This window comes from Pseudomonas sp. JL27(2026) (assembly GCF_056933555.1).
The window spans coordinates 2680950-2796292 of the sequence record NZ_CM167794.1 but is presented as its reverse complement, the minus strand read 5'-3'; the positions used below and the strand labels follow the sequence as shown (position 1 = coordinate 2796292).

General features: G+C 59.3%; 89 protein-coding genes and 3 pseudogenes (1 of these 92 only partly in view). 51 read left to right on the top strand and 41 right to left on the bottom strand.

All coding sequences use genetic code 11. From position 1 onward, the window contains the following. Nucleotides 1-166: the 5' end (the start) of a response regulator gene (locus tag AC1Z1G_RS12675; RefSeq protein ID WP_483627405.1), read on the bottom strand. Its footprint begins 536 nt before the window's first position; the window shows 166 of its 702 coding nt (coding positions 1-166); it begins with the start codon at nt 164-166; its stop codon lies beyond the left edge, outside the window. A 294-nt stretch (nt 167-460) separates the two neighbouring features. On the opposite strand from AC1Z1G_RS12675, the gene AC1Z1G_RS12670 reads away from it, so the two are divergent. The 4 genes from AC1Z1G_RS12670 (at nt 461) to AC1Z1G_RS12655 (ending at nt 6264) form a co-directional block, all read left to right on the top strand. Further along, complete coding sequence (locus tag AC1Z1G_RS12670) at nt 461-1618, top strand: efflux RND transporter periplasmic adaptor subunit (protein WP_483627403.1); 1158 nt, start codon at nt 461-463, stop codon at nt 1616-1618. A 16-nt stretch (nt 1619-1634) separates the two neighbouring features. After that, nucleotides 1635-4751, top strand: coding sequence for a multidrug efflux RND transporter permease subunit (locus tag AC1Z1G_RS12665; protein WP_483627401.1), 3117 nt, complete (start codon nt 1635-1637; stop codon nt 4749-4751). Nucleotides 4752-4926: 175 nt separating this feature from the next. Then, nucleotides 4927-5568: a DUF1345 domain-containing protein gene (locus tag AC1Z1G_RS12660; RefSeq protein ID WP_483627399.1), complete on the top strand. Its 642-nt coding sequence runs from the start codon at nt 4927-4929 to the stop codon at nt 5566-5568. A gap of 411 nt (nt 5569-5979) precedes the next feature. Further along, nucleotides 5980-6264 carry a response regulator transcription factor gene (locus tag AC1Z1G_RS12655; RefSeq protein ID WP_483627397.1) on the top strand — a complete coding sequence of 95 codons (285 nt, stop codon included), beginning with the start codon at nt 5980-5982 and terminating at the stop codon, nt 6262-6264. 79 nt (nt 6265-6343) lie between these two features. Here the strand turns inward: AC1Z1G_RS12655 and AC1Z1G_RS12650 are convergent, their stop codons facing one another. From AC1Z1G_RS12650 to AC1Z1G_RS12620, 7 genes are all read right to left on the bottom strand, one after another. After that, on the bottom strand, nt 6344-7210 hold the full coding sequence (locus AC1Z1G_RS12650; protein ID WP_483627395.1) for an RHS repeat-associated core domain-containing protein: 867 nt from the start codon (nt 7208-7210) through the stop codon (nt 6344-6346). Continuing rightward, nucleotides 7210-11079 (bottom strand): sugar-binding protein, encoded by a 3870-nt coding sequence (locus AC1Z1G_RS12645; protein WP_483627394.1) that lies wholly within the window; start codon nt 11077-11079, stop codon nt 7210-7212. Before AC1Z1G_RS12645 ends, AC1Z1G_RS12650 begins: the two co-directional genes overlap by 1 nt. A 95-nt stretch (nt 11080-11174) precedes the next feature. Then, nucleotides 11175-11672: a hypothetical protein gene (locus AC1Z1G_RS12640; RefSeq protein WP_483627392.1), complete on the bottom strand. Its 498-nt coding sequence runs from the start codon at nt 11670-11672 to the stop codon at nt 11175-11177. Between the two features lie 72 nt (nt 11673-11744). Next, the gene (locus AC1Z1G_RS12635) at nt 11745-14639 is read right to left on the bottom strand and encodes a hypothetical protein (RefSeq protein ID WP_483627391.1); all 2895 of its coding nucleotides are present in this window, start codon (nt 14637-14639) and stop codon (nt 11745-11747) included. A 56-nt stretch (nt 14640-14695) separates the two neighbouring features. Next, the gene (locus AC1Z1G_RS12630) at nt 14696-16996 is read right to left on the bottom strand and encodes a hypothetical protein (RefSeq protein ID WP_483627390.1); all 2301 of its coding nucleotides are present in this window, start codon (nt 16994-16996) and stop codon (nt 14696-14698) included. Nucleotides 16997-17059: 63 nt separating this feature from the next. Continuing rightward, nucleotides 17060-19396 carry a hypothetical protein gene (locus AC1Z1G_RS12625; protein ID WP_483627388.1) on the bottom strand — a complete coding sequence of 779 codons (2337 nt, stop codon included), beginning with the start codon at nt 19394-19396 and terminating at the stop codon, nt 17060-17062. A gap of 38 nt (nt 19397-19434) precedes the next feature. Beyond that, complete coding sequence (locus tag AC1Z1G_RS12620; RefSeq protein ID WP_483627386.1) at nt 19435-21210, bottom strand: hypothetical protein; 1776 nt, start codon at nt 21208-21210, stop codon at nt 19435-19437. A 323-nt stretch (nt 21211-21533) separates the two neighbouring features. Here AC1Z1G_RS12620 and AC1Z1G_RS12615 point away from each other — a divergent pair, with 323 nt between their 5' ends. The 5 genes from AC1Z1G_RS12615 (at nt 21534) to AC1Z1G_RS12595 (ending at nt 32095) form a co-directional block, all read left to right on the top strand. After that, nucleotides 21534-26573, top strand: coding sequence for an RHS repeat domain-containing protein (locus tag AC1Z1G_RS12615; protein WP_483627384.1), 5040 nt, complete (start codon nt 21534-21536; stop codon nt 26571-26573). A gap of 414 nt (nt 26574-26987) precedes the next feature. Beyond that, entirely contained in the window at nt 26988-27539 is a 552-nt protein-coding gene (locus tag AC1Z1G_RS12610; protein ID WP_483627382.1) for a fimbrial protein, read from the top strand. A 107-nt stretch (nt 27540-27646) separates the two neighbouring features. Next, complete coding sequence (locus tag AC1Z1G_RS12605) at nt 27647-28402, top strand: fimbrial biogenesis chaperone (RefSeq protein WP_483627380.1); 756 nt, start codon at nt 27647-27649, stop codon at nt 28400-28402. Between the two features lie 37 nt (nt 28403-28439). Continuing rightward, nucleotides 28440-30959: a fimbria/pilus outer membrane usher protein gene (locus AC1Z1G_RS12600; RefSeq protein WP_483627378.1), complete on the top strand. Its 2520-nt coding sequence runs from the start codon at nt 28440-28442 to the stop codon at nt 30957-30959. A 104-nt stretch (nt 30960-31063) separates the two neighbouring features. Continuing rightward, nucleotides 31064-32095: a fimbrial protein gene (locus AC1Z1G_RS12595; protein ID WP_483627823.1), complete on the top strand. Its 1032-nt coding sequence runs from the start codon at nt 31064-31066 to the stop codon at nt 32093-32095. A 56-nt stretch (nt 32096-32151) separates the two neighbouring features. On the opposite strand, the gene AC1Z1G_RS12590 is transcribed toward AC1Z1G_RS12595, so the two are convergent. From AC1Z1G_RS12590 to AC1Z1G_RS12580, 3 genes are all read right to left on the bottom strand, one after another. Then, nucleotides 32152-33618, bottom strand: a complete 1467-nt coding sequence (locus AC1Z1G_RS12590) for a hypothetical protein (RefSeq protein WP_483627377.1) — start codon at nt 33616-33618, stop codon at nt 32152-32154. Between the two features lie 129 nt (nt 33619-33747). Then, complete coding sequence (locus tag AC1Z1G_RS12585; RefSeq protein WP_483627375.1) at nt 33748-35964, bottom strand: autotransporter outer membrane beta-barrel domain-containing protein; 2217 nt, start codon at nt 35962-35964, stop codon at nt 33748-33750. A 254-nt stretch (nt 35965-36218) separates the two neighbouring features. Then, the gene (locus AC1Z1G_RS12580) at nt 36219-38285 is read right to left on the bottom strand and encodes a hypothetical protein (protein ID WP_483627373.1); all 2067 of its coding nucleotides are present in this window, start codon (nt 38283-38285) and stop codon (nt 36219-36221) included. Between the two features lie 155 nt (nt 38286-38440). Here AC1Z1G_RS12580 and AC1Z1G_RS12575 point away from each other — a divergent pair. After that, nucleotides 38441-38843, top strand: a pseudogene (locus tag AC1Z1G_RS12575) (2-hydroxyacid dehydrogenase); the annotation flags it as partial. Nucleotides 38844-38915: 72 nt separating this feature from the next. Here AC1Z1G_RS12575 and pepN read toward each other — a convergent pair. Genes pepN through AC1Z1G_RS12545 form a run of 6 tightly spaced genes read right to left on the bottom strand, consistent with a single transcriptional unit; the run spans nt 38916 to nt 45437 of the window. Next, the gene (gene pepN / locus AC1Z1G_RS12570) at nt 38916-41573 is read right to left on the bottom strand and encodes an aminopeptidase N (RefSeq protein ID WP_483627372.1); all 2658 of its coding nucleotides are present in this window, start codon (nt 41571-41573) and stop codon (nt 38916-38918) included. A gap of 26 nt (nt 41574-41599) precedes the next feature. After that, the gene (locus AC1Z1G_RS12565; protein ID WP_483627371.1) at nt 41600-42430 is read right to left on the bottom strand and encodes a DUF2797 domain-containing protein; all 831 of its coding nucleotides are present in this window, start codon (nt 42428-42430) and stop codon (nt 41600-41602) included. Beyond that, a complete protein-coding gene (locus tag AC1Z1G_RS12560) occupies nt 42427-42687 on the bottom strand; it encodes a YeaC family protein (protein ID WP_483627369.1) in 261 nt (86 codons plus the stop codon). Before AC1Z1G_RS12560 ends, AC1Z1G_RS12565 begins: the two co-directional genes overlap by 4 nt. Before the next feature lie 19 nt (nt 42688-42706). Then, the gene (locus tag AC1Z1G_RS12555; RefSeq protein WP_483627368.1) at nt 42707-43579 is read right to left on the bottom strand and encodes a rhomboid family intramembrane serine protease; all 873 of its coding nucleotides are present in this window, start codon (nt 43577-43579) and stop codon (nt 42707-42709) included. Beyond that, entirely contained in the window at nt 43576-44550 is a 975-nt protein-coding gene (locus AC1Z1G_RS12550) for a metallophosphoesterase (protein ID WP_483627821.1), read from the bottom strand. The genes AC1Z1G_RS12555 and AC1Z1G_RS12550 overlap by 4 nt, the downstream gene beginning before the upstream one ends. Further along, nucleotides 44547-45437, bottom strand: a complete 891-nt coding sequence (locus AC1Z1G_RS12545; RefSeq protein WP_483627366.1) for an NAD(+) kinase — start codon at nt 45435-45437, stop codon at nt 44547-44549. Before AC1Z1G_RS12545 ends, AC1Z1G_RS12550 begins: the two co-directional genes overlap by 4 nt. Before the next feature lie 104 nt (nt 45438-45541). Between AC1Z1G_RS12545 and AC1Z1G_RS12540 the strand changes: the two genes are divergently transcribed. The 8 genes from AC1Z1G_RS12540 (at nt 45542) to AC1Z1G_RS12505 (ending at nt 55621) form a co-directional block, all read left to right on the top strand. Beyond that, nucleotides 45542-46489, top strand: a complete 948-nt coding sequence (locus AC1Z1G_RS12540; protein WP_483627364.1) for a DUF1853 family protein — start codon at nt 45542-45544, stop codon at nt 46487-46489. A gap of 515 nt (nt 46490-47004) precedes the next feature. Then, nucleotides 47005-49206: a beta-glucosidase gene (locus tag AC1Z1G_RS12535; protein ID WP_483627362.1), complete on the top strand. Its 2202-nt coding sequence runs from the start codon at nt 47005-47007 to the stop codon at nt 49204-49206. A gap of 173 nt (nt 49207-49379) precedes the next feature. Next, a complete protein-coding gene (locus AC1Z1G_RS12530; RefSeq protein ID WP_483627360.1) occupies nt 49380-51101 on the top strand; it encodes a carbamoyltransferase C-terminal domain-containing protein in 1722 nt (573 codons plus the stop codon). Between the two features lie 9 nt (nt 51102-51110). Beyond that, entirely contained in the window at nt 51111-51755 is a 645-nt protein-coding gene (locus AC1Z1G_RS12525; protein ID WP_483627358.1) for an HAD family hydrolase, read from the top strand. A gap of 29 nt (nt 51756-51784) precedes the next feature. Beyond that, nucleotides 51785-52627, top strand: coding sequence for a glycosyltransferase (locus tag AC1Z1G_RS12520; RefSeq protein ID WP_483627356.1), 843 nt, complete (start codon nt 51785-51787; stop codon nt 52625-52627). A 56-nt stretch (nt 52628-52683) separates the two neighbouring features. Continuing rightward, nucleotides 52684-53337 (top strand): YdcF family protein, encoded by a 654-nt coding sequence (locus tag AC1Z1G_RS12515; protein ID WP_483627354.1) that lies wholly within the window; start codon nt 52684-52686, stop codon nt 53335-53337. 4 nt (nt 53338-53341) lie between these two features. After that, nucleotides 53342-54709, top strand: coding sequence for an MATE family efflux transporter (locus AC1Z1G_RS12510; RefSeq protein WP_483627352.1), 1368 nt, complete (start codon nt 53342-53344; stop codon nt 54707-54709). Between the two features lie 45 nt (nt 54710-54754). Continuing rightward, entirely contained in the window at nt 54755-55621 is an 867-nt protein-coding gene (locus AC1Z1G_RS12505; protein ID WP_483627350.1) for a class I SAM-dependent methyltransferase, read from the top strand. 5 nt (nt 55622-55626) lie between these two features. Here AC1Z1G_RS12505 and AC1Z1G_RS12500 read toward each other — a convergent pair whose 3' ends face one another. From AC1Z1G_RS12500 to AC1Z1G_RS12490, 3 genes are all read right to left on the bottom strand, one after another. Beyond that, nucleotides 55627-56910 carry an arsenic transporter gene (locus tag AC1Z1G_RS12500; protein ID WP_483627348.1) on the bottom strand — a complete coding sequence of 428 codons (1284 nt, stop codon included), beginning with the start codon at nt 56908-56910 and terminating at the stop codon, nt 55627-55629. A gap of 40 nt (nt 56911-56950) precedes the next feature. Then, nucleotides 56951-57298 (bottom strand): metalloregulator ArsR/SmtB family transcription factor, encoded by a 348-nt coding sequence (locus AC1Z1G_RS12495; RefSeq protein ID WP_483627346.1) that lies wholly within the window; start codon nt 57296-57298, stop codon nt 56951-56953. A gap of 122 nt (nt 57299-57420) precedes the next feature. After that, nucleotides 57421-57978 (bottom strand): NADPH-dependent FMN reductase, encoded by a 558-nt coding sequence (locus AC1Z1G_RS12490; protein ID WP_483627345.1) that lies wholly within the window; start codon nt 57976-57978, stop codon nt 57421-57423. Nucleotides 57979-58161: 183 nt separating this feature from the next. Here AC1Z1G_RS12490 and AC1Z1G_RS12485 point away from each other — a divergent pair, with 183 nt between their 5' ends. Beyond that, nucleotides 58162-58398, top strand: a complete 237-nt coding sequence (locus tag AC1Z1G_RS12485; RefSeq protein ID WP_483627343.1) for a hypothetical protein — start codon at nt 58162-58164, stop codon at nt 58396-58398. Between the two features lie 88 nt (nt 58399-58486). Continuing rightward, entirely contained in the window at nt 58487-59380 is an 894-nt protein-coding gene (locus AC1Z1G_RS12480) for a LysR substrate-binding domain-containing protein (protein WP_483627341.1), read from the top strand. Here AC1Z1G_RS12480 and AC1Z1G_RS12475 read toward each other — a convergent pair. The 3 genes from AC1Z1G_RS12475 to dnaQ form a co-directional block, all read right to left on the bottom strand. Then, nucleotides 59358-59960: a GNAT family N-acetyltransferase gene (locus tag AC1Z1G_RS12475; protein WP_483627340.1), complete on the bottom strand. Its 603-nt coding sequence runs from the start codon at nt 59958-59960 to the stop codon at nt 59358-59360. The genes AC1Z1G_RS12480 and AC1Z1G_RS12475 overlap by 23 nt on opposite strands. 14 nt (nt 59961-59974) lie before the next feature. Next, nucleotides 59975-62230, bottom strand: coding sequence for an Orn/Lys/Arg family decarboxylase (locus tag AC1Z1G_RS12470; RefSeq protein ID WP_483627338.1), 2256 nt, complete (start codon nt 62228-62230; stop codon nt 59975-59977). 119 nt (nt 62231-62349) lie between these two features. After that, on the bottom strand, nt 62350-63111 hold the full coding sequence (dnaQ, locus tag AC1Z1G_RS12465) for a DNA polymerase III subunit epsilon (protein WP_483627336.1): 762 nt from the start codon (nt 63109-63111) through the stop codon (nt 62350-62352). 192 nt (nt 63112-63303) lie between these two features. Here dnaQ and AC1Z1G_RS12460 point away from each other — a divergent pair, with 192 nt between their 5' ends. Further along, nucleotides 63304-63618, top strand: a complete 315-nt coding sequence (locus tag AC1Z1G_RS12460) for a DUF2388 domain-containing protein (protein ID WP_483627334.1) — start codon at nt 63304-63306, stop codon at nt 63616-63618. Nucleotides 63619-63730: 112 nt separating this feature from the next. On the opposite strand, the gene rnhA is transcribed toward AC1Z1G_RS12460, so the two are convergent. Together rnhA and AC1Z1G_RS12450 are read right to left on the bottom strand one after the other, a co-directional pair. Continuing rightward, nucleotides 63731-64183 (bottom strand): ribonuclease HI, encoded by a 453-nt coding sequence (gene rnhA, locus AC1Z1G_RS12455; RefSeq protein ID WP_347905878.1) that lies wholly within the window; start codon nt 64181-64183, stop codon nt 63731-63733. Between the two features lie 91 nt (nt 64184-64274). Continuing rightward, a complete protein-coding gene (locus tag AC1Z1G_RS12450) occupies nt 64275-65033 on the bottom strand; it encodes a class I SAM-dependent methyltransferase (protein WP_483627332.1) in 759 nt (252 codons plus the stop codon). 65 nt (nt 65034-65098) lie between these two features. Here AC1Z1G_RS12450 and gloB point away from each other — a divergent pair, with 65 nt between their 5' ends. The 8 genes from gloB to fabI all read left to right on the top strand — a co-directional run bounded on the left by gloB (nt 65099) and on the right by fabI (nt 75687). Next, the gene (gloB, locus tag AC1Z1G_RS12445; RefSeq protein ID WP_483627331.1) at nt 65099-65866 is read left to right on the top strand and encodes a hydroxyacylglutathione hydrolase; all 768 of its coding nucleotides are present in this window, start codon (nt 65099-65101) and stop codon (nt 65864-65866) included. 99 nt (nt 65867-65965) lie between these two features. Then, nucleotides 65966-67384, top strand: coding sequence for a LysM peptidoglycan-binding domain-containing protein (locus AC1Z1G_RS12440; RefSeq protein ID WP_483627329.1), 1419 nt, complete (start codon nt 65966-65968; stop codon nt 67382-67384). A gap of 113 nt (nt 67385-67497) precedes the next feature. Next, nucleotides 67498-69327: an extracellular solute-binding protein gene (locus AC1Z1G_RS12435; protein WP_483627327.1), complete on the top strand. Its 1830-nt coding sequence runs from the start codon at nt 67498-67500 to the stop codon at nt 69325-69327. Next, a complete protein-coding gene (locus tag AC1Z1G_RS12430) occupies nt 69324-71165 on the top strand; it encodes an extracellular solute-binding protein (protein ID WP_483627326.1) in 1842 nt (613 codons plus the stop codon). Before AC1Z1G_RS12435 ends, AC1Z1G_RS12430 begins: the two co-directional genes overlap by 4 nt. Nucleotide 71166: 1 nt before the next feature. Beyond that, the gene (locus AC1Z1G_RS12425; RefSeq protein ID WP_483627325.1) at nt 71167-72240 is read left to right on the top strand and encodes a microcin C ABC transporter permease YejB; all 1074 of its coding nucleotides are present in this window, start codon (nt 71167-71169) and stop codon (nt 72238-72240) included. Nucleotide 72241: 1 nt separating this feature from the next. Beyond that, nucleotides 72242-73261 carry an ABC transporter permease gene (locus tag AC1Z1G_RS12420; protein WP_483627323.1) on the top strand — a complete coding sequence of 340 codons (1020 nt, stop codon included), beginning with the start codon at nt 72242-72244 and terminating at the stop codon, nt 73259-73261. 1 nt (nt 73262) lies between these two features. Further along, on the top strand, nt 73263-74873 hold the full coding sequence (locus AC1Z1G_RS12415; protein ID WP_483627321.1) for an ABC transporter ATP-binding protein: 1611 nt from the start codon (nt 73263-73265) through the stop codon (nt 74871-74873). A gap of 19 nt (nt 74874-74892) precedes the next feature. Beyond that, nucleotides 74893-75687 (top strand): enoyl-ACP reductase FabI, encoded by a 795-nt coding sequence (gene fabI, locus AC1Z1G_RS12410; RefSeq protein WP_483627319.1) that lies wholly within the window; start codon nt 74893-74895, stop codon nt 75685-75687. A 51-nt stretch (nt 75688-75738) separates the two neighbouring features. Here fabI and AC1Z1G_RS12405 read toward each other — a convergent pair whose 3' ends face one another. The 7 genes from AC1Z1G_RS12405 to AC1Z1G_RS12375 form a co-directional block, all read right to left on the bottom strand. Further along, on the bottom strand, nt 75739-76704 hold the full coding sequence (locus AC1Z1G_RS12405) for a GGDEF domain-containing protein (protein WP_483627317.1): 966 nt from the start codon (nt 76702-76704) through the stop codon (nt 75739-75741). A gap of 86 nt (nt 76705-76790) precedes the next feature. Beyond that, a complete protein-coding gene (locus tag AC1Z1G_RS12400; protein WP_483627315.1) occupies nt 76791-77369 on the bottom strand; it encodes a hypothetical protein in 579 nt (192 codons plus the stop codon). A 1-nt stretch (nt 77370) separates the two neighbouring features. Further along, nucleotides 77371-79536: a xanthine dehydrogenase family protein molybdopterin-binding subunit gene (locus tag AC1Z1G_RS12395; RefSeq protein WP_483627313.1), complete on the bottom strand. Its 2166-nt coding sequence runs from the start codon at nt 79534-79536 to the stop codon at nt 77371-77373. Between the two features lie 2 nt (nt 79537-79538). Beyond that, the gene (locus AC1Z1G_RS12390; protein ID WP_483627311.1) at nt 79539-80000 is read right to left on the bottom strand and encodes a (2Fe-2S)-binding protein; all 462 of its coding nucleotides are present in this window, start codon (nt 79998-80000) and stop codon (nt 79539-79541) included. A gap of 184 nt (nt 80001-80184) precedes the next feature. Beyond that, a complete protein-coding gene (locus AC1Z1G_RS12385) occupies nt 80185-81339 on the bottom strand; it encodes an NnrS family protein (RefSeq protein ID WP_483627309.1) in 1155 nt (384 codons plus the stop codon). Nucleotide 81340: 1 nt separating this feature from the next. Next, a complete protein-coding gene (locus AC1Z1G_RS12380) occupies nt 81341-81598 on the bottom strand; it encodes a transmembrane sensor/regulator PpyR (protein ID WP_483627307.1) in 258 nt (85 codons plus the stop codon). 168 nt (nt 81599-81766) lie between these two features. After that, nucleotides 81767-83128, bottom strand: a complete 1362-nt coding sequence (locus tag AC1Z1G_RS12375) for an XAC2610-related protein (protein ID WP_483627305.1) — start codon at nt 83126-83128, stop codon at nt 81767-81769. 1111 nt (nt 83129-84239) lie between these two features. Between AC1Z1G_RS12375 and mgtA the strand changes: the two genes are divergently transcribed. From mgtA to AC1Z1G_RS12325, 10 genes are all read left to right on the top strand, one after another. Next, nucleotides 84240-86954: a magnesium-translocating P-type ATPase gene (gene mgtA / locus AC1Z1G_RS12370; protein WP_483627303.1), complete on the top strand. Its 2715-nt coding sequence runs from the start codon at nt 84240-84242 to the stop codon at nt 86952-86954. 67 nt (nt 86955-87021) lie between these two features. Further along, nucleotides 87022-87237, top strand: a complete 216-nt coding sequence (locus AC1Z1G_RS12365; RefSeq protein WP_483627301.1) for a hypothetical protein — start codon at nt 87022-87024, stop codon at nt 87235-87237. Between the two features lie 24 nt (nt 87238-87261). Beyond that, nucleotides 87262-88947, top strand: coding sequence for a Na/Pi cotransporter family protein (locus tag AC1Z1G_RS12360; RefSeq protein ID WP_483627299.1), 1686 nt, complete (start codon nt 87262-87264; stop codon nt 88945-88947). Further along, nucleotides 88935-89282: a DUF2493 domain-containing protein gene (locus tag AC1Z1G_RS12355; protein WP_483627298.1), complete on the top strand. Its 348-nt coding sequence runs from the start codon at nt 88935-88937 to the stop codon at nt 89280-89282. Before AC1Z1G_RS12360 ends, AC1Z1G_RS12355 begins: the two co-directional genes overlap by 13 nt. Nucleotides 89283-89442: 160 nt before the next feature. Next, on the top strand, nt 89443-90246 hold the full coding sequence (locus AC1Z1G_RS12350) for a hypothetical protein (protein WP_483627296.1): 804 nt from the start codon (nt 89443-89445) through the stop codon (nt 90244-90246). A 201-nt stretch (nt 90247-90447) separates the two neighbouring features. After that, nucleotides 90448-90972, top strand: coding sequence for a sigma-70 family RNA polymerase sigma factor (locus AC1Z1G_RS12345; protein ID WP_483627295.1), 525 nt, complete (start codon nt 90448-90450; stop codon nt 90970-90972). Nucleotides 90973-90975: 3 nt separating this feature from the next. Then, nucleotides 90976-91953 (top strand): FecR domain-containing protein, encoded by a 978-nt coding sequence (locus tag AC1Z1G_RS12340; protein WP_483627294.1) that lies wholly within the window; start codon nt 90976-90978, stop codon nt 91951-91953. A 112-nt stretch (nt 91954-92065) separates the two neighbouring features. Beyond that, nucleotides 92066-94555, top strand: a complete 2490-nt coding sequence (locus AC1Z1G_RS12335; RefSeq protein WP_483627293.1) for a TonB-dependent siderophore receptor — start codon at nt 92066-92068, stop codon at nt 94553-94555. Between the two features lie 131 nt (nt 94556-94686). Next, on the top strand, nt 94687-95190 hold the full coding sequence (locus AC1Z1G_RS12330) for a VOC family protein (protein WP_483627291.1): 504 nt from the start codon (nt 94687-94689) through the stop codon (nt 95188-95190). Nucleotides 95191-95227: 37 nt separating this feature from the next. After that, entirely contained in the window at nt 95228-96061 is an 834-nt protein-coding gene (locus AC1Z1G_RS12325) for an AraC family transcriptional regulator (protein WP_483627289.1), read from the top strand. Here the strand turns inward: AC1Z1G_RS12325 and AC1Z1G_RS12320 are convergent. Next, the gene (locus AC1Z1G_RS12320) at nt 96058-96660 is read right to left on the bottom strand and encodes a LysE family translocator (RefSeq protein ID WP_483627287.1); all 603 of its coding nucleotides are present in this window, start codon (nt 96658-96660) and stop codon (nt 96058-96060) included. The two genes, AC1Z1G_RS12325 and AC1Z1G_RS12320, sit on opposite strands and share 4 nt — an antisense overlap. Before the next feature lie 297 nt (nt 96661-96957). Between AC1Z1G_RS12320 and AC1Z1G_RS12315 the strand changes: the two genes are divergently transcribed. The 5 genes and pseudogenes from AC1Z1G_RS12315 to AC1Z1G_RS12295 all read left to right on the top strand — a co-directional run. Continuing rightward, nucleotides 96958-98850 carry a hypothetical protein gene (locus tag AC1Z1G_RS12315; RefSeq protein ID WP_483627285.1) on the top strand — a complete coding sequence of 631 codons (1893 nt, stop codon included), beginning with the start codon at nt 96958-96960 and terminating at the stop codon, nt 98848-98850. 142 nt (nt 98851-98992) lie between these two features. Next, a complete protein-coding gene (locus AC1Z1G_RS12310) occupies nt 98993-100033 on the top strand; it encodes a DMT family transporter (RefSeq protein ID WP_483627284.1) in 1041 nt (346 codons plus the stop codon). Between the two features lie 81 nt (nt 100034-100114). Then, complete coding sequence (locus AC1Z1G_RS12305; RefSeq protein WP_483627282.1) at nt 100115-100915, top strand: isocitrate lyase/PEP mutase family protein; 801 nt, start codon at nt 100115-100117, stop codon at nt 100913-100915. Nucleotides 100916-101100: 185 nt separating this feature from the next. Then, complete coding sequence (locus tag AC1Z1G_RS12300) at nt 101101-101712, top strand: DNA-3-methyladenine glycosylase family protein (protein ID WP_483627280.1); 612 nt, start codon at nt 101101-101103, stop codon at nt 101710-101712. After that, a pseudogene (locus AC1Z1G_RS12295) lies at nt 101691-101912 on the top strand (Ada metal-binding domain-containing protein); the annotation flags it as partial. The gene AC1Z1G_RS12300 and the pseudogene AC1Z1G_RS12295, both read left to right, overlap by 22 nt. 97 nt (nt 101913-102009) lie before the next feature. On the opposite strand, the gene AC1Z1G_RS12290 reads toward AC1Z1G_RS12295, so the two are convergent. From AC1Z1G_RS12290 to AC1Z1G_RS12280, 3 genes are all read right to left on the bottom strand, one after another. Beyond that, on the bottom strand, nt 102010-102717 hold the full coding sequence (locus AC1Z1G_RS12290; RefSeq protein WP_483627279.1) for a DUF533 domain-containing protein: 708 nt from the start codon (nt 102715-102717) through the stop codon (nt 102010-102012). 88 nt (nt 102718-102805) lie between these two features. Further along, nucleotides 102806-103381 (bottom strand): GDP-mannose pyrophosphatase NudK, encoded by a 576-nt coding sequence (gene nudK, locus AC1Z1G_RS12285; protein WP_483627277.1) that lies wholly within the window; start codon nt 103379-103381, stop codon nt 102806-102808. Between the two features lie 109 nt (nt 103382-103490). After that, on the bottom strand, nt 103491-104822 hold the full coding sequence (locus AC1Z1G_RS12280) for an aminotransferase-like domain-containing protein (protein WP_483627275.1): 1332 nt from the start codon (nt 104820-104822) through the stop codon (nt 103491-103493). A 91-nt stretch (nt 104823-104913) separates the two neighbouring features. Between AC1Z1G_RS12280 and AC1Z1G_RS12275 the strand changes: the two genes are divergently transcribed. The 5 genes and pseudogenes from AC1Z1G_RS12275 to AC1Z1G_RS12255 all read left to right on the top strand — a co-directional run bounded on the left by AC1Z1G_RS12275 (nt 104914) and on the right by AC1Z1G_RS12255 (nt 109338). Further along, nucleotides 104914-105810 (top strand): DMT family transporter, encoded by an 897-nt coding sequence (locus AC1Z1G_RS12275; RefSeq protein WP_483627273.1) that lies wholly within the window; start codon nt 104914-104916, stop codon nt 105808-105810. Between the two features lie 169 nt (nt 105811-105979). Then, nucleotides 105980-106675, top strand: coding sequence for a hypothetical protein (locus tag AC1Z1G_RS12270; RefSeq protein ID WP_483627271.1), 696 nt, complete (start codon nt 105980-105982; stop codon nt 106673-106675). 692 nt (nt 106676-107367) lie between these two features. Next, nucleotides 107368-107610, top strand: a pseudogene (locus AC1Z1G_RS12265) (surface-adhesin E family protein); the annotation flags it as partial. 624 nt (nt 107611-108234) lie between these two features. Further along, nucleotides 108235-108669, top strand: a complete 435-nt coding sequence (locus AC1Z1G_RS12260) for a DUF1801 domain-containing protein (protein WP_483627269.1) — start codon at nt 108235-108237, stop codon at nt 108667-108669. A 246-nt stretch (nt 108670-108915) separates the two neighbouring features. Beyond that, nucleotides 108916-109338, top strand: a complete 423-nt coding sequence (locus AC1Z1G_RS12255) for a hypothetical protein (RefSeq protein WP_483627267.1) — start codon at nt 108916-108918, stop codon at nt 109336-109338. On the opposite strand, the gene AC1Z1G_RS12250 is transcribed toward AC1Z1G_RS12255, so the two are convergent. Continuing rightward, complete coding sequence (locus AC1Z1G_RS12250) at nt 109320-109469, bottom strand: hypothetical protein (protein ID WP_483627266.1); 150 nt, start codon at nt 109467-109469, stop codon at nt 109320-109322. The genes AC1Z1G_RS12255 and AC1Z1G_RS12250 overlap by 19 nt on opposite strands. A gap of 335 nt (nt 109470-109804) precedes the next feature. On the opposite strand from AC1Z1G_RS12250, the gene AC1Z1G_RS12245 reads away from it, so the two are divergent. After that, on the top strand, nt 109805-110608 hold the full coding sequence (locus tag AC1Z1G_RS12245; protein ID WP_483627264.1) for a MipA/OmpV family protein: 804 nt from the start codon (nt 109805-109807) through the stop codon (nt 110606-110608). Nucleotides 110609-110654: 46 nt separating this feature from the next. On the opposite strand, the gene AC1Z1G_RS12240 is transcribed toward AC1Z1G_RS12245, so the two are convergent. From AC1Z1G_RS12240 to AC1Z1G_RS12230, 3 genes are all read right to left on the bottom strand, one after another. Further along, complete coding sequence (locus tag AC1Z1G_RS12240) at nt 110655-111941, bottom strand: ATP-binding protein (protein WP_483627262.1); 1287 nt, start codon at nt 111939-111941, stop codon at nt 110655-110657. Next, a complete protein-coding gene (locus tag AC1Z1G_RS12235; protein ID WP_483627260.1) occupies nt 111942-112649 on the bottom strand; it encodes a winged helix-turn-helix domain-containing protein in 708 nt (235 codons plus the stop codon). It abuts the gene before it with no gap. A 155-nt stretch (nt 112650-112804) separates the two neighbouring features. Then, nucleotides 112805-113425, bottom strand: a complete 621-nt coding sequence (locus AC1Z1G_RS12230) for a MiaE family protein (protein WP_483627258.1) — start codon at nt 113423-113425, stop codon at nt 112805-112807. Between the two features lie 210 nt (nt 113426-113635). Between AC1Z1G_RS12230 and AC1Z1G_RS12225 the strand changes: the two genes are divergently transcribed. Next, nucleotides 113636-114499: a universal stress protein gene (locus AC1Z1G_RS12225; protein ID WP_483627256.1), complete on the top strand. Its 864-nt coding sequence runs from the start codon at nt 113636-113638 to the stop codon at nt 114497-114499. Between the two features lie 156 nt (nt 114500-114655). Here the strand turns inward: AC1Z1G_RS12225 and AC1Z1G_RS12220 are convergent, their stop codons facing one another. Next, nucleotides 114656-115126 (bottom strand): DUF1289 domain-containing protein, encoded by a 471-nt coding sequence (locus tag AC1Z1G_RS12220; RefSeq protein ID WP_483627254.1) that lies wholly within the window; start codon nt 115124-115126, stop codon nt 114656-114658. Between the last annotated feature and the right edge of the window lie 217 nt (nt 115127-115343).

Below are 115343 nucleotides of genomic sequence, written 5' to 3'. Positions count from 1 at the left end.
GCAGCATCAGGTCGAGGATCACCAGGTCCGGCGGGGTGACCCGCGCACGTTCACGCACGTGGTCGCCACGGCTGATCACGCTGACCTGGTAACCGTTGCGTTCCAGGTAGCTGGCGATCAGTTCGGAGAGTGCGCTGTCGTCTTCGACCAGCAGGATGTTGGGCATGGGTGTTTCCAGGGAATGCTGTGGTGACTGTTACGAACTCTTCGCGAGCAAGCCCGCTCCCACAATGGATTGCATGTGAACACAGGTTTCGTGAACACCACCGATCAAATGTGGGAGCGGGCTTGCTCGCGAAGGCGGCCTGTCAGTCGCAAAAGAAATCAAGGCGCAAAGGATATACGGCCTCACGCACTCACGAGCAAAACCTTCACACAATTTCACACAGCACCTACAAAGCTTCACCGCTACCCTCGTCGCCTGCCCGTAGCATGCCGGGGTCATTATTGGGGTATCCACATGTCAAAAAACCTGTTTGCGAAGCTTGGCCTGATTGCACTGGCATTCACGCTGAGCGCGTGTGACAAGTCCTCAACCGCCGAAGAACAAGCGCCACTGGCCACTGTGCGCATCGAAACCATCGAAGCCCGGCCACTGTCGATCACCAGCGAACTAAGCGGACGCATCGCCGCGCCACGGATTGCCGAAGTCCGTGCGCGGGTCGCTGGCGTGGTGTTGCAGCGCACCTTTCGCGAAGGCAGCGACGTCAAACAGGGCGACGTCCTGTTTCGCATCGATCCGGCACCGTTCAAGGCCGACCTGGACAGCGCACAAGCGGCACTGCGTAAAGCCGAGGCCAATGCCTTCCAGGCGCGCCTGCAAGAGCAGCGCTATGCCCAGTTGATCGAAGGCAACGCCATCAGCGCCCAGGATTACGACAACGCCCGCGCCACAGCCCGGCAGACGGCCGCAGATGTGGCGGCCAATCAGGCCGCCGTGCAACGGGCCAAGCTGAACCTGGGTTACGCCACCGTCACTGCGCCGATTTCCGGCCGGGTCGGCCGTGCGCTGGTCACCGAAGGCGCGCTGGTCGGCCAGAACGAAAGTACACCGCTGGCACTGATCCAGCAGTTGAACCCGATCCACGCCGACCTGACCCAGTCGACCCGCGAGCTCAACGACCTGCGCCGCGCCTTCCGCTCCGGGCAGTTGCAGCAGGTCGGCCAGGACCAGGCCAAGGCCACCTTGATTCAGGATGACGGCAGCCTGTACCCATTGCCCGGCAAATTGCTGTTCGCTGACATCAGCGTCGACCCGAGCACCGGCCAGATCATTGTGCGCAGCGAGTTCCCCAACCCGGACCTCGACCTGCTGCCCGGCAGCTTCATTCGCGTGCGTCTGGAACAAGCAGTGAATCAGCAAGGCATCAGCGTGCCGCAACGGGCCATCCAGCGCGACAGTGCCGGCATCGCCCAGGTGCTGTTGCTGGATGCCGACGCCCGCGTCAGCCTGCAACCGGTGCAACTGGCGTCGGTGCAAAAGGATCGCTGGATCGTCACCGGCGGCCTCAAACCCGGCGATCGCATTGTCGTCGAAGGACTGCAACACGCCCGCCCCGGCGAAAAAGTGCAGATCGACGACACCCCTCTTCCCCTCGCCCAGGTTTCAGGCCAGTAGCCAGGAAGCAGACTTTATGCCGCACTTCTTTATCGACCGCCCCGTATTCGCCTGGGTGGTCGCACTGTTCATCTTGTTGGCAGGTGCTCTGGCCATTCCGCAATTGCCCGTGGCGCAGTACCCCAACGTCGCGCCGCCCAAAGTCGAAATTTATGCGACGTATCCCGGCGCGTCAGCGCAAACCATCGACGAAAGCGTGGTCAGCCTGATCGAGGAAGAACTCAACGGCGCCGACCACCTGCTTTACTTTGAATCCCAGAGCAGCCTCGGCAACGCCACGATCACCGCGACGTTCCAACCCGGCACCGACCCGGAAATGGCCCAGGTTGACGTGCAGAACCGCCTCAAGGTTGTCGAGTCACGCCTGCCGCAAGCGGTGACCCAGCAAGGGTTACAGGTCGAAAAAGTGTCGGCCGGGTTTCTGCTGCTGATTACCCTGACCTCCAGTGATGGCAAGCTCGACGACGTGGCGCTCAGCGATTACCTGGCGCGCAACGTGATGAACGAAATCAAGCGCCTTGACGGTGTCGGCAAGGCCCAGTTGTATGGCGCCGAGCGCGCCATGCGGATCTGGATCGACCCACAGAAGCTGATCGGCTTCAACCTGACCCCAGCCGATGTGAATGCCGCGATTGTTGCGCAGAACGCCCAGGTCTCGGCTGGCAGCATCGGCGACCTGCCGGCGCGCACCACGCAGGAAATCACCGCGACGGTGTTGGTCAAAGGCCAACTGTCGACGCCGCAAGAGTTCGCCGACATCGTGCTGCGCGCCAACCCGGACGGCTCCACCGTGCGCGTCGGTGATGTGGCGCGGGTCGAAATCGGCAGCCAGGAATACCAGTTCTCCACCCGCCTCAACGGCAAGCCGTCGACCGCCGTCAGCGTGCAGTTGTCGCCCGGCGCCAACGCCCTGAGCACCGCAACCCTGGTGCGCGAGAAGATGGACGAACTGGCACGCTACTTCCCGGCCGGCGTGGAATACAAGATCCCGTACGACACCTCGCCGTTCGTCAAGGTCTCGATCACCAAAGTGGTCTACACCCTGGGCGAGGCGATGTTGCTGGTGTTCGCGGTGATGTTCCTGTTCCTGCAAAACATCCGCTACACGCTGATCCCCACCCTGGTGGTGCCGGTGGCGCTGATGGGCACCTTCGCGACCATGTTGGCGCTGGGCTTCTCGATCAACGTGCTGACGATGTTCGGCATGGTCCTGGCCATCGGCATTCTGGTGGATGACGCCATCGTGGTGGTGGAGAACGTCGAGCGGATCATGACCGAGGAAGGCCTGTCGCCCAAAGAGGCCACCCGCAAGGCCATGGGCCAGATCACTGGGGCGATTATCGGTATCACCCTGGTGCTGGTGGCGGTGTTTATCCCGATGGCATTCATGCAGGGTTCCGTGGGGGTGATTTACCAACAGTTCTCGCTGTCGATGGCCACCTCGATCCTGTTCTCGGCGTTCCTCGCCCTGACCTTGACCCCGGCCCTGTGCGCCACGTTGCTCAAACCCATCGCCAAGGGTGAGCATCATGCCAAGGGTGGCTTCTTCGGCTGGTTCAACCGGCGTTTCGAACAATTGACCGCACGCTATCAAGGCTGGGTGGTCTATGCGCTGAAACGCAGCGGTCGTTACCTGCTGATCTACGGCTTGCTGCTGATTGCGCTGGGCCTGTGCTTCAGTCGCCTGCCCTCCTCGTTCCTGCCGGTCGAAGACCAGGGCTACACCATCACCGACATCCAGTTACCACCGGGTGCCAGCAAGAATCGCACGGTGCAGGTGGTGGAACAGATCGAAGCACACAACGCCGGCGAGCCGGGCGTGGGCGACAGCACGGTGATTCTGGGTTTCAGTTTCTCCGGCAGTGGCCAGAACGCCGCGCTGGCGTTCACCACGCTCAAGGACTGGTCTGAGCGCGGCCATGAAGATTCGGCTGCCTCGATCGCCGACCGGGCCAACATTGGCCTCAGCCAGATCAAGGACGCGGTGGCCTATTCCGTGTTGCCGCCGCCCGTGGATGGCCTCGGCACGTCCAGCGGCTTCGAGTTCCGCCTGCAAGACCGTGGCGGTCTTGGCCATGCCGCGCTGATGGAGGCCCGCACCGAGTTGCTGGCAGCGGCAGAGAAAAGCCCGATCCTGATGAACGTGCGCGAAAGCGCCCTGGCCGAAGCGCCGCAAGTGCAACTGGAGATCGACCGCAAACAGGCCAACGCCTTGGGCGTTTCGTTTGCCGATATCGGCAATGTGTTGTCCACCGCCGTGGGTTCGGCCTACATCAACGACTTCCCCAACCAGGGCCGGATGCAGCGGGTGATGGTGCAGGCTGAAGGTGATCAACGCAGCCAGGTTGCCGACTTGCTGAAGTTCCATGTGCGCAACAACGCCGGAAAAATGGTGCCGCTGTCCGCGTTCGTCCAGGCCCGATGGACCCAGGGCCCGGCGCAGTTGACGCGGTACAACGGCTACCCGGCCATCAGCATTTCCGGTGAGCCGACTGCCGGCCACAGCACCGGTGAAGCCATGGCCGAAATCGAGCGACTGGTCGCGCAACTGCCGCAGGGCCTGGGTCAGGAATGGACCGGGTTGTCGTTGCAGGAACGCCTGTCCGGCAGCCAGGCGCCGATTCTGCTGGGGCTGTCGTTGCTGATCGTGTTTCTGTGCCTGGCGGCGCTGTACGAGAGCTGGTCGATACCGACTTCAGTGCTGCTGGTGGTGCCGCTGGGTGTGCTGGGTGCGGTATTGGCCGTGACCTTGCGCGGGATGCCCAACGACGTGTTCTTCAAGGTCGGGCTGATCACCATCATCGGCTTGTCGGCGAAAAACGCGATTCTGATCATCGAGTTCGCCAAGAGCCTGTACGACGAGGGCCATGACCTGATTGACGCCACGGTGCAAGCCGCTCGCTTGCGTCTGCGGCCGATTGTCATGACCTCACTGGCGTTCATCCTCGGCGTCGTGCCACTGGCCATTGCCACTGGCGCAAGCTCAGCGAGCCAGCAAGCCATCGGCACGGGTGTGATCGGCGGCATGATCACGGCGACGTTGGCCGTGGTGTTTGTGCCGGTGTTTTTTGTAGTGGTGATGAAACTGGTCCGCAAGCGACATAAGGACATCCAAGTAACAACACCAACCTGATGTAGGAGCGGGCTTGCTCGCGAAGAGGTCATCACATTCAGCATTGATGTTGACTGACAGTCCGCCTTCGCGAGCAAGCCCGCTCTCACATTCGATCCCATTGGCGTCCACCTTGTGGTCACAACGGACCGCGCTGGGCTAAGGTGATGGCAAAGCCCCGACGTATCGAGCCTGCATGCCCCACCTTCTGCGCACCCACCCTCGCCTCACCGCTGCCACCCTGCTCGGGGTGGCCGTCGGCATCCTGGCACCGGCCGACACGCTCATCAGCAAAACGCTCATCGGCTGGAACGCCGGCGTCTGGAGTTATCTGGTGCTGATGATCTGGCTCACCGTCCGGTCAAAAGCCAGCGACGTCAGACGCATTGCCGAGATAGAAGACGAAAACGCCGGGCTGGTGCTGTTCATCGTCTGCTTCGCGGCCATCGCCAGCCTCGCCGCCATCACCTTCGAACTGGCTGGCAGCAAAGAACTGGACACCAGTCGCAGGCTGCTGCACTACGGCTTTACCGGGTTGACGGTCATTGGCTCCTGGCTGTTGATCGGCGTCATCTTCAGCGTGCATTACGCCCGGCTGTTCTACACCTGGAACGGTAAGGAACCTGCGCTGCGGTTTGCCGAAGGTCTTGAAACGCCCACCTATTGGGACTTCCTGTATTTCTCGTTCACCCTCGGCGTCGCGGTGCAAACGTCGGATGTGGGCGTCGCCACTCGGGGTATGCGCAAGGTCGTGCTGGCGCAGTCGCTGATCGGTTTTTTGTTCAACACCGCGATTCTTGGATTCTCGGTCAATATCGCTGCTGGGTTGTTTGGGTGAAAAACAGCGTTGCCTCGTTATTCGGGGCATTCCATTCAAGAGTGGTGTCTGTCCAGTCTGAGTGAATCGGAAATCACTTGGGCGCCGGGTGGCGTCCTGTCGTCAGCCGCCGTGGAAAACGTCGCCAACACGGGATAAAAATACGTTGATCTCGCAGTCCCGGCCTTTACTTCGATTGTGTAGTCGAGTTTTTTCGATGAAAAAAGGCATTATTTTTCAATAGGTTATGCGATCTCAAGTCACCTACCTGTAATTTCTGACAGGTCCCAAGATTTTCAATTCGGGATATAAGGAGACCGAACCTGCCGTTGCTTGCACAGGCTACGCAGGAAAGCCGCGCGAACCCTGCCTGTATGGTGCAGGACGATGGCGCCGCACCCGCGATCATTGATGATAGATGGGAGACCCGATATGCACCGTACCCATTCAGCGACACTCCAGCCGTTACCCGCTCGGGTTCACTTCCTGCTCGAGGAGCCCGAGCGACCTTCTGCGGTCACGCTGACGGCCAGGGAAAAAGAAGTACTGCAGTGGAGTGCGGCCGGAAAATCTTCCTGGGAGATCGGCCGGATCTTTAACTGCACCGAGGCCGGTGTGAACTATCACTTTGCCAATATCCGCCGCAAATTCGGCGTGAGTTCGCGTGGGTCGGCCGTGGTCAAGGCGCTGGAGCTGGGGTTGATTCATTTGCCTTGAACAAGGCCTGCGATTGGGATGGCCAGAATACGTCTGGTAACACGAGAGTTTGGCTCTTCGTGTTACCAGAATGTTGTTGTTAGTTATTCCTAGAATCTTGCTTTTTCTGTCCCCTCACGGCATCTCTTCGTTCTAACGCGGCCTCATTTGCCTTCCTTTGCTTAAGTATTTGTTTGCGGTACGCCGCATCCGCCTCCGCTCTGGATTGGGGGGGGCGTGAAGCTTTGGATGCTTGTTTCGTTGCAGAGGGCACCTGCGCGGGGTTTTTGCTGTTTACGTGAATCGGCTCGTCGTATATAGGGTTTTCAATGGGCTGTTTTCTGGGCGATGAGTTACTCAAACCGACGCGAGGTCTAACTACCTCGCTGTTCACAGATCTCGGAAGTGATCCAGGCAAGCTGTCACCTGATCCGCTCACGCTACCTCGTTTTAAATACATCGGATCCCAACGGTTTTCCCAATAATCCCCCCAGCGGGATTTTGGATCCCCTGTTATCTTCATACCAGAAGCGGGGATATCTGGCTGCATACCTGAACTCGATGGTACTGCTGAGCGACTGACTACATTATTGGTTTTCGGCACACCGCGGGAAAACACCTTTGAAATCCTTGAAAAAAGCTTTGGTATCCAGCCGAGACCGAAGGGAATGTTCCCTGTCGGATCCGTCAGATCAATTGGGTTTCCCAAGGTATAGGTATAAGTGTTCAGTCCCCCCTCCCCAAACGGACTCAAACTGTCCGGACTATGAAACCTCATCAGTGTCGGGTTATAAGCCCGATAACCATTGCCCAACATATACCAACCGGTCTGCGTCTCACGCCGTTCGCCGTTGTAGCCTAGCGAGCTGTTCGCTGCCGAGTCACCGTATGCCGTGTAGGTCATGTCCTGACGGCCGTCCTTGCGCACTTCGCTGAACACAGTGTTCTTCTGATCACTGGCCAGCATCAGGACTTTGGGCCAGCACCTGCCTGGTGCTCTGCGAGCACAACCCCTTCGCCACGTACAAAAGTGCTGCTGGTTGCACCTTTAATCTGGGTTGCCAATTCGCCGCCCTGATAAAAACGGTGTTCTTGAGCACTGCCAACATCGTGACCGGCAAGGGTGTCCAGCGGGTCGTAGCGATAGCTGCCGGGGGTTTCACCCGGCAACCCGCTCACAGATGTCAACCGGCCAAGGGCATCGTATTCAAGGGTGCGGTTTTCTTCGTCGCAGATAAGATGACCATCCGGGTTGTAAGCCAGATTAATCTGCGGCGGGTAGTCCGCATGATTGTTGGTCACCTGGCTCAGTTGCGTCTTGTCCGGATAGTCGTAAGAGTATCTCGCCCGATTAGAGCCGGCTTCAAAGTTGGTCATTACCAGCGTCAGGTTATCCCACGCGTTAAAAGTGAACACCTGGCTGGTGATGGCCTTGCCGTAGGGGTCAACTGGCGGCTGGGTGCCTGCACACGCGTAGTTGGTCAATCGTCCACGCAAATCATATTCATAGGTTTCGTCACGCAATACTGTGGCGCCCTCCTTCAGCGTCCGCTGTTTCAGCCCATCGACATCGTTGTACACCTGACTCAGTGTTTGCCTGACCCCGTTGAGATCGAAACTGCGCAGGATTTCCCGACCGAACTCATCATATTGCAAGGTAATACTTACGCTTTGGCCGCTGTCACGGGTGTTGATCGTTGCCATCTGGCCCAACGAGTCGTAGGTAAAGGTCGAAACGGTTTCGCCCAGTTGCGTCAACTCCAGACGCCCCTGCCGGTCATATTCGTAACGTTGCTCCTGGCGCAGAACATCAGTGTAGCCAAGCAAACGACCCAGTCGGCTGTACCGATAGTTCATCGTGTACTCGCCATCTTTCACGACTCGCAGCTCTTTTTTCAGCTCACCGGTGCTGAAGTACTCACGGGTGAGTTGCAAACCCTGCTCCTGGCAAAAGAGCAGTCGCGCGTTTTTTACATCGTATTTGTACTCGGCCTCATCGTATTCGCCCTGAACCCCAAGGCGGGGAACACGCCTGAGTGAAGGCTCGCTACCCAGGTGTGGCTGATAGCTGTACTCGATGACCTGCCCGCCAGGGGTGGTGACCGTTTCGGGTTCGGTTTGCCCAGGTTTAAAGGTGAAAACCTGCTTGCGGCCACCGGTGACCGACTCGGTCATGCGATCCAGCCCGTCGAACGTCTGCGTCCCCAGGACTGTGTTGTTGACGCTGATCGACGTCGGCAGATCCTCGGAACTGTGCACGGCATAGACGCGCCGAACCACGGCGGTATCTGGCAGGGTGTTTTCGATCATCCGGCCAAAAGCGTCGTAGCCGTAGAGCGTCTCACGCTGCACCTTATCGAAACCGACGATCTCTTTTGCGGTCCGCCCAAGGCCGTCATAAAAATACTGATGCAGGCTGACGCGCTGCTTGGCCAGATCGAACCGTTCCGTGCGCACCGGCTTTTCAAACAGGTTGAACCAGGTCTCGGTGACACCGCTGACCATCGGCGTAGCCCCGGTCCCTACTTGCCAGTTGCGCTGGATCGGCCCTTTGGAGTCCGCTGTCCCGATAGGGTCGGTTTCTTCGAACGCTTTCACCCCATCCGGGCCGGTGACACAGCGTTGTTGGCCCCAATCGTCATACTCAAAGCGGCTGGTCAGGGCCAGAGGCTCCTCGCCCACATCCCGCCAGTCGTATTCGGTCTCTTGGACCAAGTGGCCCCACTGGCTATAGGTTGCTGCATAGACCTGGCGTGGCTCACTGGCGCGGGCCGGGTTATCGGCGTCATCCCGTTCCTCGTAGATCGCCCGGTTGAGCCCGTCGAACTTCGTGCATGTCCTCACACTTTTAACATCGAACATCCGTTGCTCGGCCTGGTCGCCAATATTGGCGCAGAGTTGGTATTCGTAACGACGGGTGGCTGCAAAATCCGTATCGGGCGCCACGGTTTCGCTGACGACCCTGCGCAGTACGTCGTAGACATAACGGATCTCGACATCGTTATCATCGCGATTGAGCAAGGGCTCGCCATTGAGCAGCGAATGCTGAAGGGTGATTTCCTTCTTTACGTTTTTCCCGTCTTCTCCATCGTTGAAACCGGTCAGGGTTTCTTTTGTTTGCAGTACGCTTTCCTTGAACAGGGGACTGTCGAGCTTACTGTAGCCATAGTCAGTGATCGTGGCCTTTTGATTGATGGTCACCGTTTGCCGCTCGACGCGACCATGCAGGAACGCGTCGCCCGGCTGGTTGAAGTACGTGTAAACCGTGCGTTGCAGTTCGGTCTCACCGCTGGTCTCCAGTTGCACCAGCGTTTCGCTTTCAGGGGCGCGCCAGTCTGCCAGCAGGCTGCCGGTGATCGATGGCAAAGCCTTGTAGGTATAGCGGGTGCACAGCGTTGGCGCCTTGCCATTGGCCGACGCGGCCGGGGTGACGGTACGGTCCTTGATGTAGCGCTCAAAGTCATTGACGTCGGCGGCGGGGTACCAGGTGCTGGTTTCGACCACGCCGTTGGCCTGGGTCTGCGTCAGCAGGTTACCGGAGGTGTCGTAGGTGCTGCTGACGGTTTCAGCGCGGTAGCGGGCCGGGTTGTCAAGCAGCGACCAGCTGGTTTTGACCTCCTTGGGCAACTGGCAGTATTTGGGTTGTGCCGCGAACGGGGCGTTCTCGGTCAAGTAATACGTGGTCTCGACAGTCTGGACGCTATTGTTCTGGGTCGTCGTTTCACGGGTCAACAGGTGGAACTGGTTGAACGTGCGTTCGATGGTTCGTACAGGTGAAGGTTCCGGCTTGGGTACTGCTTCGGTGGGTTCATCGGTGATGTAGAGCGTTTCAACACACTGATACTCGTAGCTGCCAATGTGCTTATAGAGGTTGTCCAGGCCCTCGTTGTCCCAGGCCAGACGAAGCCCGAAGCCCACAAAGTTTTTTTCCTCGGGGTAGGTGTACCCGACCTGGATCATCGGCTGTCCGGCACCAGGATAAATGTAGTGGTCGGTCACCCGGGGCAGCGGCGTTTGACCGCTGTCTGTCGGGAACTGATGACCAAGGTCTGTATAGAAGATTTCCTCACGTCCACCGGTGGGGGTTTCCACTGAGCTGATGCACAACTGATCGTTTTTTTCCGTATAGCCGAAGCGCCAGGACGCCTGGTCTTCGGTGGGCAGGGTGATTTTTTCAACGTATTTGCTGGAACTCCCCAGAGTCATGACAAAGCGCGCCAGCGGGCCACCGTCCGGGCCGGCAAAAGGTTGCATCAGCACCTCGACCGTCGAGCTTTCGCGCTCGACTGACAACAGGGTCTGGCCCGAGTCATCCTTGATCCAGGCCAGGATCTGATGTGTGCCACTGAACGGAACATAATCAAGCGTGACCTTGTGCCCTTCGGGTGAATAGATCTCGACAGGCAAGGCAACCCGATTCTGGCTGCTGCCGTACACCTTGAGGATCTCGACCAGGCCCGACTTGTGCTCTACCCGATAATGGTCGTTATCCATCTCGTAGAAATGGAAGCTGTCGAGTTTCTTTTCCTGCATCACCAACTGCATGCCGGCGCTGCCAGTGACCTTGAAGGTTTCGCCGGTGCTCAGGGACAGGATCTTGTTGCCCGGGTTGTATTGCGACAGTTGCAGGTTCCAGCCCAGGCCAAAACCGCTGTCCTGAGTGTTGAGCGGGTTGTAGGTCAAGGCCAGTGGCATGCCGGGGCCGCGCAGGTCGTTGGTTTTGACATCGGGCAAGGTGATCGCCACCGTGTATTGCCCAGTGCGTGGGTCAACGCCGCTTTCCAGGAAACTCATGAAGTTGAAGGCATTGGAATGTACAGAGGTTGAGACCGTCATTTGTTAATCCTCATGCGTAAAATAAAAGTCTCCGTGCAAAGACGTCACCATCAACACACGAAGACGACAAGGCTTATTTCGACACTCTATTTAAGTTACCAAGACGGCCAATCACAGGTATCACCTGAACGGCAAACCATGACGCAGGATAGTTTCCCCTTGATATTCCCATGATCGTAATACGACTTATCCAACAACACCCCCTTCGAAACAATCGCTCCTACCGCAGCCTGACTAACAGCCATAATAGAAATGATGGCCGTGGTGGTCGGCTGCTTATAGGTACGCATTGTATAGGACCAGTCTGGGTGCTTACGGCAATCTCCTTCCGAGTACAGCTTGAATTTGGTAGCCGACGGAACATTATCCAGCTGAAAATAACTATATTGGTCATTTTTACAGCTGCCTGTTGACGACATCTCATACTTACCAGTCTTAAATGGAATGCTGCAGCTATTCCCACCACCATCAGGAAGCTCAAAGAGTCTAATCACTCCATCGTCATACATTACTTCATCAGCCAATACCCACTCCGCGCGCATAAAGCTGGTAGCGAGCATTAATACAACCGCAAACAATTTTACAAGTTTCATGGTGTCTCTCCTGCATAATCAACTCATTTGAAGGCCCGGCTAACGCCCGAACGTCAGATGGGTCACTCGCCCTTAGGCGCCGGGTGGGGTAAATAATGTATGGACCAACTTATTTCGATCGCCCGGCACACTGCTTGGAAAGTATGCAATTCGCCGAAGGTGTACATTCCCACGCTTATCAACCAACTTCACGGCCAAATCCCGTGACAACTTGACTCGCCTTGGATTAATCATTCCGTTCACATAATCAACACGATCAGACCGATGCAAACTGATCACCAACAGTCCTTCTTCAAACCCTGACTGCTCAACATCAACATCAAGTGATTCGCTTTTCACGATATACTTGGCATCCTCATCAAACGTGATCTTCCTGGTTTCATCAGACTTCTGCGGATCCTGAAAAATGTAACCTGTCCAACTGAACATCGTCTCGGCAGATTGCTCACTCTCCCAACGAATAGTTGTCGTATTGGTTATAGCGCCTTCGACAGGCAAGAACTCCACCGTTTCAAAAGCGGCCCCTTCGAACCCCGGTCTGCCACTGTAGGTGAGCTTCCAGTAATCGACCGTGCACAAATGAAAATCAAAATCGTCCTCTTCCGGATCCCCTGGCCCGCCTGATCCTCCATCAACCCTGACCCGGTTGAAGGTGTAGTCGCCATCTACGAATCTGGGAGGCGGCAGCGGCGTAATCTCGACCTTGGCATTGATGTCGGTAAAGTCGGTCGACTTCCACCAACGCTTATTGTCGGCCTGGAACGTCACGTGAAACGCCGCCGTAGCCCCAGGCCTTTCTCGGGTGTGGAGATAAATATCCAGCGTGGTTTTGGCATCCTTCGCGTCATGTGGCGAGCTGTCCTGCGTGGCGGACCTGGGTATGGACAGCTCGAACCGGTTAGAGATCAAACGAGTACGCCAAACCTGTTCATCCTCAAGCGGAATACCCTCAAGGGCGTCATCCACAAATTCGACTTCAGCTTTCGCGCCTTCGTCCACCAACCTGATGCTGGCCTTCTCAGTGACGCTCAGCGGGTATATTTTTTTGTCTACCGGCGCCGTCTCGACCACGATCTGTGCCCGCAGCTGCTGATAGCCGTTGCTAAACATGGTGCCAAGTCGCCCCTGATCAAGCCCGCCAGGCACCTTGATGGTGAATTGCGAAAGGCTCTGCCAGGTTGGCTCCGGCTCCAGTTCGGAACGGTCAATAATGCTGTAACCACTGGAGAAGACCACGCCGTTGCGTACAATTTCACATTGCACGACACTGATGGCGGTGGTGCCCTGAGCCGGTGCGGTATAACGCCCGGTGGCATCGACCGTGCCCCCACCTCCGATAACCTTCCAGCGTCTGGGGGCACCTGGCAGCAGTGTCACATCATCCTTGAGCTGGACACCCTCGGACTGCCTGACCGCCGGCACATAGGCCGGTTCGACCTGCAGCAACTGCTGTGCATTCAACAGCAACAAAGATGACTGCCGTGTCTCGGTACCCGTGGCTTCAACTTGCTGCACCGCCAGACCCTTCGCTTTGGCGCGGGCATCGGCCATGAACAGGCCTTGATTGCCACTCTGGGTCAGCACGCCATATTCGGGCCCAAGCAACTTCCAGCTCACGGCAACATCGTCAACTGCCGATGCCCTCAGTACCACGGGTTGTGATTGTGCTGCGCTCGAAAGCGTTTCCACTCGCGGTGCAATCGTCATGCTGTCAAACACCACCAGCAACAGGGCCGAAGCGGTGTAGGGGACGCCCGCATTGATAAAATCGGCGGTCACCACCACATGCAAGGTGTCATGGCCGATCAGTGCAGGTGAGGCGGCGGTGTAGAGCCCGCCGGTTATCGTGCCGTGTCCCTCGGCGGTATGACTGTTCAAACTGACGGCGCGCCAGTTGCTGGCCTGAATCGCCTCCCCCTTCCAGTTGCGCAAGGTAAAGCGTTGTGCGTCTCCAGCCTTGATCGTCTTGAACGCCGGCTCCAGGGTGATGAGGGTCTGCTTGGAACTGATATTGCCGAACACTGCCAGATCCCGAGGCTGATGCCGCTCACGCTCTTCGAAAACATTCTCACCGGGAAAGAGCAGGTTATTGAGCACGTCCAGACGATTGTTTTCGACATAAGGGATCATCTCTTCAGCGAGCACCAGTGCCGCCGAAAACCGGTCGAAGCCATCGAAAAACTGATCATCCGGAATTAGAAACGGAAAATTGCTGGTCGGCGGATAGAGGCCGGGGCCCGTATTGCCCTGAAGCTGAATAAGCACTACCACCCCGCCATCACCGTAGTTCAACGCGCCACGTACTTTCGCACCAGGCGCAGCCTGAGTCACAATACGAAACAACTTCGGAGTCAAGCGGTTGTAACCTTTTAAATCCAGTATCCCTAACTGAAAAACACTTCGATGAGGCGGTAACTCTGCGAAGCTTTTTCTGAAGAATTCGGCCAACTGCGTATTCGCCGCCTCGTCATTGCCCCCCAGGTTACAGCGAAAATTTACCCCTTCGGACAAGTTCAATTTCACCTTGCCCTGACGGTCAATTTCACCGACTACCAGAGACAGGTCGATGTCCATTTCCAGGGTAAAACCTTGTGGCTCCGTTATATTGAAGGTCGACAACATTAGTTCCACCGCACCCGGAGGCTGGTGCGAAGCGGTATAACGGCCGGCCACGATATTCATCGTCAACACGGCAGTGGAGTTGAGGAGTGACGCATTGTTGAATGACAATAGTGGTTGACCTAACGCGACACTCGTCAGTTCGACATAATCATTCTTCACATCATTGACCGCCAGGCGTCCGTTGAACGGCGGCATAAAACTCAGGCCATTGAACCGTTCGATATACTGTTGTTCCAACAGCCGATTGAGGCGGCCTCGGTTGAACACAGAAACAGCGCCCCAGCCTTGGGTCACCGATTTGTTTTTCATAACTTCTAACAAACTAGCTAACGAATTACCAGACATGATGTCGCCCTCTGCCTTGATATAAAAAAACAAAGCACTGATACAGCGTTAATGCATTACTCAGCCAACGCGCTAAGCACAGCCGGGAAGTTAGTGAGGGGTACCGGCAGAATCAGATGGCCTTCAAAGTTACCAAGGGGGCCTCCGTCCACCGCCACTGTAATCAGCACAAACCGATCTTTGGCCATTGGGTCATCCCTATAGAGGCCCGATGCATCGATCGATCCTGGCCCACCAAGCGGCAGTGACCATTCACCAGTAAACGGTAGACCGTTTACGAAGGCCTGCAGCTGGATCTCCCCTTCCGGTCGGTTGGGGTTCTCGACCGGTTTTATCGTCGCGCCGGGCGCCTGCTGAATCACCAGCACCCAGGCAGACCCGGTGTCACCGGTCTGACTGTCTCTCACCTCGATTTCATCGAGTACATAGGTTTTTCGAGCCACTTGTGGAGCGGCGATGTAGGTGTGATCACCTTCAGGCCGGTCGCTCTCAACCAGGGTGCCGCTCTCGCCGGGAACGGAATTTTTGATTGACCAGCCAAGGGTGTTCGTCCCCATGTGCCCCGCCGACAGCTCGACCCGCTCGCCGTGGAAGCAGGTCTGAATCAGCGGGTTGATGGTAATCGGAGTCGACTGAACGGTAATCAGCGATACGCTTCGTTCGCCTGTGGCCATGTCACTGGCAATCACCAGCACGCGGTTGAACGTGCCCTGTATCGCATGCCGAGGTGGAGCCCGGTACAAGCCCTTCTCGTCAACACTGCCGGGATTGCTGCCACTTTCGGAAAGATTTTCCACCGCCCACACCAGGCCAGTACGGGGTGGCTCGGTGGTCAGTTGCAGAGTCTTGCCGGCAGCCACCAGCGATTGCGGCTGGACAATGGAAAATGACGAACCTGCCACATGCACCTGACCAAACATCACCTGATCGAAGGGTAAGGCAATGTCTGTCGGTTGCAGGATGCTTTTACCAACAATATAGAATTTTTCCAGAAATTCGTTGGCCGGCGTTGCCGTCAGGGCATTGGAAAAGCGCTCGATGATCGCCCGCTTGACTGTCTGTGCGACAAAGTCGTTGATCTGTAGCCGCAGTTCCGGAGTGATGGTGCCAGGCAATCCGGATACATGGCTCACCTCTTGGGTATTTCCATAGGGCACGAACAACTCACCTTCCATACCCAATGCCGAAGTCTCATCCGCCGAAAAATGAAACTTGTGTTCCAGACGAATATTGAACGTGGCGGAATGGGTTTGCCAATTTGTGCCGTTCACCGGACGGTACCTGAATGACAAGGGGAAAGTGCCTTGCCAGCGCTGAGTCGCCTGGTCTGCATCGAACTCGACGGTCAGTGGCAATGCCCCACCTGTCGCCGGGAGGCTGAAGGCGTCGGATTCGAACTGGTAATCAAGGCTCTGATAGCTGGCTGCGGATGCTTGCATGGCGCCGCTTTTAGCCACCATTTTCGTCAGCATCCCTGCCCCGTCGGTGAGACGTTCGAACTCGGCATTATCAAGCAACTGCAACACCGCATACCCGAATGCAGCACGGTGAATCAGCGCTCTGGAAAACAGTGCCGTACCCGACCAGGTTTTCTGCCCGTCGTCATCCGGAATCAGGTACTTGAAACCGGAATTGTCTGCGGGATAATCGCCCGCGCGGCCATCAACCATACTCGCGAACAAGAGCACGGCCCCCTCTTCGTTGAGGGCCTGTGGAGACACTTGCTGCGCGTCGCGCTTCTGGGTCCGTACATCAATGCTACGGCCGACCATGAAAGGATTTTCCGCGCTGGGAAATGTACACAGTGTGTAAACCCGTTTGTCGTTGTTCAGCGCCTTGAACCGTTCCAGAAAAAGTTTGCCTGCTTCACGTTGCTGCGCCGGGGTGTGAAACAAAGTCAGCAAGACATCTTCGCTGTCTGCCAGATCCAGCTGAACACTTTGCGAATCAGCGCCCAGCGGCAACTCCAGACGCAGTTGCGAGCCATCCAGCGGATCGAGGCCAGAGAGCCTGATGATCTTCTTCTGACCCTCGACCGTTTCGACCATCATCAGGGTTCCCGCTATCACCGGCAGGCTCAAGGCTGCTTTCTTGCTCTGCAGCGAGGCCGTGTCGAATGACAGCGCCGGTGCAGACAACTTCACACCAGACAGATATTGAGTGATGTTGGTATCAGGAACATCGATCGACACGTTGATGTCACCCAGATCATTGCCCTGACTCAAGCGAGTGATATGGTCCTGATGCAATTCACGATTAATGGTGCGACCGTCCAGTGCAACGATCATGTCCCACCCCAACATGCGTGAGTCTTCTTTCATCCATGCCAACAAACTTGCTAATGAGTTACCCGCCATGACATTGACTCCATTTCACATATCGATTGATAACGATGGGGTTGAATACCTGATGCAGGGTGTTCACTGGCTCAACACTTCGAGCAGCCTCGGAAACTCGACCAGAGGCAACGGCAAAATCAAATAGCCTTCGAACTTGCCAAATGGACCTCCGTCTACCAGGGCGAAAATCAGGACAAATCGCTCTGTGGCGTTCGGCGCCGCACGGTACAGACCCGTTGCATCGATCGAACCCGGCCCGCCTGACGCAATGCTCCACTCGGCATCCATCGAAGAACCATTGACGATGGCCTGCAGCTGAACCTGACCTTTCGCCAGGTCAAGGCTGCCAATGCTCACGGTGAGCGACGGTTGTTTCTGCAACGCCAGCACCTGCACCGAACGGGAGGTACCCGAAGCGCTTTTGACCTCGATCTCATCCAGCACGAAGGTTTTATTGGCGACCACCGGCCCGTGGTGGTAGGTATGATCGCCCTCGGGTTTGACGCTGGGTCGCACTTCGCCGCTTTCACCCGGTACAGGGTTCTTGATCGACCACTGCAACGTGCCCGTGCCCAACTGCCCCGCCGACAACTCGACAGTGGCGCCAACATCGCAGACCTGAATCAGTGGGTTGACGGTCAGTTCATTGGCAACAACGGTGACCAATGCCGAACTGAAATAACCCGTGTCGAGCGCGGTGGCCGTGACCCGGACCCGGGTGAAACGACCGGTGATGGCCGATGGCGCCTGATACAAGCCGCTGCTGTCGATGGTTCCCGGGGAGCCGGCGCCTTCAACGAGGTTTTCCACCGCCCACTCAACGCCGGGTACAACCGGATCCGTGGTGAACTGCCGGGGGGTGTTCTGTTGTAACAGCAGCTCCATCGGGCTGACCATGAAAGTGGTCTGGGTGGGGTTTATGCGACCAAAGTAGCCGATGTCGTGAGGCGCAAAAATCTCGTCACCCTGAATGGCGTGGCCAAAGTTTAATTTAATGACTTCGTCGATATACTTATTCATCGGTATCTGAGGCGTGAGTCGACTCTGGAAAGCTAGCTTAAGGCTTGTATCAACCGAAAGATCAAATATTCGCGAGGTTAAATATATGACGATAAGGACCATTAATAGCTCAGGTATAGAAGCGCCATCCCCCTTGGACTCAATAGCGACAAGTTCTTTTTTAAAGTCATAAACGGTCTGAACAAGCAACACTTCACCACCCGCACCTACTACCAACTCATACTCTACATGAAGATCAAACGCACACCGCATTTCGTACGGCTCAGGGTGATACTCATCTATCTTAATAGAGGCTAAAGCCAATGTCTCCGTACTCCAGTCCAGTACAAGCTTATCATTGACAAAACTAATCTTAAGCTCACAGGTTTTTCCTGCTGGAAAAACCAACTTCTCGATGGCCATACTAACAAAATACTGTTTGCCTCCAGCATAAAAAGGAAGCCCGACCGCTAATGGCATAACCGTCACGCTGCCTGACCTCGCGGTCGCCGCTGTCACTTCTCCATCGGCATCGAATGAATAATCAAAACCATCGCTCTTTAGAGCCCTGGTGATGACATCAATTAATACTTCCCCAGCCGCTCGCCGGCGATTAAACAATACCGTTGCCGAATAATCCGACCCAGCATCATCAGGAATCAAATACTTGTAGCCACTGCCTGGATAATTCCCGCCATTGTGTTGAATCGTCCGCACCAGCGCCAGAATGGCGCCTTCGCCATACTCGGCAGATTGGGGATCACGCGCGGCCAGGCTGCGTGCCTGAGTCCGAAGTTCAAATGACTTCGGATTCATCAGTTCATGGGTTCCGCGCTGAATCGCGCCCAGCGGGTAAACGCGTTGCTCATCAGGCAGTTGGTTAAACAAGTCCTTGAAAAAATCCCCGCCCATGCGTTGTTCAGTTGATGTCTGGCCGAAGGTCAATCGAAAGTTATCGCTTTTGCTCAAATCCAGTTTGATCCGGCCATCGGTTTCTACATCACCCGGTACTTGGTTAAGCAGCAGATCAAGGTACAATTTCGGCCCTTGCAGAGGGTCTATCTCATCCACTTTGTTCGCTTTCCAGCCAGCGCTCTCTTTTTTCAGTGTGATCTGGCTCCCGCCCATCACCGCCATGGTCAACATGGCTTTGGAGTCATTGAGGCTGGCGTTTTCGAACGACAGGCGTGGGACATCCATCACAAAATCATGGATATATTCCATCCACTGATTCTCGACGATCGGCACTTCGCCCTTGATTGCAGGAAGATAACTGTGCGCACCGAAGCGCCGGATATACTCCTGAGCGATCAACAGGTTCGCCTTGCGTCGCTCAAACGCCACGACCAGCCCCCACCCCAACATGCGTGAATCTTCTTTCATCCACGCCAACAGACTTTCCAATGAATTACTGGACATAATTCCAACCTCAAGTAATTAGATAGACTCAATGCGCTTCAGGCAATAAGCTGGGGGGCTATCGGTGGAAACATCTTGTAAGTGTGACCACCGTCAAAACTGGTCGTAATCGACACATTGAACTGCTGGTCAAGTTCTAATCTTTCCAGAAAAGCCCTGGGCAGGGTTGCCTGTAACTCTCCCAGTTCGTTCTCTGTATCAGTGACCACTTCCGCATCACCTGTACGCACATCAAAAGTTTCCTCTCCACCGACTGAAAGAAGGCCTTTGACTTGAATCATCACTCTTTGACCGGTCGACATGTAAGGCCATGAACTTAATTTAAAAACCACACCGTTCGTTGCGCCGGCCAAAGAGACTCTATTGCCAGGTGATTCTGGCGAACTGATTTGCAGAGTCGGCCAACCTGATGTTATGTCTTGGATCTCCAGATCAAAAATCATCGACCGTTTCCCCGGCGGAGTGACCTTGTAAGACACTGCCAGACGTTTGCCCATGTTCGCCGGTATGGCGGCTGGGGGTATGTAAAAGCGTCTCGCATCATTCGCGGTGGGATCAGCAACATGACTGCCGTTACTACCGTAGCCCTCCCAGTGCATCTGGACCTTATCGTCCACACCGATATTGGCTTCGTCCGGCACCTTGATATAGACGCCTCCCGTGATCCCACCGGCCAGCAAATAACCTTTACCTTCACCCTCCGGTGTCACCTTTTCAACAATGGGCAGCGGTAGATAAAGGGGTTTGCGCAACGTCAATGCCAACGGCCTGGATGTACCTGCTTTACCCACCCGGGCGTACTGGTACATCAAACTGATATCCTTGCCGTTATTGGCCGCCAACCATGGATAATCCAGTCGAAATTCAAGAATTTCACTGTCAAGTGTCGAGGGGTCGACCCGTAACGACTTGATTAGCGTGCTATCGCCCGAGGCATACACCACCACGTCATCGCCCACCTGGATATCGGAGTACAGCGGAATCGTCAGCGGGAGGCCGTCAAGATAAGCATCGGGGTCGAGCTCATCACCGTCGGTAAAAGCCTTGATTTCAGGCGCGGGAAGCAAGGTGTCCGGTGGCTTGATGACATGCACGGTTTGCGTGGCCGACTCGCTGTCCACGGTCGGTGTGGCATACACGACGCGATAGCTCATGTGCGCAAAGCCATCTTCAATGACCACAAATTCGTTTCTCGATATCAGCCACGTCAGAGGTCTACCGATATCGCCCTCTTCCAGGTTCTTCGTGTAGGTGAGCGGCTCCCATGGGTCGCCTTCCCCGAAGTACATGTCCAGGATGAGAGTCACCTTGTCCCCCACCGACATGGCCTGATAGGGCAGCGTCACTACGGTGACTCCCCCTACCCCAATCCCGCTCAGATCCACGGCAAGAGCGTGGGACTCCTTAAGCTGAGCAGCAGGCAGCAACAGCGGGGCCGTCGACCGTTTGCCCACATAGAAAAACCGCCGCAGTGACTCCTCGCCTCGGCCATCCGGCACATTGGGATCATTCATCCTGTACGAATAAAACACCCAGCCCTTATCCAGGGTTTTGAGTTTGTCGTTGGAAATGGGCACAAGCACGCCCTGCGGTTGCAGGTCACCAGGCCCTATCTGGATCAGGTTGTTAAAATCATCGACGGCCTCACCCTGCTCAGTGCACCCCCACCAGGCAGGCCAGAATTCGTCGCCTAGCGCTATCCCTGGATAGTTCACCCAGGTTTCAAGGTCTTTGTTTCCCAAATCATCAAGATCAACAACGTTATCAGCCCCCAAGGCGGGAACTGTCGGAGCGGGTAGCGTAGCAGCCATCATTTCTACTCCTCTTACTTGCAAGCGTTGATGTCAGCTAACTGGCCGTGGCATCAATCACATTGACAATCATGGATGGCTACGTTTTACGCCTTGATTTTCGATCTGCCCACTATCAGAACTGATAGGTCCCCCAGCGCTATTGACCTGTTATTGTTTTATCAAGCACATGTATTCACCCACTGAATACAGATAAACATCAGGATCACAGAGCAATTATTTATTGGCGTTTTACTGTGGGTCATCGGTAGCCACTGACGTCGTTGATATCAGTCTGAGTGCCGTTGGCCTTTTTCTTTTCTTGCCCGACAAAGAGGTTCATATCCATGACTGCTACCTCCTCTGTGCACTCCAACGCACTTAACTTCATGAGTTCCCTGCAAAACGGCGTTGATCCACGCACCGGTCTTTACACAATATCGATTAACTTGCCGGAGATTATGACCAATGATTTACGCGGCCCGGGCTTCGGCCTGGGTTTGAGCTACAGTCCGCTCAATGCTCTGGACACTGGCTATGGGCTGGGCTGGAACCTGCAACTGTCGCAATACAACCCCAGCAGTAAGGTCCTGTCGTTGAGCACTGGCGAAACCTTCAAGGTCACTGGCAGCGCCGGCATGCAGTTGGTGATGCAGGAAAAGAAACTCGACAGCTTCCATTTCTACGAGATGGATAACGACTATTACCGGGTGGTGCACAAGTCGGGCATGGTCGAGATCCTCAAGGTGTTCGGCAGCAGCCAGAATCGGGTGGCCCTGCCCGTCGAGATTCATTCGCCTGTTGGGCATAAGATCACGCTCAATCATGTCCCCTTCAGCGGCTCGCACCAGATCCTGGACTGGATCAAGGATGACTCGGGCCAGACCCTATTGTCGCTCAAGCGCGAAAGCTCGTCGGTCGAGCTGCTGCTGCAACCTTTTGCCGGCCCGGATGGCGGGCCGCTGGCACGCTTTGTCATGATCCTGGGGAGTTCCAGCAAAACTGTCGATGAGATCGTCCTGCCTACCGGTAACGACGCGTCCTGGCGCTTCGGCTATACGCTTAAACAGGATCAGTTGTGCATCAGCTCGGTGGAAACCCCCACCGGTGGCCGTGAGGAAATCTTCTATAAAGACCTTGGTCATCAGTTCCCGGCAGGCAGCGGTCAAACGCCGCTGCCCCGGGTGACCGACCACTACATTTATCCTGGCGCCGAACAACCGATGATTCAGGTCGGTTACACCTACCCGGGGGAAAAAAACTTTGTGGGCTTCGGACTTCGTCTAGTTTGGGACAACGGGGGCCTGGACAACCTCTATAAGCACATTGGCAACTATGAGTATCAGTGTGTTGAAACGCTCTACATCACAGATGAACCCACCGAAGCAGTACCCAAACCGGAACCTTCACCTGTACGAACCATCGAACGCACGTTCAACCAGTTCCACCTGATGACCCGTGAAACGACGACGCAGAACAACAACGTCCAGACTGTCGAGACCACGTTTTACTTGACCGAGAACGCCCCGTTCGAGCAACAACCCAAATACTGCCAGTTGCCCAAGGAGGTCAAAACCAGCTGGTCGCTGCGTAACAACCCGACCCGCTACCGCGCAGAAACCGTCAGCAGCACCTACGACACCTCCGGCAACCTGCTGACGCAGACCCAGGCCAATGGCGTGGTCGAAACCAGCACCTGGTACCCCGCCGCCGACGTCAATGACTTTGTGCGCTACGTCAAGGACCGCACCGTCACCCCGGCCGCGTCAGCCAATGGCAAAGCGCCAACGCTGTGCACCCGTTATACCTACAAGGCCTTGCCAGCGCTGACCGGCAGCCTGTTGGCAGAGTGGCGCGCCCCCGAAAGCGCGACCCTGGTGCAACTGGAGACCAGCGGTGAGACCGAACTGCAACGCACGGTTTATACGTACTTCAACCTGCCGGACGATGCGTTCCTGCATGGTCGCGTCGAGCGTCAGGCAGCGACCCTGGCGGGTATGTCCAGCTTCATCGATTACAAATACGAGAAGTTCGATAGCCCTCAACTCAAAGTGCCCGTGCAGGAAACCACGGAAACGGTGAGCACAGGCTTCGATGACGTCAGCAAGGCCATCACCCGGCAACATTCGTTGCTCACGTCACAGGAACTGTTAAGCCTGCTAGACGGTGTGGAAACACGCTACATCTATGACGCCTTGAATCGGCTCAAAGAAGAAATCGTGGCGCTCGGAACCCCCTACGAAGCCCGCCGCCACTATCAATACACCCTTAGTGCCGGCACCGGACATACCCCCGAGCAAATCAGCATCAACGCCAGGCAAGTCAAGACGCGCACCGTTCTCGACGGACTCGGCCGGCCGATTTTCGAAGAGCGTGACCACGTCGACAGTGGCAACCCGAACCGAACCCGGCAAACCAATGCGGCCGTCTACAACGCGTGGGGGGACCTGGTGGAGCAGACCGTATACGACTGGTATGACGGGAAGGCACTGGCGCTGACCTCCCGCTTCAAGTATGACGACTGGGCGCAGCAATGCACGGTTATCAACCCGGATGGTACCGAAGAACACCAGACCATCGACCCGATCGGGACGCCGGAGTTCGATGGCACGGTTGTGCGCAGTTGGCGTCAAAGCGCCGGGCCTGCTCCCCTCACCAGCGGCCTTAGCGAGACCTGGCTTAACCGGTTTGGCAAGCCTGTAAAGACCCGGATGCTGGACGCAAAAGACCAGGAAATATCAAACCAAACCTACAAGTACGACGGTTTGGGTCGTTGCACCGAACAGACCGCCCCGTACAACCGGACCACCCAATTCTCCTATGACGCCTGGTCACGCCTGATCAGCAGCACCCTGCCCGACGCCAGCATCGTCAAACGCGAGTACGCCGCGCACAGCGCCTCGGAACTGCCGGTGGCGTTGAACGTGAGCCGCGATGGAGAAAACTTCACCCTCGTGGGCACGCAGGTGTTCGATGGCCTCGAACGCCTGACCGCACTCACCACTGGCCAGCGCACAGAACATTACGCCTACGAAGGCGGGCAAATGCAGGTCCGCACCAGGACCACGCCCGCAAACCAGTCCATCACCTACGACTACAACCTGGCCCTGACTGAACAACCGGTTGGCAGCCAGGCGCCGGACGAAACCGCTACATTTACCTATGACACGACCAGTGCGCGCCTGACCGAGACGCAGAATGAGCAAGGAACAAGGGGGTACGACTACAACGCCGCCAACCAGTTGCTCAGCGAACGCTGGGTCGACAAGCAAGAAAAAGCCTGGCACACCCTTTACTCGAGTTCCATGCTAGGTCGACTGCTGACCCGGACCGATTTGAAACACGAAGGTAGCGATGGGCTGGACACCGTTCATCATTACGACGACCTCGGACGGCTGGAACGTACCGTTCAAGGTCAGCTTGAGGCCTTGTTCGAGTACGACAACCTGGGTCAACTCACCAAGACCACCACTAGAGACCTGGCTGCCGACAGTGCGCTGATCAGCGAACTGAAGTATGACGATCAAGGGCGGGAAGTCCTGCGGACCCTGACGCTGGATCAGCAGACGCCACGCACTCAGGAGCAGACGTGGCGCCCCGACGGTCTGTTGGAAAGTCGGCATCTGAAGCTGGGCGCGGTCAGCCTGCTGAAAGAAAGTTTCGATTACGATTTCCGTGGCCGTCTCGCCAGCCACGAGTGCTCGGGCAGTTCCCTGCCCAGGGATAGCGAAAACCGGGAGATCGTAGAGCAGATTTTTACCTTCGATGCGCTGGATAGAATCACTCTGACAGTGACGAAATTCGCGGACCAGACAAAAGAACGAGCCAATTTTCTCTATGTGAGTCATGACCCTTTTTTGCTGGAAAAAGTGACTTACAGCCCGCCCAGAGTAACGGGCGATCCAGCATTCACCTACGACGCCAACGGCAATCAGTTCAATGATGAGCGTGGTCAACGCCTGATTTATGACAGTCAAAATCGCCTGCTGCGTGTCGAGACAGCCGATGGCCAAGTCGTTAATCAATACCGCTATGACTCTCACGATCATCTGGTCAACTCAAAACAGGGCGTCCAGAGTGAAGCCTTGCGGTTTTATCAGGGCCAGCAACTGAGCGCTGTCGTTCAAGATGACAGCAAGACCCTGCTCCTCTACCTCCAGGACCAACCGCTGGGGCAGCAACAAGCCGGGGACAATGCCAAGACCTTGCTCTTGATGACCGACGCGAATCACAGCGTTGTCGGTGAAAGCCAGCAGCGCGATCTGCGCACGGCCGTCTACAGCGCCTACGGCGAACGCCACAGCGATGACATACTGCAGAGTTTGCTGGCGTTCAACGGCGAAGTACTTGATCAAGCCAGTGGCTGGTACCTGCTGGGCCGGGGTTACCGGGCTTACAACCCGAGCTTGATGCGCTTCCACAGTCCGGACTCGCTCAGCCCGTTCGGTAGCGGCGGCGTGAACCCCTACGCCTATTGCCTGGGCAACCCGATCGCTTTGCGCGACCCCACCGGGCATGAGGCGATTGGCTGGAGTGGCAGGCTGCGGCGCCCGGATGAAGACAGCGTACCGCAGGGGGGAGGTTCAGGGTGGGAGTCCTGGATTGGTGTAGCGGTGGGCGCCATCTTTGTCGTAATCGGTGCTGTTACATTTGTCGGCTCGCTCGGCACTGCGACACCGTTATCCCTTTTTCTGATCGGACTGGGGACCGGTCTCTCCGCTGGCTCGACTATCGCCAGCGCGGTAGCCGCCGCGGACGATAACGAGGAGGCCGCCAGGTGGGGTATGTATTTGGGGTACGCTGCGATGGCGGCATCAGTGCCCTTTATCGCCCAGGGTGTTTATAAGGGGGTGACAAACTTGATCGCAGCAAGAGCTGCAAACTCGGCGTGGAAGGAGATGTTAGCTAATATCCCAAGGTATTTAGCGAAGAGTCGCGAACCGCAACTAACTAGCGCTGTTGGTAAAGGTAATTTCGACTCTGGGGTTGGTCGGTTCGCACTACCGCGAGATTACAAAATCCCAAGGATCAAGGGCGATTTTCATCCAACAACCGGGACTGGGAATCCGGTACCTTCCAGTATCGTCCCCCCTCCTGCTGCGTCTATTCAAGCTGCTGCACCCATTCAAGCTGCGGCGAGTGGTGCTGGTCGGCCAGCCATATCTGGTACTGAACTAGTGGGCGGGGCAAGTGAACTGAAGAGTGCTAAACCGCGTGCACCTAACGCTCCACTCCCATTCTTGGATCAGATCCAATTAGTGGCCGATAAAATCAGTGCTGGGATGTCAAAGAACGATGCTGTCAGAGCTGCAAACGCCGAGTCTAGTTCGTCCGCCGTAATCAGAAGCAACTTCAAAAGAAGTGAACATCACAACATACGCAACTAAGTTTCGTCCAAAAGCCTTGGCAACTAGAGAAAACACCCTCTAGTTGCCAAATCAAACTTATTACCTGCACGTAAAAAATCATCATCCCAAGAAACTTCTGACATCTATTCCCCCTCACATTGACCCATCCCCTTTCAGTCATTTAAAAATCAATATACGAAGCATCAGCAGTCACTCTCAAGAAACTGCAATGCAGATCAGCATTACGACCATCTTACATCCAGTCAAGATCGCGAAAACTCCTACACCTCACGTCTATAAATCAACAGCATCAACTACTTTTTTTTACCTGAAAACCCCTCTAGACTCCCGCCCCGTCATGACACCGAATCACAACTTACCAACCCGCTCAGCGCAATCAATTACATAAACACACTATGTAACACGAGCACTAAATCAAACTAAGGATTCATCATGAAAAAACATTTACTCGCACTTTCTCTTGGACTTACTGCAGCACTTTCCGGCACTTCAGTGTATGCCAACACCGGCACCATCAACTTCGAAGGCCAGATCACCAGCAGCACCTGCCCGATTGAAGTCATCAACCCGGAGGATGGCTCGAATGGCGGCCTGGTGAAAATGGGCAGTATCGAAGCGAGCCGCTTCACCGCCGCTAACCAGGAATACAGGGGCAAGAGCTTTGCCTTGCGTGTGACAGCCAGTACCGCCTGCGGCTTTGACCCAGCCAACAACACCGCCACCGTCACGTTCAACGGCACCGCTGATACTTCCGGTGACTACTTCGCGGTCACTCCCACCGCCGATGGCGCCAGAAACGTTTCGATTTCGCTGCGCGATAAAAGCGGCGTATCGGTCAAGCCAGGCACAGCGTCCGCCGACTATGACCTGGCAGCTAGCGGCACCACCGACATGCTTTTCAACGCCTACTACCGCTCCACCGCCATCCCAGTGACAGCCGGCGTGGCTTCGGCCGACGTCCAGTTCATCGTCGCCATCAACTGATAGCCACCCTGCCCGCCTTGAACACGACGCTGATCGCGTCGTGTTCAAGTGGCATTTCGATACGTCCGGGGGCATCTTGCTCACCCGGGCGTATGAGGTAGACCCCCATGTTCGGCTTGCCCCAGCAGCCCACTCTTTCCCGGCGTGCCTTGGGCGTCTGCATGACTCTGTTCATGCTGACCCTGCATGCCCCCGTCACCCAGGCGGCGTTGACGATCGGCGCCACGCGCGTGGTGTTCGGCAGCGACAAGCGCAGCACCTCGGTGATTGTCGCCAACCCCAGCAACCGGCCCTTTGCGGTGCAAACCTGGGTCAACACCGCCAGCGACGATAACACCACCGCCGTGCCGTTCATCCCTTCTCCACCCTTGTTTCGCCTCAACCCGGGCAAGGAACAGCACGTACAGATCAACGGTTTACCCAACACACTGCCTACCGATCGCGAGTCGCTGTTCTATTTCAATGTGCAGGAAATTCCGCAAGTCGAAGCCAATGACGGCAATGTTCTGAATATTGCGCTGCGCACCCGCATCAAACTGTTCTATCGCCCCTTCCAGCTCAAGGACAACCCCGTGACGCGCCTGAAAGACCTCCAATGGTCGATCAAGGACATTGGCGGCCAGCCGCACCTGACAGTGACTAACCCGACCCCGTTTCACGTGTCTTTTATCCGGCTTGAAGTGGCGGGCAACGGCCAGAGCCAAAGTGTTCAGAACGCCGCCATGGTCGAGCCACTCAACAGTCAGACCTATGCCCTGAACGGGGTCAAATCCAGTCGAAACTTACAGGTCGTGTTCTCGGCTATCAACGACTATGGCGGCTACAGCGTGCCATTGACCGTGCCGATTCAACTGGCCCCTTGAGGCAGTGCCCCTGCACTAACTGCCAGGAAAAATAACCATGACTTCATTACCCGACCACGGGCCCGTGGCGGTGCCTGCGCGTCTGCGTTTTGCGCAATTGCTCTTCATTGGCGGCAGCGGCGCCCTCCTGTTTGAAATCAAACCGGCGCAGGCCTCCTACCCCCTTGAATTCCAGAGCGGCTTCATGCGTCAGAGCCCGGTGCATGCCAGCGACGCCGGCGCCCTGGCCCTGCGCGCCCTGGCCAACAGCCAGGACCTGGGGCCGGGTCGTTACTCGGTCGAGATACAGATCAACCTGCGCTATTTCGACCAGCGCGAGATTGCATTCGAACCCGGCCTCAACGAGAACCGCCTGCTGCCTTGCCTGTCGCCCGAGCTACTCGAAGAACTGGGTGTGCGGCTCGACAGCCTGGCCGATCCCTCTTTATTACGAGGTCCTTGCGTGGACCTGTTCGCACTGATCCCCGGAGCCGAGATCGACTTCGACGCCGGCAAGCTGCTGCTGGCAATCTCTATTCCGCAAATCGCCATGCGCCGCGATGTCATCGGTCGCGTCGACCCCGAACGCTGGGACTACGGCATCAACGCTGCCTTTGTCAATTACCAGGTCTCGGCGCAGCAAGGTTCCAGCCGTTATGGTGGCAAGAACAACAGTGATGACCTGTATCTGAACAGTGGAATCAACCTCGGCGCCTGGCGTTTACGCAGCAACCAGTCGATGCGTCAGGACGAAGATGGCAAACGCAACTGGACCCGGGCCTACACCTATGCGCAACGGGATCTGCCCGGTACCCATGCCAACCTGACGCTGGGCGAGACCTTTACCGGCGGCGATGTTTTTCGCAGCGTGCCGATCAAGGGCGCGCTGATCAACTCGGACGTGGGCATGTTGCCGGACGCCTTGCAAGGCTATGCACCGCTCATCCGCGGCGTAGCGCAAACCCGCGCCAAACTGGAGGTCATGCAGAACGGTTACCCGATCTATTCCACCTACGTCAGCCCAGGCCCCTATGAAATCGATGATCTGAGCACCATTGGTGGCAGCGGTGAACTGGAAATTGTCCTGACCGAAGCTGACGGTCAGGTTCGACGGTTTACCCAGCCCTACGCCACCATTGGCAACCTGCTGCGTGAAGGCGTATGGCGCTACAGCGGCGCAGTGGGTCGTTACAACGCCACGGGCGACCTCGATGACCCGCTGTTCTGGCAGGGCACCCTGGCCATGGGAACGGTCTGGGACTCCACACTGTATGGCGGCCTGATGGCCAGTGACTTCTATCGTGCCGGCACCCTGGGCATTGCCCGGGATCTGGGAACGATTGGCGCACTGGCTCTTGACGTCACACGATCCAGCGCTGACCTCGACCTCCATGACGAGCTATCTGTTCAAGGCATGAGCTATGCCGTGAAATACGGCAAGTCCTTTGCGACCAGAACCAATCTGCGTTTCGCCGGTTACCGCTATTCGACCGAAGGTTATCGGGATTTCGATGAGGCCGTGCGCCAACGCAGCAGCAGCTCGACCTTCCACGGCAGCCGACGCAGCCGCCTGGAAACCTCGATCTATCAGCATATCGGTACCCGTAGCGCGGTGAGCCTGACCCTCTCCCATCAGGATTACTGGCGCAGCCAGTACCAACAACGCCAATTCCAGTTCAACTTCAATACCCAACTCCAGGGTGTGAGTTACAACCTGTATGCCTCACAGTCTCTGAGCGACGCCCGTGGCAGCGATCGCCTGTTGGGCCTGAGCGCGTCGCTGCCCCTTGATTTCGGCCATTCCACTACCGCGACCTTTGATGTCCAGAGTAACCGCGACCGCTACAGCCAGCGAGCCAGCCTCGGTGGCAGTGCCGACGAAAACCGGCTCAATTACCGCGTCAGCCTGAGCAACGATGAAGACCGCCAGCAAGCGGCAACACTCTCGGTCGGCTACCAGGCCCCCTTCGCCAGTGTCGGTGCGGGGCTGACCCAAGGCCGGGACTACCGTAGCGCTTCAGTCAATGCCAGCGGTGCCGTGCTGTTGCACGCAAACGGTATCGAGTTGGGACCTTACCTGGGCGAAACCAGCGCACTGATCGAGGTGCCGGACATTGCGGGGATTGGCGTCATGAATGCAACAGGCGTGAAGACCAACGAGCGCGGATACGCCCTGGTTCCTCATTTACAGCCTTATCGGATCAATCAGGTCGTGTTGCAAACCGACGAATTGGGCCCCGAAGTGGAAATCGATAATGGCACCACCCAGGTCGTGCCCAGGCGCGGCGCGGTGGTCAAGGCCAACTTCCCGGCACGCTCGGTCAAGCGTCTGGTCATTACCGGTCGTACGACCGAGGGTCAGCCATTGCCTTTCGGCGCTCAGGTCAGCGACAGCGAAGGAGCCGTCATGGGGGTCGTCGGCCAGGCCGGGCAGGTCATGCTTTCCACCGGTGCCGAACCACAGACACTCGACGTACGCTGGGGAGACCAGACCGAGCCGCAGTGTCGGCTGAGCATCGACCCCGGCAACATGGAGCAGGCTCAGGGCTATCGATTGCAGGAACTGACATGCCTCTGATCAAACCCAAGGCAGCGGATCTCAACGACTGCCCCCCGAGGAGAAATACAATGAAATCTTCGATGCACCATTTGCTGCGGGGGGCAACGCTGGCCGCCAGTTGCATGGCCCCCCTGGCGATGGCCGCCAATTGCAGTTGGAACACGGGCGGGCCGGCGATGATGAACTATCAACGAAACCTGGGAGCCTTGTACGTCCCTCGTGATGCTCGTATCGGGACCGTCATCGGCACCGTTGACATGATCCATTCCACGCCCAACAACGCAGGCCTGGCCGTCGAATGCATCAACAACGGGTCCAGACTGGAGTTCAACGCCCGGGCGACAGCATCGATTTTTCCAGGCCCGCTGGACCCGATCAATGGCGAGGATGTTACCGGCAAAATACTGCAAACCAACATTCCCGGCGTAGGTGTACGAATAAAACTGGGCCTTCCCCTCGATGGTCGGTCTGACAATTCCTTCGTCCCCATCGGCAGTCCCACCGTGCCCTATGACGGGTTCAACGACAAAAACCTGCTGACACCCATTCGACTCAACAGCCTGTCTAATCGGGTTACTTTGGTGAAAACCGGCCATTTGGCGCCGGGACCACAAACGCTCGATGGCAGCGAGCTGTTCAGTGGGCATTTCCCCGATCTGGGCAAAGTGTTCGGCTATGGAATAACCGGCACTATCATTGCGGCCCAGTGCAGTGTCGGCGCCAACCCGGTCAGCGCCGACCCCGTAAAGCTCGGCGATTGGAATACCGCTGATTTCACCCGGCCGGGTTACTCCACGCCCCTGGTACCCTTCAACATTACGTTGAGCCAATGCGAAACGGATCCCGGTGCAGGTTTCGTTGCAACGGCCAACATCCGGCTTGAGGGCATTTTGGGGTCGGCACCGATCGGCCCCACAAGCAGCGGAATATTCAGCCTGACATCCGATTCGACGGCCAAAGGGATGGGGATCCAGATATTGAAAGGCGACGGCGTCTCGCCCATGGAACTCGCCACGGAAGTGCCCTTGATCAGTATTTCGCCTGGCACCACCGTCCTGGATTTCAACGCCCGCTTCTACCAAACCGAGGCTGCAACGGAAGTTCACCCCGGTCTGGCCAAAGGTGCCCTGAGCTTCACCCTCACCTACAAATAAATCTGAAGACAAAAAAAAGCGGGTTTGCCCTTACAGACAAACCCGCCTCCCCATCCTCAAGCAATCAATGTGGGTATCAGCGGTGGAAAAGACTTCCAGGTCTGCTTGTTATCGAAACTCACCTTAACCCGCACCTCAAAACCGACATTGAGCTTGAAACGCTGTAGATCCGCCTTGGAAATGCGCCCGACAGGGATGACTTGAGCCACCTGCGGAACCGGTGACTCCGTGAGCACGGGAATCACTAGTTTTTGACTATTAGTAGCGCTAACGCCTTCCACCGTGACGGTGAGGTACTGATCCGTCGCCATGAAAGCCCAGCTTTCAAGCGTGAAATCGGCAAACCCCGTCGTGAGGCTTGCCAGGCTCAGCTTGCCGCCCGAAACCTTGGCACATTGAACGGTTGGTGTGCCTGTCAGGTCCTCGACTCGCAAACTGTATCGTTGCGACTGATGCGGCGTGACAACCCCAGGGTCGAACACTTCGTAATACACGGGCAAGGTCTTGCCCAGATGCTGGGCGATTTTTTCTTTTGGAATTTTGTAGTCCAACGACCCCGGTGTAACAGGCGTATTGGTTCGGTATGCCCCTACAGTGCCCGGTTCCGCCCACTGCAAGAACACCTCTTCCCCCGGGTAAATCACTGCATCAATCGGGATGGTTACCGTTACGCCATTGTTTGCGGCGCCCGGTTTAAGCACACCGCTGGATGTACCTCCGGTCGCTTCCTTGGGCTTTGAAGGGGGGAGCGTGCGGGGTATCGGAGTAGCGGCGACATTCAGCTCGACCGGTTCAGAAGGTCGACTTTCATTGCCCGCACGGTCGTGCAACTGATACCACACGTAACGTATCCCATCCTTCCTGTCGCGTATTAACTGTCCCGGAATTGTGAGTACCAGGGGGTCGGAATAGTTTTTATCATCAAGTTCGATGACTCCACCCTTATTCAGATTGCCTCGGGTCTCGCCCCAATACCAAGTAATGCGGTCCCAGGGACGGGGGGTCGTATATACGGGGATTGCAGCCTTTACCTCGTCGTTGTGTTGCTCAAGGTAGCGGGCAGTGAGTTTGTTGGCGGGCGGGAGAACGTCGGTAGGGAAGGTCAGTTTACTGTCGGTCGCCAGCACAGGCGCTTGTGTATTTAGCGTCATCACCAGGTCGAAGGACAGGTCCGACTCCCCGTTATAAATGGTGAATCGGTAATGCAACCGGTTCTCCCCATCATGATTGCGCAACCATTGTTGGGGTATCACAACATACCGGTCCGTATCCTCGATAGGAATGTGCCATGCGCGGCTCGCAATCGGGGTCGGGTTATCATCGGAAAACAGCTCAACTGTTTCTTCTTTCTTTGTAGGGTCGGAGTGCCGCGGAACCGGGAACCAGACCTTCAGATCCCCGTGCGTCAACGCCTCGGGCAGCAAGTTAACCTGACCACCCGGCCTATCGTCGAGCAACCCTTTCACCTCGGGTTTTGGCAAGACAGGATCGCGGATCGATTGAGAGTTGTTGAACGTGACCATAAACAAGACTCCTTGAAATAAAGCGCAAGGAAGAAGCCCACATACTCAGGGAACTCCTTCGCAGCGCTACAAAAAGCACACTGAATCTGTCGCGTAGACGCTCTTACCAGACGTTAATAAAAGGCTGGCTTACCAGCTGTAACGCACACCCACGTTAGCGCCCCACGGCTGTTCGATCTTGTTGCCATTGCTGTAATCAAAATCTGCGTGGACCGACACCTTGTCGGTCAGGCTCATGGCCACGCCCGTCCCCAGCTCACTACGGGAACCCGAGAGGTCGGTCTTGAAGGGATTGTTATTAACCTCAACGTCATTGTTCCTGGCAAACTCGTGCACATAAGCCGCACGCAGGTACGGCTGTACCACTTTGCCCTCACCCAGTATGAAGTTGCGCCCAACAGTGGCACCCACCTTACCGAGCAAGGAGCGCGCACTGTCACCTTCGGCGGACAGACCATTGCCCAGGTCGTAACTGGCGCCCTGAACCACCACACCCGACAACTGAGTGAAGGGTTCGACAAAGTAGTCATCGGCCAACTTGATATGGCGACCGAATTCCAGCGACCCACCGACGCCATTGTTGCTGTAGTCGCCTTTGGTTTTTTTGCCGTCGCTGAGCCGCACATCGGACTCGTTCTGGAAACGGTTGAACTTGAGCACACCGTCAAAGTAGTAGCCACTCGGCTCATCCAGCCAAGTGGTATAGGCACCCAGGTAGTAGCTGTCGACCGTACCGCTGGTGCCGCGACTCATGCTCAGATCGGATTTGCTGTAACCACCCAGCACGCCCACCAGCCACTGGCCATCGCCCACCGGCAACGGCGTATCGACACCAAACGACAAGCCCTGCTGTGTTTGCTGGTAAGCCACGCCAGAACGGGCGCTGACATCGAACTTGTTGCCATAGGCACGAATCCATCCACCAGCCTTGCCGTTGTCCATCCGCACTTCGCCCATGCGACTGCGCAGCGTGCTGAGTTCGCCATACCAGACAGTCGGCGCGGCGTTAAACAACGCCATTACCGATTGGGTGCCCGGGCTGATCACTCGTGTGGTGGAGTTCAGGTACCAGTCGTTGTTGCCCTGTTTAATCAGGTCGTAAGAGAAAGCGCCCAGGTCCACAGGGCCACCCGCCAGCTTGAACGTGGCGTCGCCGCTGCCGATATGTACCACCGGAGTCGCAACCGCTGTCGCCGGTTCACTGCCACTGCTGTCGAGGGCCACCGTGTGATTGCCGCTGGCATTGCCGGTCACCGTCAGGGTATCGATCTGGCCGGTGGTGAAGTTGTTGTGCATGTAGAAAGTGCCGCCCTCACCCGACAGGCTGCCCACCGACAGTTTGTAGAACTCCCCAGGATTACCGAATTGCACACCGCCGCCATTGAGGGTGAGGTTCGCGACCTCACCATCCCCGACCATCACCCAGCGGGCATCGTTGTTGACCGCCAGGTTTTCAACATTTTCCAGGCGCCCGGTCAGCGTCGCAGAATGATCGAGCAGCACATCGGCATGGCTGTCGTCTGACACAACAATATCGCCGACTAAGTGGCTGTTATCGACCTTGAAGCTGGCCGACGAACCGTTGATCAACTCCAGCAGCGTGCCATTACCGCCCTTCAACGTGGAGCCGTTGCTGACTTCGATGTTCAACTGCTGGGTATTCGTCTGCACCTGGCCATCGATGATGATCGCCGAACCACTAAGCCCTTCAACGTGGGAGTTATTGAGGGTCAACGCGTTATCGGCAGGCAGGTCACCGGCAGCGAACAGGCTGATACCGTGCAGCCCCCCGACAACTGTGCTGTTCGTGGCGGAGACCTTGCCACCGAAGCTTTCGATGCCAATGCCATCAGCGTTGCTGCCGGTGACGGTGGAGCCTGCCTCCAGTATCAGCTGACTTTTGTTGCTGACGGTGGCGCCAAACTGGCCACCGGTAATCTGGCTATCATTGACCACGGCCGTTGAACCACCGCCCGAAGTCGTTTGTGCCAATCGCAGCCCCGTTCGACTGCTGATGACGGTGCTTTTGTTGGCAATGGTCGCCTGGCTGGCAGAGAGATCGACACCATTAGTCGTTCCCACAGCCGTGACCTGCGTGGCATTGAGCGAGAGACTCGACCCTGTCTCCACACGAATCTGCGAGGTGGTGGCACCTTGCGCCGTCAGGCTCCCGCCATTTCTGACCAAGTAATCAACACGCTCGGTGGAGGCGTCGATGGTCATGGAAGTGCCATCGATCGGGATCGCCGCCAGAGCAACCGGGCTGCCAATCAATAACGGGGTCAGCGTGGCGAGTTTGAGCAAGCGCGTGAGGGGAGTAACAGAGAAAGTATCACCAAGGGACATGGAATCGCTCCAGGGTATTTCAACTATCGGTAAACGCATCGATCCGGCGTAGTGCAGGCTGACATGAGCGCTCATGGGGGGCGGCGATCCTAAGCAATTTCCTACGAGGGATATGTAGGATTAATCTTTTTTTACACAAGAACAGGCCCGTCCAATTGAGTGAAATATCGGTAATTGTTCTTCCTCAGTTGTCGACTGTCCCGAAAGCACGGATGTAAAAAACACCCGTGCAGGTTCCGCAAATACAATCAAGATCACGGAATCGGGCACGCACCCGTCGATGTATGGAAAGAGGTACGAACGGTTAAAGGCTTTGAGCCGATGAGTTCTTCACCATCATCAAAGAAGTACTCAATTTTTGCCCGACCGTCTCCGCTCGTTGCCAGATTTTCCGTGTACAGAGGCAAGATGTGATCGGCGTAAGGTTCCACCAGAATAGTGAACCCCGAGACGGGCCCATCAGTACCCAACGTGTACTTATTCTTGAATATTGCTGTGGTGATCACGTCCTCCGGCTGACTCAAGTCATCGCCTCTCATCGGAGTGAACACCACCTCAATTTCGTCGCCATCCTTCAGCAACCCTGTCAGGTCAGGTATGGCAACTTTAAGTGAACCGTTCGTCTCCAGTCTCGAGCAACCCGGGTAACTGTCCGGGTCGGGAATGGTAGGAAAGCTCGCAGCCGGGAGTTCAACTGCAACCGCGTTGACATCGACGGGGGTGGGCTCTGACGGCAAGTCGTTCACCAGGCCAGCGGCGCTCAGTTGATAGTGCACGGGCACTGGGTCGCCGTTGCCACCGCCCTTGATGTACTTCCAGAGGATCTCGACCTCGCAATCTGCATCTGGCTTATGCTCAGGGTCTGTATCGTCGAATGTGACCTGCGCCTCGACGACACGCTGGTCATTCCAGTAGACGTCAATGACGTGGCCATTCACCGCTTCGGGGTACCAGGTGAAGGTAAATTTCGCATTCTCGTTTTTATCGTCCCGTGTCAACTTGTTGGTTCTAGTGCCATCAGAATTTGTGACAGTACCCTCCTTCAAACTTATATGAGGCTCATCCGGCCAGCCATCTGGCGGGAATGGCAGCCATGGAATGGCAACCTGGAAGTTAACCAAGAAGTTGTCAGAGATTGGGCCGAAGACCCGGCCCTTGCGAATGATCTGGTAACTGACGGGCGTAGATTTTGTACCGACTGTAGTTTCCCCATACTCTTCAAGCATGGTGACGGCTGGCAGAACCGGAACCTCGGCATTGGGCAGGGAACCAAAGAAGAGGTCATCCAGGGTGGTGTTTCCCCACTTCACCCGGATCAGGTCACCGGCCTTGTAATTGTCGTATTTATCGGTCCAGACACTCACGCCCTCGCGAACCTTTTCATTCGACAGAGGGCCTGGAACGGCCTGTGGCACCCTGACCGGCTTGAGGTTTGCAGGCAGCGGTCCAAAGGTCAGGCTCATTTTTTTATATATCGACACGGCACTGGGGTTTTGTGCCTCGTCGAGTAACACATAGATAAATGCGGCTTCTGCATCGCCTTTGGCGCGGATGTTGGCGCCATCTATATTCACAACAGAGTCAGTAGTCCCTGGGGTGGGAACCGTGTTGAAGTAAATCAAATCAGCGGTGGTGGGGTCTTCCGGTATGTTGGCCGCATCCACCAGATAAATGGCAATTTTATCGGTAGCCTTCCAGTCCTTGTAACCGGGAATGGTAATAGTCAGATCGCCACCGTCCGGCAAATTGACATCGTCCAGAAAGTCATCGGCAAACTGCAATGGCTCGGGCGGTTCATGCTTGTAAGGCGGCACTCGATCACATACAACGGTAATAACCCCGGACTCATCTTCCTCATCCTGGTATGTGAAATTCACGTACTTCAGTTGGCAGGTGGCGTCGTCTGGAAGGTCATTGGTATCGATAACCATCTCGTATGGGAAGGTTTCTAGAAAAGGGACATCCTTCGCTGGTCTCTTGAACTCATGGGAGCCCACTTCCTTAAAGGCTCCCCCCCCGCTAGCCAGGTAAACCTTGATGGTGTCTGACCTGCCGAAGGGAGCCTGGTTGATCCATTGCGGGATATACACCTTCAGCCCGTCCTTCAGGTTAGGACCCTTGAGAAGGCCTTGGGCTTTGTTGGCGTAGTCCTCGTCCTTGATGATGATGTCCTCAGGCGCAAGTTTCGCCCGATGCTCGCTGCGCATTTTCAGGTAAGCGTTGTTTGCCCCTTCGCGTTCGCTTTTTGTACTGGCCATACTCTTATTCTCCCTCACGTCTTTTGACCCCATTGGCGTCGCCATGGCGGTTAAATCGGTCATGCCGGTGTATCGGGCATAAGGCAAATGAAGCCGTAGCACATCAGCCAAAACTGACCCTGGGCTGATTAAGCATGAAAAAAAAACAAACCGAACCTGTCAGAGTTGACAGGTGTCGATCCATACAGTGGGCACTGAGGCAGTTCAACGGGTAATTGCGCAGCCTGAATCAACTGTTGCAGAAAGCCGACTTCATTTGCCTGACACTGCCCCCCACCGCCGAAACCGGAGGCCTTATCGGCGCGCAGGCGTGCGCCCTGACGCGGCCCGAAAGCATCTTCACCAGTATTTATTTCGCGGGGTAACGTGGTCGATGAGGCGGCGTTGATCGAAGCCTTGCAGCAAGGCCGGATTCGCGGTGCGGGGCTGGATGTGTTCGAACGTGAACCGTTGGCTGCCGACTCGCCGCTGCTACAGTTGAACAACGTGGTGGCAACGCCTCACATCGGTTCCACGCCCCATGAAACCCGTGAGGCCATGGCGCGTTGCGCGGTGGAGAACCTGCTGACGGCATTGGCCGGCGAACGCCCGGCCAACCGGGTGAATCCCCTGGCCTGGAGGCCGAAGGCCTGGCCGCGCCAGAGGATCGAGCAGCACCGCGGCTTGCCAGGCAAACCGCGGTGCCGGGCCGAATCAGGCCAGGCTTTTGCTGACCACTTCAAACACATCGCTGGACAGCTGGCCCGATGCGCGAATGCGCTCAAGCTCGGCCTTCATCAGGGCCTGACGCGCGTCGTCGTACTTGCGCCAGCGGGTCAACGGCGCCAATTGGCGCGAAGCGATCTGCGGGTTCAAGGCGTTCAACTCGATCACCAGGTCCGCCAGGAAACGGTAGCCCGAACCGTCGGCGGCGTGGAAGTTGATCAGGTTCTGCCCGGCAAATGCACCGATCAGCGCCCGAACCTTGTTCGGGTTCTTGAGGGTGAACGCCGGGTGCTGCATCAGCGCCTTGACCCGTGCCAGACCGCCCGGCAGCGCGCTGCCGGCCTGCACGCTGAACCACTGGTCCATGACCAGCGGGTTGTCCTTGAAGTGCTCGGCAAAACTGGCCAGCGCGGTGGCCTTTTCGGCCTCGAACGGCGAGTTCACCAACACCGCCAGCGCCGTCAAACGCTCGGTCATGTTGTCGCACGTCTCGAACTGCTCCAACGTCGCCGCCAGCACTTCAGGCTTGCCGCTGAGCATCAGGTAGGACAGTGCGATGTTTTGCAGGCCACGACGGGCAAAGTGCTCGGCTTCGGCAATGTAAGGGGTTGCCTTCGACACCTCGCGGTTGGCCTGATAACGCTGCCACAAGGCGTCGAACAGCTGCTCGGCCAGTTGCTTGCGCGCAAACTCGCGGGCGGCATGAATGGCCTCGACATCCGCCACTTCACTGATTTCGGTGAGGTAGGCTTCGCTTGGCAGCGAGAGCATTTCCGCGACCATGGCCTGGTCCAGGGTGTCGTCCGCCAACACGGTGCGCAAGGCACTGACCAGACGCTGATCGAGCACCAGCGCTACGCCTTGTTGATGCTGGGTGATGAGTTCCTGCAACACTTGCACCGACAATTGCTGGCCGGCGTCCCAACGGTTGAAGCCGTCGGTGTCGTGCTGCATCAGGAACATCAACTGGTCTCGGCTGTACGGGAAGCTCAGTTTCACCGGCGCCGAAAAACCGCGCAGCAAGGATGGCAACGGTTGCTCTGCAATATCAACGAAGGTGAAGGTCTGCTCGGCCTGGGTCACCGACACCACGCGGGAGGTTTCGCCAGCCGTCGCTTCGCCGGCCAGTCGCAGGGCCAGCGGCGCACCGTTGCGGTCCAGCAGCCCCAACTCGACCGGAATCACAAACGGCAGTTTCTCAACCTTGTCCGGGGTTTGCGGGCAGCTCTGGCGGAACGTCAGGCTGTAGGTTTTCGCAGCAGCGTCATAAGACTCGCTAACGGCCAAACGCGGCGTGCCCGCCTGGCTGTACCAACGCTTGAACTGGGTCAGGTCAACGCCATTGGCGTCCTCCATGGCCTTGATGAAATCGTCGCAGGTCACGGCCTGGCCGTCATGGCGCTCGAAATACAGGTCGCTGCCCTTACGGAAACCGTCGGCCCCCAGCAAGGTGTGGATCATGCGCACCACTTCCGAACCCTTTTCGTAGACGGTCAGGGTGTAGAAGTTGGAGATTTCGATAAAGCTGTCCGGGCGCACGGCGTGGGCCATGGGGCCGGCGTCTTCGGCGAACTGGTGCGTGCGCAGGTAGGCCACGTCCTGGATGCGCTTGACCGTGGCCGAGTTCATGTCGGCAGAGAAGACCGAATCACGGAACACCGTGAAGCCTTCCTTGAGCGACAACTGGAACCAGTCGCGGCAGGTCACGCGGTTGCCCGACCAGTTGTGGAAGTACTCGTGGGCCACAATGGCTTCGACACGCTGGTGCGCGGCGTCGGTCGCGGTTTCGGCGCGGGCCAGCACGGCGCTGGAGTTGAAGATGTTGAGGCCTTTGTTCTCCATGGCGCCCATGTTGAAGTCGTTGACCGCCACGATCATGAAGATGTCCAGGTCGTACTCGCGACCGTAGACTTCTTCGTCCCAACGCATCGACTTCTTCAGGCTGTTCATGGCGTGCTGGCACTTGTCGATGTTTTCTGGCTCGACGTAAATGCGCAGCGCCACCGAGCGCTCGGTCATGGTGGTGAAGGTGTCTTCGACGCACCACAAGTCACCGGCCACCAGTGCAAACAGGTACGCCGGTTTCATGAACGGGTCTTCCCAGGTCGCCCAGTGACGACCATCTTCCTGCGGGCCGCTGCCCACCGGGTTGCCGTTGGACAGCAGCACCGGGTAACGATGCTGCTCGGCAATGACCGTGGTAGTGAAGACACTCATCACGTCCGGGCGGTCGAGGTAATAGGTGATCTTGCGGAAACCTTCGGCCTCGCACTGGGTGCAATACATGCCGCTGGATTTGTACAGCCCTTCGAGGGCGGTGTTGTTCTGCGGGTGAATCCTGACGCTGGTATCGACTGTGAAGTGTTCGCTGGCCGGGTGCAGAGTCAGGTGGCTCTCGGTCACTTGATAGTCAGCGGCGCCCAGTTCGGCGTCCGCCAGTTTCACCGCCAAAAGCTCCAACTGCTGGCCATCGAGCACCAGCGGCGGCAAACCCGCGCCACGGGCCGGATTGCGGCGCATCACCAGTTGCGCATGGACCAGGCTGTGGTCCTCGAACAACTCGAAGGTCAGGTGCGTCTCGTCGATCAGGTACTCGGGGGCCTGATAGTCCTTCAGGTAAATCATCTTCGGTTGTTCGGTGCGCATGCGGGAGTCCTTCTACTGGGGCACGCCTAGTGATGCACGGCGAGTTGGTAAGCCGTGTATTTACGAATATTGATGACACCGGTGTCGAAGATCAGGTATTGGCCCTTGATCCCCATCAGCGTGCCTTCGGCAATCGGGTTCTTGTCCAGATTAAAGCTGACAATCTTGGCCGGGTACTGCTCGACCGGGTAACGGATTTCAATCGGCTCGATATCGCTGACCGGTTGAATGGCTTGCAGCCCGAAGCGTTCCTGCAACCCTTGCAAGCCTTCGGCGCAGCTGGCAAACAACTGATCGCGCACCTGGGCCAGGTCCACTGCCACCGCATCGCCCTTGAGCAAGGCACGCCAGTTGGTTTTGTCGGCCACCTGGCTGCGGAACAGGTCTTCGACGAAACCCGACTGCTGACGGGTCGAGACCCGCATGATCGGCAACGCCTGGCTCGCGCCCTGATCGAGCCAGCGCGTCGGCAGCTGGGTGGCGCGGGTAATCCCGACCTTGACCCCCGACGAGTTGGCCAGGTAGACCACATGATCGGTCATGCAGAACTGTTCACCCCAGGCCGGATCACGGCAGGTGCCGGCATCGAAATGGCAGCGCTCCGGGCTCATGATGCAGAGGTCGCACTGCGCCAGTTTGGTCATGCACGGGTAGCAGTAGCCCTGGCTGAAACTGGTTTTGGTCTTGCGCCCGCAATGGGTGCAGTGGATCGCCCCCAGGTACTCCAGGCGCACGGTGCTGCCGATCATGGGATTGACCGGCACCTCGGTATCACCCAGGCGAAACGCGTATTGCACGGTCGACGCGTCGAGGCGCGCCGACATCTTGCTGATTGCACCACGGCCAATCTCGATCAATGGATGGCATCCGACTTGAACAGGATATTCGGCACTTCGATCGACTTGGAGCTGCATTCCTGCGGCCCCATGTAACCGGTGCGCTCGTCCTCGGGCAGGTTCTGCATTTCCCAGGCAATCATGGCTTGCAGCGACAGTTCACGCTGTTCGGCGGTGAGCTTGCCACCGTCGGACCATTTACCGATTTCGACCGCCAGTTTCAGGCTCTGGTAGATCTCGGGAGTGATGTTTTTGATCATTTCATTAAACGAGGACATGAGGTCTCCATGTGAAAATTCAGACGGCCCGTTTACGGCGGCTGTACACGCCGCCCAACAAACCGGTAAGGCATCCGACGAGCAACCCGCCGACGTGGGCCGCGTTGGCGATTTCACCGAAACCGATCATCGAGACCAGCCCCGACAGGCACAGCAGCAGCCACACCAGCATCATCACCAGTACCCCGCGAGGCAGGCGATAGGCCGGGTTCGGCGACAGCAGTTGATAGATCCAGCAATGCCCGAGCAGGCCATACAGCACGCCCGACAGACCGCCGAACAAACCCGGGCCGCCGAAATAGTACTGCGCATAATTGGAAACGAGGCTGAACAGCAAGGTCAGCCCCAGCAGATTGATGCTGCCCTGGCGCAACTCGATGCGCCGCCCCAGCTCCCAGTACCACATGCCATTCATGGCCAGGTGCAGGAACCCGAAGTGGATCAGCATCGGTGTGATCAGCCGCCACCACTGCCCCGCCGCCAGGCTGTCGGCCAATGGCGTGAACTGGATGTACTCGCCGGCGATGCGGAACTCGAGAAAGGTCAGCCAGCGCATCGTGTCGAGGTTGTCACCGAGCAGCGTCACCGCACCAACAATCACGCTCAGCAGCAACACCAGCGCCGTCATCGGGCTATGACGCAATTGCTCGACAAAGCCCGGACGCTGCATTGGCGCTTGCATCGCCGGAATGTCCAGCTGCTGCTCGGGATCGCCAGCCGGAAAGCGTTCGTACAACGAGCGCACATCTTCGCTGATCGAATCCGGCACCCAGAGCACCTGCTCGCCGGCCTCTTCGCTGACGCGATGGGGCACTTGCATGCGTTGCAGCAACTGGACGAACCCGCTCAAATCCACCGCCAGCGGCAGGCGTAAAACCGCGACCGCACTCATTGCACCACCTCCGGGCGCTCGACATTGACCCAGACGAATTTGCGGGGGTCCAGGCGGGTTTCCTGATCCAATCGATACGCGACCAGTTTGCCGTAAAGCACGGCGCTGTAATCCAGGCAAGCCAGGTTCGGGCGGATCGGCGCCGGTTTGCCGCTGCGCCAGTAATGCCCGACAAACAGCAGGGGTTCGTCGACGCCGTAGCGCAACAAGGTGTCTTTCTCCACCGGGGACAGTGGCGTGCGGGCGACCGGCTCAGGCAACGCGTCGGGTTGGAACACGATGTCGCCGTAGGTTTGCGGGTTGTCTTCCCAGAATTTGGTGCGAAAGAACGAGCGCGTCAGGCCGTCGCCGCTGGTCATGGTCAACCCATGGGGCAAGCGCATGTCTGTGCCGCGCAGCAAGCGGTCGAACGCCATGCAGGCAAAACTGCCGGACACGGCGGCAGCCTGGAGAAAGTGCTCATCGACGCAGCCATCGGGGTGCTGGCCACGCAACACGTCGATCAAGCCACCGTCCCAGCACGCATGCACCACGCGGAAACGACCGGCATCGACGAACAACGGCATCTCGTAGAACCACGCGAGAAAGTCATGCCAGTCCGCCGGATGCTGGGCAAATTGGGTCAGGGTTTCGTCGATCAACCGGGCATGGCGCGGTGTGTGATCGCGCACGTACTGCTTGCCGCTGCCGGGCGGTGCCGGGGTGCTCCAGCCCAGGGCGTTGAACTCATGGTTACCCATGATGCACAGCGCCTGACCGGCCTCGACCATGTCGTGAACGATGTGCAGCGCCTCGCGAATCCGCGGGCCGCGGTCGATAATGTCGCCAAGAAACACGGCCATGCGGGATGGGTGGCGCCAGGCGCCCGCCACCTTGCGGTACCCGAGTCGGTCGAGCAGATGCTCAAGGGTATGAGCGCAACCGTGCACGTCACCGATCAGGTCGTAGCTACGCGCTGGATCGAGCATCAGTCGCCTCCAGCCCCCAACCGGCTGCCCCAGCCAAGCTTGGTCCGGCAGACTTCGTAATAGTTGTGGTCCAGCGGGTGAATCAGCCGCAGTTTCTGCGCCTTCTTGCTGACGGTGATGGTGTCACCCGGCGCGCAGGTGAAATGGTTCTGCCCGTCACAGGACACTTGCGGGTAAATCTGCATATCCTTGGACACGACGATTTTCAACTCGCTGTTGCCATCGACCACAATGGGCCTTCCTGACAAGGTATGGGGGTACATCGGCACAATCACAATGGCATCGAGCTTGGGATGCATGATCGGCCCGCCCGCCGACAGCGCGTAGGCGGTCGAGCCGGTGGGTGTGGCGACGATCAGGCCGTCGGCCTTCTGGCTGCACACGAACTGGCCGTCGATGTACAACTCGAACTCGATCATTCGCGTCGACTTGCCGGGGTGCAGCACCACATCGTTCAGTGCATCGCCCTGACCGATGGCTTCGGCGTGGCGACGGACTTCGGCTTGCAGCAGGAAGCGGTTCTCGACCAGATAGTGCCCGTCAAGCACTTCGGCGACTTTGACTTCCAGTTCATCCGGGCGGATATCGGTCAGAAAACCCAGGTTGCCACGGTTGATCCCAAGCACTGGAACGTTGTGCCGCGCCAGCGCCCGCGCCGCGCCGAGCAGGCTGCCGTCACCGCCCACGACGATGACCATGTCACAGACTTCACCGAGCATCTTGCGCGACGAGGTTTGCAAGCCATGGCCCGGCAGGACTTCGGCGATGGTGTCCTCGAGAATCACGTGCAAATGACGGTCCAGCAGGAATCGTTTCAGTCGGCGAACGGTATCCAGCACCTGCGAACTGCCCAGGCGACCGATGATGCCGATATTACGAAATTGCTCCATGGGGCTCCTGCGAGGTTCTGCGACGGCGAAAAGCACGATTATGGGCGAAAGCGGGCCATAGACAAAATCCTTTCAGCCACGACGTTAGGCGCTATGCTCGCAACATGATCCTGTTCCCTGACTTGCTCGACCTGCCGCGTCAGTTGCGCCAGCCGCCCGTGCGCGACCTGGCGTGGGTTATTCTCGCCCCGCCCATGCTCGACCAGACGCCCTGGCCGCAGCGCCATCCGCTGGCCGGCAGCGACTGGGCGCAAGCGCCCGAACTGCTGGCCCATTGGCTCCGGCAACTGGACCAGGACAGCCACGCCTTGCAACACTGGCTGCAACTGGGCAGGACCCGCCGTCTGGGCCTCTATTACGAACGCTTGTGGCAATTTGCGGTGCAACATGCGCCTGGCGTGCAGCTACTGGCGGCCAACCTGCCGATCCGGCGCGGTGGGCATACCCTGGGCGAACTGGACATGCTGCTGCGTGATCGTGACGGCGTCCACCACCTGGAACTGGCGATCAAGTTGTACCTCGGGCCACAAAACGGCAATGGCCAGCACACCGCACAATGGCTAGGACCCGGTTGCCATGACCGGCTCGACCTCAAACTGACCCACCTGAGCGAGCACCAACTGCCTATCTCCGCCAGGGCCGAAAGCCTGGAGATGCTCTGCGCCCTGGACATTGAACACTTCAGCGCACACCTGTGGCTCGGCGGTTACCTGCTCTACCCCTGGCCCGGCACGGCCGCCCCGCCCCTCGGTGCCCACCCGCAACACTTGCGCGGGCGCTGGCTGCATCAGCGCGACTGGCCTGCCTTCATCGCCCAGAGCCCACCCGGCCTCTGGCAACCCCTGCCACGCCACGCCTGGCTAGCCCCGGCGCATTATTCCCCCGAGCAGACGTGGGACGAAGCACAACTGGCGCAATGGCTTGACGCACTGGCCGTCGATGCACCGGCGCAATTGCTGGTGCGCCTGGTGCAAACCCCTTCCGGGAACTGGGAAGAGGCCGAACGGTTGTTTCTGGTCGCAGACCGCTGGCCAAACGTACCGGGGGTTTGACCGCGTGCAAAGGTTGAACGCCCTGCGCTCGAGAGATCTGAACACGGTTGTTACGCCCACACAGTTATTACAGTTAATGGCGTATATAGAAAACGAATAACGTTATGCAAAAATACCGACCAAAAGAATATAAACGGTCGTTTAACTTTTACTGACTGGCGGCTATTGGCCAGCCATCACTTAAACGTCGCACAGATGGGGAAAATAGCGACTTACGCACCGTCTCCCACCCAACAAGTTCAGAAGTTCAAGAAAACAACACCTACCAAATCTGGTAGGTGCCACAGAATCTGCCTTCCTACATATTCGGATCCGCTATATGCGAACGCGACGTGCACCATTGACAACGGCGCACATAAGAAGAAGTTCGCTCATCACCTCTAATAACAGCAGATGCCTATTTATGACGCACTTTATACAAAGACCTACGCGTCATACCCCCACTTAATATCAGACAAGCTTTAGAAGACGCATGGCCTGGTCATTCCACAGGGCCCGTCTCCAGGAAAACGTCGATGATCATTAAAGCCGGATGCTACCTTCTTTCGCTCTCACTGCTCAGCGCCGCGCCTGCCATGGCGGTCACTCAACCTGCTGAAGGCACGCCGCAACAGCGCGCCACGGCGCTGACCCAGTCCATGACCCTGGACGAAAAAATTTCGCTGCTGCACCTGCCTTTCGGGCTACCGGTCAGGGGCGCGCCCATACCACCGGGTGCACTGGGGACAGCGGCCTACTGGCCAGGGATCGCCCGTCTCAACCTGCCGGCCCTGCATATCAGCGACGCAAGCCTGGGCGTTGCCAACCCCAGCGGCATTCGTGTCGGCGACAACGCAACGGCCATGCCTTCAGGGCTGGCACTGGCGGCGACATTCGACCCCACACTGGCCCGGGCCCAAGGCGAGGTAATCGGCCAGGAGGCGCACGCCAAAGGCTTCGCGGTGATGCTCGCGGGCGGTGTGAACCTGACCCGCGAGCCGCGCAACGGTCGCAACTTCGAGTACCTGGGCGAAGACCCGTTGCTGGCAGGCACCCTGGCCGGCCAGAGCATCGCGGGCATTCAAAGCCGCAATGTGGTGTCAACCATCAAGCACTTTGCGCTCAATGCCCAGGAAACCGGCAAAGTCATGGTCAGTTCAAATCTCCAGGAAGCTGCGGCCCGTGAGTCGGACCTGCTGGCGTTCCAACTGGCCATCGAAACCGGCCAGCCTGGCGCGGTGATGACCGGCTACAACCGCATCAACGGCGTGTACGCCGAAGAAAACGACTTCCTGATCAACCAGGTACTGAAAGGCGACTGGAAGTACCCTGGCTGGGTCATGTCCGACTGGGGCGCGACCCACTCCACGGAAAAAGCCGTGCTGGCCGGCCTCGACCAACAGTCGGGCGAGAACCTGGACCCCGAGATCTTCTTCGGTGCACCGCTGAAAAAAGCCGTGACCGACGGTGCCGTATCACAGGCCCGGCTCGATGACATGGTCGCTCGCATCCTGCGCAGCCTGTTTGCCGTGGGCAGCCTGGACAACCCGGCGACCGTTGCCGCCGTCGACTTCGACAGCCACGCCCGCGTAGCCGAAAGAATTGCCGAACAAGGCATCGTGCTGCTCAAGAACGACCACAACCAATTGCCCCTGGCCAAGGACCTCAAGCGCATTGTGGTCATCGGCCGCCATGCCGACAAAGGTGTGCTGTCGGGCGGCGGCTCCAGCCAGGTCATTCCCGTGGGCAGCCTGCGGGTTCCCTCGCCGGTCAAAAACAATCCGTTTATCGACACAATCATCTATCACCCCTCCTCGCCGCTGGAGGCTATCCGCGCTCACGCCGGCAAAACTGAAATCATCTACAACAACGGCTCGGACCTGGCGCAGGCCACCCAACTGGCCGGCACGGCCGATGCGGTCATCCTGTTTGCCGAACAATGGATGGCCGAGGCCATCGACGCCCGTGACCTGAGCCTGCCCAACGATCAGGAACAACTGATTCAGGCCATTGCCGCCGCGAACCCCAGGACCGTGGTGGTGCTGGAAACCGGCGGGCCGGTGAAGATGCCGTGGCTCAAACAGGTGCCAGCAGTGGTCGAGGCCTGGTATTCCGGCTCCAGGGGCGGCCAGGCGATTGCCGGCGTGTTGTTTGGCCGGGTTAACCCGTCCGGGCGCCTGCCCATGACCTTCCCCCAGGACGAACAACAATTGCCACGCCCGCTGATGCAGGACCCAGCGACCACCACGTCCAACCCCGGCGAACCGCGTCGGGGCCTGTTTGATGTGAGCTACGACATCGAAGGGGCGGACGTGGGCTACAAGTGGTTCGCCCGCGAAGGCAAGACGCCGCTGTTCCCCTTTGGTCACGGGTTGTCCTACACACGTTTCACCTACGACCAGCTCAACGCCAGCGTCGACGAAGACGCTCGACTGGTGATCCGCATGGCGGTGACCAACCACGGCGGTCGGTCCGGGACCGACACCCCGCAGTTTTATGTCAAGGGGCTTGAAGGCATGCCCGCGCGCCTGGCGGGATGGCAACGCATCACCCTGGCCCCCGGTGAAACAGGTCAGGTGTCAGTGACTGTCGACCCGCGCCTGCTGGCCCGATTCGACTCGACAAACAGCGGTTGGCATATCCGCCCCGGCCAGTACCGCATCAGCGCCGGCATCAACGCCCTTGAGCACCCGCTGTCGACCCAGATTGAACTGAAAGAACAACGCCTGGCCCCTTAGGCGCAGCGTGACGACGGGGGGAAGTGCCGCAGGGGCAATCCCCCGTTCATAGCCGATGCCCATGCTCATCACGCGACGTGCCGAGCACAACCCGATGCACTCGACAACGGCCTGAACGGTTCATCAGTGCGTTGCACTCACTGTTTAAAAATAACTAATTAGTGGAGAGATGTATGGACGCAACTCTGAATACTGTCACCGCTCGCCCAAATAACCACGCGATCCTTGGCGTCACCAATAACGATGACTCCAGCGCCTGCCTGATTATTAACGGCAAAATTATCGCGGCCGTACAGGAAGAACGTTTCAGCCGGATCAAGGGGCATAAAGGATGGCCGCACAAGTCCATCGAACATGTACTTAAAGCCGCCAATCTGAGTATCCACGAAGTAACGGACCTGGCTTACGGGTGGTCGGCGGGGTTCAACCCGGAACTGCACTTGAACCTGTATACCGAACGTCTACGGGAAGTGGACAGCAACGATACCGTTACCTGGAACTGTATAAACGAGCGTATTCACAATGAAATCAAAAACGACAAAAGTGCACGCACCGAGTTTGTCGATTTTGCAACCAGCAGCGGTTTCAGTGGCTCGACCCACATGCTCGACCACCATGAAACTCACGCACTGGGCGCGTACATCTGCTCGGGGTTCGACGACGCCCTGGTGGTGACATGTGATGGCCGGGGGGATTTCCAGTCCCTCACCGTCACGGACTACACCCAACTGAACGCACAGGTACTGCAACGCGAGACCTCGACCGACAGCCTCGGTTACTTTTACGGGCGCATCACCAAACTCCTGGGCTACCTGCCCAACCGTCATGAAGGCAAAGTCACGGGCCTGGCGGCCAAAGGGAATCCTGAAACCTGCATGCCACTGATGCAGAAAATGATCGGTCTGGAAAACGGCCGGCTGCGCGCCAACTGCGGGCCGTGGTTTCAACCCTATTACGATGAGTTCTCCGAAGAGCTGCGGCTGGAAGTCGCCAAGTACCGCCCGGAAGACATTGCGGCCGCCGCGCAGAAACACCTCGAAGACCTGATTACCGCCATCGTTTCCAACCACATAGCAGCCGACCGGCCGCGCAACGTATGCCTGGCCGGGGGGGTCTTCGGCAATGTGAAACTCAATCAGCGTATCCGCGAGCTACCGGGCGTCAACACCGTTTACGTGCTGCCCTGCATGGGCGATGGTGGCCTGGCGCTGGCCGCCGCCGTCGCGGCTTCGGCGAAGAAATACCGGTTGAGCCCCAACCTGGACACCATGGCCCTGGGCCCGGACCACGACGACACGGACATGATCGGCGGTGAACTGTCCAGAGACGGCCTGAATGTCTACGGCGCAAACATCCAGGACGAAATGATCGACCTGATCGGCCAGAGCAAAATCATCGGCGTGGTGCGTGGTGCGATGGAGTACGGCCCACGAGCCCTGTGCAAACGCTCGATCATCTTTCATGCACGCGACAAGTCCATCAATGACTGGCTGAACAAACGGTTGAACAGAACCGAGTTCATGCCGTTCGCCCCCATTACCCCGGAAAACCTGGCCCACCTCTGCTACAACCAATGGTCTGTCGATGACCGTGCGGCGCACAGCATGACCATGACCTATGACTGCACCGACCTGATGAAAGAAATGTGCCCTGCCGTGGTACACGTGGACGGCACCGCCCGGCCGCAAATCATCAGCGAAAAAGCCGACCCGTTCCTTTACGAACTGCTGAACAAGTGGTTCCAGTTGACCGGTGAACCGTCCTTGATCAATACCTCGTACAACCGCCATGAAGAACCGATCATCAACACCCCCCAGGAGGCAGCCACCACGGTGCATGACGGGATCGTCGAAGCCCTGTTCATCAACGACCAGCTCGTTGTGAAGCGAAAGTAAGGAACCGCCATGCCAGCGCCAGCGAAAAAAACAGCCCTGCTGCTCGACATGGACGGTGTGCTGATCGACTCACGGGAGGCGATCGAATGGGCGTGGGCCGAGGCCGCGAAGCAGTTCGGCTACACCCTTGATGCCCAGCAGATCGAGGACCACATCCATGGCATTCCCGGTCCGCAGACCCTGCTTCGGCTGTTCTACGACCTGGCCCCACACCAACAGCAACAGCTGTATCAACGGGTGTTCGAACTTGAGAAGGACGCCTTCTCGCCGCTGAACGTCGGCATGCAGGAACTGATGACGCAGAGCAAGGCCCGGGGCATGCCCCTGGGGCTGGTGACCAGCAGTTGGCGAGAACGGGTCGAGCATATCCTGAACATCCATGACCTCACGTCGATGTTCGACGTAATCATCACCCGCAGTGACGTCAAGCATGGCAAACCGGCGGGCGATCCGTATGTCCAGGCCAGAAGCGCCTTGAATGTCGAGCATGCAACGGCAATCGAAGACTCGATCTCCGGCGTCAAGTCGGCGGTGGCGGCCCGCTGCTACACCTACGGCTACGCGAAAACAGCCAGCCTTGGGCAAGAGCTGATCAGTCACGGCGCCAACCAGGTCATCGACACCTTTGAATCATTGACGCTGTATAACGGTTGAACGATTTGCCAGGGAGGCACCCGAACATCATGAAAATCAGCGTCATCATTCCGACCTACAACCGGCGGCAACTGCTGGACTTCACGCTGGACGCACTGCGCAAGCAGACACTGGCCAAGGACCAATATGACGTCATCGTGGTCGATGACGGTTCAACCGACGACACCCGGGCAGTGGTCGACAGCCACCGGCCGTTTCAGGACATCAAATACATCTATCAGGACGATCTCGGGTTCAGGGCCGCCGCCGCGCGTAACCTGGGCATTGCCTCCAGCAAACATGAGATCTGCGTGGGCATCGACACCGGCATTCTGCTGCACAAGGATGCATTGCGCTGCCATCAGGCCGCCCATGAAAGCGCGCCCCACGACATCGCCGTCAATGCCTACACCTACGCGTTCCAACAGCACGACGCCACGGCCCGGCAACTGATCCAGGCCATTGACCTGCAAGACCTGGAAGGCACGTTGCGCACCTTCGAACACCAGAAAATCCACCTGGACATCCGGGAAGAGGTGTACAGCCACTTTGCCGATGACATGAACCGGATGCCCGCGCCCTGGGCCTTGTTCTGGGGCTGCCATACCTCGGTCAAACGCCAGGTGCTGCTGGACGTCGGGTTGTTCGACAACCGCTTCGAGTCCTGGGGCTGTGAGGACGATGAGCTGGCCTATCGGCTCTACAAGCAGGGCATTGCCTTCAAGCTGTGCCGAAACGCCTGCGGGATTCACTATCCCCACCCCAAGAATGAAACTGCAAACACCGACAGCGGCTTGCGAAACCTGGAGTACATGTACGCCAAGCACAATGACCCGGTGATTCTGGAACGCGGCGAAAAAGGCTGGGAAAACCTTAACCTGATGTCGGCCTGAATGCCGAATCAACACCTGCACGCCGCCTCAATCACGAACACGTAAACGGACCTACGATGAGCGAAAAGCCGACACCCACCCTGCAATGCGCCACTCAGCTCTGGGACTACATGTCTTCGGGCCGGCAACACGCACCCAGCGATGCAATCATCGTTTGTTGTTCTTATGACCTGCGGGTGGGAGAACACGCCTGCGCGCTGTACAAGCAAGGCCTGGCGCCCGCGATCATCTTCACCGGCAATAAAGGCAACTGGACTCACCACCTATGGGAAGACCCCGAATCCCATGTTTTCCGGCGCCTGGCCCTTGAATCGGGTGTGCCTGCCAGCGCCATTTTCGTCGAGGACAAAGCCACCAATTTCGGTGAAAACATTGCCTTTACCAAAGCGCTGTTCGGTGAGTTGAACAGCGCCATTGTCCTGACCAAACCCAACGCCATTTTGCGCCTTGGCCTGGTGGTGAAAAAAGTCTGGCCCGAGCTGCGCGCCTCCCTGGACGCACCGGACATCCGGTTCCCGGCCGATGTTTCCAACATCGTCGGGCTGTACGGTTTGATCGAGGAAATGGTCGGTGACGTGCAGCGGATCATCGAGTACCCAAAACTCGGCTTCCAGGCCGAACATACCCTGCCAGAGTCGGTGCTCAATGCATGGGACTATCTGGTCAAACAGGGCTTCAGCGGCCATTTGATCAAGGCCGCGCAAGAATGATGCGATGAGCGCCCCCTCTTCAGTCATGAGCCGAGGAGCCTTGCACCTGGCCTGGCCGATCCTGATCGAGCAACTGCTGCGCTTGTCCGTCGGGCTGATCGACACCTTCATGATCAGCCATATCTCGGACCAGGCCGTTGCGGCGGTGGGATCGACCAACCAGATCAATGTGCTGGCCATCCTGCTGTTCGGGCCGCTGGCCATTGGTTCGAGCATCCTGACCACCCACCACCTGGGTGCCAATGACCGGGCCGGGGCGAACCGGATCGCCAGGAACGCGATGACGGCCTGCACGTGGCTGGGCCTGATCATCAGTGCGTTGGTGCTGCTGTTTCCGAGCGACATTTTCGCGGCCTTGCACCTGTCCTTCGATTTGCGCGAGCTGGCCTATCCGTTCTTGATGCTGGTGGGCGGCACACTCTTCATCGAGGCGCAGATGCAGTGCCTTTGCGCGGTTCTTCGCGCCAACGGGCATACCAAGGCCCCCATGATCGTGGCGCTCGCGCAAAACATCCTGACCCTGGGTGGTAACTATCTGTTGCTGTACGGGCACTTCGGCCTTCCCGAACTCGGGGTGCTGGGTGTGTCCATCTCCACGGTGGTCAGCCGGATCATTGCCTGCTGCATCCTGTGGTTTCTGGTAAAACGCCATACCGGCTTCATCTTTGGATTCAAGCACCTCGTCAGCTTCGACCCACGCGCCTTCAAACGCATTCTTCAACTGGGGCTGCCAGCGGCAGGCGAAGGCATTTGCTGGTTCCTGGGCTACATGACCATCACCGCCCTGTGCGCCAGCCTGGGCGGCAACACCCTGGCGACCCTGACCTACACGATTCAGATCGTCTTGATGGTGATGGTCTACAGCATCGCCATCGGCCTGGCCACGGAGATCATCGTCGGGCACATGATCGGTGCCGGGGACATCGAGGCGGCCAACCGGCAACTGCACCGAAGCCTGAAAATCGGCCTGATGATTGCGGTGCCCATGTCCATTACCGTGGCATGCGCCACGCCTTTGCTGCTCGCCCTGTTTACCGACAACCCCGAAATCATCTCCACCGGCGCCAAGTTGATGCTCATCGGGCTCATTCTGGAACCCGGCAGGGTCCTGAACTTTGTCGTGGTCAACGCCCTGAGGGCCACCGGGGATATTCGCTACATCCTCTTGGTCGCGCCCCTCTCCATCTGGGGAATCATGGTGCTCGGCGGCTGGACACTGGCCGCGCACTTTGAACTGGGGCTGATTGGCATCTGGATCGCCATGACCCTGGACGAATGGTGCCGCGGCCTGCTGATGTACCGCCGATGGCGCAGCGGACAATGGAAGCAGCATGCCCACCAGGCCAGGCTGGACGTCACGCTTGAGTATTGATCAACCGAGCCGCACGGGCTCAAACCACCTGCAATGGGAGTCAGTATGGATAAGGACAAGGATAACCAGGTGATCGGGATGTACGAGGCATACCCCTACCCCACCTTTGGCAACCACAACGATTACGCGGGGACATTCCTGATCCCCGCGATCAGGAGCAAGGCGATCAAGGGCCGTGCCCTTGAAGTCGGCTGCGGCACGGGCTGCGTCACCGTCGACTGGGCCGAACAATGCCCAGAGCTTGAAATCCTGGCCTTTGACCGCTCACAGAACTCGATTCGTTATGCCCGCGACCTCAAGGTCTCCAGGGAAGTGGCCAACCTGACGTTCGAGCAGCGCGACCTGAACGGAGATAACCCCGACCTCAAGGGCTTTGATTTTGTCTATTGCCACGGCGTGCTCCATCACCTGCATGACATCCAGGCAGGCTTGAACAAGCTGTTCCACTTCGTGCGCCCCGGCGGCTACTGCTACCTCTGGACCTACGCGACCCTGGGGCGCAGGGAGCTGCATGACTTGCGCGAGATGCTCGCGCACCTGACGATCGACGCGTCCCACCCCGACAGATTGAAGCTGATCGAGGAACTGATCCCGGCGCATTTCCGTCCGTTGGTCTATGGCGAAGAAAAAACCGAACAAGAAAAACTGATCAACCTTCACGACGTGGTTTATCACCCTCGCGACGGCGACTTCCGGGTAGAAGAACTCTATGGCCTCGTTGAACAGGCCGGCTTCAACTTCATCCAGATCTTCGAGGCCAACGGTGCGCCCTGGCCGGCACCAAGCGCCCTGTCATGGTCAGAGGCGCTGATTGAGCGCTGCGAGCAGCTGCCACGCCGTCAGCAAGACACCTTGGTGGAGTTGTTCCTCAAGCCTGCGGGCATTGGTTTCATGATCCAGCGCCCGGAATAAAAGCGTTAAAAGGACAACCTCATCGCCAGGGCGGCCAGGGTCACCAGCAACACTGGCACCGTCAGCACGATCCCGACCTTGAAGTAGTACCCCCAGCCGATGCGGATGTCCTTGCGTTCCAGCACATGCAGCCAGAGCAACGTGGCCAGGCTGCCGATCGGCGTGATTTTCGGCCCCAGATCACTGCCGATCACGTTGGCGTAGACCATCGCTTCCTTCACTACCCCCGTGGCCTGACTGGCGTCAATCGACAAGGCGCCAATCAGCACGGTCGGCAGATTGTTCATGATCGAGGACAGCAACGCGGTCAGCAGCCCCGTGCCCATCGCAGCGCCCCACACCCCATAATCGGCAAACACGTCGAGCCAGCCGGCCAGGTGTGACGTCAGGCCCGCGTTGCGCAAGCCGTACACCACGAGGTACATGCCCAGCGAGAAAATCACGATATGCCAGGGCGCCTCTTTCATCACCTTGCGCGTGGAGATCTTGTGCCCTCGGGCGGCGATGGCCAACAGCAACGCGGCACACACCGCCGAGATTGCACTGATGGGAATACCCCAGGCTTCAAGGACAAAACAGCCGAGCAGCAAAATCACCAACACGCACCAGCCCGCCATGAACGTGGCTTTATCGTGGATCGCACTGGCTGGGTCCGCCAGGTCTTCGGGAGCATAATCGCGTGGAATGTCTCGACGGAAAAACCACATCAGCACCGCCAGCGTCGCACCGACACTCACCAGGTTCACCGGCACCATCACCGCTGCATAGCGGTTGAAACCGATGTGAAAGAAGTCCGCCGAGACAATATTGACCAGGTTCGACACCACCAGCGGCAGGCTCGCGGTGTCGGCAATGAACCCGGCGCCCATCACGAATGCCAGGGTCGCGGTTTTGGAAAAGCGCAACGCCAGCAACATCGAGATGACAATCGGTGTGAGGATCAGCGCCGCACCGTCATTGGCAAACAAGGCTGACACCATCGCCCCCAGCAACACCATGTAGGCGAACAGCTTGCGTCCACTGCCGCGCCCCCAACGCGCAACATGCAACGCCGCCCAGGCAAAGAACCCGGCCTCGTCCAGCAGCAGGCTAATGATGATCAGCGCAACAAACGTCCCGGTGGCGTTCCAGATAATCCCCCAGACCACCGCAATATCGCTGACCTGCACCACGCCGGCCAACAGTGCCAACACGGAGCCCAGCACCGCACTCCAACCAACGCCCAGGCCTTTGGGTTGCCAGATCACCAAGGTAATGGTCAGCAGAAAAATCAACGACGCGGTCAGCATGCGCAGCAACCTTTGAAGAGCAGAATGTGAAAGACAGGAATCAGCAGCAGCGTGTCGGCCGCTCGTTCATTGCTTGCAGGCGCTGCACGTCGGCAGCGAGCCAGGCCTGATTGGCCTCAAGCGTGCCTTGCAGCAAAGTGACCGCCCAGGGTGGCAGTTGCGGGTGCAGGCGATAAAAAATCCACTGCCCCTGACGGCGATCGGCAAGCACCCCGGTGCTGCGCAACTGCGCCAGATGGCGAGAGATTTTGGGTTGACTGAGGTCCAGCGCTACGGTCAGTTCGCACACGCACAGCTCGCCTTCGCGAACAACCAGCAACGCAATCCTGCTGCGGGTATCGTCGGCCAGAGCCTTGAACAGCGCTGTGGGGTCGAGGGTTTCGGACATGAACCTGAAATCGCAATACATATGGATTAGCGAATATATTGAATTCCACCCATCCCGTAAAGCCACGAATTCAATTGCCCCCAAATGGCGCGCGGTGTCCCCGCGCACCGTCCGGCATTGCGTCAGGCCTTCTTGTGCAACTCGACCCAGGCGCCATAGGCATTGATAAATTTTTGCAGGAATGGCCGTGTCGCTTCGGATAACGTGCCAGCCTCATCAAACATCGAGCCCGCGCCGCTCAGGTAGGCTTCAGGCTGCTGCATGCAAGGCACATCAAGGAAAACCAGCGACTGGCGCAGATGGTGGTTGGCACCAAAACCGCCAATGGCGCCGGGCGATGCGCTGATCACGGCACCCGGTTTGCCGCCCCAGGCACTCTTGCCATAAGGCCGCGAACCGACGTCAATCGCGTTCTTCATGGGGGCCGGAACCGAGCGGTTGTATTCCGGTGTCACGAATAGCACTGCGTCGGATGAGCTCACCTGATTTCGGAAAGTGCTGTAGGCTGCGGGCGGTGTTACGTCGATGTCTTCGTTGTAGAGCGGTAAATCGCCAATTTCGATGATGTTCAGCTTGAGATTTGCCGGAGCCAATTCGGCCAGCGCCAACGCGACTTTGCGGTTGATCGACTGTTTTCTCAAGCTACCGACCAGCACAGCAACCGTATAAACCTTGCTCATGGGGAGTTCCCGACTATCTGGCTAAAGGAGCCAGTAGTTATAGATGATTCGGCGCAATCAATGCACGCCGATTCACAGAATCGCCCCACTCGACTATTTTTTTCCCGCAGGAAAACTTACCGCGCTTAACGACGGTCTACAGAACCGCAAATTGAGTGTCTTATCTCCAGAGGTTCTAAGCAGATGGCAGCAGTACTCGTCGGACAATTCCATGCAAGAGACGCCGAAGGCCGTGTCTATTCAGTGCATGAGTTCCAGGAATCCACCCCGTCTTCAGACGGCATCGCCGGCTCAGAGCCCGTTACCACCTATCGCCTGGCCATTGGCGATCGCGTCAACAAGCTCGACGAGAATGAGTTCTTGCTGGTGCAGTCAAATGTCACCATCATCCGCGAACCGGAAACCAACGCGGCCTCATAACCCGGTGTTATGAGCAGAAGTCATATGCGCGGACTTGGGTTAGGATTCAGTCACTGAATCCCTCACCTGCTGAACATGGACTTCACGCATGCGTTTACGTCATATCGAAGTGATCCAGGCGCTCCTGCAAACCAGCCATTTGGGCACCGCTGCCGAAATGCTGCAGTTGCCGGTGGCTGAGGTCGAAGAGACTTTGCGCGACGCCGAGGGGCAACTCGGTTTCATGTTGTTCGCCAGTGTGCGTGGGCGCTTGCAGGCGACCCGCGAAGCACGTGAGCTGCACGTAGAGATTGCCCGCATCTACGAAGCCATTGAACCGCTGCAACGGCTGGCCAGCAGCCTCAAGCAGTATCAGGCGCCCCCCCTGCGAATTATCTGCACCCCGCCCCTGGCAGAGCACTTGTTGCCACATAGCATCGCAACCTTGCGCCGACGTATCCCCGATGTGCCCTGCTCACTCCTCGCCCAACCCACCCGCGACATCGTCAGGAGCCTGCTGCTGCGCGAAAGCGACCTGGGTTTGAGCCTGCACGACCCCGAACACAGCGACATCCATTGCCAGGCGATCGCCCAGGGCAAACTCCAGTTGCTCGCCCCTCACGGCTGGCTGCAACCCAGGCAAAAATACATTGCCCTGCAAGACCTGGCCGGCCAGGCGCTGGTTGGGCTGGAAGGTCATGACCCGCTGAATGCGATGTTCGAAAGCAAGTTGCAGGCGTTACGCCCCGCGCCGGTGATCCAGACACGCGTGCAGACCCACCAGATGATGCGCAGCATGGTCGAGGCCGGTGAAGGCCTGGCCATCGTCGACCCGTTCACCGCTCGTGGCGCCAAGGCCAGCGGGCTGGATGTCTGCCCTCTGTCACCCGCCGTTCCGATCAGCCTTTACGCCCTGAGCCTGGCCAATGCCACGCCTTCGCCTGCGACACAAACACTGCTGGCCATCATCACCGAGCAGGCTACAACGCTGTTGACGGGCTGAGCACGCTCTCCAGCGGGTTATCAAACAGGCGATACCAGAAAATCGCCACCTCGGCGGTGTTCGGGTCGATCCCGCGATAACGCAGATGGTCAATCCCGCCCATCACATACCCGCAGCGCTCATAGAGCCGACAGGCGCCGAGGTTGTTGTTCTGGGTTTCCAGCATGATGCCCGGCAGCTTCTTCTTGCGGCTCCAGAACTGTGCAACGTCCAGCAACGCCTTGGCCACGCCATGACGACGTGCCGGCGCATGCACCGCCAATTCGTCGATATGGGCAAAGCCGTTCCAGTTAGTGCTGACCACCACATGCCCGACCGGACAGTCGTCCAGGAACGCCATGAAAATCTCACTGTCAGGCGCATCGCGAAAGCTGCCGAACTCCTCCGGATCAATGCCGTAGCACTTGCGATACGGGGTGATCGCCTCAAGCGGCCACTGCTCGACCGCTAGACCCAATTGCGGCGTGGCGTAGGCGCTGACATTGAAACTGAAATCGCTGCCCCAGACATACGGGGCAAAGCCCTCGTCGGCAACGCGCACCGCGAGTCCGGGGTACTTGGGGTTCATGACCGGTTGCATGCTGGGGAACGTCCTCAAACCTTGATGCAATCGACGGTATAGACCCGTCCATTGCCCTCGTCTTCATGTTGCAAGCCATGCACATCGGCGACAAAGCCCGGAAAGCTGCTGTCGAAAGTGCGGGCAAACGCCAGGTAATCGTTGATCGAACGGGTTGCCTCGGTGAAGCGCTCGCCGGGCATGATCAACGGAATCCCCGGTGGGTACGGCACCAGCATCACCGCAGCGATACGGCCTTGCAAGGCATCAATGGGCACCGCTTCGACTTCGCCGCGAACCAGATGATCGTAGGCATCCGCCGGTTTCATGGCGATTTCCGGGAGCACGGTGTACATGCGTTTCAAGTGTTTGGCCGTGGCATTGCTGCGGTAACAGGCGTGCAGTTGATCGCACAGGTCGCGCAACCCCATGCCCTGATAACGCGCCGCGTCCTGCCGGGCGATGCACGGCAGGCAAGTCGCAAGACTGCTGTTGGCATCGTAGTTGCGCTTGAACTCCAGCAACTCGGTCAACAGCGTGCTCCATTTGCCTTTGGTGATACCCATGGAAAACAGCACCAGGAACGAATACAGGCCGGTCTTTTCCACCACCAGCCCACGCTCCCAGAGAAACTTGCTGACCACCGCCGCCGGAATCCCCCGCCCGCTCAGGGCGCCGCCCGCCGTCAGGCCGGGCATGACCAGGGTCACTTTGATCGGGTCGAGCAGCACGTAGTCGTCTGTCACCCCGCCAAAGCCATGCCAATCGGCATCGGGCTGCAACAGCCAGTCTTCGGTGACGACCCGGTCGATGCCTTCCACCGAGGGCGGCTGCCAGATGGAGAACCACCAGTCATCCGCAGCAATGTGCTGACGCAAATTGGCCAGCGCACGACGAAAACTCAAGGCTTCATCGAACATTTCCTGCAACAGCGACCTGCCGGCCGGGCCTTCCATCATCGCCGACGCCACATCCAGCGAGGCGATGATGCTGTACTGCGGCGAGGTCGAGATGTGCATCATGAACGCTTCATTGAAACGGTCGCGATCCAGTTGCCGGGCGCCGCCGTCCTGCACATGAATCATCGACGCCTGGCTGAACGCGGCGAGCAGCTTGTGGGTCGAGTGAGTGGTGAACACCAGCGGGCTGTCGGCGGTGCGCGAAGTGCCCATGCCGTAACGCCCGGCGAAAAACTCGTGAAACGCCGCGTAGGCGTACCAGGCCTCATCGAAATGCAGCACCTCGACGCTATTGCCCAGGCTTTGCTTGATCAACTCGGCGTTGTAACAGAGGCCATCGTAGGTGGAGTTGGTGACCACCGCCATTTTGACTTTGGGCACCCTGCCCACCGTCAGCGGGCTGGCGTCGATCTTGGCCTGGATCGACTCGCGACTGAACTCGCTCAGAGGAATTGGCCCGATAATCCCCAGCTCGTTACGCTCAGGGCACAGGTACAGCGGGATCGCCCCGGTCATGATGATCGCGTGCAGCACCGATTTATGGCAGTTGCGGTCCACCAACACCAGGTCGTCGCGCCCGACCATCGCGTGCCAGACAATCTTGTTGGCGGTCGAGGTGCCATTGATCACGAAAAACGTGTGGTCGGCCCCAAAATTCAGCGCTGCACGTGCCTCGGCTTCGGCCAGCGGACCGGTGTGATCGAGTAACGAACCCAGCTCCGGCACCGAAACAGACAGGTCCGAACGCAAGGTATTTTCACCAAAAAACTGATGAAACGCCTGCCCCACCGGGCTTTTATGATAGGCCACGCCGCCGCCATGGCCGGGGGTGTGCCAGGAATAGTTGGAGTCGGCGGTATGCTGCACCAGCGCCTTGAAAAACGGCGGCAACAGACCATCGAGGTAGTTGCGCGCCGCCCGCGCCACTTGCCGGGCGAGGAACGGGACGGTGTCTTCGAACAAGTAAAGAATGCCGCGCAACTGGTTGAGTTCACTCATGGCATCGGCCGGCGCGTTTTCCAGCGTGACTTGCTCGCCCAAGGCAAAAATCGGCAGGTGTGGCGCACGAACACGGGCCAGGCGGATCAGCTCGACCATGTTCTGTAGCAGATGGGTGTTTTCCCCGGCACCTTCAGCGGCGATCAGCATGCAGGCCAGGCCGTGATGCGTCGATGCGACCAGCCGCCCCTCGGCGTAATCGACCGCCGAGAAAATGCTGAAGCCTTCCTGCTCCAGCTCCCGGGCGATGCCGCGCACCCGGTCACCAGCGACTGTGTCGGCCTTGATGTCGCGATGGACGATAAGGACCGGGAATTTCAAGTCTTTGTACATGGGGCTCGGCGTCCTGAAGCGGCGGGCCGTGGCCTGCCAATGACCTCAGCGTAGAAGCTTGAGGCGCTGCACGTCAGCCCACGGCGCGCGGTCTTGTAACAAAAGGTCGCCCGCCCGCACTACTGAGCCGGGTTTTCAGCCTCGAGCAACTGAGTCCAGAGTGCCGGAGCCCCGGCGGATTTGGCAATGATTTCAAGCCGGGCGGCGTGAGCCGCCAGGTCCGCTTCGCTGGCGCGAATGATGCGGGTTGGCTGGCGATCCGCCGGCAAACGACGAATCTCGCTGGCGCGGTTACCCGAACCTTCACCCGAGCCGTTGCCGTCGGAGGCGTTACCGGCCAGCGACAGGCTGGTCTGGCCACCGGTCATGGTCAGGTAGACGTCGGCAAGAATCTCCGAGTCGAGCAACGCACCGTGCAGTTCACGCCCGGAGTTGTCGACGCCGTAGCGTTTGCACAAGGCATCGAGGCTGTTGCGCTGCCCCGGATGGCGCTCACGCGCCATCATCAGGGTGTCGAGGATCGAGCAGTGCTGCGTGATGTCAGCCCGATCCTTTTGGCCCATCAGGGCAAATTCGTTATTGATGAAGCCGACGTCGAACGCCGCGTTATGGATGATCAGCTGCGCGCCCTTGATGAATTCAAAGAACTCATCGGCCACTTCAGCGAAACGCGGCTTGCCCACCAGGAACTCGTTGGTAATGCCGTGGACGCCAATCGCGCCCTCGTCACTCTCGCGGTCAGGCTGCAAATAAACGTGGAAATGCCGGCCGGTCAGGCGCCGACCGATCAACTCGACGCAACCGATTTCGATAATCCGGTGGCCGTCGGTCACCGGCATGCCGGTGGTTTCGGTATCGAGTACAACGGATCTGTTGGCCATCAGTGGTCAGCTCTCAACGGGTCTATCGTGCAAAAGGCGCGGATTTTAGCATGCTCTTGGGCACCGGGGCGCTTGCCGACGGACAGAGCGCGCTGCGCAGTTTTTAACAATCCTTAGCAAAGCTCATAAAGATTGGCGAGGGCTGCGTTGTTAGCGTGCATGCCTGCATTACTCACAGGCATTGCGCACCTCATGACAACGACAACCCTACTCATCACCGCCCTGGTGATGGGCAGCCTGATCAGCACCACCGTGCGGGCGACCAGCCTGGTGATCAGCACCGACATTACCCTGAGCCTGACCATGAGCTCCACCAAGGGCACCAGCGGTTCGTTCAAGGATGACAAGATTGTACTGGCGGCCAAGGATGATGCGGCGGCGTTCGTGGCCAGCGAAGGGAAGATTCGCGGGGTGAGGATTGAAGCGGCGTTTGAGCGGATGCGCAGCGTACTGGCCGGCCAGGTGTACTCGGACCAGCAACTGGCAACCGTTATCTTGATGCTGTGATTTCCTGTGGGAGCCGGGCTTGCCCGCGATGCTGACGCTGCGGACTTTCAGTAAAACCGCGTCATCGTTCATCGCGGGCAAGCCCGGCCCCCACAGTGGATCGGTGGAATCATCAGTCTTGTTTGTAACCGCGCACTTCATCCACGCCACGGTTGGCCAACTGGTCGGCGCGTTCGTTGCCGTGGTGGCCGATGTGCCCGCGTACCCACTTCCACGTCACGTTATGGCGGTTGACCTGCTCGTCGAGCAACTTCCACAAGTCAGCGTTTTTCACTGGTTCTTTCGCGGCGGTTTTCCAGCCGCGCTTTTTCCAGTTGTCCATCCATTCGTTGATGCCTTTCATGACGTACTGCGAGTCAGTCACCAGCAGCACATCGCAGGAACGCTTGAGTTCTTCCAGGCCACGAATGGCGCCCATCAGTTCCATACGGTTGTTGGTGGTGTTGGCTTCGCCGCCCCACAGTTCTTTTTCAACGCCCTTGCACACCAGCAATGCGCCCCAGCCGCCGGGGCCAGGGTTGCCCTTGCAGGCGCCATCGGTGAAGAGTTCTACGCTATCGCTCATGCCAATCTATCCAGAAAATGCCTGTGGCTTGCCCATCAATGATCGGCAACGCCTGAGGCCAGGCGCAGGCCCGGCCAGAAATTAAGAGTATTCAGGGTTCCATGTGGCGACGGTTGACCTTGGCCATCGGCAGCGGAATCAGCTTGCCCATCGGCTCGCGGCGCACCTGCCGCACCGGGCGCAACCCGACCACGATCTTGCGTGCCACCAATAAATAGAAGCCGCCGCCGGACAACTGCCAGTCACCGGCCTTGCGCTCCCACCCGGCCAGCCGAGCTTGCCAAGCCTGGGACGCAAGCGGCGGACGATAGCACCCGAAGCGGCGTTTCTCCAGCGCGAAGCCCAGCAGGTTCAACCAATCAGCCACTCGCGACGGCGAGATGCAGCGCGCCTTGCGCAAGGCATCCTGGGCGAATACGTGACGCAAGCCCCAACTGCTCCAGGGGTTGATGCCGATAATCAGCAAATGCCCGCCCGGACGCACCGCGCTGGCGGCCTCACGCAGCAAGCCGTGGGGCGACAGGCAGAAATCCAGGCCATGTTGCAGCACCACCACATCGGCCGCGTGCTCACTGATCGGCCAGGCCTGCTCTTCGCAGACAATTTCGACACCGGGCAACGGCGCTCCCAGGCGGACGTTGCGCTGCACTTGCGGCGCGGCAGGTGGGGTTTCGGCCGACGGTCCGTAATGCACCAGGTAACCCCCGAAGAACCGCCCCAACTCGTCTTCGAGCATGCGCCGCTCTTCATCCAGCAAAAACTGCCCGAGGGGACCTGCCAGCCACTCGCGGGCCGCACCGATCAGTGCCAGCCAGTCAGGATCAGCCTGAGCGAACGCTTTATCAGTCATTGCATTCTCCAACTCGGCAAGAAGCTCTAAGATGCGCCAATGTTTTCCGCTTGGCGACTCCGACAATGATACAGATCAGTGCCCTGCCCGCCTTCACCGACAACTACATCTGGTTGTTACAGGACCACCGCACCCAGCGTGCCGCCGTGGTCGACCCCGGCGATGCCGCGCCCGTGCTGGCGTGGTTGACGGCTCATCCGGGCTGGACGCTCAGCGACATCCTGGTCACCCATCACCACCACGACCATGTGGGGGGTGTCGAGCAACTGAAAGAAGCCTTCGGGGCCACGGTGTACGGTCCGGCGAGCGAAAATATTCCGGCCCGCGATGTGGCGCTCCAGGACAACGAGCAGGTCAACGTACTCGGTTGGACGTTCGACGTGTATGCGGTGCCGGGTCACACCCTGGGCCATATCGCGTATTACCATCACGGGCTGCTGTTCTGTGGCGACACCCTGTTCGCCGCCGGTTGCGGGCGCCTGTTCGAGGGCACGCCCCGGCAGATGCATGATTCGTTGAGCCGCCTCGCCGCGCTGCCCGAGGACACGCTGGTCTACTGCACCCACGAATACACCCAGAGCAACCTGCGTTTCGCCCAGGCCGTGGAGCCGAACAACCCGGACATTGCCGAACGCGTGGAAAAAGTCCGTCAACTGCGTGAGTCCGGCCGCATGACCTTGCCTTCCACCCTCGCCCTGGAAAAGCTCACCAACCCGTTTCTGCGTACCGGCGAAACATCTGTTAAAGAAAAAGTGGACGAACGGAACGGGGTGGATAACCGGGCTCCAAGTGAGGTTTTTGCAGCCCTGAGGGCTTGGAAAGATAAGTTCTAAGGGGGGGCATTATTGGTCCAAAAATTCTGAATGGTTGACCGCACCCCCTGCGCTTTCTAGAATCGCCCGACATTTTTGCCCGGAACTTACTTCCAGCCAATGTCGTCATCTATCCGTAAATCCATCCATTCAGACGCATTGACGCGCTTGGCCCAGGCCATCGCGGTGGCTGTGTCCGCCACACTGGCGGGCTGCCAAAGCTCCGGCCACGTGCCGCAGACCGACGCGGCGCACGCTCAAAATCTCTCTACCCGGGTCAAGCAGAAGCCAATCTGGCTCAGCGAGAAACCGACGCCACAGGTTCCGCAGGACGTCTGGGAGCGCATGCGCCAGGGCTTCCAGTTGCAGGAAGGGCTTGGCGTCAACCCGCGCATCGAGCAGCAACGCCTGTGGTTTGCCAGCAACCCTTCGTTCCTTGAGAACGCCGGCGAACGCGGCAGCCTCTACATCCATTACATCGTCGAACGCCTTGAAGAACGCAACATGCCGCTGGAACTGGCACTGCTGCCAGTGATTGAAAGCGCCTACAACCCGATGGCCTATTCCCGCGCGGATGCCGTCGGCCTGTGGCAATTCATTCCGTCCACCGGGCGTTACTTCAACCTGCGCCAGACCCGTTTCTACGATGGACGCCGCGATATCACCGCGTCGACCACCGCAGCCATGGATTACCTGACCCGCCTGCACGACATGTTCAACGGCGATTGGCTGCTGGCCCTGGCCGCTTACAACGCTGGCGAAGGCACTGTGAGCCGGGCCATCGAGCGTAACGAGAAGCTCGGCCTGCCCACCGATTACTGGAACCTGCCGCTGCCAGCGGAAACCCAGGCTTACGTCCCCAAGCTGCTGGCCCTGTCGCAAGTGGTACTGGCGCCGGAAGCCTACGGGGTGAACCTGAACCCGATCGCCAACGAGCCTTACTTCGAAGTCGTCGAAATCAACCAGCGCATGGACCTGTCCAAGGTTGCCGCGGTGGCCAACATCGACGAAGACGAACTGTTCCAACTCAACCCGGCCTTCAAGCAGCGCACCACCATCGACGGCCCGCAGCACCTGCTGGTGCCAACGTCGAAGGCGCAATTGCTGACTGCCAGCCTGTCGACCATGAAACCCGAAGAGCTGATCAGCAAACGCCCGCTCAAACCGGTCTTCGATGGCGCCGACAGCCAGGAACTGGCCAAGCTCAAGCGCGCCTACCGGGTCAAGCGCGGCGATAACCTGGCGCAGATCGCCAAGGCCAACAAAGTCGACGTCAAGGACCTGCAACGCTGGAACAACATGAGCGGCAACAACCTCAAGGTTGGCCAGAAGTTGGTCATGCAGGACACCCGCCGCAAAACCACCACCGTTGCCAGCAACAACAAGAAACAGACCCAGTACAAGGTCAAGCAAGGCGATTCGCTGTACATCGTCGCCAAGCGCTTCAACGTTGAGATGCAACACCTCAAGCGCTGGAATCCACGCGTCGGCCAGGCCCTCAAGCCCGGCCAGATGCTGACGGTATCTTCCCCGCACTGAGTGTCGAGAAAAGGCCACCGGCAGGCTTTGCGCGGTGGCCTTTTTCCTGCTGATACAAGCTGTTACTGTACCGATCATAAAGCCCAAGCCGCCTGGATCGGATCTCTGACTTGATGCGTCCCCTCCTTCTGCTCTTCATCAGTCTGGCCTTGAGCTTTCCCGCACTGGCAGCGATCACCGAAAGCCACGGTTATGCGCAGTTCGGCACACTCAAGTACCCCGCCAGATTTACCCACTTCGACTGGGTCAACCCGCAAGCGCCCAAGGGCGGCACCTTGCGCGTCATGGCATTTGGCACCTTCGACACACTCAACCCCTACACCTTCAAGGGCACCAGCCCGGTCGCCACGCCGAACTTCCTGCAATACGGCATCAATGAGCTGAATGAGCCGCTGATGGTCGGCACCGGCCAGTACGCGCCGTCCGGTGATGAGCCGGCGTCCAGTTATGGGCTGATTGCCCAGTCGGTCGAATACAGCGAAGACCGCAGTTGGGTGGTGTTCAACCTGCGCCCCGAAGCACGCTTTCACGACGGCACGCCGATCACTGCCTATGACGTGGCGTTTTCCTATCGTTTACTGCTCAAGGAAGGTCACCCGCAGTACCGCACCAACCTTCAGGAAGTGTCACGGGTCGACATCCTCAACCCGCAGCGCATCCGCTTTGTGTTCAAGCGTGCCGGTAATCCACTGCTGATCCTGCGCCTGGGCGAGCTGCCTGTGCTGGCGCAGCACTACTGGAAGGACCGCGACTTCAAAGCCACCACCTTCGAACCGCCACTGGGCAGCGGGCCGTATCGGATCACCCAGGTCCAGCCTGGACGGCAATTGGTCTTCGAACGGGTCAAGGATTACTGGGGCAAGGATTTACCGGTCAATCGCGGCAAGTACAACTATGACCGAATGGAGGTCGAGTTCTATCGCGACAGCGACGTGGCCTTCGAGGCGTTCAAGGCTGGCGAATTCGACATTTACATCGAGCACCAGGCCAAGAACTGGGCCAACGGCTATCACTTCCCGGCCGTGCGGCGTGGCGACGTGATCAAGGCACAGATTGCCCACCAGATCCCCACGCAAACCCAGGGCCTGTTCATGAACACCCGGCGCGGCACGTTTGCCGACGACAAGGTGCGGGAAGCCCTGGGCCTGATGTTCGACTTCGAATGGACCAACCGCACGCTGTTCAGCGGCGCCTACAAACGGGCGATGAGCTATTACCCCAACAGTGAGTTCTCAGCCACCGGACTGCCAGTCGGCCATGAATGGCTGATGCTTTCGCCCTATCGCGAGCAACTGCCGGCCAAACTGTTCACCGAGCCCTTCAGCCTGCCGCAAACCGACGGTCGAGGCATCCCCCGGGAAACCCTGCGCCAGGCACTCGGCCTGCTCGCGCAGGCAGGCTGGAAGCTCAACGGCCAACGCCTGCAAAACGCCGCCGGGCAGCCGTTGCGCTTCGAAATCCTGCTGGTCAACCCGAACCTGGAACGCATCCTCCAGCCTTACGCCGAGAACCTTGCCAGCATCGGCATCAACGCGAACCTGCGTACCGTCGACCGCGCCCAGTACAAACAACGCCTGGACCAGTTCGATTTCGATATGATCCTGATGACCCTCGACCAGACCCTCAGCCCGGGCCTTGAGCAGTGGCAGTATTTCCACTCCAGCCAGGCGGGTATCAAGGGCAGCAAGAATTACGCAGGCGTGGCCAATCCGGTGGTCGACCACCTGCTGGAGCAGTTACTGGCCGCAAAAAACCGCGACGAACAACTGGCCATCGGCAAAGCCCTGGACCGGGTACTGCTCTGGCAGCACTACAGCATCCCCAACTGGTATCTCAACTATCATCGCCTGGCGTACCGCAACCGGTTCGCGTTCGTCACCACACCGCCCTACACCCTGGGCCTGAATGCGTGGTGGCTGAAGTCTTCGGAGAACGTCCAATGATGTCTTTGCGTACTTTGCCGGGTCTGGTCTTTGCGGCACTTGTCGGCGTCGCTCACGCCGCGCCGCAACATGCCCTGACCCTGTACAACGAGCCGCCCAAGTACCCGGCGAACTTCAAATACTTCGACTTCGTGAACCCCGATGCCCCAAAGGGCGGCACATTCCGCCAGTCCGGGTTCGGTGGCTTCGACAGCCTCAACCCGTTTATCAGTAAAGGCGTGCCGGCCGGGGACATTCTCCTGATCTACGACACGCTGACCCGTCACGGCATGGATGAACCGTTCACCGAGTACGGCCTGATCGCCGGCAAGATCGAAAAAGCCCCGGACAACAGCTGGGTGCGTTTCTACCTGCGCCCCGAAGCGCGCTTCCATGACGGCCATCCCGTGCGGGCCGAAGACGTGGTGTTCAGCTTCCAGACCCTGATGAAAGATGGCGCCCCGCTCTATCGCACCTACTACGCCGATGTCGACGAAGTGATTGCCGAAGACCCATTGCGGGTGCGGTTCACGTTCAAGGACACCAGCAACCGCGAATTGCCGCTGATTCTCGGTCAACTGCCGATTTTGCCCAAGCACTGGTGGGAAACCCGCGACTTCAACAAAGGCAACCTGGAAGCCCCGCTGAGCAGCGGGCCGTACAAGGTCGGCGAGGTCAAGGCCGGGCGCTCGATCCGTTATGAGCGGGTCAAGGACTATTGGGGCAAGGACCTGCCGGTCAATCGCGGCTTCTACAACTTTGATGTGATGACCATCGATTACTTCCGCGACAACACCGTAGCGCTGGAAGCCTTGAAGGCCGGGCAGTTCGATTACTGGCTGGAAATGACGGCCAAGGCCTGGGCCAATGCCTTCAACATCCCGGCGGTGACCGAAGGGCGGCTGATCAAGGAACAGATCCCCAACGGCAACCCGACCGGCATGCAAGGGTTCGTCTACAACCTGCGCCGTCCGGTGTTCCAGGACGTGCGCGTGCGCCAGGCCCTGAGCCTGTTGCTGGACTTCGAGTGGACCAACAAACAGCTGTTCAACGGTGCCTATGTGCGCACCCGCAGTTACTTTGAAAACTCGGAAATGGCCGCCACCGGCCTGCCGGACGCCGAGCAACTGGCGATCCTCGAACCGCTCAAGGGCAAGGTCCCCGTTCAGGCCTTCACCGAACCCTTCCAGAACTCGGTGTCCGACGGCAGCGGAATGGTTCGCGCCCAGCAGCGCCAGGCCTATCAACTCCTGCAAGAGGCGGGCTGGCGGATTGTCGACGACAAAATGGTCGATGCCACCGGCAAACCGGTGGTCATCGAGTTCCTGCTGGCCCAGACCGAGTTCGAACGCATCCTGCTGCCGTTCAAGCGCAACCTGAGCGATCTGGGGATCGAACTGGTGATTCGCCGGGTCGACGTGTCCCAGTACGTCACCCGCGTGCGCTCACGGGATTTCGACATCATCGTCGGCAGTTTTCCGCAGTCCAACTCTCCGGGCAACGAGCAACGCGAGTTCTGGAAAACCGACAGCGCCGACAAGCCCGGCAGCCGCAACACCATGGGCCTGAAGGACCCGGCGGTCGACGTACTGGTCGAGGAACTGATCAACGCCGACTCGCGCCACAGCCTGGTGGCCCATGCCCGTGCACTGGACCGGGTGTTGCAGTGGGGCTACTACGTGATTCCGAACTGGCACATCAAGAGCTGGCGCGTGGCCTACTGGAACCACATCGGCCACCCGAAAACCTCACCGACCTACGACATCGGCATCGACACCTGGTGGATCAAACCCGACGCGAAACCGGCCATCGAAGTGTTGACCCAAGAAAAAGCCGAGCCTGCGGGCGTGGAGCACTGACATGCTGGCGTACATTTTTCGGCGATTGCTGCTGATCATCCCGACGCTGTTCGGCATTCTGCTGATCAACTTCATCATCATCCAGGCCGCTCCCGGCGGTCCGGTGGAACAGATGATCGCCAAGCTCGAAGGCTTCGAAGGCGCCACCAGCCGCATTGCCGGCGGCGGTGCCGAGGTGTCGGTGGCCGGCTCCAGCTATCGTGGCGCCCAGGGCCTGGACCCGGCGCTGGTCAAGGAAATCGAGAAGATGTACGGCTTCGACAAATCGGCGCCGGAACGCTTGTGGATCATGATCAAGAACTACGCCCACCTGGATTTCGGCGACAGCTTCTTTCGCGATGCCAAGGTCATCGACCTGATCAGGGAAAAGATGCCGGTGTCGATCTCCCTCGGGCTGTGGAGCACGCTGATCATGTACCTGGTGTCGATCCCGCTGGGGATCGCCAAGGCCACCCGGCACGGCAGCCATTTCGACGTCTGGACCAGTTCGGCGATCATCGTCGGCTATGCGATACCGGCGTTCCTGTTCGCCATTCTGCTGATCGTGGTATTTGCCGGTGGCAGTTACCTGGACTGGTTCCCCTTGCGCGGCCTGACCTCCAACAACTTCAGCGAACTGAGCTGGGGCGCCAAGATCCTCGATTACTTCTGGCACCTGGCATTGCCGGTGACCGCACTGGTGATCGGTAACTTCGCGACCATGACCCTGCTAACCAAAAACAGCTTTCTCGACGAGATCAACAAACAGTACGTGGTCACCGCCAAGGCCAAGGGCCTGACCAACCACCGCGTGCTGTACGGCCATGTGTTCCGTAACGCCATGCTGCTGGTGATTGCCGGTTTTCCCTCGGCGTTCATCGGGATCTTCTTCACCGGTTCGCTGCTGGTGGAGGTGATCTTCTCCCTCGACGGCCTCGGCCTGATGAGTTTCGAGGCAGCCATCAACCGTGACTACCCGGTGGTCTTCGGCACGCTGTTCATCTTCACCCTGCTGGGGTTGGTGGTGAAACTGATCGGCGACCTCACCTACACCCTGGTCGATCCGCGCATCGACTTCGAACACCGGGAGCATTGAGATGACCCTTTCCCCTCTCAATCGCCGACGTTTCGAACTGTTCAAAGCCAATAAGCGTGGCTGGTGGTCACTCTGGCTGTTCCTGGCACTGTTCGGCCTGAGCCTGGGTGCCGAGCTGATTGCCAACGACAAACCGCTGGCGGTGCATTACGACGGCGGCTGGTACTTCCCGGCGCTCAAGCGCTACCCGGAAACCACCTTCGGTGGCGAGTTCCCGCTGGAAGCCAACTACAAGAGCCCCTACATCCGCGAACTGCTCAAGGCCAAGGATGCCTGGACCTTATGGGCGCCGATCCCGTTCAGCTACCAGAGCATCAATTACGACCTGAAAGTCCCGGCCCCGGCGCCCCCCTCTTCAGACAACTGGCTGGGCACCGACGATCAGGGCCGCGACGTGCTTGCGCGGGTGATCTACGGTTTTCGAGTGTCGGTCCTGTTTGCCCTGACCCTGACCCTGCTCAGCTCGATCATCGGCGTCATCGCCGGCGCCCTGCAGGGCTTTTACGGCGGCTGGGTCGATCTGGCGGGGCAACGTTTCCTGGAGATCTGGTCCGGCCTGCCCGTGCTGTACCTGCTGATCATCCTGGCCAGCTTCGTGCAGCCGAACTTCTGGTGGCTGCTGGGGATCATGCTGCTGTTTTCCTGGATGAGCCTGGTGGATGTGGTTCGCGCCGAGTTCCTGCGCGGGCGCAACCTCGAATACGTGCGCGCCGCCCGGGCGCTGGGTATGCAGAACGGCGCGATCATGTTCCGCCACATCCTGCCCAACGCCATGGTGTCGACCATGACGTTCATGCCGTTCATTCTCACGGGGGCCATCGGCACCCTGACCGCGCTGGACTTCCTGGGCTTCGGCCTGCCACCGGGCGCGCCGTCCCTGGGCGAACTGGTTGCGCAGGGCAAATCCAACCTGCAAGCGCCGTGGCTGGGCATGAGCGCCTTTGCGGTGCTGGCGGTGATGTTGAGTTTGCTGGTGTTTATCGGCGAGTCCGCTCGCGATGCCTTCGACCCGAGGAAGTGAAATGAATCAGGACAATCTGATCGAAGTACGCGACCTTTCTGTCGAATTTGTGGCCGGTGAACGCGTGCATCGGGTGGTGGAAGGCATCAGTTTCGACATCAAGCGCGGCGAAACGCTGGCGTTGGTGGGCGAAAGCGGTTCGGGCAAATCGGTGACCGCCCACTCGATCCTGCGTCTGCTGCCCTACCCACTGGCGCGGCACCCTACCGGCACCATCAACTACGCCGGGCATGACCTGCTGTCGCTCAAGGAAAAAACCATCCGGCACATTCGCGGCAACCGGATCGCGATGATTTTCCAGGAGCCAATGACCTCGCTGAACCCGCTGCACTCGATTGAAAAGCAGATCAACGAAGTGCTGGGCATCCACAAGGGCCTGACCGGTAAAGTCGCGACCCGGCGCACGCTGGAGCTACTGGAACTGGTGGGCATTCCCGAACCGCACAAACGGCTCAAGGCCCTGCCCCATGAGTTGTCCGGCGGGCAGCGGCAACGCGTGATGATCGCCATGGCCCTGGCGAACGAGCCTGAGTTGCTGATTGCTGACGAACCCACCACCGCGCTGGACGTGACCGTCCAGTTGAAAATCCTCGAACTGCTCAAGGAGCTGCAAGCGCGCCTGGGCATGGCGTTGCTGCTGATCAGCCACGACTTGAACCTGGTTCGGCGCATTGCCCACCGCGTGTGCGTCATGCAGCGCGGTTGCATCGTCGAGCAGGCGCCGTGCGAGGAGTTGTTCCGCGCACCGCAGCATCCCTACACACAGGAGCTGCTGGCCGCCGAGCCCAGCGGCACCCCGGCGAACAATCTGATTGGCCCGCCGCTGTTGCAAGTCGAGGACCTGAAAGTCTGGTTCCCGATCAAGAAAGGTTTTTTGCGTAACACCGTCGATTACGTCAAAGCGGTGGACGGCATCAATTTCAGCCTGCCGCAGGGGCAAACGCTGGGGATTGTGGGAGAAAGCGGCTCCGGCAAGTCCACGCTCGGCCTGGCGATCTTGCGGTTGATTGCCAGCAAGGGCGCGATTCGCTTCGAAGGCAAGTCCCTCGACAGCCTGTCACAGCAGCAAGTACGGCCGCTGCGGCGGGAAATGCAGGTGGTTTTCCAGGACCCGTTCGGCAGCCTCAGCCCGCGGATGTGTGTGAGCGAAATCGTCGGCGAAGGTCTGCGGATACACAAGATCGGCACAGCAGCCGAACAGGAACTAGCTATCATTGCTGCACTCAAGGAGGTAGGCCTGGACCCGCAAACCCGCCACCGCTACCCCCACGAATTTTCCGGTGGGCAACGGCAGCGCATTGCCATTGCCCGGGCACTGGTTCTAAAACCGGCGTTGATCCTGCTGGACGAGCCGACTTCGGCGCTGGACCGCACCGTGCAACGCCAAGTGGTTGAACTGCTGCGCAACCTGCAAAGCAAGTACAACCTGACGTATCTGTTCATCAGCCATGACCTGGCTGTGGTGAAAGCGCTGAGCCACCAGTTGATGGTGGTCAAGCACGGCCAAGTGGTCGAACAAGGGGATGCGCCGCGTATTTTTGCGGCGCCGCAACACCCTTATACACAGCAGTTGCTGGAGGCCGCTTTCCTGGCCCCAGCCACTGTCGAATAACCTGAAAGAGGAGCAACACATGGGTTTTCTCGCCGGTAAGCGCGTACTGATCGTCGGTGTCGCCAGCAAACTGTCCATCGCCTCCGGCATCGCTGCCGCCATGCATCGCGAGGGCGCTGAGCTTGCCTTCACTTATCAGAACGACAAACTCAAGGGTCGCGTTGAAGAGTTCGCACAAGGCTGGGGCTCAAGCCCCGAGCTGTGCTTCCCGTGCGATGTGGCCAGCGACGAAGAAATCGCCAAGGTCTTCCAGGCACTGGGCAAACAGTGGGATGGCCTGGACTGCATCGTGCATTCCGTGGGCTTCGCCCCGGGCGACCAACTGGACGGCGACTTCACCGAAGCCACCACCCGCGACGGTTTCCGCATCGCGCATGACATCAGTGCCTACAGCTTCGTGGCCCTGGCCAAGGCTGGCCGCGACATGATGAAAGGCCGCAACGGCAGCCTCCTGACCCTGTCGTACCTGGGCGCCGAGCGCACCATGCCGAACTACAACGTCATGGGCATGGCCAAGGCTTCGCTGGAAGCGGGCGTGCGTTACCTGGCCAGCTCGCTGGGGCCGGACGGCACCCGCGTCAACTGCGTCTCGGCGGGCCCTATCCGCACCCTCGCCGCGTCCGGCATCAAGAATTTCCGCAAGATGCTGGCCGCCAACGAAGCGCAAACCCCGCTGCGCCGTAACGTCACCATCGAAGAAGTCGGTAACGCCGGCGCGTTCCTGTGCTCGGACCTGGCGTCCGGCATCAGCGGCGAAATCATGTACGTGGACGGCGGTTTCAATACCACCGCCATGGGCAATCTCGAAGAGTGATCCCCGCGCTGTAAAAAACCCGCCTCGGCGGGTTTTTTCATGCCAGCAGGATCAGCCCCGGCGCCGGGCCTGTTTGTGGGCGTACATCGCACCGTCGGCATCGGCCAGCAACCGGTCCACGCTGTCGTGGCGCTGGGCGTCATATTCGATCTGGCCAACACTGAAACGGATGTCATAGCCGCGCTGCAACGTGGCGTTGCGTTCATCCAGCATTTCGTTTAGCCGGGCCATGATCGTGGTGGTTTCCACGTGAGAAGAACCGGTCAGCAACACGACGAACTCGTCACCGCCCAACCGCCCGACCACGTCGCTTTCGCGAAAGGCGATGCGTAACACGTCCGCAAAGGTCTTCAGCGCTTTGTCGCCTTCGGCATGACCGTAGAGGTCGTTGATTTGCTTGAAGTCGTCGAGGTCGAAAAACAGCAACGTGGCCGGTTTTTCCAGGCGCTTGCAGGCGTCCAGCCCATGCTGGGCCAAGGCCATGAAACCACGACGATTAGAGAGCAAGGTCAGTTCGTCCATGCTCGCCATCTGCACCGCCATCAACTCCTGCTCCGCCATGCGCGCCAGGTCGCGCAGCAGCTCGCGCTCTTCGTCGTCCAGTTGCCGGGGCTTCATGTCGATCAGGCACAGCGTGCCGAGTGTGCTGCCATCGGCCACCGTCAGCGGGCAACCAGCATAAAAACGGATACCGGGTTCACCGGCCACCAGCGGATTGTCGTGGAAACGTTCGTCGAGCCTGGCATCGTCGACCAGGAAAATCTGCTCCCCGAGAATCGCATGACCACAAAAAGAGATGTCACGCCCGGTCTCGCTGGCGGCCAGCCCGACGCAGGACTTGAACCACTGGCGGTCGGAATCGACCAGGCTGACCAACGCAATCGGCACGTTGAACAGACGCCTGGCCAGACGGGTCAGGCGATCAAAACGCTCCTCCGGCAAGGTATCGAGGACATTCAATGAGCGCAGCATTCCTGAGCGGGCAGCCTCATTGGCGGGTTTGATGGGGGCGAGCATCGCACACTCCTTTGGCGGGTATGCTCTAGAGCGTAGTCCATGAACCGTTTGACTCCCGGCAAACCCACCGTGGGCCTGACGCCGCCTCAACTGCCCGCCACGGGACACGGCCCGCCGGCCGCAGCCCAGAGCTTGAACTGGGTGACAAAAATATCGTGGGGCACCGGCACCGGCGCGCGATTGCCACCGGGGTTCCAGCCCCAGAGCACCAGTTTGTCATCGCTGACGTGTTGGATCAGCGCGGCAAAGTCCCGATCGCCATTGCTCGAACGGTCCTTGATCATCTGGCACAGTTTATCGGCTGGCAGCCCGATCCAGGCCATCTTGTGCGCGGCGGACGGCAGCCCCCAGTGCGGCGCACCGGGTGGCGCATGAGGCCCGTAACTGGTCGGTGGATTGCTGTCGGCGTGACAGGTCGCACAGGGCAACCCTGGCGAACCCTTGCCATCCACGCCGCGAACCACACTCATGGCGTGGGGCACGCCCGCATCGAACTGCAACGGCGAGTCGCCGGGGATGTGGCAGTTCTGGCAGCGCGGGCTCTGGAAGACCTTTTGCACCGTGGCAAACGCCGCGAGCGCTGCCTGGTCGTCGGCAAACAGCTGCGACGTATAGCCCCCCAACCCGAACAACAGCAACGAGCCCATGAACAGATGTCGCTTCATCTCACACCCCCGCCAGTTGCAGGGGCAAATCCCGCAGGCGCTGGCCGGTCAAGGCAAACACCGCGTTGGCCACGGCGGGCGCGGTGGGTGGCACGCCCGCCTCGCCGATCCCGCCCGGCTTGTCGCTGCTGGCGACGATATGCACCTCGACCCGAGGCATTTCGTTCAACCGCAAGACCTGGTAATCGTGGTAGTTGGACTGCACCACCCGGCCGTCCTTGAAGGTGATTTTGCTGTGCAAGGCAAACCCCAGCCCGAAGGTAATGCACGACTCCATCTGCGCGGCGATGCTGGTCGGGTTGACCGCAATCCCGCAGTCCACGGCGCACACCACCCGATGCACGCGGATCGTGCCGTTGTCCTCGGACACCTCGGCCACCTGCGCCACGTAGCTGCCAAACGACTCATGCACCGCCACGCCCAGCGCACGCCCATTGGCCAAGGGTGAACCCCACCCGGCCTTCTCGACCGCCAGATTCAACACACCCAAATGACGTGGATGGTCCTTGAGCAACACCCGACGATAGGCCACCGGGTCCTGACCCGCCGCAGTCGCCAGTTCGTCGATCAGCGACTCCATGACAAACGCTGTGTGGCTGTGCCCCACCGACCGCAGCCACAGCACGTTGATCCCGGTTCGCGGTGAATGCAGGTCGACCTGATGATCAGCCAGGCCCTTGATGTAGGGGCTGTCGGCCACACCCTCGACCGAGGTCCCGTCGATGCCGTTCTTGACGAACCCGGCCTCGAACGACGTTCCGGCCATGATCGACTGCCCCACCAGCACATGCCGCCACGCCACCGGCAACCCGTCGGCACCGAGGCCGATCCGGGCCTGATGCAGGAACGCCGAGCGATAGTAACCACCACGCACATCATCCTCCCTCGCCCAAACGGTTTTCACCGGTGCCTGGGCCGCTTTGGCGACGTGCACCGCTTCGGCCACGAAGTCCGACGCCGGGTTGGCGCGCCGCCCGAAACCGCCGCCCAGGAACCGTGTGTGGATCTGCACCTGCTCAGGCTTGAGGCCAGTGATTTTGGCCGTGATCTGCTGGTCCATGGTCTGGAACTGCGTACCGGTCCAGATCTCGCACATGTCCGCGCCGAGCTTGACCGTGCAATTGAGCGGCTCCATGGGCGCATGGGCCAGGTACGGCACGGTGTACTCGGCCTCGATGGTCTTCGACGCCTTCGCCAGCGCTGTTGCAGCATCGCCCGCCTGGCTGGCCGGGGTGCCTTGAGTGGCGGCCAATTTGCGGAACGACTCACGCAGCGCATCGCTGTCCAGCCCGACATTGGGCCCCAGGTCCCACTCGACTTTCAGCGCATCGCGCCCCAGCTTCGCCGCCCAGTAATGGTCGGCCACCACCGCCACGCCGCTGGGCACCTGTACCACTTTCCTCACCCCAGGCAGCGCCAGCGCCGCGCTGGCATCGAAGGATTTCACCGAGCCGCCAAACACCGGTGGCCGTGCCACCAGTGCCGTCAGCAGGCCATCAAACTGCACGTCCATGCCGAATTGCGCCCGACCGGTGATTTTCTCCGGGGTGTCTAGGCGCTTGGTGGGTTTACCGATGACTTTCCAGTCCTTGGCGGACTTGAGTGTGATGCTCTCGGGGGCCGGCACCGGCAGTTGCCCGGCCTCGTTGGCCAGTTCGCCATAACCGACGCGTTGGTTGGCGACCATCACGTGCCCCTGCTCGGTGTGCAGGCTGGAAGGCGCCACGTTGAAGCGCTTGGCGGCAGCTTCGATCAGCATCAACCGGGCGGCGGCACCGGCCTGGCGGTAACGGTCGAACTCCATCCAGGTCGACGTGGAGCCCCCGGTAATCTGCATCCCGCCGAACGCTGGCAGCCCGTAGGCCACATCAGCGGGCGCATGCTCGACGCGGATTTTCGACCAGTCGGCGTCCAGTTCCTCGGCGATCAGCATGGTCAGCCCGGTCCAGATGCCCTGCCCCATCTCGGAATGGCCAAGCAACACCGTCACCGTGCCGTCACTGGCAATGCGCAAAAAAGCATTGGGGGCGAAGCTAGAATCCGGTGCGGATGCCGCCCGGACAAAACGGTTGGCACCCGGTATGACAAACGCCACCACCAAACCACCGCCCAGCAGCGCGGTGCTTTTCAGGAAGGTGCGACGCGAAGGATTGATGACCGTGTTCATGCTCACGCCCTCCCGATTTCAGCCGCGCGTTTCACCGCTGCGCGAATCCGTGGGTAGGTGCCGCAGCGGCAGATATTGCCCGACAACGCCTGATCGATGTCGCTGTCGGTCGGTGCAGGAATCTTCGCCAGCAGCGCGGCCGCCGACATGATCTGCCCCGACTGGCAGTACCCGCATTGCACCACGTCCAGCTCGGCCCACGCTTGTTGCACCGGGTGCGAACCGTCGCTCGACAGGCCTTCGATGGTGAGGACTTTTTGCCCGTTGGCCACTGCCGCGACGGGGGTGATGCACGAGCGCAGGGGTGCACCATCGACCTGCACCGTGCAGGCACCGCACTGGGCCATGCCGCAGCCGAACTTGGTGCCGGTCAGGTGCGCCACATCCCGCAGCACCCACAGCAGCGGCATGTCGCCGGGCACGTCAAACGACTGGTCATGACCATTGATGTTGAGCGTCAGCATGGTTCATCTCCTCAGGACTCACGGCGTCCAGCAACGGCGTCGCTGTGGCAATGGCTGCCTACGCGCGCATCGGGTTATCCATTGAGCTAAGCGTAAATTCCCCAAGGCCCTGGCTGACGCGACAACCGGTCACAAAAAAGGGCTGCCTCTTTCAAGGCAGCCCCGTGGCTGAACGTTCAACGCCTTACTGACGCGGTGTGAGCAATGCCCGGGTGTAGCCCTGCACAAACACTGCGAACGCGGCACACCACAACACTGCCGACAGCCCCAGCCCGAGGCTGCTGAAGGGCACCACAAACACCCGGCACACCCCGGCCAACAGCACCAGCGCCAACCCGAGCGACACAGCGTTTGACGGTATCAGCGGCCGGCCGGTATGGCCCAGGCTGACACGGGCGATCATCGCCAGAATCAATCCGCCCATGCCGCCGACCGCCAGGGAATGGGTCGCCAGGCTTTGCTGGGGCAATAGGCCCAGTTGCCACAACGCCATGGCCAGTACCGCGATCAGCAGCCAGGCGTACGCCAGGTACAACGACCAGAGCAACGGTACCCGCCAGATTCCACGGTCGTACCAGCGCCACAAACGCAGCAGGTGCAAGGTGCCGATCAGCGCATACAAGGCTGCCAGCCATGGCCGCGGAACCTCGTTGAATCCGGTGCCGATCAGCAGTGCGGCCAGCAGGCTGGCAATCAACAAGGCCTGGGTTTGCCGAGGATGACCGACCGCGCCGTTTGCACGGTTCAACCCGCGCTGGATAAAGAACGGAATCACCCGCCCGCCAATCACACTCATCAGCGCCGCGATCAACCACAACGCCGCCAGCACGCCGCGCCGTTGCAGGCCGGCGTCGTCCTGGGCAATGCCCGACAACGTCAACACCTGACACCCGGCCAACAAGCCGAGTACCAAGAGGATCGGGTAGTTGTCACGTTTGCCTGCGGCCAGCAGTTCGCGCCCCAGCACCAAAACCAGCAGCGGCAAGAACAGCAGTTGCAGCGCCAGCAAACCGCTCTGCGGAATCGGCAACCACCACGCCAGGCGCGCCGCCAGCCAGACCGACAGCAACCCCAACAGCGGCCACCCACTCAGGCCGGGGCGGCCGGTCCAGTTCGGCACTGCCGTCAACAGGAACCCGCCGATGATTGCCGTGGCAAAACCGAAAGGCATTTCATGACGGTGCCAGGCGAGCATGCCGACCGTTGCCTGCGCCTGGGGAAAATGCCCGTAAAGCCATAGGCCCCACACCGCCAGCGCAACGCAGGCAAATACGGCACCTGCCAGAAAGAACGGCCGAAACCCCAGGCTCCACAGTGGAACGTGCTTGAGCGATCTCATATCAGGCCACCGCCCTGAGAAGACGTTTGGCAGGTTTACCCAACTGATACTGGGCCAGCAGGCGCATCACGTAACCGACCTTGAGCAGGGTCGGACCAAGAATGGTCATGGCATGCATCGACACCAGCGTGCCGAGCCCAAGTCGGCCTTCGTAGCCATAAGCGCCAATCACGCCAACGGCCAGCAGGAACAGACCTAACCCGAGCACTCGGCTCGACAGGTGCAGGACTTTCTCGGGGTGGCTGAAGAACTCGAACATTTGGGCGTACTCCTGAAGCTGTTCAGATGTACATATGCCCTATCAAGTCCCGTGCCAACCTTAAAAGCCCTGAAAATCAGCCACCTGGGGCGCTAATAGTCAATATGACACGAGCCATGCAGAGTCATTAAGACAACAAAAAGAGTCATATCGACTACGCATCAAGGCTTACTGAACCTTCAGGTAAGCCCCGTCGCACGCCCCGCGCTCACCCATGGATTTCAGCACGGCGCCACCCTTGAGCAGTTGAATCCGGTACTCCGGTGCTTTCGAAGCCCCCGTGAACAACAGGTTGTTTGACCACATCCGGACACGCTGCATTGTGGTCGTCGACGGCTGGCCCTTGAGCAAGGTGCTGATCTGGACGTCCGCCGTCCCGGAGGCGTCATGCGGGTAGCCTGAGACCATGTTGAGGGTGAGTTCGCAGGAACGACGCGCATCCCCGTCCTTCATCACATAGCGCCCGTCGCGTTGGCCGTCAGTCACCGGGCCGAGGCTGACGGAACTGACCGGCACCTGGGCCGCACTCATGCGCGCCGTGAAATCACGCTCGCCACTGAGCCAGCGACCGATGCGGCCACCGCCACTTTCGGTTCGCTCATCGAAATGCCAATGGCCGGTCATCTGGCCGTCGGCGGCAAACTCGTGGAGGGTGATCTTGCCCTCCTCCGGCTGTTCGCCGATCAACCGGATCGGCTGGCCGCTGCCACTTTTGGTGTAACGCACCTCGCCAATAAAGGCTTCGCCCTGACGCTGCCACCAAAGGTCCACGGCGATCTTGCCGTTCAGCGTGCCACGCAGCATCACTGGGTCTTCGGTGTAAGGCCCTACAAAACGCGAAGTTTCCTTCCACTGCCCATCAATCAGTTCACGATCAAGCTCCTGGATGTAACCCTGCGGCAGCATTGGCCATTGGGCATACACACCGGCGGTGGCGTCTTCGATTTTTTCGCCGACCATTTGCGGCACATTGTCGATCACCGCCCAAGTCGCTTCCTGATGCCAGCAACAGCCGCTTTTCGATGAGGTGTACAAGCGCTGAGCCTTGGCGTCAGAACCGAACATCCCCAGCTGACCATCACGGGTCAGGTTGGAAAACGCAGGATTGAAATGCAGCGTCGAACTCGCTGGATCAAACAGATAGACGTCATAGGAAGGCCCGCCATAGCCGCCCTCGCTGCCATTGCGCACGGCCAGGTCCTGATGCCCGTCAAAGTTGAAATCATCGAAGAACAGCACGCTCTGATCGCCATACATCGGCGCCCGATTGATCTCCAACTGATTGCCTTTTTCCGTGAACGTCGCATAGGCGTCCTGCGACTCGATGCGTTGCAGCTCACGGCCGCTGGCCTTGTCATGCAGGATGATGGTGGCGGGCGCGCCCTCGTAACTCTTGGGTGGCGGCGTCGCAAACATCACCTCGACTGTGTATTTTTTTGCAGGGTCGGTGAGGTGATAGGTCAACGGCTCAGCGCAAGCGGACGCTGCGGCCAACAGACTGGAAACGGCGACTAAACGACGGGCAACCATGATGCAAAGCGTCCTTGCGGCAAATTCGGGCGGCAAGTCTAGCGGCAATCCGTGTGGGCTGACATCCGCATCCGCCAAAGCAAGCCCGTACCCTTTTCACCTCACGCCCTATTCCCGCCTGCACGCACGTCACCTTGCCCCCATCGGTAAAGCGTTCGTTACTGCACATGCAATACGTCAGCGGATGAACTGTCGCCCGAATTAGACGGCGGCTTATTTATTGTCTGCGACCGCTTATCTATTTATAACTACCGAACTTCCTGAACAGTGACTGAACCGGGTACGCCACCGGACATTTAACATTGACTTTACTTACCCAGCTGAGTAGATTGCCCGGGCCGGTAACTCAGGCCTTTTTTAAACCTCACAAAAGAAGCCAATGGACACAGTATCTAGTCGCTGTCCGGTCACCGTGAATGCGGAGATCCGGGCGCTAAACCCAGACATTGACGGGACTCGCCTGCACGGCGGGGTCAACTGCGCTAGAGCCTGACGCTCCAACGTAACGACCTCCCCGGCGCCAGTCCGGTCGCGAGGTGTGTTATGACCTTTAAAACCCATGTTCTACCCGGCGTTCGCGCCTTTGCCTCCAGCATGCGTGTGAAGCACGACGTTGTTTCCCGGGCCCTCACGCCCTTCTCTACCCCCGTTGCCTGCGTAAAGCCTGCGCTGCGCCAGGTGCATTGGCGCGTCAGCCCTGCCACCGGTCAACTGGAGCAACGCTTTAGCCTGGCCGATTCCCAAGACCCTCAGAGTAGAAGCTTTTTCGGCCAGTTTGCCCAGGCGAGCCTGTTGCCGAGCCTCTGCACAGGCACTCGCGCGGGATAAGCATTAAATAATAACGGCCAGGACTTTCTCTTCGAGACGCTCCTGCCCCTTATTATTTCCCGGCTGAAAACCACTGTTAATGAACTGGAGTTCTCTATGGACGAAGCCAGTAGTTACCCGCTGCGCGCTTAATTAATAGCGGCGTTATAGCGGGACTTACACTCACCACTAAAAACTTATTTAAACCGATCGCGAATTCCGCGACTCGGCATGCTTTTGCTCGCCTTCAAGAAGGCTGGTTGCAGGTGTGTTTTGTCGAGTATTGGCGACAGGAGTACATACAATGAGCACAGTAAAAAACACCAGGGTTCGAGACAAGAACAGCGCCAGCGACACCAGCAAGCTGTCCATGCGTGCCGCCCGAGAAGCTCAAAACGGCCTCTCGGCCACCCTGGCCAATGTCAGGGCAACCTCTGATGGCCTGACCGAACTGGACGCCGAGGGCCGCCTGCAACGCGAAGGCTACAACGAGGTCGATCACGACCGGCCGCCTCACGCCATCGTGCAGTTTCTCCTGGCCCTGCATAACCCCTTCATCTACGTACTGCTGACCCTGGGCATCATCAGCTTCGTCACCGACTTCTGGCTCCCGGAGCGTGACGGCGAAGACGGCGACCTGACCAAAGTCATCATCATCGGGCTGATGGTCGGCCTCAGCAGCCTGCTGCGATTCTGGCAGGAACACCGCTCGGCTAAATCCGCCGAGGCCCTCAAAGCGATGGTTCGCACCACGGCCACCGTCCTGCGGCGCGAAGAAGTCGGCGCCAAAGCGACAGTGCGGGAAGTGCCGATGCGCGAACTGGTGGCGGGTGACATCGTGCAACTGTCGGCCGGGGACATGATCCCCGCCGACATTCGCCTGATCGAGTCCCGGGACCTGTTCATCAGCCAGGCCGTGCTCACCGGTGAGGCCTTGCCGGTGGAGAAATACGACACCCTGGGCGATGTGACGCAAAAATCCGCCAGCCACACCGCCGCCGATCAGAGCAACCTGCTGGACCTGCCGAACATCTGCTTCATGGGCACCAACGTGGTCAGCGGCACCGCACGTGCAGTGGTGGTCGCAACCGGCCCGCGCACCTACTTTGGCTCGCTGGCCAAGGCGATTGTCGGCTCACGGACGCAAACCGCCTTCGACCGAGGGGTCAACAGCGTCAGTTGGTTGCTGATCCGCTTCATGCTGGTCATGGTGCCAATCGTGTTTTTCCTCAACGGCTTCTCCAAGGGCGATTGGGGCGATGCCTTCCTGTTTGCCTTGGCGGTTGCGGTCGGCCTGACCCCGGAAATGCTGCCGATGATTGTCAGCGCCAACCTGGCAAAAGGCGCCACCGCCATGGCCAGGCGCAAAGTGGTGGTCAAGCGCCTGAATGCGATCCAGAACCTGGGCTCGATGGACGTGCTGTGCACCGACAAGACCGGCACCCTGACCCAGGACCACATCATCCTTGAGCACCATGTCGACACCAACGGCAAGCGTGACGATTCGGTCCTGGCCCTGGCCTGGCTCAACAGCCATCACCAAAGCGGCATCCGCAACCTGATGGATCAGGCGGTGGTGCAATTCTCCCGGCAAGACCCCAGGTTCAAAGTGCCGTTCGCCTACAGCAAGGTCGATGAACTGCCTTTCGACTTCGTGCGCCGTCGCCTGTCGATCATTGTCAAAGACAGCCGCGATGACCACCTGCTGGTGTGCAAAGGCGCCGTGGAAGAAATGCTCGGCATTGCCACCCATGTGATGGAAGGCGACACCGTTGTCGCCCTGGATCAAGCACGCCGCCAGCAATTGCTGACCCTGGCCAACGAGTACAACGAGGATGGTTTCCGGGTGTTGGTGGTGGCGACCCGCGAGATTCCCAAGGCCACATCGCAGAACCAGTACAGCACCGCCGATGAGCGGGACCTGGTGATCCGTGGCTTCCTCACGTTCCTCGATCCGCCGAAAGAAACCGCTGGCCCGGCCATTGCCGCCCTGCGGGACATCGGCGTCGCGGTCAAGGTACTGACCGGCGACAACGCCGTGGTCACCAGCAAGATCTGCCGTCAGGTCGGTCTTGAGCCCGGCGCACCGCTGCTGGGCCCGGAAATCGAGGCGATGGACGACGCCACCCTCAAGCAACAGGTCGAAGAGCGCACGGTGTTTGCCAAGCTCACCCCACTGCAAAAGTCCCGAGTGCTCAAGGCGCTGCAAGCCAACGGTCATACCGTGGGTTTTCTCGGCGACGGCATTAACGATGCCCCGGCCCTGCGTGACGCCGATGTCGGTATTTCGGTGGACAGCGGCACGGACATCGCCAAGGAGTCGGCCGACATCATCCTGCTGGAAAAGAGCCTGATGGTGCTGGAGGAAGGCGTACTCAAAGGTCGCGAGACCTTCGGCAACATCATGAAGTACCTGAACATGACCGCCAGCTCCAATTTCGGCAACGTGTTCTCAGTGTTGGTGGCCAGTGCCTTCATCCCCTTCCTGCCGATGCTGTCGATCCACTTGCTGCTGCAAAACCTGATGTACGACATCTCCCAGCTAGCGTTGCCGTGGGACAAGATGGACAAGGAATACCTGCAAAAACCACGCAAGTGGGACGCCAGGAATATCGGGCGTTTCATGATCTGGATCGGGCCGACCTCGTCGATCTTCGACATCACCACCTTCGCCCTGATGTGGTACGTGTTCTCGGCCAACAGCGTAGAGATGCAGACCCTGTTCCAGTCCGGCTGGTTCATCGAGGGGCTGCTGTCGCAAACCCTGGTGGTGCACATGCTGCGTACCCGCAAGATCCCGTTCTTCCAGAGTACCGCCGCGTGGCCGGTGATCATGATGACCTGCATTGTGATTGTGCTGGGGATCTACGTGCCGTTCTCGCCACTGGGCACCCTGGTGGGCCTGGAACCACTGCCGCTGGCGTACTTCCCTTGGCTGGTCGGCACCTTGCTCAGCTACTGCTGTGTCGCGCAACTGATGAAGACGATCTACATCCGCCGCTTCAAGCAGTGGTACTGAGCTGAACCGGCATGGGCTGGCGCCTTGTCGCGCCGGCCCATGCGTTCCGATTGCGTGGAGACGGAACATGAACCCAGCGTCCAAGACCCTGCAGTGGATAGGCCACTGCACGCGGGCCCTGTCTGTTTTTTGTCTGGCTAACGCTGCGAAAGGTTTGATGGTGGTCAGTGTTCGCCTGTACGCCCGTGGATGGTTGAGCGCCGTGGAAGTGCGCTTCGCCCTGGGCTTTTGCAGCACCCTGAACGCCACCAGCATCGGATTATTGCGGCCTCGTAAAAAATGAATGTTTGTTATGTGGAGATTCCTCATGCCGGGAACCACTCTCTTGCTGAACCTCGCGGGCGCCATCGCACTGTTGCTGTGGGGCACCCATATGATCTCAACCGCCCTGCTGCGCGGGTTTGGCACCCAACTGCGCAACTGGATGGGGCGCAACCTGAATAATCGCTGGATGGCGCTGATGTCCGGGATCGGTATCACCGGCGTGCTGCAAAGCAGTACGGCGGTCAGCCTGATGGCCACCTCGTTTACCGCGGCCGGCACCCTGAGCCTGGCGCCTGCCCTGGCGGTGATGCTGGGGGCGAACATCGGTTCGACCCTGGTGGTGCAACTGCTGAGCTTCGATACATCACTGGTGACGCCGCTCATCCTGCTGGCGGGTTTTATCGTCTTTCGGCTGCGCGATGATTCGCGCTTTGAAAGCGTCGGCTGCGCCCTGATCGGCCTGGGTCTGATGCTGTTGGCCCTGGGCCTGCTCAGCGCCAGCCTGGGCCACATGGAACAAACCCCGGTGTTTCGCGTGGTCATGCAAAGCCTTGAGGGCGACTTGATCATTGCGGTGGTCGCCACGGTCCTGTTGACCTGGATCTGCCACTCCAGCGTGGCGGTGGTCCTGCTCATCGCCTCCCTGGCCGGTACCGGAATGATGACGCCCGTCACCGCGATTGCCCTGATGCTCGGAGCCAACATCGGCGGAGCCTTGCCGTCAGTGATGAGCGCAGGGTCGAAAGTCGCGCGGCGCCTGCCAGTGGGCAACCTGCTGATCCGCCTGCTGGGCACACTGGCACTGCTGCCTTGCCTGCCGCTCCTGGCCAGCCAACTGGCCCGGACCGACATTGGCCCCGCGCACCTGGTGGTCTACCTGCACACAGCGTTCAATCTGGCGCTGGCGGTGCTGTTCATCGGCCTGACCGAGCCCTTCGCGCGCATGTTGACCCGTTTGTTTCCCCAACAAGAACGCCCGGCAGATCCCGGCATGCCGCAGTACCTCGACGAGGCCGGGCTGGAAGTGGCCAACATCGGGCTCTCCAATGCCGTGCGTGAAGCCTTGCGACTGGCGGACATGGCGTCCCTGATGCTCAATCAGGTCCTGCAATTGTTCGAGAAGCCCGATCAGCTCACCGCCGACAAGGTCCGCCAACTGGACCACTCAGTGGACCTGCTGAGTGCCGCGATTCGCGCCTATCTCGCCGACATCGGCCAGGATGGCCTGAGCGATGCCGACGCCGACCGAGCCCAGGAAATCCTGATGTTCGTGATCAATCTGGAGCACGCCGGCGACATTCTCGGCAACCTGGCGCAGTTGGCAATCCGCAGGACCCGCCGTGGCGAACACTTTTCCACATTCGAACTGCTCCATATCCAGGCCTTGCACCTGGCCTTGCTGGACAGCCTGAACCTGGCCATTACCGCGTTCTTGAGGGAGGACGTCTCGGCGGCCCACGCTCTGGTCAGCCACAAGGAAACCGTGCGCAAACTTGAAGCCAGTGCCAGCCGCGAGCACTTTCGCAAACTGCAGAATGACAAGACGGCGTGGGCTGAGTCCGGGGATATTTTCCAGCGGGTGCTGCGCGATTATCGTCGTGTTCATCACCACATTGCAGCCCTGGGCTACCCGGTACTGGAACGCTGCGGGGAGCCCAACGGCACCCTGATCCCGGACTGCTGCGAAACACCGGCACCGCACAAGGACACCGCCACATGCGCGTCCTGATCTGTGCCGGGCGGCACTACGCCGACACCCCGATGACCCGCCAAGTGCTGGACGCCTATCACCGCCTCAAGGCCATCGAGGTGCTGATTCACGGCGGCAGTCAGTTCCTGGGCAGCGCAATAGAGGATTGGGCCCGTGAGGTGGGGATCGACGTGGTGCGCTACCCGCCGAACTGGCAGTTGCATGGCAAACAGGCCGAGCGCCAGCGCAACCACTTCATGCTCAAGGACAGCCGCCCTGACGTCGTCATCGCCCTGCCCGGTGGCGATGACACCAGTGAGCTGGTCAGCCAGGCCAAGGCTGCCGGCATTCATGTTCTGTCGGTCGAGAATTGACCCTTTTATCCCCACCAGGAGCGCTGCCCAATGACCGAAGACCCCAGTTGTCGTCGCGATAGAAGCCAACCGTTAAATGCCCTTCTCGACCATGCCCCGCCTGCTTTCCGTTCGGTACGCAGCCGGGGTCGTCGTGAGCCTTTGTCAGTCGAGGTCCACCATGCACACACCCAACCGTCGCCGTTCTGAGAACGTCACCCCGTCAACATCCCCGCGCTCCGTTCTCCAGCAACTGCCTCGCTCCCGACAGCGCGCCCTGCGCCGCAACGTCTTCTTCATTGGCGTGACCCTAGGCGCTGTCGCCTCCCTCAGCCTGCTCTCCAAGGCCTTCGCGGCCGCAGGTTCGTACGCCGTCGACGATGGCGCAATCAACAGTCCCGGCGAGTGCAACATCGACGCGTGGTTCACCCGCACCCGCCATGACGGCTCCACCCACAACACCGTCATCTCTCAAGGCTGCACCTCCCAGGGCCTGCCCTGGCTGCAATGGGGAGGCGCGGTGCAGCAAGGCCACGGCGATGACGGCACGCAGACCCAGTTGAGTCCGCAACTCAAGGCGCAGCTGTATTCAAACCAGGACCTGGGACTGGAAATCGCCCTGTCGGGTGCCGCGCATTTTGCCCTGAACCGCGCCCACAGCTTCGACGGTGCCGACCTGAGCGTGCCGCTCACCTGGCAACCGTTGGATGCCCTGCGGCTCAACGTCAACGGCGGCTGGACCCATGCCTATGACGACGGCGAGCAAAAACACCGCATGACCTGGGGCAGCGGCGTTGAATACGCGGTTGCCGATTCACTGACCTTGATTGCCGAACGCTACGGCCAGGAAGGCGGCGAGCAATCCTGGCAGGCCGGGCCAAGGTTTCATCTCGGGCAGGCCGTGGACCTGGACCTGGTGCTGGGTCGCAACCTCGGCGGTAGTCGCGACCAGTGGCTGACAACGGGGGCGACCGTTCGCTTCTGAAGAGACGTTCATGCTGCGCGGTGCTGACTAAGCCTGCGCAGTGGACGGCCAACAGGGTGTCGCTCGAAAAGAGCCAACCAACATCCGTAACGCCTAAAAGCAAACCAATATCATTTGCACCCTGTCGGGCCATTTGGTTTAATCGCGACCCATTCCCATTTGCACTCGCGGCGCCCCGTCGCCCATGGATACGTGCTCTCAATGCCGGTCGCCGATTCCTGCTCTGTTTCGAACCTCTACACCAGCCATCATCGCTGGCTGTATGAATTGTTGCGCCGACGCCTGAGCAATGCGTTCGATGCGGCGGATCTGGTGCATGACACCTTCATCCGCGTGCTCAAACGCCCGCAGGCCTTTGAATGCGAAGTGCATGAGCGCTCCTACCTGGCGACCATCGCCCGCGGGCTGTGCATCGATCACTGGCGCCGCCGGCAACTCGAACAAGCCTGGCTGCAAGCGCTGGCCGAACGACCGCAGGCGCTGCAACCCTCGCCGGAACACCGGGCAATCATTGTCGAAACCCTGCACGAAGTGGACGCCATGCTCCAGCGTTTACCCGCGCGGGTGCGGGACGCCTTTGTACTCGCCCAACTGCATGACATGCCATACAAAACTATCGCTATTGAGATCGGTGTGTCCGAGCGCATGGTCAAGAAATACCTGGCCCAGGCGCTGATGCACTGTGCCCTGCTGGAGGCCGAACTCGACGGCCTGCTGGTCGAGTAACCCATGCCCTTGAAAACCCTCAGCCACGCCAGCCTGCAACAGGCCGCCCACTGGTATGTCCAGCTCAACGATCAGCAGGTGGGCGAACGCGAACGCCAGCGCTGGCAAGCCTGGCTGGCGCAAAGCGGTGAGCATCAGGAGGCGTGGCGCTACGTGGAACGGGTCGGCCAACGCTTCGCGCCTCTGCATGACGACACCGATCCGCTGGCCAGCAGCCAGGCACTGCGCAGCCCGGGCCGAGGCCGCGTCAGCCGTCGCAACGCCCTCAAATCCTTGCTGATCCTGACCGGCGGCAGCCTGCTCGGCTGGAGCACCTGGCGCGGCACACCGCTGCCCGACACCCTGAGCCGCTGGACGGCAGACCTCGCGACAGGCGTTGGCGAAACCCGCGAAACCCTGCTCAGCGACGGCAGCCGGATCTGGCTCAATGCCCTGAGTGCGCTGGATGTGCGCTTCAGCAACCGCGAGCGGTTGCTGCATCTGCGGGTCGGCGAAGTGCTGATCGACACCGCCAAGGACCTCGATCGGCCCTTCCTGGTGCACACCGCGCAAGGCCGATTGCGGGCGCTGGGCACCCGATTCAGTGTGCGTGAAGAAAACGGCCAAACCCGCCTCAATGTGTTCGACGGCGCGGTGCAGGTGCGCACTGTTCAAGGCCAGGAACAGACCGTGCCGGCCGGGCGCCAACTGGCCTTCACGCAGCAAGGGTTTGAACCGTCGTCGATGGTTGCCGCCAGCCGTGAAGCCTGGCGACGCGGTGTACTGCTGGCCGACAACTTGCCGTTGGGCCAGTTACTCGACGAGCTGAGCCGTTACCGTGCCGGCCATCTGGGCTGCGATCCACGGGTGGCCGGGTTGCCGGTGATGGGCTCATTCCCGCTCAAGGACACCGATCAGGCCCTGCGCCTGCTGGAAGCCGCGCTGCCGATCCGGGTCGAAAAGCCGCTGTCATGGTGGGTCAACGTCGGCCCCACGGCTTGAAACCCCGACGTTTTAAATTTTTTCCAGACGCCGGTTCCCTTTTGCGTTTCTCGCTCGGTTAACCCCTCAGAAGCACTTTAATTGCCGATCGACTCGATCCAAAGGGACCTCCATGTCGCCACACGTTGCCGCCCGTTTCCGTTTTGCCATGCGCCCCTTGGCGCTGGCCCTTCCGGCCGCCCTGCTGAGCCTCACCCCGACCCTCGCCCAGGCTCAGGAACAAACGGGCAGCCAACAGGCCAGCAGTCCGAAACGTCATTACTCGATTGCGCCGGGTCCATTGGTCAGCGTGCTCAACCACTACGCCGAGCAAGCGGGGATTTTCCTCGCTGGGCATAACGATCTGGCCAGCGGCAAACGCAGCCCGGGCCTGGAAGGCACCTTCAGCGAGCAGGAAGCGTTGCAGCGTTTGCTTCAGGGCACCGGCCTGCAAGCCCAACCCCAGGCCAACGGCGGTTACGTGCTGCACGCCGCCCCGCAGGCCAACGGCACGCTGGAACTGGGCGCCACGACAATTTCGGGCCAAGGGCTGGGCGCGACCACCGAAGACACGCATTCCTACACCACCGGTGCAGTGTCTTCGGCCACCGGCCTACCACTGTCGATCCGCGAAACGCCGCAGTCGGTGACGGTCATCACCCGTCAGCAAATGGACGACCAGGGTTCTACCAGCATCGCCGATACCTTGCGTCGCGCCCCCGGCATCAGCGTGCAAAACTACGACAGCGAGCGCTGGGAGTTTTCCAGCCGTGGCCTGCCGATCACCAATTTCCAGTACGACGGCGTCAACACTGACTATGACGGCGTCTACGATTACGGCACCACCAGCACCGACATGGCGACCTTCGACCGCGTCGAAATCATCAAGGGCGCGACCGGCCTGATGACCGGCTCGGGCGACCCTTCGGCCACCGTCAACCTGATCCGCAAACGCCCGACCAAAGAGTTCAAAGCCTCGGTCACCGGCACGGTCGGCTCCTGGGACAACTACCGCACCGAAGGTGATATCTCCGGCCCGCTGACCGAGAGCGGCAACGTGCGCGGGCGTTTCGTCGGGGCCTATCAGGACCGCAGCGCCTACATGGATCACTACCAGAACACCAAGGACATTGCCTACGGCATCCTTGAAGCGGACCTGACCCCGGACACCCTGGTGACCTTCGGTATCGACCAGCAGAACACCCGCTCCCGTGGCGCCAGTTGGACCGGTTTTCCGATGTACAACAACGACGGCTCGCGGACGAACTTCTCGCGCTCCTTCAACCCGGCCACCGACTGGAGCCGTCGCGACTTCACCAACCAGACGATCTTCGCCTCGGTGGAACAGCAACTGGCCCACGACTGGAAACTCAAAGTCAGCTACGACCGCAAGCATCGCCAGCATGACACCCTGCTCGCCTCGGCCAGCGGCGGTAATCCGAACCCGGTGACCGGTGAAGGCATGTACATGTTCATGGGCAAGTTCAAGGGCGATCAGGTCCAGGACAACCTCGACGTCAACCTCACCGGCCCGTTCAGCCTGTTCGGCCGCGAGCATGAGTTGATCGCCGGGTTCATGTCGATGAACACCCGCCAGGACATTCCGGTGCATGGGTCGGTGTATCCGCCCGTGCCGGGCAGCATCTACGACTGGCGCGGCGAGTTCCCCAAGCCGGACATTCCGCGCGTCGGCAGTAACGACATTGTCCAGCGCCAGACCGGCGCCTACCTGGCCACCCGGCTCAAGCCGACGGACGACCTGTCGGTGATCATTGGCACCCGGGTCAGCAACTTCACGGCCAACGACGACCTCGACTACACCGATCCGACCCGGCCGGACCTGCACGACAGCTACCGCCAGACCGGTGTGGTCACGCCGTACGCCGGGCTGGTCTACGACCTCGACGACACATATTCCGTGTACACCAGCTACACCAACATCTATCAGCCGCAAATGAGCAAGGATGCCGAGCGCAAACTGCTCGACCCGGTAGAAGGCGACAGCTACGAAGCAGGGATCAAGGCTGCGTACTTCGGCGGTCGCCTGAACGCCAGTTTTGCAGTGTTCCGCATCGAACAGGACAACGCCGCCCAGTACGTCAGCGGCGTTGAAACCGACTCCGTGTACCGTGCGGTGCAAGGTGCGACCACCAAAGGTTTCGAGTTCGAACTGGCCGGTGAAGTGCTGGAAGGCTGGAACCTGTCGGCCGGTTACACCTACAGCCACACCCGCGATGCCGAAGGCAATTACGTCTACGGCTCAGTGCTGCAAACCACCGCCCCGCAGCAAGTGGTGCGGGTGTTCAGCACCTACCGGTTGCCCGGTGAATGGGAAAACCTCACCGTCGGCGGCGGCGTGAACTGGCAGAGCGAGTTCTTCGGTAACGTGTTCCAGCCCAACCCGAATGACAGCGTCAACTTCGGCCAGTACTCGCGCATCACCCAGGACAGCTACTACCTGGTGGACCTGATGGCGCGCTATCGCTTCAACGATCACCTGAGCACGACCCTTAACGTGAAGAACCTCTTCGACAAGAAGTACTACACCGGCCTGGGCAACTTTGGCACCGGTTTCTACGGCGAACCACGCGCCCTGCAACTGACCACCAAATGGGACTTCTAAGCTGAATCAACGCCGCTGCCGAGGGACTGGCAGCGGTGCTTGTGCGTACTTGTCGATCTGCGGTGCAGCCAGACGACTATGGGCTGGCTACGCTGATAATCCAGTGTGCCAATCCGCAGAGGAGCATCGTCATGTCGCGCATTCAGAAGCTCACCCCCTGCCTGTGGTTCGACGACCAAGCCGAAGCCGCCGCGCAGTTCTACTGCTCGGTGTTCGAACACTCCACCATCACCGCCATCACCCGCTACGGCGCAGCCGGTTTCGAGTTCCACGGTCGCCCCGAAGGCTCGGTGATGACCGTCAGCTTCGAACTCGACGGTCAAGGCTTCACGGCCCTCAATGGCGGACCGGTATTCCGGTTCAACGAAGCCATTTCGTTTCAGGTCAATTGCCACAACCAGTTCGAGGTCGACCACTTCTGGAACGCCTTGTCCGTGGGTGGCGACCCGCAGGCGCAGCAATGCGGCTGGCTCAAGGACCGGTTCGGCCTGTCATGGCAGATCGTACCCCTCGCCCTGACCGACATGATGAAAGACCCCGATACCGCGAAATCCCAACGGGTCATGCAGGCCCTGTTGCACATGAAGAAGCTTGATATCGCGAGACTCGAGCGAGCCTTTAACGGCCAGAGCTAATACACTCAAGCCCTGGCCTGCCAAGGGACGCTCATCGATGAAACACGCGATTGCCAAGAACACCGACACCGCCCCGCACTTCTGGCGCGACACCGCCCTGCCCTTCATCGAGGCCCGCGCCATCGCCGATGGTCGCGAGGTCTGCTACGCCCGCCACTCCCACGAGCACTTCTCCATCGGTGCAATCACTGCCGGGCGCAGCACCTATGTCCATGAACGCTCCGCGTTCGAGGTCAGCACCGGCACCGTGGTGCTGATGAACCCCGGCGACGTACACGCCTGCAACCCCATCGACGATCAACCCTGGTCGTACCGCATGCTCTACATCGATACGCCTTGGCTGACCGATCTTCAGCATCAATCGGGTTTCAGCGCGACGCTGGGTTTTCGACGCTTTGACCTCACCCATAGCACCGACACCCGATTGTTTGAAGGGCTCAACCGGTTGTACGAAACCCTGGTGGACGAACAGGTCGAAACCCTGGAGAAACACAGCGCCGTCGTGGCGTTTTTCAGCGAAGTGCAGCAGCGGCTCAACCCGGCGGGCGAGACGTTACGTGAGGCCAACTTCAAGCTGGAACGGGCGGCCGACTACATCCACGAACACTGCACCCTGGCACTCAAGCTGGAAGACATTTGCCAGGCCGCCGACCTGTCGGCCTCGTACCTGATTCGCGCCTTCAAGCAGCATTACGGCATGACGCCCCACGCGTTTCTGGTCAACCGGCGCATCCAGTTCGCCACGGCTCAACTGCGCAGGGGCAAGCTGATCGCCGACGTCGCCCTGGAAGCCGGTTTTGCCGATCAGGCGCACTTTCAGCGCGCCTTCAAACAGCACCTGGCCGCCACGCCGGGACAGTATCGCGGTTAAGCGCTCAAGGTGTTGGGTAACACCAGATACCCCGCGCTGATCGCCAACAACAAGGCCATCACCCGATTGAACACGCGCATGCCTCGCGGGTTGCCCAGGTGGCCGCGCAGGAATGTCCCGGCATAGGCCCAGCAGCCGACCGACAGGTAACAGACCACCAGGTACACCGCCGCAAACTGCCAGACTAAGCGCGCCTCGCCATCGGCGACGAACGCGCCCATCCCCGCAACACAGGCCAGCCAGGCCTTGGGGTTGAGCCACTGCATCAGCGCGCCGTAGAACATCGTGGGCGCCTGACCGCCGCCATCGGTGCTGAGCCGTCCGTCATCGGCCGCCAGTTTCCAGGCCATGAACAACAGAAACGCCACCCCCGCCCACTGCACAACCCGGGTCAGGGCGGGCCAGAGTTTCAATAGTTCATGCAGCCCCAGCCCCATCAGCACCAACAACAACACAAAGCCCAAAGTGGCACCCGCGACATGCCGCTGGCTGGCGCGCAAACCGTATTGGGCGCCAGCGCTCAAAGCAACGATGTTCACCGGGCCCGGTGTGATCGAAGACGCCAGCGCAAATGCCGCCATGGAAAGGATCAAACTCATTGCACACCTTCTTCAGTACAGTCGTGGGATTGGAGGCACTCACCGTAACCAGTACCCTCAGGACCTGTATTGAAGAAAACTGCCCCGTACACGGCCGGTCAGGCTGTCGGTGCGATCCTGGGGCGGTTACTATCGTCACCGGTCAGCGGCCCTGCGGCGCACACTGGCGCCCCCCACTTTCAGCAACCCCGAACAGGGGCCGACAGCCCCGCAAGGATGCAAAGACACGACAATGGACCGGCACCTCTCCCTCATAATCTTGGTAACCGTGATCCCTGGCAACGCCGAGTCCGACTCATGAAGCGCTGGCCGTTCATCACGCTGGGGCTTGTCGCCGTCGCGGGCGTGATCGCCGTCGTTTACCGCATGCCACCCCCGGCACCGGAAGTTGAGCCGGAGCTGTTCGAGTTCTATGCCAGCGGTTTCCCCCAATATGGTGTGGCGGACACCCAGGGCCGCGTACTGCGCCTGGACAACAGCAAGCCGGAGCACCTGGCAGCCAATCGCTGGATGGCGGTCGATTACGAGGCCAAAACGTCAGTGTGGTTTGACGATAGCGGGCGGATTCTGGCGCAAGCAGGCTATACCGAAGTCAAGGATCCACCGTTAGAGCGCAACCCCGCCGACCCGGCCAAAGAACCACTCTGGCCCATTTGGTCGGAGCAGGGAACGGCGCTGATGGCGGCCGATGGCAGCCTGCCGATTGCCTGGCAGAAAGGGTTCGGTGACTGGAAGGCCACCCCCCATCCCGGACGTGTCAGCTGGATGCCGCGCGACGGTGATGAAGTCATTTTCGACTGGCGCGGTCGTGAGCGCATGCGCATCAATGTCAGAGAAGAAATGCGCGCCTCCGGCCCCTTCAGCGACCGGGCGCTGTACCTGATCTGCAGCTATGACCCGGAGCAACCCTGCACCCTGCGCGACGAAGACGGCAAGGTCGCGCTGACGCTCAAGGCAGACGAACTACGTGAACTCGACAATGGGCAATGGCTGGGGCGCTGGGGCAACGCCTGGCGCAAGCTCGACGCCCTGGGCCAACCGCTCGACAACCACGTATACGCGTCCGGTCAATACGGAGGCCGTTTTCGTACTCCTGAAACGAGCATTACCTCGCCAGAATGGCCAATGTGGGTCACCGCTTACCAGTTGGCCAGTGATGGGGAAAACGTCCTGGCGGAAACTGAGGTGAGCGGTTTCATGCACCGCGACGGGACGTTCTACCCCGTGCCGAAAGCCGTTCGAGCGCATGACATGTGCCCCGGTACCTGGCGAGTCAGCGACAAACGCCCCACCTTCAATGAACGATTGGTGGACGACCAGGGGCGACCAATCACGGCCCCCGGCTCTGACAGTTGGCGAGCCCTGGAAGGCCATGCCGACCGTTACCTTGTCGGCACCGACAACCTCTACTCAGTCGTCAATTGCCGTGCCCAACCGTTGTTCGCAGATGCCCAAGTGCACGAACTCACACCACTGGGGCCGGGCCTTACCGGGGTGCTGCCGGGAGAAACAACACCGCGTGTCTGGGTCGATTCGCAGCTGAAAAAGCATGTTCTGCCCCAAGGCAGTCGCATCACGGACGTGGCCAGCGATGGCAGCCTGTTGCTGGTCGAGATGGATGAGGCGCTGCGCGCCTACAACGTTGCAGCGTCGCGTTTCGTCGGCGAGGGCTTTGAGTACACGCAAAGTGTTTCGCCGCAAGGCATGATATTCCTGCGCAACGGCTACTACGGGCTGATGGACAACCAGGGCCGTGAGGTGCTGGCACCGGTGCACTACGAAATTATCTTCTGGGGCCCGGACCGTGTCTGGAGTCGCCGTCCCGTGTCCGAGGGTGATGTGTTGAGCCTGCATGACGTGAACGGAAAGATTATCGGCAGTTGGAAAGACGCCACCGTCAACCTGCTCAAAACCTGGCGCGGGAGCATCGACACCCAGGCCGTAGCTCAGCTCAACGGCAGCACTACGCGTATCGGCGAAGGCGACTACTTCCCTCAGCAGTGGGTCAACCGGGACGGCGCCGTCCTGATGACCGCGCTGGAGTGCCCGGAAGATGCCTCCATGCCCTCCCCTGTGCGTCCGGCACTGCTTGAAAGCAAAGGCCAGGCGCCCCGCTATCACGCTGGCCACTGTGAAATGCCCGCCGCTGTTCGTGCCGCGATAGCCAGGCAACCCGGCAGTCCTGGTTAAAACACCCACGCACGGCAGGCCGGCACGCGATTGTCAGGTGCACGCTTGGCCACTCCCTCAATGAGGGCCATCAGACGCTGTCGCGTCGGCCCTCTTTCATGGCATGGTTAAGCCACACTCGCCGATAACTTGAGACATTGCCGTGAGTCTGAGCATTTTTTTCGCCTTGGCCGCCGCCGCACTGTTTGGCGCCAGCACCCCGCTGGCCAAACTGCTGGGTGCCACGTTTTCCCCAGTCATGCTGGCCGGGCTTCTGTATTTGGGAAGCGGCATCGGCCTGACCCTCTGCCGATTGATCCGTGACCGCCAATGGAGCCCCAGCGGCCTGAAAGCATCGGAGTGGCCATGGCTGATCGGCGCCATTGTGTTCGGCGGGATACTCGGCCCCGTTGCGCTGATGGTCGGCCTGACCCTGACCCCCGCCTCAACCGCGTCGCTGATGCTCAACCTGGAAGCTGTGCTGACCGCGTTGCTGGCCTGGCTGGTGTTCAAGGAGAACGCCGACCGGCGGATTGTCGCCGGGATGCTGGCCATTGTCGCCGGGGGCGTCGTCCTCGCCTGGCCGCACGACTCGACCCGGGCGCTGGGCTGGACCGGGCCATTGCTGGTGGCGGTGGCCTGCGCCTGCTGGGCCATCGACAACAACCTGACCCGCAAGGTATCGGCCTCCGACGCCCTGTTCATCGCCGGCACCAAAGGCTGGGTTTCCGGTGCGGTCAACTGTTCGCTGGCGATCTTTCTCGGTGCCCGACTCCCCGACGCAGTAGCACTCGGCCCGGCGTTACTCCTCGGTTTTCTGGGCTACGGCGTCAGCCTGGTGCTGTTCGTGCTGGCGCTTAGAGGTTTGGGCACCGCACGCACCGGGGCCTACTTCTCGACCGCCCCCTTTCTTGGCGCCGCCCTGTCAATCCTGCTGCTGGGCGAGCCGGCATCATGGGCATTCTGGCTGGCCGCCATGCTGATGGGCGTGGGGGTGTGGATTCACCTGCGCGAAAACCATGCTCACGAGCATCAACACGACCCATTGCACCATGAGCATCGCCATGTACACGATGAACACCATCAACACGAACATGCCGATGAATGGGACGGGACCGAACCTCACAGCCATCCCCACCAGCATGCCGCACTGCGCCACAGCCATGCGCACTTCCCGGACATTCACCACCGCCACCGACATTGACGGCTGAACGTGTTCACATTCCGGCAACACCCTGCCCCTCACCTCATGACTCATGGTTTACACAAAAAGGACAGACCCGCGATGGATACCAGCGACAGCGTTTTTCATGCCCTTCATCACCATGGTTTGCTGATACTGCCCAATGTGGCCGACGCCGGCGGTGCCCGCCTGGTCGAGCAACGGGGCAGCAAGGCCGTGGCCACCAGCAGTGCGGCGGTGGCCTGGTCCCACGGTTACCAGGACGGCAATCAATTGCCGTTGCCCTTGCTGAGCAGCACCTTGCAGTCGATTGCCCGCGTCATCAGCGTGCCGCTGACCGTGGACATCGAGGCCGGCTACTCGGACGATCTGCAACAGGTGGCCAGGGTCATTGAAGCAGTGATCAGCGCCGGGGCCGTGGGGGTTAACATTGAAGACGGCGCTGGCTCGCCCGACCTGCTGGCCCGCAAGATCGAAGCGGCCCGCCAGGTGGCCGACATTCGGGGCGTGAAGCTGTTCATCAACGCACGCACGGACGTCTACCTGAAAAACCTGGTGCCCGCCAAAGCGCGTCTGGCCGAAACCTTGAAGCGTGCCGCGCAGTACCAGACGGCGGGTGCAGACGGATTGTTTGCGGCCGGCATGAGTGAGCCCACCGAGATTGCCGAGTTGTGCTGCGGCACGTCGCTGCCGGTGAACCTGCTGTCCCGCGAAAACTTACCCTCCCCACAAGCCCTGCAAGCCCTGGGCGTTCGCCGGTTGACGGCCAGGTCGAGCATTGCCGAATTTCTCTACGGCGCCATGGGCAGTCTGGCCAGCGGTTTTCTGCAGAGCGGGCAACTTGAGACTCAGCACCTGAAGGCCTTCAGTTACGGCGAATTGAACGCATTGATGGCGCCCTAGGGTCTGTACGAGAAGTCGCCGAGTGGCGATCAGGCAAGCCTGTTTTTAACGCAGCATGATCGACACGCAGGCAGTTTCCGTACAGAGCCTGGCGCTCCATCGAGTTTGAGCGCAAGAGGCCGGGTGCCATCCTGCGGGCAGGTCACTAACCTGTCCGCACTTCCCCACTGCGGCCCGGAGCCCCCATGCCTTATCACCACGCCAGTGAGTTCCTGGCGTCCATCGACCCGGACTGGGCGCGGCACATCAGGGCCATCGGCCCGTGCCTGCATCAGCCCAAACCGGCCCGCGATCCTTATGAAGCGCTGGTCCGGGCGATTGCCTATCAGCAACTTCACGCCCGCGCCGGGGATGCGATCCTGGGGCGGTTGATTGCGCTGTTTCCCGAGATGCCGTTCCCGACACCCGAACGCCTGTTGGCCACCGAGGTTGACGTGCTGCGCGGCTGCGGTTTTTCCGCAGGCAAGATCGCCACCCTGAAGGGCATCGCCCAAGGTGCACTGGACGGCCTGGTTCCGGACGATGCAACGGCGCGGGCGATGAGTGATGAAGCGCTGATCGAACGCCTGACCGCGTTGCGCGGTGTCGGGCGCTGGACCGTGGAAATGCTGCTGATCTACACCCTCGAACGCCTGGACATCCTGCCCGCCGACGACTTTGGCGTGCGTGACGGTTACCGGCGCCTCAAAGGCCTGGCGCAGACGCCCAGCCGCAAGCACATGATCGAAATCGGCCTGCCTTTGAGCCCCTATCGGACCGTGGCGGCCTGGTATTTGTGGCGAGTGCCAAAGCCTTGAAAAACTATGCACTGCTTGACGCTCAGGGCCAGCCGATACACAGCGCCGAGCACGGGACAGTCGGCGGTCATCGGCGCTCACGCATTTATGGCCGCCTCGACTGCCCGGCCGCCCTGCGTGCCATTGCTCGCGGCGGCTACGTGGCCCATCGGGTGTTCTTCAAGGACGAGGCCACCGCCCGCGCCGCAGGTTACCGACCCTGTGCGGTGTGCATGGCCAAGGCCTACGCCGAGTGGAAAGCTGAACACTCAAACATACGCCCTCACCGCCCAGCCGGGCCCTTGGAGCGCGGAGCCATCAGGCCCCACCTTTGGCCTGTTGCTCCAGGTGCAGTTGCAGTTGCGGATCGAGCTTCAACGCACCGGCCAATTCGTCCAGGTAAGTGCGTTCGGCCTCTTGCTGGTCGTCCACCAGCATGACACTGGCCAGGTACATTTCCGCAGCCATGGCCGGGTCCTGAGCAGACTGCGCCACATCGGCCGCGTCCAGGGGCCGGGCGACTTCCTCATCGAGCCATTGCTGCAGTTGCGGATCGTCGGTATGTCGACCGATTTCAGCGCTGATCATCTGCTGCTCTTGATCGTCGATCCGGCCGTCAGCCTTGGCCGCCGCGATCAAGGCCCGCAAAATTGCATGGCTGTGATCATCCGCCTCTGGCCCGGACAACTGATCCACGGTGCGTAATGCCTGCTGCGGCGCAGATGCCTGTTGCTGCTGCCAGTTCTGGTAGGCCTGGAACGCCATCATACCCAGTGACGCCAGCGCGGCGTAGTTGGTGCCGCCCGCGCGCGACTGCCCGGTGCCGCCACCAGACGAACCGCCCAGCAGGCCTCCCAACAATCCCCCCAGGCCAGCGCCGCCACCCGAACCCGCACCGCCGCCCATCAGGCCACCGAGCAGTCCGCCAAGACCGCCGAGCCCACCTTGTGCAGAAGCGTTTCCTTGTTGAGTCATCGAGGCCTGGCCGGCCCGCAGTAATTGTTCAAGCAAATCGCTGGTGTTCATGGCAAGCCCCTCGTCGATAACCGGCATTCAGACAGCCAACAATAGCCCGTGCACACCATTGCGCCACCGCCGTCTGGCTGACGCCGGATTACATCAGGCGCAACTCCAGATACTGCAACAGCATGATGGTCTTGCCATCGGCGATCTCACCGCTGCCCACCATCGCAATGGCCTGCTCGAACCCCAGTTCCAGCACCTCGATATCTTCACCCTCATCCGCCAGGCCACCGCCGTCGCCGACCCGGTCGTGGGGTTGATATTCGCCGATAAAAAAATGAATCCGCTCGGTCACCGACCCAGGGCTCATGAACGCCTCGTAAATTTTCTGGACGGATTCGACGCGGTAGCCGGTTTCTTCCTCGGCCTCTTTGCGAATGCGTTCCTCGGGGCTGGCGTTGTCCAGCAACCCTGCGGCAGTCTCGATCAGATAGCCGTCATGCCCGTTGACGTACGCCGGCATGCGGAACTGACGCGTGAGCAACACCGTACGTCGCTCGCGATTGAACAGCAGGATGGTTGCCCCGTTTCCGCGGTCATACACCTCGCGGGTTTGCGCCTGCCAACTGCCATCACGACGGCGCAGGTCGAAGCTGAACTTCTTGAGCACATACCAATTGTCGGAGAGGGTTTCTTGCGCCGTGATGCGAACAGGACCGGAGTTCATTGCACATCCTTTTTCAGTGAGTGGGGGCCAGCATCTCGTTTGAAATCGAGCACCGTCAAGGCTATTTCCATGGTCGAGCCGCCTAAGGCACTTCATACGCAAACCGCAGCTATACGTAAGCACCCACAATCCGCTTCACCTTCATCAGCGCCTGTCGAAGCGTGTCTGTGTCCACAGACCCCAATGCCAACCGGATCGCATGCGGTACGTGGACAGAAGTCGCATAAGGCTGGGCGGTTGAGACCGAAATGTGTTCGCGCATCAACGCCATCGCGATCTGGTCAGCCCTGGCATCCTCCCCCAAGGGCAACCAGAGAAAGTAGGAAGAAGGATGGTGAACGTATCGCAGCCCTGCCAACACATCGCTGGCCATGGCCTGCCTCGCTTGTGCGTCCGCACGTTTTTGCGCTTCCAGTTGGCTGACGGTTCCATCGTCGAGCCAGGCGCAGGCGATTGCGGTCATCACCCCCGGCGTGTTCCAGGTGGTCGCCCTGATCGTGCGCTCCAGGGCCGCCACCATGGGGGCCGGTGCGGCAACGAATCCGACGCGTAAGCCGGTGGCGATACTCTTGGATAACCCTGAAACGTACACCGTCCGTTCTGGCGCCAATTCAGCTAACGGTGGCGGCGCCTCTTGCGCCAGAAACGCGTACGCCGCGTCCTCAATGATCAACAGTTCATGCTTGCGCGCTATCGATACGAGCTGCTCGCGCCGATCCGCCGCCATCACCCAGCCCAACGGATTGTGCAGGGTCGGCATGCTGTAAACAGCGCGCACCGAGCGGCTGCGGCAGAGTGTTTCGAGGGCATCGAGATCAGGCCCCTCGTCCGTTGCCGCAATGGGCACCACTTCAAGCCGCAGCGTTTCGGCCAGCACCTTGAATCCCGGGTAAGTCAACGCGTCGGCCGCGATGACGTCACCGGGTTGCAACAGTGCCATCAGGGTCACCGCCAACCCATGCTGGGCACCGCTGACGATCAACACCTGCTCGGCAGGCACTGTCAGCCCGCGTGTACGCAGGTGACGCGCGACCGATGCCCGCTCATGCAGGCGCCCCGCATGCGGCTGGTAGCGCAGGTGGGACTCCAGGTCACCGGACAGCGCGAGCTGGCGCAAAGCGTGACGCAACAGTTCGGCCTGCCCGGGCAATGCGGGATAGTTGAAGTTAAGATCGATCATCCCGACTGCAACGTCTTGCTGGTCTATGCCAAGCCCTGGAGACAAGGACGTCTCCCGGACAAACGTGCCGCGCCCCGTTTCCCCACTGACCAGCCCCATGGCTTCAAGCTCTGCATAGACCCTGCTGGCGGTGACCAGGGCCAGCCCTTCTGTGGCGGCAAGGTGACGGTGGGTCGGCAAGCGTGTGCCGGGCGGCAAACGCCCGGAGCGGATATCGGCGGCAAAGGTGTCAACCAGCGACTTGTACCGGGAGCGAGGCATGTCGAGATGTATCCATGACAATATTTTGATTGTCTTGATATTCGGTCATACGCTCCGCTGCATGCAACCCCCCAATTGAGTGTGGCCCGCCATGGAACGTACCTCGCAACTAAACACCCCTACGCTTGAAAAGAACACGAGCGGGTGGATCAATGGGTTCATCGGTGTCCTGATCTTCAGCGGCTCGCTACCGGCGACACGGGTGGCGGTTCTGGAGTTTGACCCGGTCTTTCTGACCGTTGCCCGCGCGACCATCGCCGGCGTGCTGGCGCTGTGCATGCTTTTGCTATTCAAGGAAAAACGTCCCGCTCGACACCAGCTTTTACCCTTGGTCATCGTGGCAATGGGCGTGGTGATCGGGTTTCCACTGTTGACGGCGCTGGCGCTGCGGCATGTGACGTCCGCGCACTCCATTGTCTTCCTCGGTCTGTTGCCACTCGCCACTGCCGCATTTGGCGTCTTGCGCGGTGGCGAACGTCCCCGACCTGCGTTCTGGTTCTTCTCGGTCCTGGGAAGCCTGATGGTCGTGGCATTCGCCGTTTCCCAGGGCCTGGCTGCTTCTCCCGAGGGAGACATCCTGATGCTGCTGGCAATCATTGCCTGTGGCCTCGGTTATGCCGAAGGGGCGAAGCTTTCAAGAACGCTGGGCGGTTGGCAGGTGATTTCGTGGGCATTGGTGCTGTCGCTGCCCATCGTGGCGCCACTGAGCGGGTTCCTGGCACCCTCTTCGTTCGCAGGAATCAGCCCGCCTGCCTGGTTCAGCCTGGCATACGTGTCGCTCTTCAGCATGCTGATCGGTTTTGTATTCTGGTATCGCGGCCTTGCCCAGGGAGGCATTGCCGCCGTCGGCCAGCTTCAGTTGCTACAGCCATTCTTTGGCCTGGCGCTGGCGGCCACCTTGCTTCACGAACCCGTCAGCATCGGCATGCTTGGGGTGACTGTTGCGGTGATTCTTTGCGTTGCCGGGGCGAAGAGGTTTGCGAAGTAGAGACTCAGCGGCGTCAACAACGTGAGGAAGGCCAGTAAGAGTAAGACAAATGGGAGATCGGCAAGCCATGTGACAAGAGTGTCTTCGTAAACCTGCGGTAGTTTCAGCGCTCAAGAAAACTGGCCTGGGGGCGATATGCCCTTCATCTAAACTGTTGGCCTACCCACCGATGAAAAAGCTAATAACGGTAATGTGTGCGCTCGCTTTGCTTTCCGGGTGTGCAACCAAGAGTCTGAGTGTTGAAGACCGCAAGCAGATCAAGACCATAAAAGTTCTTCCGGTGTATGTGGCGGTAGACAACTTCAAATACACGAGCATGAATCAGGCGTGGGGGGCGGGCTTGGGTGCCGGTACCGGAGCGGCTACTGGAATGGCATCCGGTGTTTCGAGCACCGGGACAAGCGCCTTGACCGGGGCAGGCTCAGTAGCGGGAAGCAAATTGGCTGATGTCGCGACAATGGATATCTCTCGCGCAATCCTGACGAATATGCAAACCCACGACATCGACTTGAGCAAGCTGGTTCGCAAAAGCTTTGAAGACCGGGTGACACGAGAACATTTGTTCACCGTCGTCGCTGAAGGTGAGGACGCGGACGCCGAGGTCACAATCATGATCCTGCAGTGGGGACTTTGTTTGAAGAACTTCAGCACCGTGCTTTACCCGGTCATTGGCGCCAATGGTTTCATGAAACGCAATGGCAGTTCAGTCTGGCGCAATTTCGCAACCATTTCGGTATTCAATGACACTAACACCACGGCCTATACCCCGGAGCAGTACGCAACTGATCCCGAAGCCCTGCGCACCGCCTTTACCCTCGTGTCTGATCTGGTGATCGGTAAACTGGTGGAGGATATAAAGCAGTAATCCACCGCAGAGTAACCAGCTGAAGGTTGTATGTACTTAAAATTAGAAAAGACCGAAGCCCACTTATATGGCACCCCGACAGACTTCAACGCTATCTCACGCGCCATTCGCAAGTGTAGATCCGGGGCCAAAACCCGCTTATCTCTCGATATAAGCAAGACTCGCTTTACATCGTTAAACATCATCTGTACCGGAGAGGTCGGCTCGATCAGCAGACAAAGCGATGAATTCTCCCTCATGTATCCGGAGAGCATTAAAACCCGACTATCTCCTTGCTTTTCGATGCCCGCAGAAACCCAGCCAGGCTCCGTTTTCTTCGTCAGCAGGTCGCAGAATGAATTCTTTCGAGTCCTGAAAGACGACTCTCTTGATGTGGTAGTTCATGTAGTAGAGGATTTATGACATTCCTTGAGCCAGAAGGAAAAACTTCGTCAACCTGGGGTGCCGAAAACAACTAAAGATGGATTTCTTTTCTGTTGCCACGCTGGAACCTTCCAGTAACTCCAGCAACACACTTTGTGACGAGCGACCTTCCCCGTACCTGCACCCAAGGAGTGCTAGCTGGTCCCCCCTCTCCTCTGTATCACCTTTGGGTCGATTGAAATCTATGGTGTAGTGACTGCAATCGACCCATAACTTTCCTTCGGGGATAGACTGAGTTAGGCACCTAGCGCGAACACGATCAAAAACCAACCATTTACAGCTCACGCGCTACTACGGTAATAAACTGCGAGCGAGACGAGTCGACCAATATTAGTCGTACTTATTTTTCCAAACCATTTGCAATGGGTACAGCGGTGGTAAAAAAATCAAATATCGCTCAATGGAAGCCCTTTCCAAGACAATCCATCACAGGGGTAATACGTGACATGGTTTGCGCGATCGACGCATCCAGACTTAGCGCAGCAACGGCTGAGGACACAAGTACAGAGTGATTTAATAGAGCTCCGACGGACTGAGTACTGAATCACTCAGACCATACGTGCAGTTTTTTGGCCTGAGTGATGGCGGCCATATTGAGAGTAGACACGATTTAAAAGCGCTCAACACGAGCGCTTTGCATGGGTCAAAACATGCACGATCAATCCCACAAGCAGCCCCCGGAATGCCCGCCCAAGCCAAGTGCGTAATATTGGTCAACGTTACCAAAAAGGTGATCCATGCCATTTCACGTCCCCGCGCATCAACCAGGGTGGTAGCCAGACCGCTACTCGCTGAATTTACAGGCTCTGGCACTCGCAGCACACGCGCGACAAGTTGGTCCCGGGCTCTTCATAGCCCCCCACAAACCAACGTGCGCCACGGTCTGCTAATGGGATTTGGTAACACCTCAGCAGAGTCCATGCCGGGTGCCATCCAGACCCTGTGCGGGCTAATGCGCACGCCATGAAGAGGCCGCCCGGTTATCTGACGAGAAGTTGGTCGTCGCTGTCCGGGCTCTCTCATCACTTCTACACTCATCGACGGGCAAGATTGACTGACCGCCTCAGGACGTGAAGCAGCGGTCAGTCTCAGATGGTGAACGAGCGATAACCCTCATGACGGAGGCAACAACCACCATGAACAATGAGCCGATCGGCGCAAAGGAAGAAGCAGCGGCAGGCATTGCTTCTCAGTTGATCGACGAGAGAATCAAGGACCTGAGTGACTGGCGAGGCGAGATGCTCGCTCGGGCCCGGACACTCATCAAACAGGCCGACCCCGAAGTCGTCGAGGAATGGAAATGGAGAGGCGTTCCTGTGTGGTCACACGACGGGATCATCTGCACGGGTGAAACCTACAAGCACGCCGTGAAGATGACTTTCGCCAAGGGCGCCTCGCTGGAGGACCCTTCAGGCCTCTTCAATGCCAGCCTCGAAGGCAACACTCGACGTGCGATTGATCTCCATGAAGGCGACAAAATTGATGAGGCCGCGCTAAAAGCGTTGATTCGAGCGGCCGTAGATCTCAATACGTCCGTACGAGCGAGCGCGCGCAGAAAACCGACTGAATAAGTGGTCTTGCAAACCTCTGCTCGGGTCTCGCTGGCCGCTGGAAGCGGAGGCGCTTTTGGCCAGGATCAAGCACCCGAAGGCGCTCCAGTGAGTAAATGAACCGGTCAGGGTCCTGTACCCGTACCCTCACCCTCTGTCATGGAACTTTTCTGCAAATTGATGTCAATTTGATAGCGCGCTACAGCGCCCAATCACCTTGGATCAAGCAGTGTCAGGCTGTTTCCTGGCAAATCATGGAAGTGTGTGATGAGAGTAATCATTGCGATGTTGTTGATGCTTAGCGGGTATGCCTATGCCAGTTGCGGCAGCATCAGCGACAGTGACCAACGCAACTATTGCTACGCCAAAAAGAGCGGCAGTGGCTGTGGTTCTATCAGCGACTCCGACCTGCGCAATGCCTGCTATGCAGAAACCGGCAATGGGGGTTGTGGCAGCATCAGCGACAGTGACCAGCGCAACTATTGCTACGCCAAAAAGAGCGGCAGTGGCTGTGGTTCTATCAGCGACTCGGACCTGCGCAATGCCTGCTATGCAGAAACCGGCAATGGTGGTTGCGGCAGCATCAGCGACAGTGACCAGCGCAACCTGTGCTACGCCAAGAAGGGCGGTAGCTGCGGGAGTATCAGCGACAGCGACCTGCGCAACCAGTGTTACGCCTTGAAACCCTGACTGAACGGCTCATCGAGCAAGCCAGGGGGCGCCACGATTGCTTGCCCCTTGGCCGCAGAAAAACAAAATCCGATGCCTGAACCGGCATCGGATTTTTTTATGCGCCTGGCTCGGGCATTGGAGATGCCCATCGAAAGCACCTTCGACGATCAGTTATCCACCCCTGACGAGTTTGAATCCCCCGGCCTTTAACAGTCTTTGACAGTTTCGCGACAAAGCTCTCAAAGATTGCCCGCAACCACTCCCCTAGCATGGCGGCATCCATCATTGGACTGGGTACCCCATGCTCGGACTTTTGCTCGGCAGCCTTGGCTGCAACGGTCAGCCACCTGCCATGCCGACAGTCCACAAAGGGGACTACGCGCCATCGAGCACATACCACGCGAGATGGCCGCCAGATCAATGACATCAGTGCCCCTTGACTCCCCTCCTCCCACCCAACAACAACCTGAGTCTTTGACCCTCCATGAAAACCCTGATCAGCCCCAAAACGTTCTGCCTGTCACTCACCTCTTTATGCTTGTTGGCTACGACCGACTACCTGCACGCCGAAGACTGGCATTACAGCGTAAAGGGCGGCGCCGCCAGCGTGCCGCGCTACAGCGGCAGCGATGAACGTGTCGTCACCCCGTTGCTGGGCGGCGAGATTGTCAGCCCCTACGGCGTGTTCCTCGATACCTCGAGAGGGCTGGGCTGGCAAAGCGAATGGGGCAACCTGGCGTTCAGCACCTACGTCGGGCCCAGCGAAACGCGCAAGGATCGCAAGTCGACACTGGGTGGCTCGGACGATTTGAAGGGGATGGGTTCGATCAAGTCGCGTGCGCAACTGGGTGTCAGCGCCCACTACACCCTCGGCGCGATGGTGCTGGGTGCGACGGTGGAACACGCACTGAAAAAGAGTAACGACAATCACGACACCGATTCAGCGTACAGCCGCCTGGAACTGAGCGTCAGCACGCGCCTGTACGAAGGCGATTATGGCAACCTCGAAGGCAGCCTCAACAGTCAGTTCGGCAACGCGGACTATATGCGTACCTGGTATGGCGTCAGCGACGCCCAGGCAGCACGAAGCCGGTTCCGGGCCCATGACACCCACGGTGGGCTGGTCAGCCGTGGCGCCAACCTGACCTGGGCCTTGCCGATCAATGACCAGACAGAGTTCAGCACCGTGCTGGCGGTGCAGCACCTGAGCAAGGAGGCGGCTGACAGCCCGATTGTCGAGCAGCGCCTGCAGACGTCACTGGCCGGGCAAGTGAAATACAGCTTCTGATGTTTCGGTAGCGGCGACGGATAAGGCGGCGAGTGTAAAAGCCGCCTCAATCGGCAGCCGCCCAGGTCATGCGAAACGATGCCCCGCCCCAAGGCGAATCGCCGACTTCAACCTTGCCACCGTGCCCTTGCGAGACTCGCCTGACCAGCGCCAGCCCCAGCCCGAAACCACCGGTACGGCGGTCACGGCTGGCGTCCAGCCGAGCGAACGGTTCGAAGATTTTCTCGCGCCCTTCAAGCGGCACTCCCGGCCCGTCGTCATTGACCAGCACTTCGTAACCCTGCTCACCCAGCACCAGCGACACTTCCACACGCTGGTCCGCATACCGAATGGCGTTGCGCAGCAGGTTGATCACCGCCCTGGCCATGAACCGCGGTTCGATGCAGATCGAGTCGACCTCACAGGCACGGATCGACAACACAACCCCCGCCGCCTCGGCTTCCAGAGAGACACTGCCCACAACGCTGTCGAGCCAGCTCTGGGCCTGAATGTTTTCGCGATTGACCACCGTGGCGTGGCGTTCAAGGCTGGCGTAGGTCAACAGCTCCGAAACCATTTCCTCCAGCTCGCCAAGGTCGGCGTACATGTCGGCGATCAGCTCACGTTTCGCTTGAGGGTCGGACAGCTGTTTGAGCTGATCGAGTTCAAACGACAATCGCGTAATCGGCGTACGCAGCTCATGGGAAACCGCATTGGTCAGCTCGCGCTGATTGGCGATCAAGCCTTCGATACGGGCGGCCATTTGATTGAAGTGTTCAGCCAGGTCGCGAATGTTCGAGCGCTTCGAGAGCTGGATACGTGAGCTCAGGTCGTTGTCACCGAAGCGTTGCGCCGCCAGTCGCAGCTTCTCCAGGTCACGCCAATGCGGGCGAACCCAAAAGAACAGCACGATCCCCAGCAACACCCCGAGCATGGTGTACGCCGCGATCAGGTAGAACGAGTTCATGTTGGGCTCTGCGGGGAGCTTGATGCTGAGCAACTGCGGACCGTTGTCGATGCCCGAGATGAACTGCGTGTACTTGTCCCGGATCACCAGATGCCCCTCATCAAGCAAAGCCTTTTCCCCCGTATCCAGCGCCAGCTCTTCGCGCCGCACCAGTTGCAGCTGCAAGCCGTAATGGGGCTTGAGTGCCTGCAACTGCTGCTCGCGGCCCGACTCATCGAGGGGCCGAAGTTGCTGCACCAGCGAATACGCCGGGCCTCTCATGGCATCGCGGTTGTAGGTTTGCAGCGTGCCGTCGAGCAACAGGTTAAACGTGCGGTCGACCACCTCAAGCGCCGCCACCATGCCAAACGCCAGAACGAGAAAAAGCCCACAGAAAAGACGCAGCATTTACAGCTCCCAGGCGAACGGGTTAAACAAGTAACCCTTGCCCCAGATGGTCTTGATGCACACCGGCTCCCGAGGGTTGTCCTTGAGTTTGCCGCGCAACTTGCTGATGTAAACGTCGACACTGCGGTTGAGGCCATCGAAGGCAATCCCGCGCATGCGATTGAGGATGTCATCGCGCGACAGAATCTTGCCCGCCGCACTGGCCAGCAACCACAGCAATTCGAATTCCATGGTCGTCAGCTCGATGGCCTCGCCCGCCAACCGTACTTCGCGACAACTGCGGTCAATCGACAGGTTGCCGAACGCCAGGGAGCCACGCACAGTGGTTTCAGGAAGCTGTCGCCGCTGCAAGGCACGCAGGCGAGCCAGCAAAACCGGTGGCTTGATCGGTTTGATCACATAATCATCGGCGCCGGACTCCAGGCCCAGGATGTGGTCCAGGTCGTCTTCCTTGGCGGTCAGGATGACAATTGGCGCCTGCGAAACGCTACGAATCTCGCGGCACACGTGCAAACCGCTCTGGCCCGGCAGCATCAGGTCGAGCACGACGATTTTCGGTTTGAAATCGAGAAACGCCGCCAGCGCCAGATCGCCCCGATGCACGGTCATGACCTCAAAGCCATGTTGCAACAGAAAGTGCGCGATCAGCGTCGCAAGCCTTTCGTCGTCTTCAACCAGCAATACCTTGCCTAGCCCCTGATTATCCATAAATGCCAGTCTGTAAGCCGATGAGAGAAAGCGCGCATTATAGGCGCCAATCCCTCTCCCAACGGCCACCTCACACGGCAAAAACCGGCCACAAGGGCCGGTTTTCAGTGATCTTTCATGTTCTTAAGAGTTTTTAACAATTGGCCGGTTTTCTTTTACAGGCCTGTTGCCTGAACGGTCGGCACACCGCTGTGGAAACGGAACTCCACATCCGGCGACTCGATGAGTTCCTGCTCCGTCGCGCGGACTCTTTCGATCACCTGGGCGATGTCCTTGGCGTCACCATACTGATAGGCCAGCTTCAGGTAGCCCTGAAAGTGCCGGGCCTCGCTTTTCAACAGGCCGAAGTAGAACTTGCCCAGTTCCTCGTCCAGATGCGGCACCAGCGCTTCGAAGCGCTCGCAACTGCGCGCCTCGATAAACGCACCGACCACCAGGGTGTCCACCAGTTTCACCGGTTCATGGCTACGCACCACTTTGCGCAGGCCCGAGGCGTAGCGCCCGGCGGACAGTTGCCGCAGTTCGATCTTGCGTTTTTTCATCAAGCGCATGACTTGCTCGTGATGCACCAGTTCTTCCCGGGCCAGACGCGACATCAGGTTGATCAGGTCAACATGGGAGTGATACTTGGCAATCAGGCTCAGCGCCGTGCTGGCCGCCTTGAACTCGCAGTTCTTGTGGTCGATCAGCAAGGTTTCCTGATCCGCCAGCGCGGCCTCGACCCACCCCTGCGGCGTGCGGCAGCCGAGAAATTCATGGATTTCAGGAAGGATCATTGGGCAGCACCACACAACAGGACAGCGATGATTTCAGGGATCAGTAACATGAGGCTCACGAGAAAAGGGTTCACAGCGAAGGCCGCCGATTATACCGGCCTGCCGGCAGACCACCAGCCACCGCACTTGATATGCATCAAGACCCGTGTTCACGAGCAGCAACTATAGTTGTGCAACGCAGCGTCTTTTCATTCATCGGAGATCCCGATCATGCAAGCTATCCGCAGTATCCTGGTGGTCATCGAGCCTACGCCGGCCGAAAGCCTCGCCCTCAAACGCGCCAAGCTGATCGCCGGGGTGACCCAGGCACACCTGCATTTGCTGGTCTGCGACAAGAAACATGATCATTCGGCGCTGTTGAGCGTACTCAAGGCCAGCCTCCAGGAGGAAGGCCATAGCGTCACCACCGAACAGGCGTGGAACGAAAGCCTGCACGAAACCATTATCGAGGTGCAGCAAGCCGAAGGCTGCGGGCTGGTGATCAAACAGCACTTCCCCGATAACCCGCTGAAAAAAGCCCTGCTGACCCCGGCTGACTGGAAGCTGTTGCGCCAGTGCCCGAGCCCGGTGCTGCTGGTGAAAACCGCCACGCCGTGGGCTGGCGGGACCATTCTTGCCGCCATTGATGTGGGTAACAGCGACCCGGAACACCGCGTGTTGCACGCCACCATTGTCGATCACGGCTTCGACATCGCGCACCTGGCCAAGGCTCACCTGCATGTGATCAGTGCACATCCCTCGCCGATGCTCTCGGCAGCCGACCCGGTATTCCAGCTCAAGGAAACCATCGAAGCCCGCTACCGCGAGCAGTGCAAAGCGTTCCAGGCTGAATTCGACATCGACGACGACCACCTGCACATCGAAGAAGGTCCGGCGGACGTGCTGATTCCCCACATTGCGCATAAATTGCAGGCCGCCGTGACGGTCATCGGCACCGTGGCACGCACCGGGTTCTCGGGCGCGCTGATCGGCAACACCGCCGAGGTGGTACTCGACTCACTGGAAAGCGACGTGCTGGTGCTCAAGCCCCAGGAAATGATGGATCACCTGGGGGAGTTGGCGACCCAGCATTGAGATGCACCCCGCATGTGTGGCGAGGGAGCTTGCTCCCGTTAGGTTGCGAGGCGACCCTGAATCGGCTGGCGCGGTGTATCAAATAACACTCGTTGGCCGATTTGCGACTGCTACGCAGCCGAGCGGGAGCAAGCGTCCTCGCCACAGGTTTCGCATCTAGTCGCCAAACGCATCCTTGAGGAACCCCGGCGCGATGTAGCGCTGGTAATGCGCTTCGGACAGCAGGAAGAATTCCCGATCAATGGCGTCGCGCAACTCGGGCAGGTTCCAATCGCGAAACTCCGGCAACAACACCATGCCGTAAGCCTCCAACTGGTTGATCACCCGCGCACCGCGGGCGATCAGTTGATACGCCCAGCAGTAGGGCGATTGATGGGGCACGAAGCGGATTTTTCGTTGTTCCAGTTGCAGGCGCAGCCGTGCGGGATCGAAAATTTCCAGTTTCCCGGCCATTACCTGCACCAGCAACTGCTCAAGACGCAGCCACACCGCGCGCTTTTCTTCCTCGTTGTAACCGTTCCAGTGAATCACTTCATGGTGGAAGCGCTTGCAGCCACGGCACACCAGATCACCGTAAACAGTGGAGCAGAGGCCGATGCAGGGAGTCTTGATGGTCTGATTGGGCATAGGTAGGCAAAACGCGAGAAAGCAAAACAGGTCGGCATGTTAGCCCTTTGTCTAACATTGATCACCCCTCAAACTTCAGGGGCCAACTTACCTTTAGATTTTTTTTGCCGTAGAATCAGCCAGCCTTTTAAGGCGCCAATGTCCGTTAGAAGCTGTTTTCAAAGCGTCACGAGCACAGTCGTTCCTTCAGAGCGGTGTTGGCGAGGAGTCTTTCCAG

Excerpts from the sequence above, each read along its gene's own strand:
- AC1Z1G_RS12440 (WP_483627329.1), top strand. The coding sequence starts at position 65,966 with ATGTCGTCATCTATCCGTAAATCCATCCATTCAGACGCATTGACGCGC.
- AC1Z1G_RS12460 (WP_483627334.1), top strand. The coding sequence starts at position 63,304 with ATGACAACGACAACCCTACTCATCACCGCCCTGGTGATGGGCAGCCTG.
- AC1Z1G_RS12485 (WP_483627343.1), top strand. The coding sequence starts at position 58,162 with ATGGCAGCAGTACTCGTCGGACAATTCCATGCAAGAGACGCCGAAGGC.
- AC1Z1G_RS12580 (WP_483627373.1), bottom strand. The coding sequence starts at position 38,285 with ATGACCGATTTAACCGCCATGGCGACGCCAATGGGGTCAAAAGACGTG.
- AC1Z1G_RS12545 (WP_483627366.1), bottom strand. The coding sequence starts at position 45,437 with ATGGAGCAATTTCGTAATATCGGCATCATCGGTCGCCTGGGCAGTTCG.
- AC1Z1G_RS12430 (WP_483627326.1), top strand. The coding sequence starts at position 69,324 with ATGATGTCTTTGCGTACTTTGCCGGGTCTGGTCTTTGCGGCACTTGTC.
- AC1Z1G_RS12225 (WP_483627256.1), top strand. The coding sequence starts at position 113,636 with ATGCAAGCTATCCGCAGTATCCTGGTGGTCATCGAGCCTACGCCGGCC.
- AC1Z1G_RS12255 (WP_483627267.1), top strand. The coding sequence starts at position 108,916 with ATGAGAGTAATCATTGCGATGTTGTTGATGCTTAGCGGGTATGCCTAT.
- AC1Z1G_RS12635 (WP_483627391.1), bottom strand. The coding sequence starts at position 14,639 with ATGTCTGGTAATTCGTTAGCTAGTTTGTTAGAAGTTATGAAAAACAAA.
- AC1Z1G_RS12560 (WP_483627369.1), bottom strand. The coding sequence starts at position 42,687 with ATGTCCTCGTTTAATGAAATGATCAAAAACATCACTCCCGAGATCTAC.
- AC1Z1G_RS12605 (WP_483627380.1), top strand. The coding sequence starts at position 27,647 with ATGTTCGGCTTGCCCCAGCAGCCCACTCTTTCCCGGCGTGCCTTGGGC.
- AC1Z1G_RS12315 (WP_483627285.1), top strand. The coding sequence starts at position 96,958 with ATGAAGCGCTGGCCGTTCATCACGCTGGGGCTTGTCGCCGTCGCGGGC.
- AC1Z1G_RS12300 (WP_483627280.1), top strand. The coding sequence starts at position 101,101 with ATGCCTTATCACCACGCCAGTGAGTTCCTGGCGTCCATCGACCCGGAC.
- AC1Z1G_RS12665 (WP_483627401.1), top strand. The coding sequence starts at position 1,635 with ATGCCGCACTTCTTTATCGACCGCCCCGTATTCGCCTGGGTGGTCGCA.
- AC1Z1G_RS12220 (WP_483627254.1), bottom strand. The coding sequence starts at position 115,126 with ATGCCCAATCAGACCATCAAGACTCCCTGCATCGGCCTCTGCTCCACT.
- AC1Z1G_RS12670 (WP_483627403.1), top strand. The coding sequence starts at position 461 with ATGTCAAAAAACCTGTTTGCGAAGCTTGGCCTGATTGCACTGGCATTC.
- AC1Z1G_RS12510 (WP_483627352.1), top strand. The coding sequence starts at position 53,342 with ATGAGCGCCCCCTCTTCAGTCATGAGCCGAGGAGCCTTGCACCTGGCC.
- AC1Z1G_RS12625 (WP_483627388.1), bottom strand. The coding sequence starts at position 19,396 with ATGTCCAGTAATTCATTGGAAAGTCTGTTGGCGTGGATGAAAGAAGAT.
- AC1Z1G_RS12380 (WP_483627307.1), bottom strand. The coding sequence starts at position 81,598 with ATGTTCGAGTTCTTCAGCCACCCCGAGAAAGTCCTGCACCTGTCGAGC.
- AC1Z1G_RS12500 (WP_483627348.1), bottom strand. The coding sequence starts at position 56,910 with ATGCTGACCGCGTCGTTGATTTTTCTGCTGACCATTACCTTGGTGATC.
- AC1Z1G_RS12245 (WP_483627264.1), top strand. The coding sequence starts at position 109,805 with ATGAAAACCCTGATCAGCCCCAAAACGTTCTGCCTGTCACTCACCTCT.
- rnhA (WP_347905878.1), bottom strand. The coding sequence starts at position 64,183 with ATGAGCGATAGCGTAGAACTCTTCACCGATGGCGCCTGCAAGGGCAAC.
- AC1Z1G_RS12260 (WP_483627269.1), top strand. The coding sequence starts at position 108,235 with ATGAACAATGAGCCGATCGGCGCAAAGGAAGAAGCAGCGGCAGGCATT.
- AC1Z1G_RS12270 (WP_483627271.1), top strand. The coding sequence starts at position 105,980 with ATGAAAAAGCTAATAACGGTAATGTGTGCGCTCGCTTTGCTTTCCGGG.
- AC1Z1G_RS12235 (WP_483627260.1), bottom strand. The coding sequence starts at position 112,649 with ATGGATAATCAGGGGCTAGGCAAGGTATTGCTGGTTGAAGACGACGAA.
- AC1Z1G_RS12405 (WP_483627317.1), bottom strand. The coding sequence starts at position 76,704 with ATGCTCGCCCCCATCAAACCCGCCAATGAGGCTGCCCGCTCAGGAATG.
- AC1Z1G_RS12475 (WP_483627340.1), bottom strand. The coding sequence starts at position 59,960 with ATGCAACCGGTCATGAACCCCAAGTACCCCGGACTCGCGGTGCGCGTT.
- AC1Z1G_RS12320 (WP_483627287.1), bottom strand. The coding sequence starts at position 96,660 with ATGAGTTTGATCCTTTCCATGGCGGCATTTGCGCTGGCGTCTTCGATC.
- AC1Z1G_RS12280 (WP_483627275.1), bottom strand. The coding sequence starts at position 104,822 with ATGCCTCGCTCCCGGTACAAGTCGCTGGTTGACACCTTTGCCGCCGAT.
- gloB (WP_483627331.1), top strand. The coding sequence starts at position 65,099 with ATGATACAGATCAGTGCCCTGCCCGCCTTCACCGACAACTACATCTGG.
- AC1Z1G_RS12340 (WP_483627294.1), top strand. The coding sequence starts at position 90,976 with ATGCCCTTGAAAACCCTCAGCCACGCCAGCCTGCAACAGGCCGCCCAC.
- pepN (WP_483627372.1), bottom strand. The coding sequence starts at position 41,573 with ATGCGCACCGAACAACCGAAGATGATTTACCTGAAGGACTATCAGGCC.
- AC1Z1G_RS12555 (WP_483627368.1), bottom strand. The coding sequence starts at position 43,579 with ATGAGTGCGGTCGCGGTTTTACGCCTGCCGCTGGCGGTGGATTTGAGC.
- AC1Z1G_RS12330 (WP_483627291.1), top strand. The coding sequence starts at position 94,687 with ATGTCGCGCATTCAGAAGCTCACCCCCTGCCTGTGGTTCGACGACCAA.
- AC1Z1G_RS12590 (WP_483627377.1), bottom strand. The coding sequence starts at position 33,618 with ATGGTCACGTTCAACAACTCTCAATCGATCCGCGATCCTGTCTTGCCA.
- AC1Z1G_RS12275 (WP_483627273.1), top strand. The coding sequence starts at position 104,914 with ATGGAACGTACCTCGCAACTAAACACCCCTACGCTTGAAAAGAACACG.
- AC1Z1G_RS12585 (WP_483627375.1), bottom strand. The coding sequence starts at position 35,964 with ATGTCCCTTGGTGATACTTTCTCTGTTACTCCCCTCACGCGCTTGCTC.
- AC1Z1G_RS12645 (WP_483627394.1), bottom strand. The coding sequence starts at position 11,079 with ATGACGGTCTCAACCTCTGTACATTCCAATGCCTTCAACTTCATGAGT.
- AC1Z1G_RS12520 (WP_483627356.1), top strand. The coding sequence starts at position 51,785 with ATGAAAATCAGCGTCATCATTCCGACCTACAACCGGCGGCAACTGCTG.
- AC1Z1G_RS12435 (WP_483627327.1), top strand. The coding sequence starts at position 67,498 with ATGCGTCCCCTCCTTCTGCTCTTCATCAGTCTGGCCTTGAGCTTTCCC.
- AC1Z1G_RS12530 (WP_483627360.1), top strand. The coding sequence starts at position 49,380 with ATGGACGCAACTCTGAATACTGTCACCGCTCGCCCAAATAACCACGCG.
- AC1Z1G_RS12495 (WP_483627346.1), bottom strand. The coding sequence starts at position 57,298 with ATGTCCGAAACCCTCGACCCCACAGCGCTGTTCAAGGCTCTGGCCGAC.
- AC1Z1G_RS12425 (WP_483627325.1), top strand. The coding sequence starts at position 71,167 with ATGCTGGCGTACATTTTTCGGCGATTGCTGCTGATCATCCCGACGCTG.
- AC1Z1G_RS12600 (WP_483627378.1), top strand. The coding sequence starts at position 28,440 with ATGACTTCATTACCCGACCACGGGCCCGTGGCGGTGCCTGCGCGTCTG.
- AC1Z1G_RS12515 (WP_483627354.1), top strand. The coding sequence starts at position 52,684 with ATGAGCGAAAAGCCGACACCCACCCTGCAATGCGCCACTCAGCTCTGG.
- AC1Z1G_RS12290 (WP_483627279.1), bottom strand. The coding sequence starts at position 102,717 with ATGAACACCAGCGATTTGCTTGAACAATTACTGCGGGCCGGCCAGGCC.
- AC1Z1G_RS12395 (WP_483627313.1), bottom strand. The coding sequence starts at position 79,536 with ATGAACACGGTCATCAATCCTTCGCGTCGCACCTTCCTGAAAAGCACC.
- AC1Z1G_RS12490 (WP_483627345.1), bottom strand. The coding sequence starts at position 57,978 with ATGAGCAAGGTTTATACGGTTGCTGTGCTGGTCGGTAGCTTGAGAAAA.
- AC1Z1G_RS12640 (WP_483627392.1), bottom strand. The coding sequence starts at position 11,672 with ATGAAACTTGTAAAATTGTTTGCGGTTGTATTAATGCTCGCTACCAGC.
- AC1Z1G_RS12630 (WP_483627390.1), bottom strand. The coding sequence starts at position 16,996 with ATGGCGGGTAACTCATTAGCAAGTTTGTTGGCATGGATGAAAGAAGAC.
- AC1Z1G_RS12525 (WP_483627358.1), top strand. The coding sequence starts at position 51,111 with ATGCCAGCGCCAGCGAAAAAAACAGCCCTGCTGCTCGACATGGACGGT.
- AC1Z1G_RS12355 (WP_483627298.1), top strand. The coding sequence starts at position 88,935 with ATGCGCGTCCTGATCTGTGCCGGGCGGCACTACGCCGACACCCCGATG.
- fabI (WP_483627319.1), top strand. The coding sequence starts at position 74,893 with ATGGGTTTTCTCGCCGGTAAGCGCGTACTGATCGTCGGTGTCGCCAGC.
- AC1Z1G_RS12610 (WP_483627382.1), top strand. The coding sequence starts at position 26,988 with ATGAAAAAACATTTACTCGCACTTTCTCTTGGACTTACTGCAGCACTT.
- AC1Z1G_RS12595 (WP_483627823.1), top strand. The coding sequence starts at position 31,064 with ATGGCCCCCCTGGCGATGGCCGCCAATTGCAGTTGGAACACGGGCGGG.
- AC1Z1G_RS12470 (WP_483627338.1), bottom strand. The coding sequence starts at position 62,230 with ATGTACAAAGACTTGAAATTCCCGGTCCTTATCGTCCATCGCGACATC.
- AC1Z1G_RS12375 (WP_483627305.1), bottom strand. The coding sequence starts at position 83,128 with ATGGTTGCCCGTCGTTTAGTCGCCGTTTCCAGTCTGTTGGCCGCAGCG.
- mgtA (WP_483627303.1), top strand. The coding sequence starts at position 84,240 with ATGAGCACAGTAAAAAACACCAGGGTTCGAGACAAGAACAGCGCCAGC.
- AC1Z1G_RS12615 (WP_483627384.1), top strand. The coding sequence starts at position 21,534 with ATGACTGCTACCTCCTCTGTGCACTCCAACGCACTTAACTTCATGAGT.
- AC1Z1G_RS12250 (WP_483627266.1), bottom strand. The coding sequence starts at position 109,469 with ATGGGCATCTCCAATGCCCGAGCCAGGCGCATAAAAAAATCCGATGCC.
- AC1Z1G_RS12480 (WP_483627341.1), top strand. The coding sequence starts at position 58,487 with ATGCGTTTACGTCATATCGAAGTGATCCAGGCGCTCCTGCAAACCAGC.
- AC1Z1G_RS12620 (WP_483627386.1), bottom strand. The coding sequence starts at position 21,210 with ATGATGGCTGCTACGCTACCCGCTCCGACAGTTCCCGCCTTGGGGGCT.
- dnaQ (WP_483627336.1), bottom strand. The coding sequence starts at position 63,111 with ATGGCCAACAGATCCGTTGTACTCGATACCGAAACCACCGGCATGCCG.
- AC1Z1G_RS12420 (WP_483627323.1), top strand. The coding sequence starts at position 72,242 with ATGACCCTTTCCCCTCTCAATCGCCGACGTTTCGAACTGTTCAAAGCC.
- AC1Z1G_RS12350 (WP_483627296.1), top strand. The coding sequence starts at position 89,443 with ATGCACACACCCAACCGTCGCCGTTCTGAGAACGTCACCCCGTCAACA.
- AC1Z1G_RS12655 (WP_483627397.1), top strand. The coding sequence starts at position 5,980 with ATGCACCGTACCCATTCAGCGACACTCCAGCCGTTACCCGCTCGGGTT.
- AC1Z1G_RS12415 (WP_483627321.1), top strand. The coding sequence starts at position 73,263 with ATGAATCAGGACAATCTGATCGAAGTACGCGACCTTTCTGTCGAATTT.
- AC1Z1G_RS12400 (WP_483627315.1), bottom strand. The coding sequence starts at position 77,369 with ATGAAGCGACATCTGTTCATGGGCTCGTTGCTGTTGTTCGGGTTGGGG.
- AC1Z1G_RS12360 (WP_483627299.1), top strand. The coding sequence starts at position 87,262 with ATGCCGGGAACCACTCTCTTGCTGAACCTCGCGGGCGCCATCGCACTG.
- AC1Z1G_RS12390 (WP_483627311.1), bottom strand. The coding sequence starts at position 80,000 with ATGCTGACGCTCAACATCAATGGTCATGACCAGTCGTTTGACGTGCCC.
- AC1Z1G_RS12540 (WP_483627364.1), top strand. The coding sequence starts at position 45,542 with ATGATCCTGTTCCCTGACTTGCTCGACCTGCCGCGTCAGTTGCGCCAG.
- AC1Z1G_RS12335 (WP_483627293.1), top strand. The coding sequence starts at position 92,066 with ATGTCGCCACACGTTGCCGCCCGTTTCCGTTTTGCCATGCGCCCCTTG.
- AC1Z1G_RS12325 (WP_483627289.1), top strand. The coding sequence starts at position 95,228 with ATGAAACACGCGATTGCCAAGAACACCGACACCGCCCCGCACTTCTGG.
- AC1Z1G_RS12230 (WP_483627258.1), bottom strand. The coding sequence starts at position 113,425 with ATGATCCTTCCTGAAATCCATGAATTTCTCGGCTGCCGCACGCCGCAG.
- AC1Z1G_RS12365 (WP_483627301.1), top strand. The coding sequence starts at position 87,022 with ATGAACCCAGCGTCCAAGACCCTGCAGTGGATAGGCCACTGCACGCGG.
- AC1Z1G_RS12385 (WP_483627309.1), bottom strand. The coding sequence starts at position 81,339 with ATGAGATCGCTCAAGCACGTTCCACTGTGGAGCCTGGGGTTTCGGCCG.
- AC1Z1G_RS12345 (WP_483627295.1), top strand. The coding sequence starts at position 90,448 with ATGCCGGTCGCCGATTCCTGCTCTGTTTCGAACCTCTACACCAGCCAT.
- AC1Z1G_RS12535 (WP_483627362.1), top strand. The coding sequence starts at position 47,005 with ATGATCATTAAAGCCGGATGCTACCTTCTTTCGCTCTCACTGCTCAGC.
- AC1Z1G_RS12660 (WP_483627399.1), top strand. The coding sequence starts at position 4,927 with ATGCCCCACCTTCTGCGCACCCACCCTCGCCTCACCGCTGCCACCCTG.
- AC1Z1G_RS12305 (WP_483627282.1), top strand. The coding sequence starts at position 100,115 with ATGGATACCAGCGACAGCGTTTTTCATGCCCTTCATCACCATGGTTTG.
- nudK (WP_483627277.1), bottom strand. The coding sequence starts at position 103,381 with ATGAACTCCGGTCCTGTTCGCATCACGGCGCAAGAAACCCTCTCCGAC.
- AC1Z1G_RS12450 (WP_483627332.1), bottom strand. The coding sequence starts at position 65,033 with ATGACTGATAAAGCGTTCGCTCAGGCTGATCCTGACTGGCTGGCACTG.
- AC1Z1G_RS12240 (WP_483627262.1), bottom strand. The coding sequence starts at position 111,941 with ATGCTGCGTCTTTTCTGTGGGCTTTTTCTCGTTCTGGCGTTTGGCATG.
- AC1Z1G_RS12650 (WP_483627395.1), bottom strand. The coding sequence starts at position 7,210 with ATGCTGGCCAGTGATCAGAAGAACACTGTGTTCAGCGAAGTGCGCAAG.
- AC1Z1G_RS12505 (WP_483627350.1), top strand. The coding sequence starts at position 54,755 with ATGGATAAGGACAAGGATAACCAGGTGATCGGGATGTACGAGGCATAC.